Consider the following 115,343-nt stretch of genomic DNA (forward strand, 5'->3'; position numbering starts at 1 on the left):
AACACTCTGTTGATTGGTGCGGAAGGCACGAAGACTCCTGCGGGAGTACGGGTCAGGGGAGACCCCGCAGGAGCGAAGCGACGAGGAGGCTCCCCGGCACGCCCGCGGAAAGCGAAGTGCCTGGAGCGCCAATCAACAGACCTTTTTAAAGTCATTATACCAATATTATAACGAATTAACGCGGTGAATTATTGAAGTAATTGAATGAAATAAAAGACTGTCGAGGGTTTTCGACAGCCTAGCATCGGATAACATCCGATGCTTTTTTTATTTCGAAGGTAGTTTATTATTTGTAGAAATAGATAGAATATAGGACAAAGCAAGTAATACCTAAACTAGAAGGGAGATTCATCATGGAATCAATCGTCGCGCTGCATCGCAATTACTTTGGTGAAATTATTAATTTCGTTACTTCCGAAGGGAGAGTCATCTCGTATCGAAAGGCGTTACAAGAGGCTGAAAACGGTCTTATTCAAGGGGTTCAGGCAATTGAGGAAGAACATGGGCAAATGTCTTTAATCCCAGAGAACAGCCAATCTTTTGATCAATATCCAGATTTATATTAAAAGCACCTAGCGTTTAATGCTAGGTGCTTCTTTATTAGTCATTTTCATTCTGTTTTTGAATCTCATTTAATGCATCAATGCGCTTTTGGTCTTCTTCAAAAAACTGAACCAAGTCACCGATTCGATCAATTGAATCCCAACTTAAATGGTGCTCAATCCCTTCGACATCGTTATAAATATTTTCATTTTTTACACCGATGATTTTAAGGAACTGTTCTAGCAAATCATGTCTAAAGACTAGACGCTTGCCAATTTTTTTACCTTTTGTGGTTAACACAAGACCTCTATATTTTTCATAAACTAAATATTCATCTTTATCAAGTTTTTGCACCATTTTCGTTACTGAGGAGGGATGTACAGACAGCGCTTCGGCAATATCTGAGACCCGAGCGTATCCTTTTTCTTCAATCAATATATATATTTGTTCAATATAATCTTCCATACTTGGTGTTGGCATCCCATACCCTCCAAAAAAATTACTCAACTAAAAGTTTACTATAGAAAAAAAATAGTGACAAGGCAATTTATCACTTATCTATCACAACTTCCTTATTTTGAGGCAGTTTCTTCAAACAAAAATTTCACCTTTTTTTCAGTTTCGTCTAAATAAAGCCTTGCATTAAAGGTTTTTTCTTTATTAACGAATCCCTCAATCAGCTCTGTTTTCCCTTCTGATAGAAGCAATTTTAGGTTCTTCTGGGTAATGTTTTTCCCTAAAATTTTCTTTGACACAGTAAAATCGCAATGATTTTTTTGGTAATTAGAACAACCGTAAAAGCTCCATTTGTCGACAACTGACCCCTCACATTTTTTACAAGGTCCCAATTTTGTATACGTCTGCTTTCTTCCCTTTTGCTTCCCAGGTGCAAAATTTTCACGCATTTCCTCTGAAAAAGACCAATTACCTGCCTGGTCAATGCTTGACGCAATTAAATGTATGACCATCTTTCTCGTTTGCTCCATAAAATGCTTTGGCGCCGCTGCACCTTCTGAAATTTCCTTCAACTTCTGTTCCCACTTTGCGGTCATTTCGGGTGAAGCTAAGATTTCTTTTCCGATTGCCTCAATCAGGATTTTCGCTTTAGCGGTGGCATACACTAAATTTTTGTTAACCTCAATGTATAAGCGGTCCTTTAGCATCGTAATAATGCCCGCCCTTGTTGCTTCCGTTCCAAGGCCCTCGGTCTTTGTTAAAATTTTCTCAAGTTCTTTATCATCTATATGCTTTCCGGCTGTTTTCATTAACGTGATCAATTGACCTTCGGTATAGCGTTTAGGTGGCTGCGTTTTGCTTTCTTTCACATCCACTTTATCCGTGTGACCCTGTTCACCTTGTACTAGCTTTGGAAGAGCCGGCTCATTGTCACTATCTTTTGGATTCAGTACTTTTCGCCAGCCCTCTTCAATTTGAACCTTACCTTTTGAGATAAATGACGCCCTGCCATCGACCAGTGTTGTAACAGTAGTATATTCAGCAATCGCCTTATTGTAGTGTGCAGCGATCAAACTTGTTACGACTAAATCATAAATTTTCTTTTCATCTGGAGTGAGCCTCTCCACATTTGGGATTTGCTCCGTCGGAATAATGGCATAGTGGTCCGTGACCTTCTTTTCATTTACATAGCGCTTGTTTTCTGAAATCGAAGCAAATGGTAAGGGGAAGAAGCTTTCGTAATCTTTTATATGACTTAATTTGTTTAAGATTTCTGGGAAAGTATTCGCTTCTTCTTTTGTTACATGCCGCGAATCTGAACGAGGATATGAGACATTTCCTTTTTGATAGAGCTTTTGCATAACATCTAGCGTTTTCTTTGGCGAAAACTTAAACCGTTTATTCGCTTCAGCTTGAAGAGCGGACAGGTTGTATAAGAGTGGAGGTAGGAATTCTTTTCTCTCTGATTGAACCTCACTGACCTCAGCGGGTTTATCCTTGCAAAATGCTGCAATTTTTTCTGCTAATTCTTTGGTGTTTACTCGTGTTTCCCCATCGTTCTGCCATTTTCCTGTGTACTTTTTTCCATTAATTAAAAAATGGGCTAGAACCTCCCAATAGGGTTCAGACTTGAAGTTCTCTATTTCAAGTTCCCTTTTTACTATAAGTGCTAGGGTTGGAGTTTGTACTCTACCAACTGAAAAGACATCGGTAAATCCTTGTTTTTGTAATAATAGACTATAGAGGCGTGAAGCATTCATGCCAACAACCCAGTCGGCACAAGCTCTAGTATAGGCCTCAAAAAATAAACTTCGTGTCTCCTGCTCGTCCAATAACTTCTGAAAACCCTCTCTAATGCTATTGGCCGTTAACGAAGAAATCCACAGCCTTTTCATGGGTTTGTGACATTTTGTTAGCCTTAGGATATTGCGGATAATCAGTTCACCTTCACGCCCCGCATCACCGGCGTGAATAATTTCAGTAACCCTTGAATCAGAGACCAATTTTTTGATAACTGCAAATTGCTTGGCCTTATCCTTTGTTACTTCGTATTCAAACTGTTCGGGGATCATTGGTAAATTATCTAATGACCATTTTTTCCACCCTTGTTGATATTTTTCCGGAGAGACTAATTGGCATACATGTCCAATGGCCCATGTTACATAGGCTCCAGCTGGAAAAACATCATTTGGAAAAATTTCAATAAAACCATTTTGTTTTTTATGTTTAAAGATTGATGCTAAGGTCGAACCTTGATCCGGCTTTTCGGCAATAATTAATTTCATTATGATTGCTCCCTTTTTTACAAGCATCCCGGAATCCATTTTACCCATTAAATCCATTGTTCGTAAAGACTTAAAATCGCAAGCATCCAGTATTTTCCTTGACGAATTTATGACAATGCTAGATTTACATGAAAAAGGATGGCCACTTTTATGACCATCCTACCTTCATTTATTATTAGCTATTTTCACATAGATTGTTGTTTTTCGTATAATTCATCAACCCCTATAACTATTTACCTCGTGGCATCTTTTCGTAAAAACATTTGCGAAATTTGCCTAGGAACTTAGTAAAAAACCTTGATAAAGGTCCAAAGGCAACAAAGTTTACGAAAAGAGCCTTATTATTTCATTTTCTTTAGAGAACTAGACTCCTGATCATACCAATTGTCCTCGGGGATAATATTTGAAACTGTTAATATTAATGATGGAATTCTCTCAACATCAAAAACTATCGCACCAATTTTTTTCGTGAAAATGATAAAGGCACTTCCGTGAGTATATTTAGTCAAATCCGTACCGATATGAAGCAGAGCCGATAAAATCGCCTGTTTTTCAACAGAATCAATATAAACCTGCGGTGAAAATCTTAAAATCCATTCCGCACCTTCAATGGAAAATCGGTACATCGTATCCCGCCTCCTGCATATATATTGGTTAATTAAACATATGATGCAAAAGTAGTTTTATGTTAGGTGACTATATATTGTGTATATATTTTAATAGAATCTATGCTAAATTCACTAAAAAACCCAAGTCCTTTCTTGACTGTAAATTTTCAATATTGTATATTTAAAGCATCATGTAACTACTATATGCTGTAAAAATACTAGTGTAAATTGGCTACATGATAATATTTATCTTTGGCACCAATAAGGGTGGCTTGAAAGGCTTAGGAGGAAGAAGTAAATGCAAAACGGTAAAGTTAAATGGTTTAACAATGAAAAAGGTTTTGGTTTTATTGAAGTAGAAGGCGGCGACGATGTATTCGTACACTTCAGCGCTATCACTGGCGAAGGCTTCAAATCTTTAGAAGAAGGCCAAGAAGTTTCTTTCGAAATCGTTGAAGGAAACCGTGGACCACAAGCAGCTAACGTTGTAAAACTATAATCTAAACTAACCAATTAGGGCTGACGAATATCGTCAGCCTTTTTTATTATATCAGTGAGCAAGCACGAAGTGAAATCATCAACTTAATTTCTTGCCAAACTCCTGAAGTTGTTCTCCGACTGTACACTTGGAAATGCAAAACCGATGTGCCGATCTTCGCCCGCCTTCTTTTTTCAAATGCTGATGTAAAAAGCAGCCTTCACAGTATTGAGCCATTAACGATTCTACATGACCCAACAATTCCCTTCTGTTTAATTCCTTCACAAGAGTTTCACACCCATTTCCTAGAGAATTAATGTTTTTGCAAAGATTTCTTTTCCTTCTAATGCTTGTGTCGCCAATTTATCTGCCTCTTTGTTGTCTTTTCTAGTAATGGATGTATATTTAGGTACTAAACCTAGGGACTTAATTTTTTCCTCAATCCGGTCAAGCCACCTGTTAAGAGTATCTTCATAACACGGCCACTCTCCTTCTAACTGTTTTAGCACAACTTGGGAGTCACCCTTAAATTCACATGATAAATGATGCACACCCAAATCCTCTAATATATTCAATGCATAATAAAAAGCAGCATATTCTGCTTCATTGTTTGTTTCTAATTCATCAATCCGTTCATTCGCTCGGATCCGGTATTTTTTCTTCCCCTGTTTAAAAAAAATAACAGCTCCAAGACCTGCATGATTTGTCTCCTTTTGAAAACCCCCATCAAAGTAAACTGTAACTTCATGTGGATCTTCTTCAATTTCGGTCATTAACTTTTTCATTTCCTTTAAGATCCAAGATGTTCCCTTCTCATCATAAAAAAGCATATCCGATACTTTCCCGGTACTTTCAAGCTCTTCACCGATTTGTATGGCAGTTTCACCTGATACCGATTCAGAGGAAAACTGAATTTTTTCATTACTTTTCGTTTTATACATCCACTCTAACCTATATTTCAATGTCTTCAACCTTTCTTTATTGAATTCAATGGCATTTTAATAATCGAATCCATCTGGAAATCCCACCACTTCATCCTAACCTATTCTGATATATATTCTTATCATACCCACTTCTTCATAGTAGTTATAAGAATAATTATTTTCTGCCTTTAAAGAAATATGATAAACTTTCAATAATACACATATGGAGGAAACAAAATTGATTGAGGTTTATATTGACGGGGCTAGTGCAGGAAACCCTGGACCAAGCGGTGCCGGAATCTTTATTAAAGGAAATGGCATTACTGAAAAATATTCCATTCCATTAGGAAACATGTCAAACCATGAAGCAGAATATCATGCATTTATTAAAGCATTGGAAATTTGTTTAGAAAAAGGGCTTCAAAATTCCGTCCTCTCTTTTCGAACGGATTCCCAATTAGTTAATCAAGCGGTTGAAAAAGAATTCGTTAAAAACAAGTTATACACACCATTACTTAATCATGCCTTACATTTAGCTAAACAGATTCCTTTGTTTTTTATGAAATGGATCCCTAGTGCTGAAAATAAAGCTGCCGATGAATTAGCACGGCTGGCTATTCGAAAAAATCTTCCCGAGGAGCATTGAAACAGCATGAAAAAACCTTTAATTGCGGATTTAAGTTTGCTCTTTGTCACAATCATTTGGGGTTCCACTTTTGTATTAGTGCAAAATGCGATTGATTTCCTTGAACCTTTCTCCTTTAATAGCATTCGCTTTCTTGCGGCAGCGATCTTATTAATTCTATGTCTTTTCGTATTTGAAAAAGAGCAGTTTAAAAAATTGGATACAAAGTTACTTTTATCAGGTGTTTTCATCGGATTTTGGCTATTTCTTGGTTATGCTACGCAAACAATCGGCTTGTTATATACAACTTCTTCTAAGGCTGGATTCATTACCGGTTTAAACGTTGTCCTAGTTCCATTCTTTTCAATGATGTTATTAAAACAGTTTCCAACCAGAAATGCAGTGTTTGGTGTGTTAATAGCGACGATTGGCTTATTCCTGCTGACAATGACTGATGTGACTGCATTGAATAAAGGAGATGGCTTTGTTTTTATTTGTGCCATCAGTTTTGCACTTCAGATTATTTACACTGGTAAATTTAGCAATAAATATCCAACACTGCTGTTAACTATTATTCAAATTTCAACCGTTGCAATATTATCAATCTTATCCTCTTTTCTTTTTGAAGATTGGAGGAAGTCATTTAATCCCGAGATCCTCCTTACAAAAGATGTGATAATTGCCTTGGTCATCACGAGCATCTTTGCAACGGCACTGGCATTTTTAATTCAAACCAATTTTCAAAGGTATACATCAGCAACAAGAGTTGCATTAATTTTTACGATGGAGCCGGTGTTTGCAGCGATTACAGGTTTTTATTGGGCTAATGAGCGATTATCCTATAGTGCTTTAATTGGCTGTTTGCTCATATTTGCAGGCATGATTTTTGCTGAGCTTCCAACCAAAAAAATTCCTTTTCTTAAACGAAGCAAGGGAATGGAAGATAAGGTTTTATAAAAAACTCCCTTTCATGAAGGGAGTTTTCTCATAATTATATTGCTAATAGTTCTTTTTCTTTAATGAATCTAATAGCTTCTTTCCTAGTGTTGATTTTGTTTGAAATTAAGGTTTCCAGTAATGATACGTAAAAACTGCCATCAAATCTTTTTTGTGCTTTTAATGTCAGTTCAATTGCTGTATTAATCATTTCATCAGAAGCATTTGTATAGTGTTTCCCAAAGAAAATAAACCCAATTGCATCCTCCTGAAAATGAAAACCCTTTCCTTTCAAGTCGTGCAAATAATCTTCGACTGTTCCCACTGACTTTGCCATCCCTCTCCCAAAACAAACTCTGAATATCCCTTTAAAATCTTAACTTAAATTTTGATAATTTTCTATTCTTTTTTGAGCACATATGACCAATGACTCCTACCAAAACACCTAAAATTGCCCCGCCGACAACCTCTTCCGGTTCATGACCTAACATCTCTTTAAGCTTTTTTGGTGAGTCTTGTTTAAATTCAACGCTTTCTTCCTTCTGAATTTTTTCAATCAATTCATTCATGGAATTTACCTTTAAGGTTAGCTCCCCTGTTTGCCTTCTTACCCCTTGTGCATCATACATGACAATTAATCCGTAGATGAGTGAAAGGGCAAAATCAAAGGTAGGAAGGCCACGCTGCATCGCAATGTAAGTTGTTAAAGTAGAAACTCCGGCTGAATGTGAGCTTGGCATCCCGCCCGTACCAAAGAATAGTTCTGGACGCCATTCCTTCTTTTTAAAATAATGAATCGGAATTTTCACTCCTTGTGCTAATCCCATGCTGAAAAGCGCTAAATAAACACCTTTGTTCATCAAATCACCCCTGCTAATATTGTTCGAAAGCCTGTGTTTTATTATTCCATCTGGAAATACTAAAATGGTGGGAGGTGACGTAGATGAGTAAAAATGGCAATGCCGATAATGGCAATTCAGATCGAGGCGTAAAAGCACCGGGGGTTAATCCTCAAGGATATGGTCAGGATGCAGAGTTTGCTGAAGAACCGAAAAGTAAATTAGAAAATGCTGCTAAGAAGAAAAATACGAAATGATGCGATCAACATGAAACTGACTGCCACATGTGACAGCCAGTTTCATGTTTAAAATTTAGTTATTAGCAAGAAAGATACAATAAGGAATTAAACGCCGGGCCACTTCAAATTCCCTATTTTTACAACCTGGCCTCCAATTTACTTCAAAGATCCATAGCCTTTTCTGTTGATCAATTCCAACATCAATGCCAAGTTCATCAAAAGAATGTTCATATAATGTATCAAAATGGGTTGAAAAAGACAAAGCAAAATCCTCAAGAACAGCTTTAATTTGTTCAAACTCATCTCCAAATTCAAGTATAAGAAATGGTTCTAAGTCACCGCGATATCCACCGCTGCTAATATTACTAATTAATTTGCCGTTACCACTGATTCGAGGATATATTAAGTTTATTTCCCAAGATCCTCTGCCATTTTTTTGGACATGCAAGCGAAAATCATAAGTTAATCCAGTTTTTGTTTTACACATAATAAACGGCTGCAGCAAATATTTACGTTTGAGGATCAAGTCTGCAATCAAACTTTCTAATTCCTTTCGGTTAAGTGTTTTACTATGCTGTCCATCAATCAGTTGGTAAAGTGGGCGTTCATTCAATTTTTCGATAAAAATTACCTGTTTTCCTTGATTTCCTTTTAAGGGTTTAATAACAGCCCGAGAATGTTTATCGAGAAAACTAATACATTCTGAGGGATTTGTTAATTTTGTGGAAGGAATGAGGTAATTGGAGAATTCTTTCGCATGAAGGACTTTTTTATATACTTTGAGCTTATTTCCAACAGGATAACTTGTTAATAACGCATATTCTTTTAATTTTTTCAAGATTTTAGATTGCTTTTTAGTTTTAGGGTTGCAACTATTAATGATAACGGTTGGAAAGTCTACTACGGTTTGTGACCATTCACCATGATTGTATTCCCAGCCATTTATCTTCATGGTATTAAAATCAACACTGTTAAATGTAAAAAAATAAAAGGGAAATCCCTCCATTTTTGCAACAGCTGCCAAGGGATACGCTTTCTTCACCTCTGTCGGATTTTTTCGATAGTGTAACATCCCGATCGACTTCAAAATCCTCACATCCCTATAGTGGTTCTAAGTAAAACTTGATTTCGTTTGATGCTGACAAGGCAATCTTTTTAGCTTGCTCTGGGGTTTTTGCTGAGGCTATTACATAGGCGTAACGATCACCAAGAGAATAGGGCTTTGTCAATATCGCACCCTTGCGCGGTTTCACAAAAACTTCCTTTACACCTTCATAATTAGCAGCCCTATTTTTTCCTTTTACCTTAATAAGCCGGCCGCGCGAATTAATGGTAAGAAATTTGGCATAAACATGATTCCTTTGTGTTAATTCTAGATTTATTTCTTCCCCTAGAAAGAGTTTAATCGTTTCTTTCACTAAGTTGATTCCTGTACCCTCTTGAATAATTCTATTCATCGCTCCGCCTGACATTCTGGGATTAATCTCAATTAACTTCCACTCTCCATTGATAAGCCTCATTTCCAAATGGCAAGTTCCATTTACTAATTCAAGGGCCTGAATAATACTCGTGACCGCTAAATCTAAATCCTCAAATGTCTCATTTTCCAAAGCAGCTGGAAAACGATATCCCGTTATGATAAAACGTTCACCCGTTAATATCTCTTGTTCAATAATCGCCACCATGGAAATTTGCCCGTCCTTCACAATGACTTCAATTAAATATTGTGGCCCGATTAGATATTCTTCAATTAGGATTGGAATCGATGGGAATTTTTTGTTAAAATAGTCCAGTCCAGCCTTAAATTCAAGCGGGGTTTCAACAAGTAAAACATCCTTTGACCCGTTGGAAATAGGTGATTTTAAGACGAGTGGTAAATAAGCTTTATATTCATTTATACATTGCAAAATGGACTGCTCCCCATGAAAGATTGTAAACCGCGGTGACACAGGAAGCGTTTTTAATTGTTCACGAAAGCGTGTCTTCTCCTCCATGATTGCCAATGCATCCATGGACATTTCATACATTCCTAACTCCGCTGAAATTCGTGCAGCATAAGAAACAAACGGATCAATGAAACTAATAACCGCACAAATTTGTTTATGATTGGCTTCAAGTTCCCTAATTATTGTAAAAACCATCTCTTTATCCATTAAATTTTCGACATACACCATGTGATGAACATCGTTGAATTCCTCTTTCTGTTTTACAAATTCCTTTCTGTTTGTTAATAGAACCGTATAATAGCCCATTGCTGTTGACATACTTAGAGCTTCCCTGCTTGTTCCTGATTTATTACATCCAATATAGACAATGGTTTGCATACCAACCTACTTCCTCTGTGTTTTATTATTGGCCATTTCTAGTAGTTAACAAATATTTCCCATAACTGATTGGGATAAAATAGGTTTCACGCCATGTGTTAAACAATAAGGCTTCACGAAACGTTAACCTTAAGTCGCGGGCATTACATTCAATAAACATAGGAAAACCTTCGCCAGTAATCCCGACGTCGAGACCAATATCTGCCAGGTTAGCCAGTTGCTTTCCCAATTGTTGAGCCACTCTTATCGATAAGCATTCGACATCAGCAACTACTTGTTTTTCATTAAGGTAGGGGGAGCCCCTTAGAATCTCCTCTAGAGCAACGCAGGTACCGCCTCTTGCAACATTTGTAACGAAACTGCCTGTTTTTGCAACTTTTCCCACCATACCTGTCACTTGCCATTCACCTTCGCCATTTCGTTGCACGGATACCCGAAGGTCGAATGGATTGTGATTATATTCTGCTAGTGCAATTCTCTCCTGAATGATATAGTTATCACCTTTAACCAAGGAAATTATTTTCATTGATAGCTGTTCTGCAGGAAAGCTTGCTTCCTGCCACATGTCCATATCGGGATACGTTAACAACCATTCTGCATCGTTTATGCGTACAGCCTTCATGTTACGTTTTCCAAATGTACCGCTGCTTGGTTTTATGATTAACTCATTATGTTTTTCCATCATGTAGGTCATGTTTTTCTGATTCAGCTGAAGTGTTTCTGGTAGATGCGGTCTCAATTCCTCACTTGCAGCTAATAACTTATGAATTTTGAATTTCCCATAATGATTCCATTCATTAAAAATAATGATCCCTTCATCTTGTAAGCTTTTAATCCGTTTCTTAGCAGCCTTCGTTGATTGATACCCACGATTATGGATCACCCATGGTTTCGGAATAGTGGTTTTCCGGTACTTCCCGTCATTATCCATGACATAACCCATTATCTGTTGTTCTCCAGGCTTTATGTCTTCCAATAGCAGATAAATGGGAATGATTTGATTTATTTTTCCCGCTTCCTCGTAAAAAGATAGTATTTGTGGAATCTTACCGTGGGTAAGTTGACGATATAATTGCGAGCTTAATAAAATTCCGATATATAGTGGTTCCAATTTATTTTCCCCTCCTAATGAAAAGGGCTTTTCATTTAGCAGCAAATGAATGCTTTCTTATATAAAATGCAAAATTTTAATATCTGAAAAGACAAACACCCATTTTTTTTTGAAACATTAAATAAATAAATAAGTGAATCCACTAAATTACATTCATTTAAGGGGTGTTTGTACTATGAGAATAAAACCAAAGGTGGCAATCATTACCCCAGGTTCCTTCCCTATTCCTTCTACTCGTTCAAGTTCTGTTGAAACGGTTGTTGAGATGCAAACAAATGTACTTCAAACCGAAGTTGATTTTACCATATTTGGAAAAAAGACCAAAGAATTGCCATCATCCGAAAAACGAGGCAATATTTCTTATGTCCGGTTTATTTATCGAAAGTGGACAAGGTACCTCACAAAGGTCATTTCCGCTCTATCCAAACTAAAGCCTGATCTCATTCAAGTAGAAAACCGCCCTCATTTCATTCCCCTCCTCAGACAAAGTTTCCAAAAAACGCAGCTCTGGTTATCGCTTCACTCGACTAAGTTTATCTCCTCTTCCCATATTGAGAAAGAAGAGCTAATTAGGTGTTTGTATCAAGTTGATAAAGTTATTGTCAATAGCCAGTTCCTTAAAAACTATTTGATCAGTCTAACGGGTTGTGAGGAAGCCAAAATCATTGTCAATCATTTAGGCGTAGACACGAACCAATTCCATTCGAAGTGGTCAACAAATCATTTTAGTGAAAATGAGAATATTACACAGCAAATGAACCTTGCAGGAAAAAGAATGATCTTATTTGTCGGACGTTTAAGAAAGATAAAAGGTGTAGAAAAAATACTTCAGGCCATGCCATTCATTATTCAGGCGGTGCCTGACACTCTTTTAATCATTGCTGGAAGTGCATTTTATGGGTCCAATCGGAAAACGAACTATGTGGAACATTTATATAGGTTAGCTAAGGAATTTCCCGAACATGTCAGGTTTCTATCGTTTATTCCGCATGAGCAAATTCACGTTTGGTTTAAAGCGGCCGAAATTGTCTTAGTTCCCTCAATCGGACAGGAAGCATTTGGATTAGTGAACGTGGAAGCAATGGCGTGTGGTGTCCCTGTTATTGCATCAAATATTGGAGGAATGCCTGAAGTAATTGAACATGGTAAAACGGGGTATTTGGTCAATACAAAAAATCTAGATGCAGAACTAGCGAAATATGTTATTCAACTCTTAAACAACCCTGAAAAGATAAAACAGCTGGGTCTAAACTGTGTAAATAGAATATCTGAAAATTTCACATGGGAGAAAAGTGCGAGCCGTCTGCTCCGATTGTACGACCAAATAGAATCTGAAAAATAATAGAACGTCCCTTGAATCACTATCATACAAGGGACGTTTTGTCACTACTGATATACCCTTTCTTTGAAGGAAAGGCTCTTCCCATATGCATCCTCAAGAATCTTAAACCCTTGAATTTGCACGGCGTAATACAGTGGTTGATTTCGAATTTTCAAGTACAAATCATAGTCTAGCGTCTTAAATCCTTTAAAGCTTGGATATATATTTGCTTCTAAAATCCACGGGTAACCATTTTCATCCAGGGCAATGTCGATACCAAATTCTGCGAAATGTTTTTTTGTTTGATCCGTTATCCGGCAAAACCTTTGGCAAACATTTAATATGTTACGATAAACCTGCGTATAGTTAAGACCTTGCGTCGAATTCTTGATGACGTCTCTCAACGTCATAGCTTCTCCGCCTCGGGCAATATTGGTTAAATCCTCATGTTCTCTAGCTACCCTGCATTCGATTCCCGTACATTGCCATTTGCTTTTGTTATATTTTTGCATTACTACCCTTACATCAAGTGCGCGGTTGTTTACCTTTAATAATGGAATATAAGTTTGATATAAATATTCTTGGTGAAGAATCCCGATTTCCTCAAACAATGCCTCTAAACCTTCCAAATTCTTTCGTACATGTTGGACCTTTTTGTTTGTTCGATAATCGTATAAACTAAAACCTTCCATCCCGTTATTTAATTCTAGGATGAAAATTCCACGTCCTCTTGACAAGCTAACTGGCTTTAAGATAATTTTCTTTTTTTCTTTTAAAAATTCAATTAATCCCTCCAGATTATTTAAAAGGAAGGTGTCTGGTAAATGCTGATTAATTTCTGGGTTGTTTTTTAGTAAATAAAGATCTGATTTTTTAAAGTGATAGGAGTTAAATAAATTATTATCCGTTAAATCGATTAGTTTGTTAATACTTTCTTTCTTCTGATGGAAATTTCGCCGGTAAATGGTAGAGGGTATCGGTGTAGAATCATAGCGCCATTGTTTATTTTTAGGTTCATATACCATCCCATGGGCAATTTTCTTTTCCCAGTCGACGGAACGAGGCGAAAAGGCAATCGTTACTCCGCCAAAACGATGATATTCACCAAAACGATCATTGAATTTCTCCATATATTTTAGATTATATACTTGGTTTTTTTCAGCTAGTAACAAGCCGATGGTGGGACCAATTATAGCCCTTCCCTCTGAAAATTGGATTTGATAAACAAGGTCTGTAGGAAGATGGATGCTTTCTACTAAAGTATGGGAGACAAACAGTTCAATAGGGTTTTGGTAGGAATTATGTCTAAGCGGTATGGCGTCTTCGTAAATGACAAAGTGGCAGGGCTGTTCAATGACCCCAAACTTTACGACATTTGGCTTTTCTCTCCACCATTCCGTTATTCGGTCTGGTACCTTCATCATCATTTTTTCATCTTGGAAAGCTTTAAATATTACCCAAACATTTTCTTCAACAATTCTTGAATTTCCGACAAAGGGAGTAATATTATCATCGTTGGATGCTTCATCGTTTAACAGTAAGTTTGGATCGGACTTTTCATTATTTTTTTTCAGTCTGATTGCATTTGCTAACTCAATTGGCCACCGAAGGATTGCTGCAGCCAATTTTTCATTGCGAACACTTATGTCTTTAATTATGCTAAAAACGGGATAAGTTGATTGAATTTGAATTTCGCCATTTTTCATCATGATAAATTGAAGTCCGATTTCATAAATAGCAGGATAGTAATAATGGAGAATATCTAAAATACGGTGGCAAACTTCATAAAGGTAATCTTTTGTTTCCTCTTCCATTTGTTGATTTTCCGTAAAAAGCAAAAAAGCTTTCTCTAAGGTATAGATCTCGTCATGCACTTTAGCATAAACAATGGGAGTAGTCCATTGATTCTGCTCGTCTTTTTGTCCTAAAATATTGAAATTAAAGGACGGTTGTTGGTGATGATCGGCTACCTTAACAATATTTATCAGCGCAGGATGTGTCTTCATCAAGTCAAGAAAAGGCTTTTTCTTAAGATTATTCTGTTCATTTATAATCGTCACACCTGTTTGCTTTGCCAGTTCAAAGATTATGCGATTGTATTTTTTTTGATGATAGATAGTAGGATTATAAAATATTGATGGAATTTCAGCGAAACCTATGAAAACGATATCTTCTCCCTTGATTGTAAATGCATTCCCTTTACGCTCATTCACAAGTAACTCATCTATATTAAAAAATAGGACTTCCAGATTTAAATCGTCCCCTGTTTTGGCATAATGCAAGACAAAAGAGTCCTCTTCTTCCAATTGCTTTTGTGCAAATCTATTCCATTGGCGTTTTGGTAATATGATGCCAATTGATATTTCATCCATAACACTGTCTCCTTCAATCATTTTTAATTCTTTTTTTCTTTTATTTATATGCTTTTCATCAAAACCATCGGAGCAATTTTGGTAAATGCGCTTTTGTCACCCCATTCTTTTCAACAATTTCTGCCATTTTTCATAACATTCAGGATTAAGCTTGTGCACGTGTTCTAAAAATGATGTTAAAAGACCCAATTGTTTTAAGTCCTTGAATAGTCGTTTCGGATACGACCTTGGAATTCTAAACGAATTAACATGATCGATAATTTTCAGTCTTCCATCTTTATCAAAAATAGTGTGGCGTAAGGAAAAATCAATTCTCATAAACTGTAAGTTTTTTATTTCAATGATTAAATTTAGGATTTCCCTTGTTAATGCTTCAGAAATCGTTTCGGATTTTTCAAAATATTCTTGTAACGAGGGTCCGTTGAGGTATTCCATAATAATATAATTTTCCCCTGTTTCATAAACCGCTGGAATAATAGTTGATTTTTCACCGACCTGCAGCAAAACCTGCTTTTCTCGAAGACAATGAATTTTTTTAGAGTATATCTTTACACATCGGTCATCTGATAATTTGAATACTGCACCTTGCAATCCTTTTCCAATTAGGGGATAGGGGGTGGGATTTAGCAAAACCTGAACGGGCTTCCCAGGTTTAACGACAATTTGAGTAAAATCATTCACTTGCTTTTGCTCCTTTATAGATAGTAATAATCGTGTTTCCTGTTAATCCGTATCCAGGGATTACCCCATTTATTTGAATGGTAAAAGAGCATCAATAAGTTCTTGTGCGGATTGAAACCGTTTCTTTTTATTTTTGCTTGTTGCTTTCCAAAGAATCTTTTGAAGCTCTTGATTGGTTATCTGTTCGCACGCCTTTTTTTTACGAAAGGGCGCTTGACCAGTTAACAAGTACAGACAAACACAAGCTGCACTGTATAAATCAGAACTGTGATTCAAGTTAGCTATAAAGATATTTTTTTCTTTTTTGAGCTCAGGAGGTCGATACCATCTTGTGGCTCCTTTATGGCTTCCAATATATTCTCCGAACTGATTGGTTCGGACAGCTGAGCCAAAATCAATAATTTTGACAGTATTTGGGTCACGGTCGCTTATTAACACGTTATGTGGTGTAATATCACAATGAAGAATCCCATGTTGGTGAATTACTCTTAAGGCTTCAAGAATGTTAATGGTAATTTGAACTGCTAAATTTTCAAGATGGATACGTCCCTTTTTAAAATGGCCAAGCCTCGCCCCATCGTGATAAGCTAAAACAATATACCCTGTTTGATTATCTACAAAAAAATCTAACCACGTAATGATATGTTTATGACATGGTAAGCTTTTAAGGATGCTGCTCTCTTGCTCTGCATCCCTCTTGTTTTCCACCCTTTTTATTACTACCCTCTCGTTTTGGTCAGTTTGACTCAAATAGACAAGACTTGTAGCACCTTTCCCAATATGATGACCCAGTGAATACTTTTCGAATGTACTTCCTCCTTCGAATATCAGGATGTGACCATGCTTTTTATATCTTATTACTGATGAGACAAGAATTCCTGTATGATTAACCCATAAAAAATGAGGTTGTCTCAAATGGACAACCTCATTTTTTCAGGAAACAAATACTTCGTCTATTGGCAAAAGGCGCTGCAAACCACGGAGCTCTAATTCCATTAACTTGTTCATCGCTTTCTCTTTTTTAATTCGTAGTCCCGCCTCATCCAATCCACAACTAACGGGAACATCACATTTTATTTCTGCAAGCAGTCTCGATAAATGGAGCATTTCTAAATCCTGCTCGATTTTTGTCTTATTGGATTTAGATAAGCGATCTAAATTGGAGATAATGCCCTCCACATGTTCAAATTCCTGTAGCAGCTTAAGAGCTGTCTTTTCCCCAATACCTCTCACTCCAGGATAATTATCACTTGTGTCCCCCATGAGAGCTTTTAAATCAATCATTTGTCGAGGTGTAATCCCTTTCTCTTCAAAAAAGGTTTCTGGGGTATGAACCAGGTAATTTCCATAGCCCTTTTTCAACAAGATTACAGAAATACTAGCATCAAGCAGCTGCAGCATATCCTGATCACCTGTTAGGATCGATACATGGGCATAGTCTTTCGATTGATTGGCAATTGTTCCAATGCAATCATCAGCTTCGTATCCTGCTAAGCCAATATTGGGAATATCAAATGATGCAACAACTTCCTTAACTAAATCGAACTGTGGAATAAGCTCAACAGGAGCTTCCCCCCTATTCCCTTTATAATCAGAAAATAACTCTGTTCGGAAGGTCTTACTTCCCATATCCCAACAAACTGCAAGGTGTGAAGGTTTGAAGGAATTTACCGCCGTGAATAAATGCTTAACAAAGCCATGAATTCCATTGGTTGGTGTTCCATTTGAATTTATCATAAATTGTCCTGTAACTGCGGTAGCATAAAAAGCGCGGAATAGCAAAGCCATTCCATCAACAAGCATCAGTGAAGGCTTTTGATTCGTCATTATGGACCTCCTTAAAAGAGACTTATTAAAAACAACACGTTTTCCATTATAACATAAGTTGGCCCAAAAATTATTCTATATTATTTTCCGCATATGAGATCCAATCGCTAAAGCTTCCCACATACAGCTTTACCTTCTCAAAACCAGCTTCTCTTAAAGCCAAATAATTGGGGGCGGCAGTAACCCCTGACCCACAATAAACAATTATTTCCTTATTTGGTTCGACATTCACAAACCTTTGTTTTTGGTCCGCAACAGATTTGTAGTAATTCCCACTCAACCCTTCCATCCATGGCTTATTTATTGCACCAGGAATATGTCCAGCCTTTTTATCAATTGGTTCTTCTATACCTAAATAACGTTTTTTTTCCCGTGAATCGATTAAGATTTTATTACTCAACTGTTTTTCAACCACTTCTTTTACTTCTTCAGTAGTTGCCATCAATTCTGGCTGAATCCGGAAATGGAATTCTGTCTTTTCAAAGACAGGAATTTCCTCTGATACAGGATATTCTTCTTCTACCCATCCTTTAAATCCGCCATCAAGGACATATACATTTTCATGGCCAAGATATTGTAGCATCCACCAAAAACGAGCAGCATACGCCCCATCACCATAATCATAGGCAATAACTAATTTGTTTTCATCGATACCTGCATTCTCAAGCTTGGCAATGAATTCCGTAAGCATGGGCATCGGGTGCCGTCCACCATGGGATTGTACCGGACTCGACAGGTCTGTTTCTAAATCAAAGAACACTGCCCCTGGAAGATGACTTTGTAAATATTCCGACTTCCCTTTCTCAGGTTCAGTTAAGGAAAAGCGGCAATCAACAATCCTGACATGACTCTCGTTTAAGCAATTCAATAACCATTCTTTGTCTTTAATATATTTCACGCGCAGCTCCTCCTCATGTTTAGGGGTATCACTTTTGGATCTCTACCAACTTTTGTTGAATATCCTTTAATAATTCAATCGATATTCCACCGTCTAAGGCCGAAAGGTGGCTCAGATAAAAATCTTTTACTTGTTCGTTCATTTGTTCTAATAAACGATTGAATTCCTTTGTCATTTCTTCGCTATAGTGACTATTTAAACGTTTCCCTTCCTCTGCTAAATATTCATCCGCAGGTACATTTAGTACTTGATTAAGTTCATCACTCATTAATTTCTTTTCATTTTTTTCAAAGAAAGATTTTGGATTTTTAAAATAGGATATTGCCTTAGTAAATAATTGATTATTTAAATTGAAAAAGGCGATAGGAAATTCGATTGTTTCTTTATGCTCCACTTCAAATGGTGAAAAGGAAAGGTCCGGATTTATTTCTTGTAGATTCCGGATGAGACTTGATTGGAAATCAGCCACTTGTTTTTCAGTAAAGCGCTCGATGCGTACAGTAGTTGCTCTCATTTCTTGAGCAAAATCAAACCCAAAACTTTCAAGAAATTCATCCAACGCACCTTGTAATACCTTTTTCAAATTACGACCATCATCCCTAAGAGCGCTGGGATTAAATGATTCCCTAAAGAAATCCCCAAAGCGTAAGAATACCCTTTGCTTAATGTAATACACCAGTTCATTTGCTTCTTGCTGCAGACGTTTTTGTAAATTTTCAACGGTTTGTTTGTTTAATAACTCTTGGATAAGTTCCTTTTGTTTTGTGATATTCTCCCGTTTTTTCTCTTTTACAGATCGATCTTCCTGCGAACTCTGAATAAGATTGGAAATTAACTCATGGACACGAGTTATTTCCTTTTCTGCCGATGAAATAGCCATTTCTGTTAATTCATTGGTAATGAATTGATAGAATGCCTGTTCAAACTTATTCATACCTGATTCAGCTTTCAGACTATGATCTGTTTTTCCCCTCAAAGCAAGTAAACTTGATACCGGATAAAGATGAGGATTTCTTATCCCATATTTGTTCAGTTGATCCTCGACATAATCAATCACTGTTTCCTTTTCATCTTCACTCTCCGCAAGGTCAATAGCATTTATAATAAAGAACAATTTATCCATTTGAAACGATTCCTTCACGCGCCCAAGTTGAATTAAAAATTCACGGTCTGCCTTTGAAAATGCATGGTTGTAATAGGTAACAAAAAAACACGCATCTGAATTTTTAATGTAATCAAAGGCTACCCCTGTATGACGGGCATTGATAGAATCCGCTCCAGGTGTATCAACAAGTGTAATGCCTTTTCGGGTTAACTCACAATCATAATAAAGCTCAATCCATTCGACATAGCAGGATTTTTCTTCCTTTGCAACGAACTCGCTAAAATCTGTTAAATCCGTTTCGAGAACCGTTCCTAATGATTTCCCAAATGTTGTATAGCCCTTCATAAATGCCTGCAAAAAGGCAAAATGGGTCTTTTCCAATAAACCACTTTCTTGTCCGTTTTGAAGCATAATCTGGTCAATTTTCTCGGCTGCACCTTCTAAATCAGCAGCCTTAAGTTCAAATACTTTTAAAGAACGATTAACATCCTCCAGCATGGCTGGTGCCTCTTTAAATTTAACAAGCACTGTTCCATGAGGATGAATCTCCGTAACTGGTTTAATTTTATTAATTGCAGCCGTGGTGGGATTTGGTGAAACAGGTAGTACTTTGTCCCCCATAAGCGCATTAGCAAAGGAAGATTTGCCCGCACTAAATGCTCCAAATAATGCGACTGTAAAGCCCTTATTACCAAGTCTTTGCGCTTTTTCCGCTAATTCAGTTGCTAGCTTTTGGAATCCTTGAATATCTTTGACTAAATTTGAAGTCTGATAGAGATGTTCTACAGTTTTCATTAAATGGTCATTCGATGAAAACACCTCGGTCTCTTTTATTGTAGTTATATCAATGGTTCCTATCTTAGAATTATTGGTGACAGTTTGTTTTGTACTTGTTATTTGCTCCGATTTGACCACTTCATATTCTTCTTCGTCCTGTTCAAAAAGATGATAATTATCTTCTTGTAGAACATCATCTTTTGTTAATAACTCCTCGATTTTTGTTTCGATCAATTTAACTTTTTGCTGAGATTTTTTTACCTCTGATAAGGCGCTAACATATCGATTGGTTCTAGTTGATTCCTGCTCATACTGTCCGATTATTTTTGCCGTTCGGTCCTTTAATGCTTTTAGGAACTCTTCTTTAAAAATAGTGAGTTCATACCTTGCCATTTTCTTTATTTCATTGGCGGTATCTTCAGTATAATGTAATACATATTCGCCTGATAATCGTGCCCCAGACTTTACCGCATTCGTTAAAAGGCTTGTCGGAACTTCGATGGAATATGACTGGGCTAAACCTTGTAATTCTCCCTCGTCAAGACCTGTTTCTTTTAATGTGCGAAGTAAAAATTCACGTACATGCCATTCAAGCTGAGCTTTTGTTTTATCAACGATATCCTGATGGAAACGATCTAACCTTCCCTTTTTCTCATCTAATGTCTTTTGCTTGGAAAATAAAAAGCCAATTTTAAATTCTGGCTGACATGATTCTAAATAACTTTCAGCTAACTCTCTGGTTTGAAATGGCATCAAATAAGCGTTTTTCAGAATCTGAGCAACTTGATGATCAAATTCTTTCTCTGTGCCTGCTACTCCCTCTTTTAAAGTGTGTAGGTTTCTTTCTACTTCTTGGGCAGCATTGAACAATTTATTTCTTTCTTCCTCAGATATTTCCTCTAGAATTGCAACGGTTGGTGCCAACCTTTCCTGCTCTAATTTACATCTTTGATTGATATGGTCCTGGGTAATTTTCTTTAAGGAATGATAAATAGATGGTACTAATAATTGGTCCTTAGAGGCCAATTTTTCGGCAATAAATCCTTGAAGATTTTTAAATTCATTGAAAGGATGGCTTTCATGCTTCAATGAGGTATAAAAAATCCTTGCTGGTTTTACTCCCCAAGATGCAAACGAATCTACTACGCTTTTTTGAAACTCCTGAAAACTTAGCTCTTCATCATTGTGTTTATCAATTTGGTTAATAACTAAGTAAACTTCCTTCCCAGCCTCGGTTAGTTCCTTAGTAAATAAAAAATTCAATTCTGCTTGGACATGATTATAATCCATAACATAAAGAATCAAATCAGCAAGATGGATGGCTGATTCTGTTGCAATTCGGTGTGCATCGTCAGCGGAGTCAATCCCTGGTGTATCCATAATGACAGTATGATCAGGCAACCCCGTATCACTATGACTTATTTCGATTTCTTCAATTTGGTCGCCGTCCTTACAATAATTCTTAACTAGTTCATAATCATAAGGAGCTAAATAAATCCGTGGTGTTTCATTTTTGAAGAAGACTTTTGCGTAATCCTCACCTGATTTTACCTTCACCAAGTTTGCACTGGTTGGAATCGGGCTCGAAGGAAGTAACTTTTCACCGACTAGTTGGTTAATCATTGTCGATTTCCCAGCAGAAAAATGACCGCAAAAGGCAATGAGAAATTCTCTGTTTCCTAGCTTTTGAGCTAATTGTTTAACTTTTTTTGTATTATCTACATCCGCTTGCTCCATTAAATATTCATATGTCGAAACGATTTTCGTTTTTAATGTTTGAATCGCTTCATCTCGGTTAGCTATTTTCACCATTACTAATTCCCCTTAACAACTTTGTAATAATTTTTATTTTATACGATAATTCAAACTTTTCCTATCTTGACACTGCTTTTGCTGTAAACAAATTTTTCCCAAAAACGACAAAAAGCCAAGGTTCTCGACCTTGGCTCCAAAAATAGATAGGAATTTCAATGGGTAACGTTCTTTAAGACGTGCTTCATGACAAATGCATAAATAATAACCGTTCCGCCAACTAAAGCAAAAGTCATATGTAACACCTTCCTTATCAGGGTTGTTGAGAATGATTTTCATTGTTAACCAAAGTTTAACATAGGTGATAATGATTTTCAATAGCACTTTTTTAATTGTCACACTTATTTAACAACTTTAGGGAGAAAACGATTACAATCATGAAAACGTCCTTCATATTCGGTAAGTTCTTTGAGGGCTTTTTCCTCCTCCGGAATACGAATCATGAGGATGATGGCATTTAGGATGGTAAAGAGACTAGCGGTAATATACAAGTTAAACAATAAAGGAACTACGATTATTTCAATGGCTACTACAAAATAATTGGGATGCTTAATATAACGATAAGGACCTTTTTGTACAACCTTTGCATCTCTTAGGACAATAATCTTCGTGTTCCAATACCTTCCAAGTGAGGAGATCACCCAAATCCTAATGATTTGCGCCACCAAGAAAACTGAAAAGAGAATTGGCCATAAATAAGAAAGCCCTCGATTCCAATAAACCTTTTCAATAATTAAGCAAATAAAAAACAGAATATGCATCAGCACCATATATCGATAATGTTCAACACCAAATTCGATGGCCCCCTGCTGCTTCATCCATTTCTCATTGCACTTTGCAATTCTAAGTTCAATCAACCGCTGAAGAACCACCAATCCAATCATTATTTGGAATATGAGGATTCCCTCCATTTACACCCACCTCAATAAATGAAGTTCTGAACTAAACCCCGGCCCTAGAGCAGTCCCAAGACCAATTGCCCCTTTAGGTATATCTTTTTCCATATAACGCTTCAGGACAAAAAATATCGTCGCTGAGGACATATTGCCAAACTGTTTTAGTACATCAAGTGAAACCTCTGTCATTGAAGGAGGGATTTCTAATGATTTTACATATGCATCTATTACCTTTTTTCCACCTGGATGGGCAATAAAATAGTTGATTGTTTCAAGTTCCACTTGATTTTCTGCTAGAAACTCACTAACATTCGGCTTTAGCCAGTTTTCGATAATGTGAGGTATATCCCGTGAAAATATGACGAATAGTCCGTTATTCTTAATATCCCATCCCATCACATCTAAGGAGTTCGGCATAAGAGTGGACTGGGTTGCAATAATGGAAGGCGATGTTTTCTTCTTTCTGTATTCGGAACCATTTGAATCATCCCCGCAAACTAATGCACATGCAGCGCCATCAGCGAACAGAGAAGTACCGATGAAATTACTTTTTGAAAGATCATTGCGTTGAAAGGTTAAACTACAAAGCTCCACGGACAGGACAAGGACCTTTGCTTTCGGAAAAGCAAGGCAATATTCATAGGCTCTTGATAACCCAGCAGCACCGCCAGCACAGCCAAGCCCCCATATAGGTACCCTCTTTGTATGAGGATGAAACGGGAGTAAGTTCATAATTCTGGCTTCGATACTTGGGGTCGCGATTCCAGTGGTAGAGATAAAAAAAATCGCTTCGATATCCTGATAAGGAATATTTTTTGTTAAGAAATCGATATTATCTAAACAATTGACAATTGCTTCTTTTCCCAGCTCAATTGCTGACTCAATATATGCAGTATTTTTTTCTTCAAAGTTTTTATCCTCTTTAAACCAATCAATATTTTTTACAAAATGCCTTTTTTCAATCTGACCATTTTGAAAAGCCCGTAAAAGTCTTTCAATGTCCTTAAAAGAATCAGAGAAAAGCTCTCGTGCAAACTCTGAGGCTTGATTTTGGTTAACTTCATAGGGGGGTGTAATTTCTGCAACTGAAATAATTGTAGGCATGGTTTTTTCTCCTTCAAACTATGTAAGGGTATTTTTTCCAAATTGAAGGTTTTTATGCAGGAATGTCAGTATGAAAAAAAAAGCTCCCCTTTATAAGAGAAACAAAGTTTCTCATTAAAGGGAAGCAAACGTTTTGAAGGTTGTTGCTGTGCTCTTAAATTATATAATGGATGCTAATTTCGTTCATTAGCTAATGATTTCCAGTTTAGCATTTCTTAAGGAAAAGCAAGCAATATGCTTTTGTCGACTTATTTTTTATCTGGTTGTTTTTGAACTTCAATCTTAATTTTATTTTTTACTAATGTCCCGCATATTTTACAAATTTCAACATTATTATACAGCATACGGCAGCGATCACAATAATATTTTTCCACAAAAACACACTCTTTTCTGAAGGAAAATATGATTTATTACCATCATATTTTCCAACGCCTAAAGTGTGACATACTTCCAAAAAAATGTCTTTCTGCATCTATGAGGGAACATTCAATTACTTTTATCACAGGCAAAGTGTGATATTCACATTTTATTCACAAATACCCCTTGTTGATTGTGATATAAATCACTGTTATATCAAGTTTATAACATTAACATAGTAGTTATCTAAGGAATGAACAATATGTGAACTATGAAATTTGTTATTTTTTCATCACAATTGTTTTGTATTATGAAAGAGAACTAATCATTAATTTTATTACTCTGAAGGGAGTTGCAGGAGGATGGCGAAGGCGGAACTTAAAACAAACAAAAAAACAGAAATTGAAGACAGCTCTTCTCTTAAAGGGACATTAGCGTCCGTTTTCTTGTTAGGAGCTTTTATTGTTGTCACCTGGGTAAGTGTCTATTACTTATTCGTTGATCGTTTCTAATGATTGAAGGGGGAAAATATTATGCATATGCATAAGTTCGAGAAAATTTGGCTTTCTTTTGGAATTGGTGCACTGGTTGTTTTCTTAACAGTTGTGGGTGTAAGCGCATTCTACCTTGGCAACAAGCCACCTAGTTGTTTGACTACTATAAATGTAGATAAAGTCGATCAAACAAAACCCTTTAATAAGCCTGGATTACATAAGGTTGAGGGTAAAGATTGGGACTATGAATTAGTTTATGTTGCTTCAGCATTCTCCTATAATCCAGTAAAAGTGGAAGTGCCACTTGGTGCAAAGGTAAAAGTTATTGCCACCACAAAAGATGTTGTTCACGGCTTTGAAGTAGCTGGAACAAATATTAACATGATGCTTGAGCCTGGATATGTCAGCGAATATACCACAACGTTTGATAAAGCCGGTGAATATTTAATTGTTTGTAATGAATATTGTGGTGCTGGGCACCATTTAATGAGTTCGATGATTGAGGTGAAAAAATAATGGCTAACTCAACTGCTGCAAAAGTAAAAGTAGACCCGCGAGATGCAAAGCTTTCAATGGCACACTTTTTTGTCGCCTTCTCTGCTCTTGCGCTCGGTGGTTTAATGGGGCTATTACAAACTCTTGTCCGTTCCGGTAAATGGGAACTTCCATGGGGCATTGACTATTATCAAATATTAACTGTCCATGGTGTATTGATGGGATTGGTTTTAACGACATTTTTCATTATGGGATTTCAATATGCTGCCGTTAGCAGAACAACAGGCGGTCATTCAAACGCTGCTCGCCGCGCTGGCTGGATCGGTTTTTGGATCATGTTAATTGGAACCTTAATGGCTGCAACCATGGTTTTACTAAAGGAAGCTTCCGTTTTATACACTTTTTATGCACCGCTTAAAGCACATTGGATATTTTACTTAGGGTTAACCTTTGTTGTGATAGGAAGCTGGATTGACGGTTCGGCTCAAATCTTGACTTATGCAAAATGGCGGAAAAACAACCCAGGCCAGCCAAGTCCATTATTGAGCTTTATGGCAATAATAAATACAGTTATGTGGATTATTGCTACGCTAGGTGTTGCAGCGACGGTATTATTCCAATTACTTCCTTGGTCGCTTGGATTAGTTGATACAGTTGATGTATTAGTAAGTCGGACTTTATTTTGGTATTTTGGTCATCCACTTGTTTATTTCTGGTTGTTACCTGCATATATGTGCTGGTATGCAATTATCCCGAAAATTATCGGCGGAAAAATTTTCTCAGATTCATTGGCTCGTTTGTCCTTTATTTTGTTCCTGCTCTTCTCGATTCCGGTTGGTTTTCACCACCAATTAACAGAGCCAGGGATTGACCCTGCCTGGAAGTTCTTACAGGTTATCTTAACATTCATGGTTATTATACCATCGTTAATGACTGCCTTCTCGTTATTTGCTACATTTGAAAGATATGGTCGCTCAAAAGGAGCCACTGGCCTTTTTGGCTGGATTAAAGTTCTACCTTGGGGTGATGCCAGGTTTACCGTTCCATTTATCGGTATGGCTTCATTTATTCCTGCTGGAGCAGGAGGGATCATCAATGCATCCAATCAAATGGACCAAGTAGTTCATAATACTATTTGGGTTACAGGTCACTTCCACTTAACTGCTGCCACATCTGTTGTGTTAACATTCTTTGGGATATCCTATTGGCTGGTTCCACATTTAACTGGACGCAAATTAACAAAGGCTATGAATAAATTAGGAATAATCCAAGCATGGGTATGGTTTATTGGAATGGCCTTTATGTCAGGTGCCATGCACTTCCAAGGTCTTTTAGGAGGACCAAGACGTTCCGCTTTCTCTACTTATGGCGGATCCAAACAAGCAGCTGAATGGATTCCATATCAAATTGCACAAGCAGTGGGTGGAACGATTTTATTCCTAGGAATTATTCTTGTCCTTATCATATTCATCAATCTTGCTTTCTTTGCTCCTAAGGGGGAAGAGGAATTCCCTGTAGCGGTCGCTGAGAATCCTGAAGAAAAGGCACCAATGGTATTTGAGAACTGGAAATTATGGCTAGGGATTGCTGCAGCCCTAATTCTTTTCGCTTACACGATTCCCTTTATCGATATTATTCAAAATTCACCTCCAGGCTCCAAAGGATTTCAGACTTGGAGTAAATGGTAGGAAGAAAAGCGCAAGCGCCCTGTTCAGCGGCGTATGGCCTGGAGCGCTCCAACTGAGATAAAGGAAACACGAAGAGCCGAAGGCGATTCGATGTTGACTTATCGTAGGGCGGAGAGCGAAGGACACTAGCCGCTAGGGCGCTGGAGCTGGACAATTCTCAAAGTCGAATTTTATACTTTCATATCATACTAAAAATTAGAAAAAGGCTTCAATCCTCCCGGGTTGAAGCCTTTTCTATGTCTTTAAATCTTATTTTAACCTATAAACCTTTTCAAACTTCTCATAAAGATAATCGATTAAATATTTTGGATTGAGGCCTTCTCCTGTGACATCTTGTAAGATTTCAAGCGGCTTCTTCATTTTTCCGTACTGATGGATCTTTTCTGTCAGCCATTCTTTAATCGGTAAAAGGTTACCATCCTCGACTAATTGATTGAAATTTGGAAGCTCCTCGACCATTTTATGCTTAAATTGTGCTGCATACATATATCCTAACGCATAGGATGGAAAATACCCGAAGCTGCCCCCTGCCCAATGGACATCCTGAAGAACACCCTGTGCATCGTTTTCAGGACGAATCCCCAAATATTCTTCGTATTTATCATTCCAAATCGCCGGTAAGTCTTTCACATCAATCTCATCATTAAATAAACCTTTTTCAATCTCATAGCGGATGATTATATGGAGCGGGTATGTTAATTCATCCGCTTCAATTCGAATGAATGACGGTTTAGATTCGTTAATAGCTCGGTAAAAATCATCTATTTCCACTTGATCAAACTGTCCCGTTGCATACTCCTTCAAAAGCTGGTAATTATTTTTCCAAAATGAAGAGCTTCGTCCAAGAATATTCTCATAAAAAAGGGACTGCGATTCATGAATCCCCATAGAGGTTCCTGAGCAAAGCGGAGTACCAATTAACTCCGTTGAAATATTTTGTTCATATAAAGCGTGACCGCCTTCATGTATTGTACCAAAAACAGCAGTCCGGAAGTCGTTTTCATTATAGTTAGTGGTAACACGGACATCGCCTGGGTTTAATCCCGTGGCAAAAGGATGAACGGTTTCATCTAGTCTGCCAGCTTTGAAATTATAACCCATTTTTTCGAGAATTTTTAAGCTCAATTCACGTTGGTTTTCCTTTGGAAATCTTTTAAACAGAAAATCTGTTTTAGGCTTGTGTGAAGACTCCGCAATTTGTTGGGCCAAAGGTACGATTTTCTCTCTAAGTTCACCAAAAACATGATCTAATACTTCCGTCGTCATACCTGGTTCGTACATATCTAATAACACATCATATTTATTTTTTCCATGTCCCCAATAGCCAACGAACCTTTTTGTCATGACTACCAGTTTTTCTAAGTAAGGACTAAATAGGGAAAAATCCGAATTTTCCTTTGCCTCCTCCCAAACACTTTCAGCTTTAGATTGGAGAATGACAAATTCTTTATATTCTTCAGCAGGAATTTTTTTATTTCGTTCATATTCTTTTTTACATTCTTCGAGAATTTTCTTGGTTTTTTCAGTTAGAGGCAGTTTCGCTAAGCTGGCTATATATGCGGCCATTTCCTCGGAGGTCGACATTTTAAATACTTCGGAAGAAAGCATTCCAATTACTTCAGAGCGTTGTTCCACCCCTTGTTTCGGAGCTCCTGTTCTTAAGTCCCAGTAAATGAGTCCCAACGCTTCATAATAGGCAGACATTTTTTTTACATAATCCAAAAACTCTTTTTCTAATCGTACTTTATTCATTATATTCCCCCTTTTACTTCCAATTAATTTTAGCACATTATTCAGAAAAAGAGGCGAATGACTGTCCACTGGTGAATAAAAAAAACAACAGAATGAGCCTCTGTTGTAAAATAGATTATAGGGAAAAGAGGATGACTCCTGGAAAATAAATGAATAAATTGGAAAAACTAGCGATGGTTTCGTGAACCAAGATTATTAGAATAAATTGTTTTTTACTTTTTGGTAATCGCTACTCTCCATGTTTCAGGACCTTCTTCAAGGTACTCCCAAGAAAATTGCTCAGGTCTTTCCATCATGAATTGATATAATAGCGGCCTTGGATCATGGTCATTGACAATCATCATTGTCTCGCTAGAAGCTAATTCGTCAAAAGCATTAAAGATGGTAGGATGTTTTTCTCGTGGCGGGAAATCTGGTACATTGATAACTTTTGCGTAGGTTTGCATTATTATCACTCCTATTAATATGTTAACTACCCTTTTATTATATTAGAACCAGTTTGGAAACTTAGTGAGTACTATCACAGTAAACACATGATTTTACTTATACAGGAGGTATGACAAATGCAGGAACTCATTGGAAGGTGCACATGCTGCAGTAAAGAGCTCTATTGTTTGGATGGATTTTTTAATGGGGTCCAAACCGAAGAGAAAGAGCTTTATTGTTTTAAATGCCATGAGAATTTGATTGTAAACAAAGAAAATCCGCAAAGCTGACCTTTGCGGATTCTGGAAAATTAATCTTCATCCATAGATAGATCCTTAATTGGAAGTTTTTCTCCTTCTTTATGGGTTGGCTTCCGGAGATTAAAGATTGCTTTAATACAGAATACCAACAAGATGACGACGCCAATCAAGAAGATGGTGTCAGGCACCGCGCGCCAAGTTAATAATGTTTCAACAAGATCCTTTTGTAGGAATGATGCTGAACGAGAAGCAGCATATCCATAATTAAATGCTTCTTTGATTTGGATGAATCCAACTGGAAGTAAGGAAAGGAAAACCATTCCTGCTAGTCCTACGTTTAATAGGATACAGCTAATTTTTATCCATTTATCATTCCAAGCTTCTGGTTTAACAATATTTCTCAATGAGTATAGGAGTACCGCACATGCGAACATACCGTATACACCCATCATCGAACCATGGCCATGTGCTGGTGTTAAGAATTGTCCGTGTTCAAAATAGCTGACGGCTGGTAAGTTAATTAAGAAGCCCAGCACACCTGCACCCACTAAGTTCCAGATGGCAACTGAGATTAAGAACCAGAATGTTCCTTTGTAAGGGAAATTTACTCCACCCTCACGCATCATTTTATATTGCTCATATGCCTCGAGAATTAACAAGGTTAACGGAATAACTTCTAATGCAGAGAACACCGCTCCAAGAGCCAGCCAGACTTCTGCCGAACCATTATAGTAATAGTGGTGACCGATTCCGATTACCCCGCTGCCTAAGAGCAGAATTAATTGGAAATAGAGTTGTCTTACTGTTGATTTTTTCGTAACTAGGCCCAGTTGAACTAATAAGAACCCAATAACTACAACAGCAAATACCTCAAAAATACCTTCTACCCAGAGGTGAATAATCCACCAGCGCCAGTAATCAGCGAATGTAAAACTTGTACCTGGGTTAATAAATAAAGCAAAGATATAGAAAGCTGGTACAGCAATAGCTGAATAGAATAGTAGGTGGATCAATCCGCCCTTGTCAGTTTCACGCTTCAGTCCTGCTCTGACTCCTCGATAAACAATGAACAGCCAGATGAGCATACCTACAATCAGAATTAGCTGCCAAATACGGCCAAGCTCAATATATTCCCAGCCTGTATGTCCAAATAAGAACCATTTGTTTCCTAAATAGCCTTTGGCACCAAGCCACTCTCCAACCATACTACCTACAACAAGAACAATCAGTGCCCAGAATAAAATATCTACTAATAAACCTTGTTTCTTAGGTTCATAACCACCAACAAGCGGTGCCACATAAATTCCCATTCCAAGCCATGCTGTCGCAATCCAGAAGATGGCAAGCTGTAAATGGTAACCTTTTGTAATATTAAATGGAAGTATATCGTGAATCCACTTCATTCCGAAGAAACTATCTGGCTCGATATAATAATGGGCAAGTAACGCCCCGAACATACATTGTACTAAGAATAAAGCAGCAACAATCACAAAGTATTTTCCTGTTTTCACCTGTGAACTCGTCACTGGCATTTTCCGTAAATCAATTCGTGGGAAATTACCTTCTTTATACGCTTCCTGCATCCCAAAATTATAACGATAGAAAACAAACAGGATGATTCCAACCATTAATACAAATAGTGTAATGCTGGCACCACTCCACCAAATTGCCGAAAAGGATAATTGGTTACCCGCGTCTTCATAGTATGGCCAATTATTCGTATAAGTGATTTTATCACCTTCACGGACTGTACTTGAGAGCCAAGCAGTCCAGAAGAAGAAATCTGATATTTGTGTGATTTGATCACCTTTTGCAACATAAGCTCGATCCGTCTTAGGCATATCCTCTTCTTTAATTAGGTTTGCCTTTAACCCCCAGCCGTCACCCTTAGTGAAAACCTCTTTATAGTATTCTCTTACTCTTTCAAGTCCAAATTCTTGTGCATTTGTTAACATCATAGTATCGCTACCAGAGTCATAACGGTTTTTCCGCATTTCTTTAATAACTTTATTTTTAATAGTGGATTTTTCATCCTCATTTAATGATGAAAAGTCTTTATTATATTGTTCATTTGCTTTAAAGTCCTGCATTCCCTCAGTATACAGCTTTAAAGCTTCTGCTGTGTAGTCGGGACCCATATAGGAACCGTGTCCTAAAACGGTACCATAATCCATTAAGCCGTATTTTTGAAAGACTGCCTGACCGCCCATAATGGTATCTTTGGTAAAAAGAACTTCCCCGCTCTCATTGGTGACTTCTACAGGCCTTGGTGCCTGCTCTTTAAAGATCCAATAGCCACCAACTAATAATACGGTGAAGCTGAGTAAAATGGTGATAACTAATATGGATTTCAGCAAAGCATTTTTATTTGTCTTCACCACTTTTTTGGGTGGTGTTCCTCGTTGTATTTCCATAACCCTTCATCCTTTCATGTTTCATTACCTTTCGTATTGTAACTTTCACAAGAGCGACACAAAGTGAACCATTTCATCCTTTTCCTGTGATAATTCTCACGCACCCGTTCTAATGAGAATAATTTTCACAAAAACAAGGTAACTATGATGGAGGTCACATAATTACTATAAAAACACTGCTACAATCTAACTAAATCATAATTACTAATACGAAGGTGATGTTAATGAAACAAGAGGACATAGTAAAAAGGTTATCTGTTGTCCCCATCTTTAAAGAATTATCGGCAGGAGAACTAGAGCCAATCGTGAAGATTGCACAAACTCGTTTTTATAAACAGAAGATGTATGTTTTTATGCAGGAAGATCCTCTTGACCGAGTTTTCTTTATTCATAGTGGAAAAATTAAGATTTGCAAAACAGATCAATCAGGTAAAGAACAATTAATATCTGTCCTTGAACCTGGTGAAATGTTTCCACATGCTGGATTTTTTAGAGGAGGCAATTTTCCAGCCCATGCCGAAGTGATGGAGGATGCAAATCTCATTATCATTCCCATTGATAAGTTTGAAGGAATCCTTATTTCCTATCCTGAGCTTTGCATTAAGCTGTTTAAAGTATTGGGAGAAAAAATAGTAGATTTGCAAGGAAGATTAGAAGCACAAGTTCTTCATAATACTTTTGAACAGATTATTTTACTACTTATTAGGCTTTGTAAATCAAATGGCGAATTGGTTAATGGCCGCTACAGGCTCACAACACAATTCACCAATCGTGAATTAGCCAATATGATTGGTACTTCACGAGAAACCGTAAGTAGGACAATTAATCAAGTGAAAAGGAAAAACTTTGTTATCCTCGATCAGGAGGGTTATTACCTAATCGACCGGGAAGCGCTTCAACAGGAATTATTCTATTAATACATTAGTTTTTTAATAAAGGGAGTTGTTTATACAATGGAGCAAAAAATTATAGAACTTGACGTTCGAGAAGATTTAAAGAATAAAATTGAACCTTTTCAAAAAATTATGGAGGCAATTAAGGAGTTAAAGGGAAATGATATTTTTATCTTACATGCCCCTTTTAAACCAGTACCACTTTTCGGAGTATTGAAAGCCAAAGGCTTCACGCACGAGGAAGTAGAAATTGATAAGAAGCATTGGAAAGTAACATTCACAAAGAAAGCTTAAGGAAGAGGGGAAAATTATGATCTTAGATAACCGTGGATTAGAACCACCACAACCAATGATGAGAACCTTAGCTGCCTTGGAAACCCTAAGCGAAAAAGAGACATTAACCATAATTAATGATCGAAGACCGATGTTTCTCTACGAGCAACTCGAGGAATTGGGTTACCAACAACGAACAGAACAACAAAATGACGGAAGTTTTAAAATTGAAATTTTCCGGTAAGTGAGGTGAAGGAACATGCTTCCTCAAAATATGGGAAGTGAAACAAATATTAAACTACCACTTTCATTTATTTTGTTTAGTTTAATAGCATTGCTACTTTCTCAAATTTTATTATTAGTAAATGGTCAATTAATGGCGGAAGGGAGTTTTAGAATTCCTGTAATATGGTCTTCAGCTCATTTATTAGTTTTAGGCTGGTCATTAATGGCGGCCATGGGAGCAATGTATCAACTGGTACCAGTTGCCTTTCTAACGAAAATATGGAATGAAAAATTCGCTTTTATACAATTCTTCGTGACAGCAGTTGGAATCATTTCATTTTCAGGGATGCTTTATTGGTCTCCGCAAAATGCCATGTTCCCTGGTATCCTAATGCTAATTGGGATCTTAATGTTTTTATTCCAAATGTTTATGACCCTAAAAGCACAAGCAAAACCAACTATTCTTACTGCTTTTGTGGGTTCGTCGTTAGTTTGTTTATTTATTACAATATTCTTAGGGATTACCATGATCTACTGCTTAAAAACCGGCTTTGCAGGGGAATATTATCAATCGATCTTTAAAGCCCATTTATTAATGGGGATTACTGGCTGGTTTACTTTGTTAATTTTCGGATTCTCATACAAGATGGTGCCCATGTTTTCTTTATCCCATGGTTTTCCGATGGTTCAAGCAAAATATGTATTTGCGTTTTATTTTTCAGGCCTTGTCATATCACTGATTTCTTTCTTTACAAATAACAGTCTGCTATTGAAAGCCGGTTTCTTTTTACTCTTGATCGGTTTTACCATTTTCAGCTTGCATATTCGACTTATTATCAAAAAAAGATTGAAGAAAACGCTAGATAAACCGTTTACGTTCGCTTTGGTTGCGATTGGGTTAGGAAATTTAATTCATTTTGCAGCCTTTATCATACTTTGGAATCACCAATTTACAACTCTTGCAGGCCCACTTGTTTATGCCTATTTATTGCTTTGGATTGTCTTAAGTATTGTTAGTTATTTATATAAAATTGTTCCATTCTTGTGGTGGACTTATAAATACAGTAAGGAAATAGGAAAAAACAGGGTGCCTTCATTAAAAGAAATGATCAATGAAAAAATCGTTACCCCTTTGTTTTCTATATTTATTGTTGCAATACTGGTTGTCTTTTGTGCCTTAACTTTTCATGTAACCGTCCTTTTTAATATCGGACAGACCATCCTTTCCATTGTATTTATTATTATTGCAGTTAGTATCTTAAGCGTTTTAAAAAAATAGCGAGGTGTTTATGATGAATATGAAAGAAGCAATCTTAAGTGCGTTAAAAAGTGTCTATGACCCTGAATTAAACATTAATGTAGTGGATCTCGGTTTAATATATAATATCGAAGTGAGAGAATCAGCTGATGTTACAATCACCATGACATTAACAACACCTGGATGCCCACTCCATGACAGCATAACTAGCGGGGTCAGGTACTGTGTTGAGGGGATGGAAGAAACTAATAAGGTCGATGTGAATCTCGTCTGGGAACCTGCCTGGTCTCCAGAAAAAATGACCCCTGAAGGACTACGATTATTAGGAAGATAAAATAAAAAGCGGAAGCGCCTTGAACAGGGAAAAAAGTAGTTCATTTTTTCCTAGGGGCGACAGGCATAAGACAAGTTGGCGTGAAGGTTGCTTTTTAACCTTCAGGACGAATTGGCTTATGACCCGAGCCCCTAGGCGCTGGAGCTGGATTCAGATAAAAAGCGGAAGCACCTTGATTAGTGCTTCCGCTTTGTTTCATGATTTAGCTTGTGTTGGTAAAACTTCTTTAATATTCCCGATTACATTTGTATCAATATCTTCATCTAAAAGGATATGAACGGATCCTTGATCCTTTTCACTCCGAATCAAGCGTCCCACTCCTTGACGTAAACGTAGGAGCATATACGGGAGGTCAACCTCTGCAAATGGGTCATCAACACCAGCTTTTTTTGCAGTAAAGACAGGATCATTCGGTGGAAATGGGAGTGAAAAGATCAAAACATTTTCAAGAGATCTCCCCGGTATATCTAGACCTTCCCACAGATGGATTGAACAAAGAATTGCATGTTCTTCATTCTGAAATTTAGAAACAAGTGTGCTTATTTCTTCGTCGCCTTCAAAATAAATAGGGTATGGGACTTCTCCAGAAAGGTTTTTCTTAAGATACACTAACTCCTCTTTATTATTGAGAAGAATTAGTGCACGTCCTTCAGATTTACGAATTCCCTTTAAAATATAGGCAATTTTCCCGTCTATGTCTCCCTGTTTAAATGTTGGCAGATAAAGCTCCATTTTATCATCATAATTAAATGGAGATGCAACGGAGAACGAGAGGTAATCATCTACACCCAGACTCGCTGCAATATAATCGAACGATTTTTGATTTGCAAGCGTAGCAGACGAGAAGATAAACGGTTTTTTCTGAGTGAAAACTTCTTCCCGCATTACTTCTTCAACCATTTTTGGCATAATCACCAGTGTCCTCTCTCCCCCTTTTTCTTCAAACCAAGTAATTCCATTTAATTCCTGAAGAAATAGTGATAAAGAATAGGTGATTTGTTCCAAGTACTCCTCAACAATTTTCAAATCGTATTCATTTATGACATATAGCTCACTTTCAAATACTAATTCCTCTTCTAATTTTTGAAGAGTGGACAGTAACTTCCTGCATGTCTTCAATACTAATGGATGCTTAGTAATCATTTGTTTTTCTGAACCTTGTGAAAGAGAGGAGAATTGTGAAATTACATCGAAAAATGCCTCATTATCTAATAACGCCTCTTCGATCGTATAAAGCGTCTTTTCACGTACTTCATTTTCCATTAACCTTGTGAGTAATGTCTCTAAGGTATAATCAGTAAAACGGTAGCTTAACGCTTTCTGTGCTGCATATTCAAGAAGGTGTCCTTCGTCAAAAACAACGGAAGAATGTTCAGGTAATAACGGCAGCTGCCCTTCACGCTTTCTTGATTCTTTTGTCCAAATATGCTCCATATAAAAATCATGAGAACAGATGATTAAATCCTCAGAGTGTCGGTAATATTCACGATGTAAGGTCAACCCACAGCGATGTCGCTTTTCACAAGAAAAACAATCCTGAACGGCATCCCAACTTACTTCACCCCATTTTTCATCAGATAACGTTGGGTAATCCCTTCTGTCGCCATATCTTTCAAAGGTCTGCATGGAGCCAACAGCATGCACAAAATCGGGTAGGTTTTCATAAATACTTGAAATCTCATCAGAAAAATCATTATTCCTAGATTGATCTAGCTTTTTTAAACAGAGATATTGATCTCGAGATTTAGCCAAGCGAACATCGATATCGAGTCCAAGGACCTTCTCCAGCTTCGCGATATCTCCCTCTTTCTTAACTAACTGCTCAATTAAAGTCTCATCTGCACAAGCAATCACAGCCGGGCGATTTGTATAGCGAGCATACATGATGGCATAAAGCAAGTAAACAATTGTTTTCCCTGTTCCAACGCCCGCTTCAGCAAACATTACCTTTTTATCTTTGTAGGCATTTTCAAGTTGAAAAGCCATATAAATCTGTTCATCTCTCAGTTCGAAGCCAGCTTCGGGTAATATATCATAGAATAAATCACCGATCCATTCACCCAATTTATCATAAAAGGATTCAGTTTTTGCAATCTCAAATGGCATTCTTTTTTGCATGGTACCCTCCCCAAAAAACTTTCATATATTTCAACAAAATAGTATTCAATTTGATTATTTGTCTTGATTTAGTTCATTGTCACGAGGAGGTTTCTTTCCCCAATATTGATAAAGATCCGTACGAATAAAGCCGTTAAAGAGTTTTCGCTTTTTTGTTGCGGGTCTGCCATAAAATTGTTCAAACTGCTCGTTGGAAGTCAAAATATATATTGACCATGTATCTAGTGCGTTGAATGCCTGGCCCATTTCCTTATACATCTGTTCGACTGCTTTTTTATCCCCAAGTCTTTCTCCATATGGAGGATTCCCGACGATGACCCCGTATTGCTTATGTGTAGAAATATCTCTGACCTGCATTTGCTTGAATTGGATTAAGTCGCCAAATCCCGCTTCAAAGGCATTATCTTGGGCAATTTTCACCATTCTATGATCGATATCAGTTCCTAAAATATCTATTGGCTGATCATAATTTGCTAAGTCTTCCGCTTCATTTCTAGCGTCTTCCCAAACCTTCGCTGGTATCCAATTCCAACGCTCAGATACAAATTCCCGATTAAATCCTGGAGCAATATTTTGCCCAATCATTGCCGCTTCAATGGGAATCGTCCCCGAACCGCAGAAAGGGTCCATAAATGGACGGTCTGCTTTCCAATTCGTGAGAAGTATAAGTGCAGCAGCAAGAGTTTCCTTTAGGGGTGCCTCCCCCTGATCAACGCGATAGCCACGTTTATGCAGTCCTTGACCGCTCGTGTCAATGGTAATGGTGGCAACGTCTTTTAGTAGTGCCACTTCGATGCGAAAAAAAGCACCGTTTTCTTCAAACCATGTATTTCGCTTATAGTGTTGTTTCATTCGTTCTACTACGGCTTTTTTTACAATAGCCTGGCAATCTGAAACACTGAATAGCTTTGACTTTACAGATTTACCAACAACCGGGAATTCAGCATCCTCGGGTAAGAATCTTTCCCATGGGAAGGCCTTGGTTTTTTCGAATAACTCATCAAAGGTATACACCTTAAATTCGCCGACCTTAATCTTAATTCTATCCGCTGTTCGGAGCCATAAATTACTACGGGCTATTGCATATTCATCCCCTGTGTATGTAACCTTGCCATTTTCAACTTCACAGTCGTATCCTAATGCCCGGACTTCTTTAGCAACTAAAGCTTCAAGCCCCATTGCTGCAGTTGCTATTATTTGATAATTTCCCATTTTTTCACCCTTAATTCATTCATTTGTATGTATGTTTTTGTTTAATATGATAATCTTTCATTCGCTTTCATTATTGACAAAAAGTAGGAAACGAATGCAATCTGTATTCTATATTAGTGGCTTGTTGATTGCAGGGAAAGGCGCTCCAATCAAAAAAGTGGCATATTCAATAATTAACTTTATAATAGCCATAATAATAAAAAGCCCTCCTTGTTAGGAGAGCCGTTTAATATCCAGCATACATTCCCATTAATAACGTTCTGTAAGCCATGTTCTGTACCAGTGTACTACAAACGACACGGGTGTGTCTCGTACTTAGGTGGTAATCATCTATCTACAGGCTCATATTTGACCTGTCCTTCTCCTTGTTCAATTCCTCAGAGAAAGTGCCCCTACCATTATTTGGGTTTCTCGCTCGTGGGGTTTACCCGTTCCACCCTTTCCATTTCTAGAAAGGCTACGTCACTGTGGCACTTTTATAGGTATTCATACCATATCCTAAAAGGACTTAGGTATTTTCCCGGCCGTCAGTTGGATGCTAGCCCCAACTGCCCTAGCTTATGAATTCACTAGGCACGAACACTACGAGCATCTCAGCTCGTGCGAGCATGGACTTTCCTCTGCAAGATGCAAATGCATCTTACAGCGATTACCCGAACGTTATTAATGAATACAATTTATTATATGTATTTCACGCTGGTATTTCAATGGTTATTAACAGGAAATCTTCCTATTTTTTGTTAATCGTAGAGCTTGTTACCAAAAACATGTTTTTCAAGATTGGATAAACGCTTCAAGATATCAAAATTTGTTGTACCTGCAGGTTGAGCTGCTGGCTGCCTTTTTGAAGTTTCTTCAAGCTGTTTTCGTAGTCGAAGGTTTTCCTGTTGAAGTTCTTCAACCTCTTGATGAAATGTTCCATAATCTTTAATGATAAGATCTAAAAATTTATCGACATCTTCTTGTTTATAACCACGTACTCCAGTCTTAAACTCTTTTTCTAAAATATCCTTAGCTGTTAATTTCACTTTGTCTGAAAGCATTCTATTCACCTCGGTATTCGCCAATCACTACCTATTATTTTTTCAAAAATATGTAGTTTTGTCAATTTTCATTTGTTTTGTAAATATTGCGATTTATAAATCAATACAATATATGGAATAATTACCGTAAAAATGACCAAAACCTAAAAATCACTCCGTTTCAATTGTTCTTCTTCCACGATCATTTGTAAATCATAAAAAGTTATCAGTTTAATTGAGTATGAGTGTTTCTTTTGGTACTCCAACGCCATTTCGTAAAGATATTTTGGGCTTCCTTCCTTTTCCTGATCGTAAAGGAGGAGGAGGCCTTCACTTTTTTCAATAAAAAATTGATTTTTCAACCGAAATTGCCATGGTTTTTCATATCCCTTTTTCGTAACAGAATCAATAAAGTCTGCTTGTTCAAGGACAGATTCATACCATTCCTTGTTATTTTCCTTCCATGATGCTTGCTGGTCTAGAAATGGAGTGATTACCGCAAGCTTTAGATCAGGAAATTCCATTTGTAATTCAAAAACAACCTCTGCAGCCCACAGTTCCACGCCTAACTGACCGCTTATCAGCACCCATTCTAATCCTTCTTCCACCATTGGTAGTAAGGATTTCTTTATGGCAGACTTAATAAAAAAAACCGAGGGGTGGTCGTTTTTAAAAATCCCTAATTCAAACGGTTTATAACCCGATATGACTAGAACTTTCATCTAAAATGTTCTCCTCAATAAAGAAATTTTATAAAAATGGACAAACATTTGGACAAGGATAGCATATCATGTAGTAAGAATAAATAAAAAACAAGGGCTAGAAAGCCCCTGTAATCGCCGTTACCCTATTAGCGTCTAGGTCCCATGAATGGTCCTGGGCCAAAACCTGGGCCTCCTGGGCCAAATCCCGGGCCTCCTGGGCCGAAACCTGGACCTCCTGGACCGAAACCTGGACCTCCTGGGCCAAAACCTGGACCTCCTGGGACAAAACCTGGGCCTCCTGGGCCGAAACCTGGGCCTCCTGGGCCGAAACCTGGGCCTCCCATTCCTGGCATAACATTTGGCAGAGCATTTGGTAAAACATTTGCTTCAGGCAAAACTGCTGGCATAGGTGCTATTGGCGCACAAGGGTTACAGCAGTTGATTTGCTGATTGCATACCTCTTCAGCGCAAGAAGCAGTTTGTGGACAATAATGTTTATGTTGATACAAATGGTGATTCACCGTAGTTGTATGAACAGGGTGAATATGGGGAACCACTGTTGTTGAAAACGTATGGTTCACAATTTGTTGAGTCGGATGAATAACAGGCGGCATGAAATTAGTTCCAAGATACATAAAATAATCTCCCTTCAGAATTTTGTTTACATTACAGCCTATGTTGAAGGGATTACTCTTGTACTAATGAAAATACCTATTTTTCCTTGAAGATAGTTCATTTTCATGCTTCTATTTAGATATGTTTAAATATGCCTAACTTTGAACAAAAAAGTAGTTCTTATTAGACATATGTTTCATTTATAGAAAAGAATAAAAGCTATCTTTTAAACTTGTAAAAATAACTGCAGTTAAACAGACGACAACAAAAAATAAAAATAAAATCGCTTTATACATATTACCAGCTCCAAATGTTTTGTAAGTCTTTTTTTCAATTCAATTTCAAATTTTACAACTTTCTACCTTGTTTAACAATATGGAAATGCTGGTTTTTCAAACAAATTACAAAGATTTTTTGACAAAAAAGTGAACTTTACTTTTAACAATGGTTTTACAAGCTATTTTGCCGTTTTCGCTCTAACCGTTTAAGTCTAAATTGGAATTGTTCTAAGTTTAATTGACCTGAAATTTTTGGTGTTTGTTCTAATTGAGATACAATCATAATTGCTTTTTGACAGTAATCTATGGCAAGTCCAAAATCTTTTAATCTATGTTCATATATTTTGGCCAGTTCTAAGCAGGCTTCTAACATCAGCCGATTATCACCAGATTCAACAACATCTGAAAATAATTTCTCAGCTCTTACCCAATCATGTTCTTTTTTGCGTTGTAATGCCAAAGAATATTTTGCTTGAAAGGAAGTAATATCACTTCCATTAACAAGTTTGGTTAAAACTTTCTCAGCTTGATTTTTTTCACCCAAAGAAGCAAACCAGCGCCCTACTTCAAAAGATTCCGACCTTGTTTGATCTGTGTCAATTCCACATAGTTGAAAAGTGATATGTGTATATAAAGTAACGAGGGATAAAATATCAATTTCATTATGCTTAAGAATACCTAGCATTCCATCAGGCTGTTTACTATCAATGAAATCAAAATAAATCATGGGAGCTAAAAAGCCAGGAATATCATCCACGCGGTCCACCCCGAGAACCTCTTTCTCCACTACAGCTAACTTTAACCGTTCTAATTTATGCTTCCAAAGCCTCTTTGCCGCATGAAACAAATCAAAATGACCAAACTGCGGCAACTTAGGGACATGTTCCCTTACAAGGGTATGCCTTGTTTTAACCTGTGGCCAATCAAATGACTTTCCATTATAAGTCACTAGCGTTTTATAATCCACTTTTTCTAGAAAGCTTTGATATAAAGGGACCTCTGCCCCTGGATTCGGTAAAATATGTTGTCTTAAGATAAGAGAATCTCCAGAAATGCTCGCATAGCCGAGTAGGAAAATAGTGTTTCCTACTCCCCCTCCAAGTCCAGTTGTTTCAGTATCAAAAAAGAATAATTCTTCAGCTTGATGACCTTCTGCTGATAAAGGATGATTGACGGGCTGATTGTTCCAAATTTCGACTGCAGTTAGAAAATCACGAAAACGGTAATGTCCATGCTGGTGTGAAAGTGGATAGATCACTTCTCTTATCAAACAGTAACTCTCGTCCAAAAAATAAGGGAACACGTTTGCTTGCTCCCATTTTTCCTTAAAAGGAACCTCAATGTTCGCTTCTTGTGATGGGGTATACATTTTTTCTAATGGTCCACCGACAGAAAGATGTGGTTTTAAACGATTTAATTTATTTTTTAACGACATCGCTCATCTTCCTTCTCCTATATGGAGGATTTTAAAAATGCTTCAATTATTTTTAAGGCATCCTGTTTGGCTGATTCACTAACGGTGTCCGTGCCAATACAGGACGGGCAGCCAAATTTACACTGACAGCCAGTAATCATTTTCTTTGTTTCCGCAAATACTTCTGTCATCCCAGAATGTATTTTTTCGCTTAAGCCAATCCCACCTGGGTAACGATCATAAAAGAAAATGGTTGGCTTTTCGTTATGGTCCGCTTTTACTTGCGGGATGACATGTATATCCTGAGGGTCTGCCATTACGAATAAAGGTGCTATATGGTTTAGTGCATGTGCCGTTCCAACAAGACCCTGTTCGAGTCGCTCATGCCCCATTTCTGCCAGCGGTTGGTTTAAGGAAATCCAAGCAGCATTTGTATGCAGCTCCTCTTCAGGCAGATGGATCGGTCCAGACCCAATGTTTTCGTGTGTTTCAAATTTTATTTTTTTAAAAATGGTTGCCATAGCTCTTACACTTACATCCCCATAGCCAAACTCTGCATCAACTAATGATTGAAGTTTGTCCACTTCTAAAACTTTTAATTGAACCGCTAAATTAGCATCTGTAAAATAGTCAACATCCACTTCCCTCACGAACGCCTTTTTCTCTTCCCAATCGAGTTTTTCCACCTGGAATTGAGTACCTTGATGTAAATAAATCGCTTCATCATGGAGAAGCGTCATCGCAGAAAAGCGGTCCATTTCACCAATGACCTTAACATTGGCTACATCTGATTGATCAACTATTATTACATTTTCCTGTGATGCAGACCGCAAACTAATGTTATGGGCAGGAAAGGAATCATTCATCCAATACCACTTGCCACCGTTATGATATAGAACACGTTCTTCTGTTAAGTATTCTAGGAGTTCCTCTGTTTCCAGATTTCCAAATTGCTCTCCTGTTTTAAACGGGAGTTCATATGCAGCACATTTCATATGATCGATTAGAATAATTAGATTATCTGGATTGATCCTTGCAGTTTCAGGGCTTTTATTAAAAAAGTAGTCAGGATTCTGTATAATATATTGATCAAGCGGACTAGAACTCGCCACCATAATGACTAGTGCCTCACTATGCCTTCTTCCCGCTCTTCCAGCCTGTTGCCAAGCACTGGATATGGTACCAGGATAGCCGGTCATGATACATACTTGCAACTGTCCAATATCCACTCCTAGCTCAAGAGCATTGGTGCTGACAACCCCGTAAATTTCACCCGAACGGAGACCTTTTTCAATTTTCCTGCGTTCCGTTGGGAGATAACCGCCTCGGTAGCCCATAATTGATTTTGAACCCAATTGATTTTTCACTAATTCTTGCAGATAGGTCAAAATAATTTCGACTCTAACCCTACTTCTTGCGAAAACAATCGTTTGAATTTTGTTCTTTAAAAGTTCCCCTGCAATTTTTCGGACCTCAAGCGTCGCACTTCTTCTAATATTTAATGGCTTGTTTACAATGGGAGGGTTATAAAATAGAAAATGCTTAGTACCACTCGGTGCCCCGTTGTTATCGATCAGGTTCATCTTTTCATTCGTTAAAGTTTCTGCTAACTCAAGTGGATTCGCAATGGTTGCGGATGTACAGATAAACACAGGGTTGCTTCCATAATATTTACAAATCCGTTTTAGCCTTCTAATGACATTGGCCACATGGCTGCCAAATACGCCGCGATAAGTATGAAGTTCATCGATAACAACAAATTTAAGGTTTTCAAACAGAGAAACCCATTTTGTATGATGAGGCAGAATGGCAGAATGAAGCATATCTGGGTTAGTAATCACCACATGCCCTGCTTGTCTCACTCGTTGGCGAATATTTGCCGGCGTATCCCCGTCGTACGTATAACTATTAATGTCTACCCCTGCTGTTTGAATAATTTCATTGATTTCACTCTTTTGATCTTGTGCAAGTGCCTTAGTAGGAAACATATAAAGAGCGCGTGCACTTGGATTTGCGAGAATCGTTTGCAAGACTGGCAGATTATAGCAAAGGGTTTTTCCTGAAGCTGTAGGTGTCACTGCAACAATACTTTTTCGTTCCATAATTTTTTCATAGGCAGCGTTTTGGTGTGTATAAAGCTGTTCTATTCCCCTGCCATTAAGAGCAGATTTTAAAACTGTATGGAGGTCATCAGGAAGAGGGACAGTTTGAGCCTGCTTTTCTTCGATTGTGTGCCAAGTAACAATATTTTCGTTGAATTGGTCATTTATTTTTAAGTCTGTTAAGATATCTTGTAAATTTTTTCTTAACTTCATGAACTTCACCTCATTACATCTATTCTACCCGAATGAACGTTCGCAGCAAAAGTATAAATATTTATTTTATGCTATTATTCTGGTGGTATCTTTTTCCTTTATAATAAATTATCTCTGAACATTTCTTAACTATTAAAATGAATATCATAAACAATTTTTAAATTTTTTTGTTACAATAATAATAACTGACTATGACTGTGAAGGTGATTGAATGAAGATTGAAGAAATAAAAAAGGTTCTCGCGGATTTTACTCTTTTTCGTGAATTAAATGATTTTGAACTAACAAAAATCACTGATATCGCCATTGCTAGAGAATGGAAAAAACAGAGCCATGTTTTTCTCCAAGGTGACCCGCTGGAGAATGTCTATTTTATTTATGATGGTAAAATCAAAATCTACAAAAGTGACATTAATGGCAAGGAACAAATTGTCGCGATTGCAAAAAAGGGCGAGATGTTTCCTCATGTTGGTTTTTTCAGAAAAGGAGATTATCCAGCCTATGCGGAAGTGCTGGAGTCTTCAACACTAATTACTATTCCAATTTCCAAATTTGAAACTGTTTTAATTGAAAACCCTGAGTTATGTATTAAAGTGTTCAAAGTATTAGGAGAGAAAATTGTCGATTTACAAAACCGTTTAGAAGAGCAGATTCTTAATAATACCTATGAACAAATCGTTAAACTTTTGATCCGACTTGCCCAAAAGCACGGGAAAGAACAAGAAGATGGGACGATTCTTTTAAAATCCGAATTCACAAACAAGGATCTTGCTAATATGATTGGTACAACTAGAGAAACGATTAGCAGGACGCTGACCAAAATGAAAAAGGATGAATTAATAGAAGTAGATGATGAAGGCAACATGGTCGTAGACGTAAATATTCTAATGGAAGAGATTCATTTAGTATAACAGTAAAACCGCAGCATAACCTCTGCTGCGGTTTTATTATGATTATTTTACTGATAGTTGAAGCATGTCTTCCATGTCTTCTTTAGCAGTACCAATCAATTTTAGATTAAAAGTATTCTTGAGAACCTGTAAAACCCCTTCAGAAATAAATTCTGGTGGTTTTGGTCCAATTCGAATATCCTGTATGCCGAGACTAAATAGACCCAGTAAAATCGCGACTGCTTTTTGCTCAAACCATGATAAAACAATGCTTACTGGAAGTTCATTCACTTCACAGCCGAATGCATCTGCAAGCGCGAGCGCAATTTTAACTGTGGATCCAGAGTTATTGCATTGGCCTAAATCGATATACCGTGGGATATTCGTTCCTGGCACAACCCCATAATCCACATCATTAAAGCGGAATTTACCACATGAAGTCGTTAATATAACAGTCTCTGGAGGTAGTGAGGTGGCAAGTTCACGATAATAATTACCGCCAGGACCTGGCGCATCACAGCCGGCGATGACAAAAAACCGTTTGATTTTTCCTGCTTTGACTGCATCAATTACCTCTGGTGCTAAGCCTAGAACGGTTTCATGATGAAAACCAGTTAGTAATGTTTCATCAGAATCAATGGCAGCTGCAGGAAGTTCTAACGCTCTGTTAATTAATGGGGAGAAATCATCATTGATAATTTTCTCTACATTTTCAAGTCCAGCAACTTCATATGTAAACATTCTGTCTGCATATGTTCCTTTAATTGGCATTACACAGTTTGTTGTTGCAAGGATGGCCCCAGGAAATTTTTCAAAGAGACGACGCTGATCATACCAAGCTTTTCCGATATTACCCTTTAAATGTGCATATTTTTTCAGCGCTGGATAACCATGAGCAGGTAACATTTCTGAGTGGGTATAAATATTGATACCCTTCCCTTCTGTTTGCTTCAATAATTCCTCTAAAGCAAATAAGTTGTGACCTGTAACAATTATGCACTTGCCTTCAATTTTGTTTTGGCTGACCCTGATTGGTTCAGGAATACCTAACAGGTTTGTATGGGCTTCATCAAGCAGTTCCATTACCCGGACCGCTGATTTACCGACTTTCATCGCCATGTCAATATGTTCTTGAACATTGAAATTAGAATTCGTTAACGTCATGTATAAAGCTTCATGTGTGGTTGCATCTACAAAAGAATCCGTATACCCTAATTGATTAGCGTGTGTTCGATATGCCGCAATTCCTTTTAAGGCAAAAATAATTGTGTCTTGCAAACTAGCAATAGTCTCATCTTTTCCACATACACCAATTACATTACAGCCGCCAGTTGGAGTTTGTTCACATTGATAACAGAACATGTTGTTTCCTCACTTTCAATTTCATTTCTGCTTTACTATACTAATCAGCTCACACTTTTATTGTGATTTACATCACATTTAGAGCAATTGTAATAAATCGTTCAAAAAATTATCGCAATTATATGGCGGCACCTACCCAGTTTTTTCTGCATATACTAGCGAGTGAAATATTGGAAAGTGAGGGAATCCACATGTCTTCTATGGTGCCGAATGATAAAAATTCAAAAAAGCCTAAATCTGAATCTTTTGGGGATTTAATGAAAACGATGAACGACTTTTTCAATGAAAAACCAATCAAGGGCTTTTTACAGTCAATCGATGATTTTTTCAAAAGTCCATTTCCGCCAGGGGCAAACTTCAATGTTGACACAATTGAGACAGGTAACGAATATATCATCTCTGCTGAATTACCTGGAGTTAAAAGGGAACAGATTCATTTAAATATCTCAGGAAACTATTTAACTATTTCTGTGGAAAATAAAGAACTTGAAACTGCCGAGGATGAGCATAATCAGATCTATCGTCGAAAATACTTACAACAAAAATCATCTAGAACCATTTCACTTCCTCATACTATTAACGAAAAGAATGTGAAAGCTTCCTATCGGGATGGTTTATTAAAGATTCGAATTCCACAGGAGAAAGGGAAAATTATTGAAATCGATGACTAAAAATCTCCATATGAAAAGACGGCTAATTCACTTAGCCGTCTTTTTTCTTACGCTTTGGCTGTTAAACTTGTCTGTTGATTTCCACTCTAGGCGTGAGCGGTTCGCGGGCGTTGCGGGGAGCCTCCTCGGCGCTTTTAGCGCCTGCGGGGTCCCCCTGCCCCGTACTCCCGCAGGACATTGAATTTACTTCCTTGAATTCGCCCACGCATGAAGAAAATGCGATAGCATTTTCGAGGAGTCTTCGCGCCTTCCGTTCCAATCAACAGAGTGGAAGAATCAACAATACCCTTTAACACAACCTACGCTTTAAATATTCCACCAAATCCTTTTACAAGCGAGCTAACTTGACTTACAGCATTCATCATCTGTCCTGCTGTATTTACCATCTTATTAATATCCACCGTTCCATCCTGTGACTTAAAAGAATTCATAATAGATTGTACGCCACCTGGTTGTTTGGGGATTGCACTTTGTTTAGGGTATGGGTTCATTACTGGATACCCATTCATCGGCGCGTACTGCGGTTTTTGAATCATTTCTTCCTGCGGTTGTAGTGGATTCTGGAAAAGAAATTGTGAATCCTTTTGTGAAAATGGCTGGCTATTGTAAGATGTATTTTGAGGAACATAGCCTGGTTGATAGTTTTGCATATATGGCGGATAGGCTTGCTGGTAATAAGGGTTTTGTGGATTTTGTTGTTGGTATACAGTCCAATCAAAGTTTTGAGGTGGAGTTTGGTATAAGTATGGTGGATTACTATTTAATTGCTGTTGATTCCTATGCTGACCAACTGGACCTTGGTACATCATTTGCCCTGAGTATCCATTATTGAAGTAATTGGTCGGTCTTTTCTTGCCAAACATGGGCAAACATCTCCTCCGCATTTTTCTACTACACTTTATGAAGGGATGAGATGAAAGGTGACTCTTACGAACAGATTCCCAATGTCAAAATGACAAGAATTTTGTCTAAAGTTTAAATATTGTAAAAACTAGAAATCCATCACTTTCATGATACGATAGAAAAAAGGATGAAGGAGGAGCTAATAGATATGGACATTCGCGAACTAAAAAGCAAATTTATTCAAAGCAGGGATTATATAACTGACGATGTTAACGCATTAATGGATTTTGCTAAGAAAGCGTATATTCAAAACGATATTAACATTAAAGAATATCGTCTTCTTGTCCGTGAACTTGAAAAACAAGGCGCGGTCATACCAGAAACAGATCATTCAGACTCCCTCATCGAACATTCTTAATACACGTAAAAGAGATGCAGCTGCATCTCTTTTCTATTTTTTTAACTCTTTCAATATTTCTAAAAGGAAATATTCTACTGTACGATTTGCATTAATAAACCTCGTTTTGCTGGTCTCTGGAAAAAAAGCTTGAATTGAAAGTTGTTCAATATGTTCAGCAGTAGTATCGATTTGCTTTAGATGAAGATGTTTAAAGTCCGATTCAGAAAGCCATTTCCTCATCGCCAGTTTCCATTGTTCATTTATTTCCTTTACCTCATTTGCAAATGGCTTTATGACTTCATCAAAATCATGCTTGATCCCTGATTCTCTTCCCTCTTGATAATACTTCATGAATAAGCCATTGTAGGCTAATAATTTTTCTGTTAATTGGATGATTTGTTCACACATCGTGGAAGATACCTTTCATGTAAAAAAATAAAAAAGCAGCATGCGGTTATTTCCATGCTACTTTAATTGTTACTGTTATTTTAACGGCAATTAATAGCCTAATTCAAGTTGTAAGGCTCTAGCGACATGGTTTGGATTAGTGCTGGCTAATTCTAAATTAGAAATAGAGTTAACTTTATCAATAGTTTGTTCAAGTCCAAATAGTTTTTGTTTTGATTCCATGATCTTATCCTGCTCGTTCTTATCCATACTTTTACGAAGGTCTGAGAAGGATGCTTCAAGCACCACTTCCAATTCTTCTAATTGATCATATATTTCCGTAAGCATTGAAATCAACTGTTCTTTATCGGACAATGGTTTATTCATAAATAAAATCCCTCCCAGCATTTTCTATTTAGTATAATTCTCTTTCTTTCTCTGGCTTCCTTCTACCTTGACAAAACTAGAAGCTATTCGTCAAAGGTAGTGGTAAAATGGCATTTTCCCCTCAGATATTCGACACTAACTAAACCTGCATGAAAAATTAAAAAGCGCACATTCTAATATTGGAGGTGCTATTAATGTCAAAAAATAATAAGCAAAACAAAAAACAGCAAACAACTCAAACAGATGCAAAAGGGACAGGCTACGGTGATAAAAAGCTTGTTGGTGAAAACCGCCCAGCAGAATAAATACCAAGGAAAAAGCAAGGGGAAATCCTTGCTTTTTCTATTTCCATTTTTTTAACTGCATGGTCTTTTGAAAAGCTAGTATTAATTGAAGCTGATTTGCTTTAGCAAAGTACCAATCAGTCAGATGCATGGGGTGTCGATGACGTACCGGAAGATTCAGCCACAAAGGGGATACCCTTCGATGCTTACTCCAATCCTCATATTTATGTTGATTATGCTCTATAACTGGAAAGCTAGCTCGTAAAATAGGTGTTTTCTGACCTGTTTTTATTTTAAAATATTGTTCATAATCAAATCTTGAACCCGTATGAGGAGTCTTTTCTGCGAACTCATAAAAGTAAGGAAAGAGACGGGGGTGGAAAAGAATACTTGCCAGCCGTTTACCTAAATTGATTCTTTTCGAAAGTGACTTGAAGCCATTTGCACTTGCTCCATAGAGTTCTCCTCCGCAGGTCGGAAACAGCACGCAACTGAAATGAAGCCAATCTTGAAAGGAAAAAAGCTTCGATTGGAAAACTGTTTTTTTATATACAGGGTGTTCCATCACTGGCGTTTGAATGACATTTTGCTCATTTATAATTAAACATGTAGTTAGTCTATTCTTATCGTTTTCCTTCCAATATCGAACCCATTCCTTTTGTATAAAGGCTGAAACATGAAAATATGGAAGTAAATGAAACATTTGTCGATTCATTTTCGTCGAATATTGATAGACCATTAACTGGGGATAGACATCGTGAAAGATAAGCCAATTTGCCCGTTCATAGGTGAGAAATAGCTGTTTTCTCGTCATGTCTGTTATTAATTGAGGAAAGATTGACCCTTGTAAGTCACACATATTCCAGCCGCCATTTCTAGAAACCATACTTGCTAAGAAAGCCCAAATAATATCAGGATTTTTTTTAAAAAATGAAAAATAAGCTTCAGTCCGAGAGATGTTATCAATATTTTTTTTATTCGTTTCAGCTGTAATTTGACGAATGATTGCTTGTTCCTGTATTGTAAGATGATTCATATTCATCTTCCCTTGTGCTTGTTTTAATAGATTATTAGTACTATGGGATAGTTTGGTTCCTTTATGAAAAATGCATCAGGTATAAATTTGGCATTCACGGTACAATTGTTATTAGCGTGTGTATGTAAAAGTATTTTATACACCCCAATCTCGCTAAGATTTGATATGATAAGGATTAGCTTGTGAGGTGTAAAAAATGAATTTTAATTATCCGAATGGAAAAAGGTACTTACCAAAAGAACAAAACACAGAAAGCCCTGTAAAAAAAAAGAAAAACAATTCTTACAGTAATAGAGGTATGACACTTGAAGAGGATTTAAATGAAACAAATGAATATTACCGGGAGAGAAAAGTAGCGGTTATTCATAAGAAACCAACGCCTGTACAAATAGTACAAGTAGATTATCCAAACCGGAGTGCTGCAGTGATCAAAGAGGCCTATTTTAAATTAGCTTCAACCACTGATTATAATGGTGTATATAAAGGAAGGTATATTGATTTCGAAGCAAAAGAAACACAGAATCCTACCTCCTTTCCGTTAAAGAATTTTCATCAACACCAAATACAGCATATGGAAGAGGTCCTTAATCAAGGAGGTATTTGTTTTGTTATCCTTCGATTTACAAGGTATGAACAAGTTTTCTTACTTGAAGCAAAACACTTGCTAACCTTTTGGGAGAGAATGACAAATGGAGGAAGAAAATCAATAACCAAAGAAGAAGTGGAACAAATGGGGCATCTGATTCCACTTGGATTTAGACCTCGAATTGACTATATTAAGATTATCGATAAGCTTCACAATTGAAAAAGGCTCGAAAGGAAGGAATATTACAATGTCTGAACAATACCAATCAAGAGAGGAGCGCAGAAAGAAAATCCAATCTAAAAGTAAACCAAAAGCCAAGAAAAAATCTGGAGGACTTGTAAGGAAAATTTTTCTTACATTAGTGGCCCTGGGTATTATTGGTATACTTGCAGGTGTGGGTACTTTCGCGTACTTAGTTAAGGATGCTCCCGTACTTGATCCGAAATTATTAAAAGATCCAATCCCTTCGAAGATATTAGATAAAGATGACAAACTAGTGACGGAAGTAGGTGCCGTTAATCGGGAATATGTAAACTATAAAGATATTCCTACCGTTGTCGAAAATGCAATCTTAGCAACAGAAGATTATCGTTTTTACAAGCACCATGGTATTGACCCGATTCGATTAGGCGGCGCTGTCCTAGCAAATATTCAACATGGATTTGGTTCTGAAGGTGCCAGCACAATTACCCAACAAGTGGTTAAAAACTCATTTTTAACTCCTGAAAAAACCTTAAAGCGGAAAGTTGAAGAAGCTTGGCTTTCCTATCAATTAGAACAGCAATATACAAAGCACCAAATTTTCGAAATGTATGTAAATAAGGTGTATGTTTCTGAAAATAGTCATGGTATTGCTACTGCTGCAAAAATTTTCTATGGAAAAGAATTAAAGGATTTAACTCTAGCTGAAGCGGCCCAAATTGCTGGGATGCCACAAAGTCCAAATAATTATAACCCTTTCGATCATCCTGATTTAGCTGAAAAAAGACGAAACATCGTCTTAACGTTAATGCATCAGCATGGGTTTATTTCAAAGCAAGAGATGGAAGATGCGAAAAAGGTTTCGGTTAAAGAGACCGTCTTAAGTGAAAAAGAGCGGAATGTTAAAGAAAAACCTTTTGATTCATTTGTCGATGCAGTAATAGATGAAGTAAAAGAAACGTCTGATTTTGATATTTTTACAGATGGCTTAACAATCCATACAACACTTGATCCCAATGCACAGTCATATGTAGAGGATATTCTTAACAAAGATGATGTTATCGACTATCCGGATGATGATTTCCAAGCCGGGGTTGCTCTACTGGATACGAAGACAGGAGAGATCCGTGCCATTGGAGGCGGGAGAAACCCAAAAGTTAAACGTGGATTTAACTATGCAATTGATACCCAGCGTCAACCTGGATCAACTATTAAACCTGTTCTAGATTATGCACCAGCAATTGAATATTTAAATTGGGGTACCTTTGAAATGATCGAGGATAAACCAATTACCTATTCTTCCGGGAAAAAATTTGGAAACTGGGACCAAAGCTATAAGGGACCAATGACAATCAGAACGGCATTGCAATTGTCTCGAAATTCACCGGCTGTTCAAGCCTTGCAACAAGTTGGTCTCGATAAAGCAAAAGACTTTGCAGTAGACTTAGGTATCCCTTTAAAGGAAATTTTTGAATCCTATGCTATTGGAGGTTTTAAAACGGGTGTATCACCTCTTGAAATGGCTGGTGCTTACAGTGCTTTTGGTAATAAAGGCATTTACACAAAACCACACGCTATTCGAAAAATCAAACTTCGTGATGGTACCGTCATTAGTACTGAACCAGAACCGAAAGTAGTAATGAAGGACTCTACTGCTTTTATGATTACTGATATGCTGAAAAGTGTCCTCGAATATCCAGGTACAGGTACAAGGGCGAAAGTTCCCGGACTTCCGATTGCCGGTAAGACAGGAACAACTAACTATACTGATGAAGAAATACAAAAATGGGGTATTCCAAGCAGCAAATCTGTTCCTGATGCATGGTTCACAGGTTATACCACCAATTACACAGCATCAATTTGGACTGGTTATAAAAACCAAAGTACCCCAATCAATGCGGTTGGAAATAATCAACGCTTAGCACAATTAATTTTTAAAAACATAATGGAACATGTATCCAAGGATATTGATACACCAGACTTTAAAATGCCAAACAGCGTTCAAAGGGTAAGTATTGAAAGAGGCTCAATGCCACCGGTATTAGCAAGTCAATACACGCCTAGTAGTCAGATTATTACTGAGTATGCTGTAAAAGGTCATTCACCAAATAGAGTTTCCACAAAATATGACAAACTGGCTGCTCCAAAAAGTCTTAGCGCATCATATGATAAAGTAAGTAATAATATTGGATTAACATGGAAATACAATGGTTCCAAAAAAGCCAATGTTACTTTCTCTATTACAGCAGATAACGGAACAGACAAAAAACAATATACTACAGCAGAAACTTCATTAACTATTCCTGCTGTACCAGGTACGATGTACACCTTCACAATCATCGCGATTAGTGGCGATAGACAAAGTGATCCTGCAACTGCAACACTTGAAATTCCGATTCCAGAAACCGACCAGGGCAATGGTACCCCTCCTGTCATCCCGCCTGGCAATGGGAATGGGAATGGGAATGGGAACGGTAATGGAAACGGGAACGGCAATGGGAACGGCAATGGGAACGGCAACGGGAATGGTACTGATACTGGGACTGATACTGGTACTGGTACTGGTGACGGAGGGAATCAGGGAAATGAGGACGGAACTATTCTACCAGATACCCCTGTTGACAATGGTACAGGAGATGGGACGAATACAGGAACTCCTGGTTAATCCTTGCTTATTAATAAGTATAAAAAAAGCGTCTAACCTTTTGGTTTAGACGCTTTTTTTAGTATATTTCTCTTTACAAACAACTTTTCTTGTTCCATCATTAACTCTGAAAGTTGCCGATAGGAATGATATAATGCTGGCCTTGAAATGATAAAGGATAAGCGTTCATCTACATTGACAGGTTTAAATTCAAACTGTTTGTAATTAATTGATTTATCAAGTGTATCTGGCAAGTCATTTGACCTGGCCAGAAATTGAATAAACAATTTAATTCCCTTTTCCATCAATGCTTTTGCGTTTTTATTATCTCGTTTATGAAATAAAGCATCGAGTTGCACTTTACTATTTTCCCATTCCAAAAGGATCTTGGAAATCTCGACTTCCTTATTATCCATTGACCGCGACCTGACCTTTCATCCTCTTTTTTCCTTCCCTGCAAAGTTCTACTAAAGGACAACTTGGACATTGAGGATTTTGAGCTTTACAATGATAACGTCCAAAAAAAATCAGGCGGTGGTGTGTGACCGACCATTCTTCTTTTGGAACCTTCTTCATTAATGTTTTTTCCACTTCAAGAACGGAATCCTTCCACCGGCAAATGCCTAATCGTTTACTTACTCTTTCAACATGTGTATCTACTGCAATAGCAGGTACATTATATGCAACCGACACAACTACATTCGCTGTTTTCCTGCCAACGCCAGGAAGCTTTGTTAATTCATCACGATCCGTTGGGATTTCACCGTTATATTCATCTAATACGATTCGACATAAATTTTGAATGTTTTTGGCCTTATTCCTATAAAGACCAATTGAACGGATGTCGTTTTGCAACTCTTCCAGTGGAACTCTCAGGTAATCCTTAGGTGTTTTGTATTTTTCAAAAAGTGTTTTGGTCACTTTATTGACTAGCACATCAGTACATTGTGCTGATAAAGCTACAGCAATAACTAATTCGAATGGATTCGAATGATTTAACTCACAGTGGGCATCTGGAAACATCTCACCCATATGATCAAGGCAATATCGGATTTGGGTATTATTTAGCATATCTATCACCTACTTTTATTAAAATGAAATAAAACGAGAGATACGTCCCTCGTTCATTTAAATTATTGTTCTAACCAATTGTAAAAAGGAACGGTAGGTTGATGGGGTTCATCCTTGATATTCCCCTTAGGTGGTTGTTTTTGACGAAATTTAAGTCCATGGTTTTTTGCCTGCTCAATCGTTTTTATTCCATTCTTCTTCCACTCAAAGAGAATTCTATCAATATAGCGGAAATTTAATTTCCCCGACATGACGGCTTCACGCAAAGCAGCCTTTATGATCATTGGGTCATGATGGTCATCATCCATCCACATTGCCAGCGATTCACATTCAAAGGGTGAAAGCGGACGTCCAAATTCCTTCTCAAAACACGTATAAAGGTCCGTTTCATCTGCCTTCTTATCCATTTCCTTATGATTTATATTATTTTTCAAGAACTGTTCTATCAATCTTTCCCATAAAGGCTCAACAGAATACTTCTCATAACGTATGCCTTCATTATTATATTCATCTGTGATTTGAATAAAGCCTCTTTGAATCAGTCTTCTGAGCATCTCGTTACATTCAGAAATGGTAATCGTCATTCGTGCTGAAAGCTCATCTGGTGTAGGGAATTCATGTCCCTTATCTAAAAAGGTGAGAATATTTAATAAAAGAACAAGTTCATATTCATTTAAATTTAAATTGCGATATTCAGAAAATAATAATGTAGGAACAGTAATGTTTCCTTCTTGAATCCATGCTAATAAGTTTGTTTTCATAATCAGGACACCTCCTTTTTAGTATATCATGAACAATCTATCCGAGTAAGAGTATTAGGCATCCAACTTTGGTAACTAAAAGCAAAAAGTCTGCAGTAATTAGCAGACTTTTTACACTATTAATTATTCACAATGCTTGATTTTGAAACTACAAATTGGTGGATTCTCTCGACTGCTTGTTCTAATAACTCTAACGAAGTTGCATAGGAAAGTCGAATGTTATCAGGCGTTCCAAAGCCTGACCCAGGGATAACAGCAACTTTAGCATCCACCAGTAAGGCCTCAACGAAAGCATCCACATTCTTATATCCTGTCATCTCTGCAGCTTTTTTCACATTGGGATAAAGATAAAAAGCACCTTGTGGTTTAACACATGTCACACCTGGAATTGCGACAAGTTTTTCAAAAATAATTTCTAATCTTCCTTCAAAAGCCTTCCGCATATCTTCCACTGGCTGTTGTGGACCACTGTAAGCAGCGATTGCTGCATATTGAGCAGTTGTTGTTGGATTAGATGTACTATGGCTAGCAAGGTTTGTCATCGCTTCAATGATCACTTTATTTCCTGCTGCGTACCCTATTCTCCAACCAGTCATTGAATGTGACTTAGATACACCATTGATGACAATGGTTTGCTCTTTTAATTCTGGAGAAAGTTGAGCAATCGAAATATGTTTATTTTCCCCATATACAAGCTTTTCGTATATTTCATCTGAAACAATGAGAATGTTCTCCTCAAGACAAACTTTGCCTATTTCCAAAAGTTCTTCAGCTGTATATAGGACACCAGTTGGGTTACTAGGTGAATTAATAATTACCGCTTTTGTCTTATTTGTAATTGCATCTTTTAATTGTTCTGGTGTGACTTTAAATTGGTTTTTCTCAAATCCCTCAATATAAACTGGGACACCGCCTGCTAACTTTACTTGTTCTGGATAACTGACCCAATACGGTGTAGGGATGATAACTTCATCACCATCATTTAAAATTACTTGAAATAAAGTATAAAGAACGTGTTTAGCTCCATTTCCAACAATAATTTCATTAAGATTGTAGGCCAATCCTTGATCCTCTTCAAATTTCTTGGAAATTGCCTTTTTTAAGGCTGGCAAGCCAGCTGAAGGTGTATACTTTGTATGACCCTCATTCATAGATTGAAAGGCAGCTTCTAAAATATGCTGTGGAGTATTAAAGTCAGGCTCACCGGCCCCCAGACCGATGACATCTTCCCCTTGTTCTTTTAATTCCTTTGCTTTTGCCGTAATCGCTAATGTCGTTGAAGGTGTAAGTGCTTTTACACGGTTAGCTAATTCCACTACCATACTAATTCCTCCGCTCTCCATCTATTTTTATAGGTTTTCAATTTTTTTTAGCCATTCACCAGTATCAAAGTGAACATAATAATAATTTATTAAATTATTATTAGAACGGTAATAAATTTCCCATAATGGGATATTTTTTTCCATACCGAGACGAACAGAAATGATTTTCTTTGGACTTTTTTCTTGTTGAAGTTTTTGAATGGCTGCTTCTTTGGTTAGCCCATTCTTCGCTTTTCTTACGAAAATTTCCTTACTTTTTTCAGGAATCCACACGATAATTTCTTCGCCCTGCTTACTTTTCCCCTCGATGACATTAACAGTTTCGATACCATTATAAATATGGAAATCTTCAACCTCTTTTAAAGAAATTTCCTTTTTCGCAAGTAAGACAGCTTTTTTCTCTGCTGTTTTTACAGGATCGACTGCTGATACATACACCTTAATCAACAATCCACATAGGGCTAATACCAATATTGATAGTACAATAATCCACTTTTTCATTTAGAAATCACTTCTTTATGTACGATAAATCGTAAAAATTGCTGTATTTTGATTCTCTTGATCCAGTGCAAGTCCAAACATAAGATCTTCCTGTTTCAAGGTTCGATTCAGGGCATCAACAATTTTATACAAATCCGGACTATGCTGGATTTTCACTGTTGATAAAACTTCTATTTTACTTTCCATCCGTTTTCCTCCAATATATTCCTATTTCTCTACATTTTTTGATAAATCATATCCATTATTATAACAGGTAGAAGCAAAAAGCGGGTCTAAGATGCGATGATTTTCTCATTTAATTTTAATCATCTGCTTCAATTGGAATCGTTATGACCTCATAATTTGAGTCGGTAAATTTTATCGTTATTGTACCATGTTTCTTTGTTGAATAAATTTCTGACCAAGACTCATGAAGATCGACGAGAATATCTGGGTCATGCTTCTCTTCTTCTGGTGCAAACAGAATTGAAATTTGTGGATTTAAATACTCGATTAATTTTTCAGATAAAGCGTCTTTCATCGCATACTTAGGTATCTTAAAAACATTAATATTCTCCAGATCCTTCGTCATGAGCGTTTTCTCTGCCCGTGGAGTAAATGACGTCATTAGGAGAATTCGATGATTAAAAAACTCAAGGGTCAAATCCATACCCTCATTATCGTCTTTTCCCACGAATTGAACTACAGCAATCATCTCAGGGAGGATTCTTTTCTTTGTGCTCGCACCCCATGAGACAACAGCCGCTTTATTGGTTGTACCCTGTTCTTTTTTGATTTCAGCAGAAAGTTCAGGAGTTGTAATAATTTCTCTTATATGATATTTCGAAATTAACCGGTTAAATTGTTTTTCTGTGAGTTCCAGTTCGTTAGTTGTAAGAATTAATTTAGATATATCCTTTACATCATAAAGGTAAAGCCAACCTTCTAATTCCGCAACCGTTTCTTTCCCTCCGGCATTTACCAAGATATTCTCATTATTTGCACCTTGGATTAGGGTTGCCTCCCCTTCAGACAGACCGAGAAAAGTGACTGCAACTTCATGATCCTTAATATTTAAATCGATATTTTCAATATCATTTAATGATGGCATTGATGCTTCAACCATGAGTGTCGTTTGAATAAATAAGGACAATATAACTAGTAAGGTTCTCATGACACACCTCCTATAAATAGGATGTGCATTTTACCAATTTTTATCCAGTATAATAAGCACTCTTCATCACTTCTTGATATTCATCAAATCATAACCAAGAATGGATAATTCCAACTAAATCATCCATCTTTCCCCTATTAATGGGCACTGTAGGAATGGATTTCAAAAATGCCTTACCGTATTTGGTCGTTACGATCCTTTTGTCAAAGACCACAATTATTCCTCGATCATTTTCTGTTCGAATGAGGCGGCCAAACCCTTGTTTAAATCTAAGGATCGCTTCTGGGAGCGAGTACTCTGAAAATGAATTCCCTCCGCGTTTTTCAATTAACTTACATTTCGCTTCCGTGAAAGGGTCATCTGGAGAACTAAATGGAAGTCTGACAATAACAAGGCAAGATAAGTCCTCACCAGGTATATCTACTCCTTCCCAGAAACTGCTTGTCCCTAACAATAGTGCCTTTTCATAGCGTTGGAAATTCCGGGTTAGCCTTGTTCTGCTTCCACTGGTTATCCCTTGCGCAATCATTGCATAGTCATGTAAAAAACCACTTTCTTTAATTAATTCATAGGTTTTCTTTAACATGTCATAGGCGGTAAATAGAAGCAGCATCCTTCCTTTAGTTGCTTCAGCAATTGTAATGATATGCTCCGTTATTGAAATAACATAGTCATCTAATGAAACAGTATTTATTTCTGGTAAGTCCTCCGGAATTAAAAGCTGCACCTGTTGATTATATGCGAATGGAGATGGGATATTTACTTGTATGGTTGAATCAGGGACTAATCCAATTTCCTTGATGAAATAATCAAATGATTTATTTACTGTCAACGTTGCTGATGTAAAAACTACCGCTTTTTTATGTTGAAAAAATTGTTCCTTTAGCTTACCGGCAACGAAAGCTGGCTGAGCCATAAAGGTAGTCACATTTTGCGGGGATCGAATATCTATTTCAATCCATTTTACATCGTTGGTTGTTTTAAGAAAGGAATCGATGACCGTATTTCTAAGTTCTGCTAATTCATTTTGAAAGGAAAGGATTTCTTCCAATTTATTTTCTTCCGCACGTGATAAGGAATTACTTTCCTTTTTAATCCATTCAAGGCGTTCGATGATTTCTGAATGAAGGTCCTTAAGTAAGAAGGAAAACCTCTCTGCACTATGAACAACTGCCTTCCCTTTTACTTCATCATTTGCGGAAAAGCGGACTTTGGCACGATTTATTCCTTTTTTATTAGTCATTTTGGCTCTGGCAAAATGGGCAATCAATTGAAAAAATTCATCTGTTTCAAAAGTTAAATCAGCCATAAGTTGATTTAACTTAATTGTCGGTGTCATGCTATCGTTTTTCTTTGGTACAGAAGCCATTAGGCTCTCCATTTCATAAAATAGCTGTCTTTGATCATAAAGTCCAAATTGACCTAATAAAAGACGGGTGGATAAATAATCTAATGTATGACCAAAAAACTGACTTGCCGCTTTTTCAAAATGATGCCCCTCATCAATAATGGCATAAGAAAATTCAGGAAGGATTGTGCCTTCTGCTTTAATGTCACTTAATAATAAAGAATGATTTGTAATTATAATATCAGCTACTTGCGCTTGTCTTTTGGCCCTTAAATAAAAATCTCTTTCTTGCCACGCTTGGTTCTGTGAAAAAACAGCGGGTTCGTTCTTAATTTTGTTCCAAAAAATTTGCCCGCCGCTGGAAAGGTTTAACTCATCGCGATCGCCGGTTTCTGTTTCAATCAGCCACACAAGAATTTGCATTTTTGTTAAACCAGTATCGTAATTATCGTTATCCTCTGCTAGTGTCTGGTTAAACTTTTCTAAACTAAGATAATGATTTCTCCCCTTGAGCAAAACGGAGTTTAAATAAAAAGGCAAAAGTTTTGCCAAGAGCGGAATTTCATTATTTAGAATTTGTTCTTGTAAATGAATAGTATGCGTACTCACGATGATGGGAAGCCTATATTGTCTTGAAAAGTAGGCAATCGGCAGCAAGTAGCCCAGAGATTTACCAACACCCGTTCCAGCCTCAATCACAGAATGTTTTTCACTTTGAAACGCCTGATAGACAGTATCCATCATCGTAAATTGGCCAGTCCTCTTCTCAAAAGCATCAAATGCCTTACTGACTAATGCGGTTTTTTCAGCCTCAGTTACAGGATATTGATATTCTTTTTCTTCAGCTGTTGAACCAACAGGTTCTAGAATTCTTTTTAAGGCTAGTTCCTTAAAAATCTCAATAGACTCAGGTAATCTTTCTGGCGTGTCTTCCTTATTAACCAAGATTTCATCAAGTAATTGCTGAAGATCGCTTTTCAGCCCTCCTGATAAATGAGCAAGCTGTTTTAGTGTTACGATTGGTAATGAAGTTAATCGATCTAAAAGAATGAGAAATAATTCAGCAGTAACTAGTGCGTCACTATCTGCTTGATGTGGCCGATCATGGCTTAATTTTTCCTGCTCCGCTAAATCAGAAAGCTTATAACCATCTGCAGTCGGATAAAGGATTCTCGCCATTTCAACCGTATCAAGAACAGGACCGAAGAACCCTTCTTGGCCTGATTGGATTAATTCTTCTTGAAGAAAGGACAAATCAAACAAAACATTATGGGCAACAAAATAAGCCCCATCCAGTAAAGTCATAACTTTTTCTGCTATTTCCGAAAAAAGCGGCGCATCTTTCACCATATCATCATTCAAACCAGTTAATTCTTCAATAAATATTGGTATCGATTTCTTTGGATTAATTAATGATGAAAACTCTTCTGTGATTTTTCCATTTTCAATGACCACAGCTGCAAATTGGATGATTTTATCACCCCTTTTTGGAATGTTTCCCGTAGTTTCCAAATCGATTACGACGAATTTATTTAGCATTTATTAACACCCCAAACCTTCGTTCATTAAAACGGTATCACATTATCTTCAAAAGAAAAAGTATACACTACTAAGAGCTTTCGATTCTACCATTAACTTTACGATAATTTTTATGTATATTATATAAAACTCTCGTTAAAAAAGAAAAATCCCCGAAGATTCAGATTGTCGAGAAAGGGTATTTTTCTCAGAATTTTTTATTTTGTCAGAAACTAACTAAATAGCCTGCAAATGGGCCTGTTGATTTCCGCTCCGGGCACTCGCTTTCCGCGGGGAGGTCCTGGAGCCTCCTCGGCGCTTTGGCGCCTGCGGGGTCTCCAGTGACCTCTCTATCCCGCAGGAGTCGAGTGCCCTCCGCTCCAATCAACAGGGGGGCAAATCAACCTAAAGTATTGCAACACACTTTTTCTAACCTTGCTAAGTGTGTCACAATCTTTTTTATATTTTGGCAGGCTGCAGTAAGAAGAGCCTGTTCACTCACATTCTTCAATCGCTTTGATAAGGACGGACCTTCTCAAGAAGAAACGAAAAATCAATATATTTATCAATCAAACGAAGAAGATGGACATCAGGTACCCATTCATCAATAGATACAAATTCATATTCACTTTGGCTAGACTCTTTTGGCTTAAACATTGATTTCACCACTTATTTTTATTATTTATAAGTTGAGTTGAAGGTCTTTATTAACAACACTCTGTTGATTGGTGCGGAAGGCACGAAGACTCCTGCGGGAGTACGGGTCAGGGGAGACCCCGCAGGAGCGAAGCGACGAGGAGGCTCCCCGGCACGCCCGCGGAAAGCGAAGTGCCTGGAGCGCCAATCAACAGACCTGTTTAAAGTCAATATACCAATAGTATTATAACGAATTAATGCGGTAAACTGTTGAAGTGATTGAATAAAATAAAAAGCTGCCGAGGGTTTTTCGACAGCTTGAATCCCCAAAACTGGGGATTACATAATTGTGAGTGCAGGTTCAGCATGGATCAGTTCTTTAATACGATTGTCTTCATCCATTATCGCCACTTTTGGCTGATGTGATGCTACTTTTTCATCAGCAATCAGCGCATAGGAAATGATAATGACGATATCACCTTTTTGAACAAGACGGGCGGCTGCACCATTTAAACAAATGACTCCACTGCCTCTTTCACCCGGAATAATATAGGTCTCTAGGCGTGCACCATTATTATTGTTAACAATTTGAACCTTTTCATTTGCAATCATTCCAACTGCATCTAATATGTCCTCATCGATTGTGATACTGCCTACATAATTTAAATTTGCCTCTGTAACAGTGGCACGATGGATCTTTCCGTTCATCATGTTGCGATACAATATCCTCTACCTCCATTTCCTCATATTCCCTATCAATCTATATTCGTAATAAAATTGTCTATTAATCGTACCTTTGAAAATTTTACAGCGAGTGCAATAATAATGGTACCCTCTAATTTTTCCAATGGCTTTAATTGTGGATAGGAGTAGATTTGGACATAATCAATTACACCAGTCGAATCATTCCTAATTTTTTCGCGAATCAAAGTAATTAATTTAACAGGATCTCGTTCACCTTCATTAATGGCTGCTTCTGCTGCTTTTAGGCTTTGATATAGGACAGGTGCTTCTTGTCTTTCCTTTGGCAGGAGATTAACATTTCGAGAACTTTTGGCTAGTCCATCAGTTTCCCGGATGATATCTACCGCAACCAGATCCACAGGAATATTAAAATCTGAAATTAACCCTTCAATAACCGCAACCTGCTGGGCATCTTTTTTACCGAAATAAGCTCGTATTGGCATGATGATGTTAAAGAACTTTGTAATGACCGTAGCTACTCCGTCAAAATGTCCGGGGCGTGAACTCCCACATAAAACATCTGTCCGTTCCTGTACGGTAACTTTAACAGAAAGTTCGTTTGGATACATTTCCTCTACAGATGGATAAAACAGAAAATCTACCATTTCACTTTCAGCTAGGGCACGGTCACGCTCAAAATCACGTGGATAATCAGCATAATCTTCTTTCGGTCCAAACTGTAAAGGGTTCACAAATATGCTTAGGACGACGATATCGTTTTCTTGTCTTGCTCTATTTACAAGTGTTAAATGCCCTTCATGCAGAAAACCCATCGTTGGAACAAAGCCAATTGATTTTTCTTGGCTTTTGAATTGGGATATTACCTCCTGCATTTCCTTAATGGTTGTGATTACCTTCATTTAATACCTCCATAAAGCCCTTTCAGTTCCTGTTCCTTCATTGTGAACGAGTGCTTATCCTCAGGAAACTGTTTATTTTTAACTTCTGCTGCATATGCTTGGATAGATTCGATCATAAATGGATTTACGGAATGGTATTGTTTCACGAACTTTGGTACCCGCTCAACACCATAGCCAAGGATATCATGATAGACAAGCACTTGACCATCCACCTCAATCCCAGCCCCGATACCAATAATTGGAATAGATAAACTTTGTGTTATTTCCTCTGCCAATTGTTTGGGGACACATTCAAGAACGATTGCAAATGCACCAGCTTCCTCACATTTCTTTGCATCATCGATCAATTTCCTTGCTGCTTCGGCATCTTTTCCTTGTACTTTATACCCGCCTAATACACCCACAGATTGAGGCGTTAACCCTAAATGGGCACAAACAGGGATGCCTGCTTTTGTGAGAGCCGCAATTTTTTCGATGACATCATCTGCACCTTCCAGTTTTACCGCATGTGCGCCTGTTTCTTGAATTAGTCTGCCAGCATTAAGTAATGTATCTCTTACGGATAAATGGTAGGTTAAAAACGGCATATCCGCGAGAATAAAAGTATTTTTAGCCCCTCGTTTAACCGCCTTCGTATGATGGATCATGTCTTCCAGTGTCACGGGAATGGTTGAGTCATACCCAAGGACAACCATTCCGAGGGAGTCTCCCACCAATATCACGTCAACCCCTCCCTCTTCTGCTTGTTTAGCTGAGGGGTAATCATACGCTGTTAACATGACAATTTTTTCATTACTTTCCTTCATTTTCAAAAAATCTGTTGCTTGCTTCATCAATTTTCCCTCCTTTTAGTTGGGAGAGGGGATAAGAAGATTTCAAAGAGCAAATAAAAAGATCCTTCTGAAGGCAGAGGATCCCGGGTAACTCTTTTACATGCTTCATCCCTCTGTCCCGGTCCGTTAAACGGATCTAGGCAGAAACCTTTTTTTAATTGTTTATTGCGTTTTAGGTGCAGTTCACTTGGATACTGCCCATTGGATTGAATTATAGCAAATTCTACGGAAAGTTCAAGCCTTATAACTCAATATCGGCTGAATAAATATGGTGGATGCAACCAGACTGATCCTCCAATTTCAACACTCCATCATCAGTGATTCCGATTGCCTTTCCTTCAATGGTATTTGTCAATGTTCTTGCTTTTATGTATTTACCGATACTGCTAGCATAGCCCTCCCATAATAGCTTAATTGGTAAAAAGCCCTGTTGCAGATACAAGGTATATAGTTTTTCAAAATGCATGAAGATACTTCTAATTAACTCTGCTCTTGAGACAGTTTCCTTTTTCTCAATGTAAAGAGATGTGGCAATTTCTTGAAGCTCTAATGGGAAATCGTCTTTCTTTTGATTCACATTAATACCTACTCCAATAATGATCGAATGAATTCGATCAGCTTCAGCCTGTAATTCCGTTAATATACCAGTTACTTTTTTTCCATTTATAAGGATATCATTTGGCCATTTAATTTCTGGGATCAGGTCAGTCATTTCCTCAAATGCTTGTACAATTGCAACTGCTGTCAGTAATGTCAATTGTGGTGCCTTACTAAGAGGGATATTGGGGCGTAAGATCATGCTCATCCAAATACCTGTGTATTTTGGAGAATGCCATTTACGGGCCATTCTACCCCTGCCTGACAACTGTTCTTCGGCAATGATAACAGTCCCTTCTGAGGCATCTTCTGAAGCAAAGCGGTGGGCAATCTTCTGGGTTGATTCAACACTTTCTTCATAATGGATATTTCTCCCCATGAATTTAGTTGTTAAGCCGAATCTTATTTCATCAGCCGTTATTTTCTCTGGTGTTTTTAGTATCCGATATCCTTTATTTCGAACGGCATCTAATTCAAATCCTTCTTTCCTTAGTTCCTCAATATGCTTCCATACTGCCGTCCTTGAGCAGCCAATGAGGTCTGCTAAATGTTGACCTGACAAAAAATCATCACCAGCATTTGTAAATGCATCAAGTAGTTCTTTTCTTATTTCAGATTGCACTTCATTAGCCACTCCTTGATTTTTTCTTTGTTATTATCTAGTTGTCCCGCGATTATTTTATTTTCAATGGTTAAAAGCGTTTCTTTTAGCCATGGTCCTCCCCGTTTATTGAACCAATCCATTAAGTCATTCCCAGATACATTCATTTCTGCTCGTTCTTTTATCGGGAGGGATTCATATAGGTTTATCCATTGTTCAATCGAATCATCAGCTTTAATTTTGTTAATTACAAGGTAGAGTCTTTCTGTTGAAAGGATTGTTTCACGACCTGCGGAATATAGATCATTTAGGTTCCATTCTTGTTCCAGTCTTTTATATAAGAAATGGACAACTCGCCCGATCTCTCTTATTTCCTTAAGTGCAAGCCGCCATTCTTTTAGAAATACCTCTATCTCTTTTTCTTTTAAATTTAAACAGAAAATTAATAATGACCACATTTCATTGACAGTAAGTCCACTACTTTCAAAATCAAGCAATTTCTCTAAATGCTGACTCTTCGCTTGCAAACCAGGTAAATATAAATAAATATTTGTTTCAAGGAGAATATTCAGTGCGTTATGTTTATTTTTACCGATTAAGAGTTTCTCAAACTCGGCCCTTTTTCTTTCAACAGCAATGTTCTCAAGCAAATGAACCAGCATGGATAATGCTTCAACTGTACGTCTTTCAATTTGAAAAGAAAGTTGACTTACAAATCGAACAGCTCTCATCATTCTTAAGGCATCTTCTTGGAATCTGTCACTTGGACTTCCGACTGTTTGAATTATTTTGTTCTGAATTGCTAAAAATCCATTAAATGGATCAATCAGCTTTCTATTTCTGTCCATTGCAATTGCATTCATCGTAAAATCTCTACGCTTTAGGTCATCTTTTAAATTTCGAATAAAAGTAACCTCATTGGGTCTACGGTAATCTTGATACTCCGATTCCGTTCTGAAAGTCGTGACCTCATATGCTCCATTATTTACAAGGACGAGAACTGTTCCATGTTCTATTCCAATATCAACTGTTTTCGGAAAAATTTTTTTCACTTCAGCCGGTGTTGCGCTAGTTGCAATATCAACGTCATTAATCTCTCTTTTTAACAGAAAATCTCTAACGGAACCCCCAACAAAATAGGCATCATAGCCGGCATCCTCAAGCTTTTTTAAGACAGGATTAGCTGTTAAAAATGGGTCTGTCATTACCTTCACCTTAATTCAATAAATTAAAATATATTTGCTCATATTGTTCAACGATTTGATCAGCTTTAAATTTGGTTTTCGCTGTGTATACGGACTGACTAGAAAATTGTTGGTGAAGATTCTTATCATTCAAGACAGCTAGCGCTCTACTAGAAATGTCCTTGATGTCTCCTACTTCACAAATATATCCATTTACACCATGATTAATAACCTCAGGTACCCCGCCAACATTCGTACCGATACATGGGACACCACATGCCATCGCTTCTAATGCAACAAGGCCAAAGCTTTCTTTTTCCGATAATAACAACATTAAATCACTAATAGAATACAATTCCTCTAAGCTCTCTTGTTTGCCTAGAAATATGACTTGATCTTCTAATCCTAATTCTCTTACTTGTTTACAAACGATGGTCATTTCTGGACCATCGCCGACCAACAGTAATTTCGCAGGCATTGCCGAGGCAATCTTTGCAAATGATTTCACTACATCTTTTACCCGTTTTACTGGACGGAAATTAGAAACATGAATAATAACTTTCTCATTATCCCTTATCTCAAAATCTGACTTTAAAGCAAGCGCATCACTTTTTTTATAAATGCGGTCATCAATAAAATTATAAACTGTTTCGATAGGTTTATCAGGATTGATGAGTTCATAGGTTTGATCCACAAGTGCTTTGGATACAGCCGTTACCACATCAGATTTTTCAATTCCGAATTTAATCGCATCTGTCAACGATGGATCATACCCTAAAACCGTTATGTCTGTTCCATGTAATGTGGTGACAATCTTAATCTCACGGTTGCTCATTTGCTTTGCTAAAATTGCACAAACGGCGTGAGGAATAGCATAGTGAACGTGCAGTATATCTAATTTTTCCCTGTTAACTACTTCCGCCATTTTACTTGCTAATGCTATATCGTATGGTGGATATTGAAATAAGGAATATTGATTCACTTCAACTTGATGATAATAGATATTATGATAAATTTTATTCAGTCTAAAAGGGATGCTAGATGAAATGAAATGAATTTCATGGCCTTTTTCAGCCAGCATTTTTCCTAATTCCGTTGCCACCACACCTGAACCACCTACTGTTGGATAGCAAGTAATTCCAATTTTTAGTTTCATCATGGTTATTCTCCTATCAAATCACGATTCAAAAGAATAGGAATTTTCGTTTTGAATCCTTCCGCGTATGTAACACCAACAAGCTTTCCAAACATTCTTTCCCTTGCCTCTACTGTTTCAATATACCCATTTACAAGCGGAGTATTGTAGCTTACTTCTGATTGCTCGAATTGACTTTTGTATGCCCTTAAAGCTTGGAGTTTCTTATCTATAAATTGAGAAATATCAATTGTAAAATCTGGCTTATGAAAACCATTAATCATATAAAAATAAACTTTCTCCACTCGGTGTGCAGGCTCATTTCCTTCTGTTTCATACTTTCTAATTCCAGCAGAAAAAACTGCCTCCTCCACTAAACTAGCACAATTCCCATGATCTGGGTGACGATCCTCAAAATAAGGTGCAAACACAATTCGAGGCTTGTATGTTCTTATAACCCTTGCAATTTCTCTTATGTATTCTTCTTTAAGATATAAACCCCTATCAGGAAAAGCGAGTGATGTTCTCATGGAAACGTTAAGGAATTCAGCAGCATTTGCCGCCTCTAACTTTCTTAGCTCTACATTCCCATTTGAAGAAAGGTCGGCATCTGTTAGGTCACAGATACCAACTCGATTTCCCTCTGATGTCAATTTTACAATTGTACCTGCCATGCCAATCTCGACATCGTCTGCATGGGCACCAAATGCAAGGACTTCAAGATGTTGATTATTCATTGATTCCACCATTCTCTTTAATTACATTTCTCCATTCAATAAGCCCAAGTTCTAAACCTCTAATCAATAATTCTGCCGTTCCCATATTAGTAGCAAGAGGTATAGAGTACACATCACATAGCCTAACCAATGCAGTAACATCTGGTTCGTGCGGCTGGGAGGTTAATGGGTCGCGAAAAAAGAAAACAGCATCCATTTTATTTTGGGCAATCAATGCTCCTATTTGCTGGTCACCACCAAGTGGTCCAGATTGGAAACGTGTAATACTCAAACCCGTTGCTTCATTAATCCTCTGTCCGGTTGTCCCAGTAGCAAATAAGGTATGCTTCGAAAAAATATTCTGATAGGCTGTCGCAAACTGAACCAAATCATTTTTCTTTTTATCATGAGCGATTAATGCAATGTTCATCACTATTACTCCTTACTTTAATATATTTTCAAGTCCATAAACAAAGGTATTATGTGCCATTACGGACTCCACTGCCACTCTTACTCCTGACATAAAAGAACCGCGGTGGTAGGAATCATGCCTGATTGTTAGAGTCTGACCATCTGAACCAAATAACACCTGTTGATGTGCGACTAATCCCGGCAAGCGTACCGAGTGAATATGCATTCCATCGTATTCTGCACCCCTCGCACCTATTATTGTTTCTTTTTCATTGGGGTGACCTTGATTTTTTGCCTCTCGAACAACAGAAATCATTTCAGCTGTTTTTACCGCTGTTCCTGAAGGAGCATCGAGCTTTTGATCGTGGTGCAATTCAATAATTTCTACGTCTTCAAAATATTTTGCAGCCATTTGCGAGAATTTCATCATTAAAACAGCACCAATTGCAAAATTTGGAGCGATAATGCAACCAAGATCTTTCTCCTGACAAATACGTTCTAATTCCTCTAAATCACTAGCAGAAAATCCTGTAGTGCCCACAACTGGACGCACATTGTAGGCAAGTGCAGTTTTTGTATGGTGCATGCCTACTTCAGGTGTGGTTAGGTCTATCAGAACGTCTGCTTGAACATTTTGCAGGCATGTTTCAATTTTTGAATAAACTTGCACATTATGTATTGAATGAAAACCTTCCAAATCACTTAACATAATTCCATCATATTTATGATCTACAACCGCAACTAATTCAAAATGCTCCGTATTAGTTACTAACTTTACAGCCTCGCTGCCCATTCTGCCGCGGGGACCAGCAATGATAATTTTAATTTTTTCCATACAATTCACTCCATTTTTTCTTCATTAATTCTAGTCCAACGATCTTTATCTCTTGTTTTAAATTTTGCCATCACATAATCATGTGCTTCTTCGAGGCTTATATTTAATGAATTAGCAAAACAAATTAATACAAATAATAGATCACCCAGTTCTTCTTCAATAGCTTTTTCAGTTTCACTAGTTTTTTTGGGTTTCTCTCCATAATAATGATTGACTTCTCTAGCAAATTCCCCGAGTTCCTCTGTTAATCGTGCCAGCATTGCTAGAGGACTGAAATACCCCTCTTTAAATTGACTTATGTACAAATCTACTTCTTTCTGAAGGTCTTTCATCGTCTTTTCTTTGGTCATGTATTTCACCTCTTTACTACATCCCGAGAATTATGTCCATATTGTTATTCATTGTTAATGTTAGCTAAATTAACGCTGATTTACAAATGTTTTCATTTATTATCTACTCTTTTTTACTACTCATTGCTCTAGCATTTTTAATTCGATATAATAAAAACCGCCATATAAGAGAATTTATGGCAGAGGGGGGATTATTAATGTTATCAGGGCTTAAAGTAAAAAATATATTGTTCATCCTATTAGGAGCGGCAATCATGTCGTTTGGACTTGTCAATTTTAATATGCAAAACAAGTTGGCAGAAGGTGGATTTACTGGGATTGCACTCTTATTTTATTTCTTGTTCAAATGGGATCCGTCTTATTCAAATTTATTTTTAAATATTCCTCTTTTTTTTATTGGGTGGAAATTGTTAGGACGAAATACCTTTTTATATACCATTTTAGGTACGGTTGGGGTATCTATTTTTTTATGGATTTTCCAACGTTACCCCATAGAAATGCCGCTTGAAAGTGATTTAACATTAGCCGCATTATTTGCTGGGGTTTTTACGGGCATAGGTTTGGGGATTATCTTCCGTTATGGAGGAACAACGGGCGGAGTCGATATTATCGCAAGGCTCGTCCAAAAATATGCAGGCTGGAATATGGGGAAAACGATGTTCTTGTTTGATGCCTGTGTTATCACCCTATCACTTGTAACATATTTAAATTATAAACAAGCAATGTACACACTGGTAGCTGTCTTTATAGGTGCAAGAGTCATTGATTTCATGTTAGAGGGTGCTTATTCTGCTAGGGGGGCAATGATAATTTCAGAGAAAAACGAACAAATTGCCGCTAAAATTATGGAAGAAATGGACCGAGGAGTAACTGCCTTAAGGGGTTATGGATCGTATACGAAAAGTGAACGTGAGGTTTTATATTGTGTTGTGGCTAAAAATGAAATAGTCAGGTTAAAAAATGTCATCACTTCGGTAGATCCTCATGCCTTCGTTTCCATCACCATTGTCCATGATGTTCATGGTGAAGGTTTCACACTGGATGAAAATAAAATGCCATTAATAGATTAAAAAGCAATGTCCGCTGCAGAAATACCCCAGTCAACAACTTGACCAGGGTATTTCCACTTTGGATATTGCTTTTTTAATATCAATCCTTTAAATCCCTAGAGCGGTCTTTTTTCAAGTTCTTATCACCCTGATACTTTCTCCAGCCAACGTAGGATAGGGTCATTATAATTATGCTTCCAGTTGAGATAATCACCCACCAAATGTTAGGGTCTGCTTCATCCTCTTCCATTTTGGAAAAGAGATTGACTAAGTCCGTATCTAGTTTATCTAATTCCTGTTGACTTTTCGAATTATTTACCACTTGGGAACGATATTCATTAATAAAATCAATCCGCGCATCTAATTTTTGAACATTTTCAACAGACACATCAATTTTCATACTAGGATAGATAACATTATACAAAGATAAAAATGAATTGAAGTTTGTATGAAAGTGTCCTGAATCACCTTTTTTTGCGGCGTCTTTTGCTTGATGGAAGGCTGTCATAATTTGATCTTCCATTTCAACCCATAATGGTTGATGGTTTGTTGCAATGGCATCAATAACAAGACGAAATTTGACTAATTTATTTATTCGTTCCTCATATTTCATATTGGAACTAACTGCTGCTTCCACTGCTTCATCGTGGGAGGTATTAATTATTCGTACCTCATCCATGGTTAATGGCTGATCCGTACCAGCAATACTAGTGAACTGTTCTGAAAAATAATCAAGCAGTCTTTTTGCATCTTCATATCTATGAAACTTCACCATTTGGAGCGCTTCATCTGAGATATCATCAAGCTTCTCCATTGGCGATTGTTGTTCGGCATAAATAGTTGTGGGAGTAAGCATCATGATAATTGCAAATAAAAATAACCATTTGATTTTCAATCCTTGTCCCCCCTTTCATTACTAATAAAATGTATGTAGGGTTGGACAAGGTTAGACCATATTGAATTATTTTATTTCAAGTTTGTAGCGTTTTGACCGAATTGAAAAATAATAGGCAAGTGCGATTGAAAGAATCGAAAGCCAGAATGTAAAATAGCCAATTTGCGGGGTATAGCGGTCAAGCATATGATAGCTCGGTAACATGAAAAATACATAATCAATCACATCATTATGGAGTGTCCAAATAGCGGTCACTATTAAATGCCACCATTTAAACCGGTAAAATGGTGCATATAAAATACCTTGGACGGCCATCGCGAAATGGGAAAAAATCAACATGTAGCCAACCGCATCTAGTTCACCTTGAACAAAGTAAACCAGTATGTTCATTACCACTGCCCATATTCCATATTTAAATAGCGTAACAATGGCAAGTGCCTCTATTAAAGGCCAGTTCCTCCCTAATAGAAAAGCAATTAGGACAAAAACAAAAAATAAACTAGCAGTTGGGCTGTCAGGTACAAATGGAAGAAAAATAGCAGGTGTCTCTTTTAGTTGCCATCCATACCAGTAATATCCATAGATTGTTCCTACTATATTGATAAATAATAACAGTTTCATAATTGACCGATTGGCCAAGAGAGGATATATCCAACGCACAAGTAAGCTCCTTTCAGTATGCTTTTTATCATCAAGAAAAAAGCTGACGATCCTTCGTCAGCTTTTCAACAATTCGATTATTACTTACCAAGGCCTGAGATAAATTCAGAAAGTGTTTTAAGTTCTTCGTCAGTCCCTTTGAAGATTCCTGGTGGCATTTTACCGCCTTTACCTTCTTTGGCAATCTTTGCAATCTCTTCTGGTTTCAAGCCAGTACCTACTAATGCAGGAGCACCGGCACCACCTGAAAGATTTTCACCATGACAAGTAATACATGTATTGGCACTAGCTATTTTATAGCCGGCACTTGACTTATCAATATCAACCTTTGCAACAATTTTACCTTGGCGTTCAGCCTGAGCCCAGTCATGTGTCGCAACAGATTCCCAAGTTAAATATACGGTGGCAGCTAATGCCAAAAGCATAGCTCCAACAGCAATCGGACGCTTCATTGGACGTCGTTCCGGGCCATTATCCAGGAACGGAGCTAATAATAAGCCTCCAAATGCTAGACCTGGCATAATCATTGCCCCGATAACCGTATATGGTCCGGAAGCGAATGAATATTTTAGTAATTGATATAAAAACAAGAAATACCAGTCTGGCAATGGAATGTACCCAGTATCAGTCGGGTCCGCGATCCTTTCAAGCGGGGCCGGATGGGCAACTGTTAAACATAAAAAGCCGACAAGAAAAACGGCTCCTATTATCCATTCTTTCAAAAGGAAGTTAGGCCAGAAAGCCTCTGTTTTACCAGGGTATTCTGAGTAATCTTTCGGAATCATTTTTTTTCGTTCAGAAGGTGCTAAAACACGTGAATCACCAACGAACTTTAATCCTTTACCGCGATGCATCGAGCAATCCCCCTCCTTTTTCCGTAGTTAGTAGAAAACTTCGATTATAAAATTAAGCCGAATTTTTATAGTGGTCCAGAAATACCTTGTTTACGAATCATTAAGAAGTGAGCTCCCATTAATCCAAGCAATGCACCTGGAAGGAAGAACACATGAATCGCAAAGAAGCGGGTTAATGTTTGAGCACCAACAATATGTTCGTGTCCAGCAAGTAAAACCTTAACCTGCGTACCGATAAATGGTGTCGCTTCGGCAATCTGAAGACCTACTTTTGTTGCAAATAACGCTTTCATATCCCAAGGTAATAAGTAACCTGTAAAACCTAAGCCTAACATGACGAAGAATATAAGCACTCCGACTACCCAGTTTAATTCACGAGGTTTTTTGTAGGCACCTTGGAAGAAAACACGTAGTGTATGTAAAAACATCATAACAAGTACTAAACTTGCACCCCAGTGATGCATTCCACGTACAATTTGTCCAAAAGCAACTTCATTTTGAAGATAATAAACAGATTCCCATGCGTTTTTAATATCCGGTACATAGTACATGGTTAGAAACATACCAGAGAGAATTTGAATTACAGTAACGAAGAATGTTAGACCGCCAAAGCAGTATACAAACGCTGAAAAGTGATGCGCTGGATTAACATGCTCAGGAACTTCATGGTCTGCGATATCGCGCCACAAAGGCGTAATATCTAAACGTTCATCTACCCAATCGTAAATCTTGTTTAACATGTTACGCCTCCTTCCGTGGTTCAGCTTTACCTAAATAAAGAAAACCGTCTTTTTCCTTGAATGGATATACATCAAGCGGGTGAAGTGGTGGTGTACCTTTAATGTTGGTCCCATCCTTTGTATAACGGCCGTAGTGACATGGACAAAAGAACTGGTTTGGATGTTCCTTGTCCGTATTCCAGTTAACCGTACAGCCTAAATGTTTACATGTAGGTGAGAGGGCTACAATTTTACCTGCATCATTCTTATAAACCCATGCAGTATTCGTTACCTCTGACTCGTACCATGCATCTTTTTGCTTAAAGGTAAAGTCAACTCGAACCGGTTCTTCCGTTAATTCAGAAACCTTTTGCTTTGTTGCGATAAAGTCTCCGCCTTCTTCAGCCTTTAAAACAGGATCAACTGCAAATCTTACCATTGGCATTAGCATACCAGCCGCCATGAAGCCGCCTACCCCTGTTAAAGTGTAGCTTAAAAATTGACGTCTTGAAACGCGTTGCTTACTCATGCTTATATCCCCCCCTCTATTCACGAAGTTAAGTCCAACGGACAATTTTAAACACATATAAAACTAGGACATAACAATGATATATCAATCTGCATGTTAGGTCAATATCATACTATTTTAAAAACATACTAAAAGGTTAATTTACTGATTTTCATGCCATTTTTGAGTAAAGAGTTCTAAGAGTTGTTTTACTTGACTATCAACAACCGCCATCTTTTGTGAATCATTCATATGTTCCAGCGGGATAGATGGAAGCCATATTACAGTTCCAATTAGTCCGCCTTCTTGCGTTCTCCAATCTAATTCGGAAGTTAGATAAAATATGTGTTTACACTCCTCCTTTGCAAGGTTAGCCTCCCATTCCCTCAAATCCCTTATGGTATTTTCCCCATAATTGGACTTAAGATATGTAAATGGAGGCAATAGTAATAATCTTCCCGTAAACTGCCTTTCTAAATGGCCTGATAGTAATGTAATAAATTCCGCTCCTGCAGCTGACTGTTTCATCTCCCCCCCAACAGAAACGGCAAGTAATGGTACAACAGCTGTGTCAACATACTCCTTAGCATTCAAATACGTCTCAATATCTTGAGGTGTCCATTTCATATCTTTGCACCAACCTTTTGATTTCACTATTATTATAATATCATTTTCTACCCAAACAATAAAAGATATATGGGTATATTTAGAAAAATTCCAAACAAAAAGGAAGCAGCTTATCGCACGCTTCCTTTTTGTACAGACATTGTCAATGTATTAAGTTTTTGCGTTAAAATCTGAAATGCCTTTCGATCTTGCTTATCAAGGGCATCATCGATTAATTGAAGGATTTTCTCACGTTGAAAGTGTTCGATGCTCCGCTGCAGTAATTGTTCTGCAATAATTCCATCCTTTTCATTCACTTGAAGGTGTTTTGGAACGTATAAATTTTCTTCAAGAACCGCTGCATACTGATGTGCCTGATTAGAAGCATGAAAGTTTAATTGAATAAAAATATCCTCATCTCGATTTAAACGAATATCGTGAAATGACTTTTCAGCATCTGTTGTCATCACATTTTCTTTATAAAATCGAAATGGTACCTTGTCAACACAATGTGTAGACATAATTAAACCTCTCGGACAATACTGTGCTTGCTCAACAAAATGAACCTTCTCCATTAGTTGATCGTGGCTCATTAGATAGTTAAGAATCCAAACACATTCTCTTCTTTTTAATTGATAATGATTTAAAAACCAGCGAATAAAGTCCTTCTTCTCGTTGACAGAAACAGGGGTTGCCATGATAGTTTCCCTCCTCTGCAAATTCAGCTTTTTTAATCTTTCAACCCTGTAAGACGTTCAAGTAAATCCGAATACTCTTCGTTTGTTGGATCTTCATTTAGTAACTGTTTAAAAATTTCGGCGGCGCGGTCAGTTTTTCCTTCTTCAATTAGAAAATAACCGTAATCCTGTAAAAAAGTTTCATTTTTCTTAAAAAAAGTATATGCACTTTCATATTTGTCTAATGCGTAAGAAAATTTTTCTAACTTCTGGTAGCTTACTGCAGAATCCCATAAAAGTTGGGGCTCTTCATCTTCTCTAATATCAAGTTGAGTCATTAACTCAATGATATCTTCATATCTTTCTTGGAGCAAAAAGAGTTTATTTAATGTTAATGCCGCTTCGATAAATCCTGGATCTAAAGCAAGGGCCTCACGGAAATACTTTTCTCCTTCCTCCACTTTTCCTAACTTAGTTGCTATTTTCCCACCAGAGAAAAATAATTCTTTATTGAAATCATCTTGTTTTATACCCTCTTGAATGGTAAGTAAACTATTCTCAAGTTCTCCCTCCCTTTCATATGCTAAAGCAAGGTGTAAATATAGTGAATGATATTCTGGATCCAACTCTTTTAATTCATTGAATTTTCCTATAGCTGTTTGATAATATCCAGCCTGAAGAGCGGTAAAAGCATAGCCGAATAAAGTATTGATTTCCAATTTTTCATTAATTGCCTTCTCATAATGTACCAACGCTTCCTCAAACATTCCAGATACGCTTAGAAGGTCCGCAATTCTTTGATCTATATTCACACCAGCTATATCATTTACTTCTTTTAGAACCTTTTCGTAAGCATCCATCGCCTTAGTTACTTCACCTTGTTCACTGTATAGTTCACCTAATGCAAAATCTATGATGACTTCATCTGGCAAGATTTCCTTAGCCTTTAGAAGTTTTCGTTCACAAACTTCATATAAACCCTGGACTTGATAAAGATCCGCTAACAAGAGTAATGATTGTCCAAAATTTGCATCATGTTCTGAAATCTTTTCAAGAACAAGAATAGCTTCTTCATCTTCCCCAGCCTCAACTAATATTTCACCTAATAGGACGAGAAGTTCGCCTTCTTCCGGGAAAGTTTCTAATAAATTCTCTATTAAAGACTTTGCCTCTTCTAAGAATCCATATTGATACATTTCTTCCCCAAGAAGGAACTTTTCATCTGGCTTTCCACTTGTTAATACAACATTATATTCAGTTAAGGCCTCATTATGTTGACCATTTTCTAACATGTTAATAATTTTATTAATTCGTTCCATTGACACTTACCTCTCGTTCTCCTAGCTTGACAGAGAAAAATAGGATGGAATTCGCACCCTAACATGTTCTCCATTTCCAGGTTTAAATATCACGTCATCTCCTGCTCGTAGAACGGCCCCCTTGTGAACAGTTACTACAAGTCTATCACTATGATAATGAAATAAGCTCATATCATCAACATTCTGGCTTTCATTTATTTTTGCATACAAATTATAACTCACTTCAGTACCACTCATTAAACTTGCCTTTTGTGGATATAATCCGATTTTATTTAATACTGAAATAGACAATGGGTTATTTTCTTCAAACACTTCATAGAGAGCAGGAACATTCTCTCTATTCATGATACCTTTCCATTTCGACAAAGCACTCTTTACTTCCTTCTTATCATCCGAAGAAATTATTGGGATTAAGGGACTGTTGAAGGGAAACATTGCGTCTTTAATCCAGCCCCATGGTATTTGTTCTAATTCTTCATAATTTTGAAGATCAACAAAAATGGCTGGGACTTTTTCCTTCTTACATTTCCTTATAAACGATTGAGTTATCAGTCGAATTGGTATTCTTACCCCAATTAGATAGTCAATTGAGCTACTTAAAAGAGCCGTCCTAAGCTCGGATATTTTTGTGGATAATTCATTTTCGTAGGAAACATTAACATAAGTTAACAAGGTGGTGCAACCCTTCAACATTAACTCTTCAATCAAAAACTTTTTTAATTCTTGAAAGGCCTTAATATGTGGAATATTTGAATTAAATAGAACATAAGTCGGGGTCATAACATATGGATCAGCGTTCATTCTTATTAGCTGATAATATTTGAAATGCGAATCAATTTTATCTATTCGATTGTTATTAATTAATAGCGAACATGTTTTTATTTGCTTGTCTTTAAGAAGATTGGCATTTTCAATGATATACAATTATCCACCACCCTTTCTCATTGTGTCTAGTTCGAATAACCACTTTATATCTTTAAGACAAGCTATGCGAAAATTTCCAAAACTATGACTTACTACAAAATCTATTTTGTTAAAATATAAAAAAAACTGCATCGAAATGCAGTTTTTTTATATGAGACTGTTTAAATGCTCAAAGAAGTTTGGATAAGAAACGGAAATGGCATCTGGATTTTCAAGCTCAGTTTTTTCATCACAGAGGAGGGCTGCTATCGCAAGCATCATTCCAATCCGATGATCTCCATGACTTGACACCGTTCCACCACTTAATTTGGACTTCCCATGAATAATCATTCCGTCTTCAGTCGCTTCGATCCTAGCACCTAATTTTTTAAGTTCTTGAACAACTGTATCAATTCGATTTGTTTCTTTAACTTTTAATTCCTCAGCATCTTTAATAATTGTTGTACCTTCTGCTTGTGTAGCTAAAAGGGCAATTATTGGAATTTCATCAATTAATTTTGGAATTAAATCGCCTTCAATAACTGTGCCTTTTAGACTCGATGTCTTAATGATCAGGTCCCCAATTGGTTCAAATGAGGACTCCTTGTCTTGTACAATCTCTAAGTCAGCACCCATCTTTTTCATTACTTCAATAATTCCCGTTCTTGTTGGGTTAAGTCCGACATTTTTCAACACAACTCTACTTTCAGGAATAATTGCACCTGCTACTAAAAAGAATGCGGCAGACGAAATATCCCCAGGAACGTGAATCGTCGTTCCAGTAAGTTTTTGTCCGCCTTTGACAATAATCTTTTTGTTATCCTTGTGGACTTCCCCACCAAATTTAATGATCATTCTTTCTGTATGGTCACGGGTTTCTTCTGGCTCAATAATGACACTTTGTCCTTCGGCTTGCAGCCCTGCAAGAATTAAAGCAGATTTTACCTGGGCACTTGCAACTGGAAGTTGATAATTTACAGGTTTTAATTCACCGCCGCGGATAGAAATGGGTGTGAAGGAACCGTTTTTTCGCCCATCAATTTTGGCACCCATTTCCGACAATGGGTTTGTTACCCTTGTCATGGGACGTTTGCCAATTGACTCATCACCAACTAGGGAGGAGAAAAATGGTCTTCCTGCTAATATTCCCATTAATAAACGAATCGTTGTTCCTGAATTACCGACGTCTAATACTTCATTAGGTTCAGTTAACCCCTCAAATCCTTTTCCGATAATTCGAAGTTGACCATTAGATTCTTCGATAGTAACTCCAAGCTTTCGAAAGCAAGAAATAGTACTTAAGCAATCTTCCCCAGGTAAAAAATTGGAAACCTTGGTTTCACCGTGAGCAATTGAACCAAACATAACAGACCGATGCGATATTGATTTATCCCCTGGAATGGTTAATTCCCCATTTAAGCTTGTTATATTTGTCTTCAGTTTAAGAGACGTCATGAAAAATCACCTTTTATTTATCATTTTTAAGAACCAATAGATGTTTCATAGTTGGAATAGGTACCAATACATTGTTCAGCTTTTTGTCGGTCCTCTTCTGTTTGAAAACTAATAATTAAAATACCATTTATATCTTCACGTGTTTCTTGAATTCGAATATTAGTGATACTAATTTCTTCCTTCGCTAAATAACCGGTAATTTCAGAAACTACACCTGGGTAATCCGGTACATCAACAAACAAATCATAAAATGCCGGAATCGCACCCTTTTCTTTTACAGGCAGACCATCACGGAATTGTTTTGCTTGGTGAAAATAGTCATATATTGCCGAACTATTTTCATTTTCAAGCAACATTTTGACACCATTCATTTCTTCTTGCCACTGATTGAGCAATTCAATCAATATCTCGCGATTGTGGAGGAGGATATCCTTCCACATCTTTGGACTGCTTGAGGCAATCCGGGTTATATCTCTAAACCCGCCTGCTGCTAGACGAGGAATTAGGCCCTCGGCTTCTGCTAACTTTTCAGTTTGGCGAACAATAGAGGCAGCAATAATATGAGGGAAATGACTGACAATCCCAGTGAGATAATCGTGATTTTCTGGCGTGATCGTTAAAAACTTGGCTTTTGTACCTATTAACCATGATTTTAGTATTTCTACTTTTGAATCTTCTATATGTTCCTGTGGTGTTAACAGGTAAAATGCATTTTCAAATAAAATTTCTTTGGCAGCAGATACACCACTTTTATGAGATCCAGCCATTGGATGTCCACCAATAAAGGTAATTTCTCTATCATATAAACTCTTGGCACTTCCAACAATCTTGCTTTTTGTACTACCTGTATCTGTCACAATAACCTCTGGATGGAGAGGGAGACCTGCAAGGAACTGAATAATTTCCTCTGTTTCATTTACAGGTGCAGAAATAATAATTAAATTAGCATCAATTGCGCCACTGTAGATATCGTCCGCTATTTCATCAATGACCCCAAGCATTTTTGCTAGTCTTGCCTGTTCACTATTAATATCGAATCCTACAATAGTTGCATCCCCATGTTCCTTTTTTATACAAAGGGCTAGAGAACCTCCAATTAATCCTAAGCCTATAACAAAAACACGGCCTTTCAATGATAACTCCCCCTAAAAACAAAGCAGAACTTTTTTACTTTTGAGACAAAAATTCTCCTAATGCATTGAGAACACCTTCATTTTGTTCAAATGATCCCACTGTAATTCTAACCCCAGTAGGAAAACCAAGAGCTTTCCCGGAACGAACAATATAGCCTCTCTCCATTAGATTTTGGAATACCAGGTCCCCATCTGTTTTACAATCAATTAAAATAAAATTGGTTTGTGATGGGTAATAGTCGAGTTCATACTTCCCACAGAATTCATAGAACTGTTCAAGTCCCAGCCTATTTTTTTCTTTGCAGGTGTTAATAAATTCCTGATCTTTTATTGCTGCAGTCGCCGCTAATTGACCTAAAGAATTAACATTAAATGGCTCCCGAGCAGGTTCAAGTGCTTTAATAATTGACCGATTGGCAACCCCATATCCAATCCTCAAGGCAGCAAGACCATATATTTTTGAAAAAGTTCTCAGGACAATTAAATTTTCATATTTTCGAGCTAATTTAATGGAATCATAGTAATCTTCAGCGACAACATATTCATAATAAGCTTCATCGAGTACAACCAGAATATCGGCTGGAACTTTTTCTAGAAAAGCGTTTAACTTAGATTCTGGTATATATGTACCTGTAGGATTATTAGGGCTGCATAACCAAATAACATTGGTCTGATCATCAATCGCTGCCAACATCGCGTCTAAATCATGTTCTCCGTTTACAAGCGGGACTTCCTTACAAACCGCCCCTTCAATAACTGCGTTATGCTTATATTGTGAAAAGCTAGGTGTGGCCATAATTGTATTGGCATTCGGATGTAGAAGTGCCCTTGAAATGATTTGAATTAAGTTATCTGAGCCATTTCCAAATATTAATTCTTCTTCATCAACTTTTAAAAATGCTGAGAGTGTCTCTCTTAAAGTAGTTGCGTAGCCATCTGGATAAATAGCCAAACTTGTTTGATTCGATTGAAGAGCCTCTAGTACTTGTCCTGAGCATCCAAAAGGATTCTCATTTGAAGCTAGCTTTACGATTTTATCAAGCTTATATTGCCTCTTTACTGCCTCTATTGATTTACCTGGTTGATAAGGAGTCAGTTGTAATAACTGCTCTTTCCATCTCATGTTTACTCACTCCGTTCGTAAGGTTATTCTATTAAATCATTAATAAATTCTACCTATTTTGCTAGGCTGCTGCCAAGGTCGGGCCTCAGAACTGTTGCACCTTTTAAGTATACATGAATAATTTCTTCTTGTGGTATGTTAATATTCACATGCATCATGACCCTGACACACATCTTTAAAGAATTTGGTACAGGAATTTCCTGCATACACATCACAGGAACATATGTCCACCCCTCAAATTTGCGAAGAGCCTTTGCAGGGAATGCCGCGTTTACATCCTGGGTGGTTGAAATAAAAATGGACCCGACCTGATCTGGTTGTAAATGATTTTCTTCAATTAACCTAACAAATAGTTCTTCTGTAGCAGAGATAATTTCTTCCTCTGAATTCTGATCAACCGTGATTGCTCCTCTCATCCCTCTAATCAAGAAAAGCCCCCCTTTATTAACTGTTTAATTGTTCTAGTAAAACTCTTTCCGATATTTCCTTCACTGTTGGCTGCCCCAATTGTTCAAGTAAGACAAAACGAATTGCGTCCCTAACTGACTTTTTATCCTGCTTCATTTTATTAATTAATTTTTCAAAGGATAGATTCCCCGGAATTTTCGATTCATAACCAAGTTTTTCAATCCAGTTTGTAAATTCTTCTAAATCGAAAGTAAGTCCAAGTAATTGTTTACTTAGCTTTAGTGCATAAATCATTCCGATCATCACTGCTTCTCCGTGAGTAAAATTCCCATAACCCATTTCCGATTCTATCGCATGCCCAAGTGTATGGCCCAAATTTAAGTAAGCTCGAATCCCAGTTTCTCTTTCATCTTGACCAACGATTTTACCTTTTACTTTTATGCCTTTAATTAAGGATTCTGATAGAATCTCCAATGGGATTGTTTGAAGGTCCTGGACATTTTCTTTTAGCCACTCATAGAAATTGGCATCATCAATGAGTGCATGTTTAATAACCTCAGCAAAACCTGAACGAATCTCATGTACTGGTAGTGTTTTAAGGACTTCTAAATCATAAAAAACAGCTTCTGGCTGATGAAAGGCTCCAATCATGTTTTTCCCGAGCGGATGATTAATGGCTACCTTGCCGCCTACGGCACTGTCGTGAGCTAATATGGTGGTTGGGACTTGTATAAATGGAATGCCCCTCATAAAGGATGCAGCAACAAATCCTGACAAATCTCCAACTGCCCCACCGCCTAATGAGATTATGACAGATTTCCGGTCCAGTTTGTTTTCAAGTGCCGTTGAAAGCGCATCGTAATAAACGTCAAACGTTTTTGCATGTTCGCCACTAGGAGCAGTAAAAATTACAGGGTTTAACGAATTCAACTCCAACAATAATTTTTCCAGATGCAGATTTGCCACAGTTTCATCGGTAATAATTAATATTCTTGTTAACCCTGTAAAGTGATTGGCCAAAAAAGCTCCAATTTCCTTACTTACCCCTTCCCCCACAAAGACATTATAGTTTTTTGACTCTGTATGGATTTGAATGGTTTCCATTAAAATTCCCTCGCATATTCACGTTGCCTGTTAATTTCCTCTGCAAAGGTTTCAAAACGGTCACTGTAAAATTGTTCTACCAATGCGTTTGCAAGTTCCCATGCAACAGCATTTTCTGCAACAACAGCTGCAGCAGGCACTGCACAACTGTCTGAACGTTCGACGCTTGCAGCAAAAGGCTCTTTTGAGTCAATATCAACGCTCATTAATGGTTTATATAGTGTTGGGATTGGTTTCATCACACCTCTGATAACAACTGGCATACCTGTTGTCATACCACCTTCAAATCCGCCAAGACGATTAGTCTTACGGTAATAACCTTTTACTTGATCCCAAGCTATTTCATCATGAACTTCACTTCCAGGCTTCCTTGCAGCTTCAAAACCAATGCCAATTTCTACACCTTTGAAGGCATTTATACTCATTATCGCTGCTGCTAGTTTTCCATCCAATTTACGATCATAATGAACGTAACTTCCAACTCCTGCTGGCATACCCGTAGCAATCACTTCTACGACGCCGCCAATCGAATCCCCATTTTTCTTTGCTTCATCTATGGCAGCCATCATATCATTTTCCACATTTGGATCAGCACATCGTACAGGAGAATTTTCTGTCTTTTCCTTTAATTCCTTAAAGGTAAGTGAACTATCCAATTCAGCCTTTACCCCGCCTATTTCAACCACATGTGAAACAAGTTCAACACCAACCAATGATAATAGCTTTTTGGCAACGGAACCTGCAGCAACTCTAACGGTTGTTTCACGTGCAGAAGAACGTTCAAGGACATTTCTCATATCCCTGTGCCCATATTTAATTGCACCATTTAAATCAGCATGGCCTGGACGGGCACGAGTTACTTTCCGTTTTACTTCATCTTCTTGTCCTTCTTCTAGTGGTTCTGCGCCCATTATCTTCGTCCAATGTTTCCAGTCATTGTTTTCAACAACTAATGCAATGGGAGAACCAAGAGTGTAACCGTGACGGACCCCAGAAACAATTTGAGCTGTATCCTTTTCAATTTGCATTCTTCTTCCTCGGCCATAACCCTTTTGGCGTCTAGATAATTCTTCATTTATATCTTCCAATAATAATGGCATACCTGCAGGGAGGCCTTCTATAATTGTTGTTAATTGCGGCCCATGGGATTCTCCTGCTGTTAAATATCTCATTCCCATTTCACTTTCCCCCTTCAACTCATTAAAGAATTTTGTATCAATATACCATATACCGCTCAATAAACATAGTATAAGAATTCAGAAAAAAGAGAATTAATTTCATAAAAAAAGGGCATTCGTATATTGACTATACAAATGCCCTTTTTTCATTCGATTAATAAATCCATTCGTTTACGAGTTTATTGTATTCTACAACCCCAGAATCTTTAAAAAATAAGCCAATTTCACGCTCAGCACTTGCAGGTGAATCAGAACCATGGATAACATTTTTCCCTACTGTTAATCCAAAATCGCCGCGAATAGTTCCAGGTGCAGCATCTTTCGGATTAGTAGAGCCCATCATTTGGCGGGCAGTTGCAATCACATTCTCACCTTGCCAAACCATTGCAAAAACCGGGCCAGAAGTAATAAAGTCTACTAATTCTCCAAAGAATGGACGCTCTTTATGTTCACCATAATGTTCTTCAGCTAGTTCAGTTGGAATACTCATTAATTTAGCTCCAACTAATTGAAAGCCCTTTCTTTCAAAACGTGCTACAATTTCTCCAATTAAACTACGTTGTACGCCATCAGGTTTTACCATTAAAAATGTTTTTTCCATGAATTCCACTCCTAAAATAAATTATTATGTATAATGATTGTTTTTTTTAGAAAACAATCCATGAAAAATACTATCATTTTTTCGAAAATTTAACAAGTTGTTTAAAATTTCCGTTTCCCAATGAACTTTGCAATATCGTGCAGAGTTTTTTTCGCTTTATTTGCAGGTAATCCCTCTAATTCTGCCAAAGCCTTTTTGAGATAAAGATCACTTAGGGCGATTGATTTTTCAATTGCACCAGAGTTTTTAATAATAGAAATTATTTTTGTTATCTCTAAAGAGCCCATAGATTCATGAACCTTTTCAATCTCTCTACGTATTTCATCCTTTTCCATTGCAAAAAGCGCAGGGGCAGTAATATTTCCCTGCAGCAGATCTCCCCCAGCTGGCTTCCCTAATTCCTTCTCAGTAGAAGTAAAATCTAAAATATCGTCAATAATTTGATAAGACATACCAACATAGTACCCAAAACGGTAAAGTTTCTTATGGACAGATTCCTCCACATTAGCAGCAATGGCTCCTAATTGACAACTAACAGCAATTAAGAGAGCCGTTTTTCTCTTAATTCTACGTAGATAATCCCGGAGGTTTTGATTAAAGCGATATTTATCTTTTATTTGTTGAATTTCCCCTAGTGATACTTCAACAATTGTATTAGCTAAAATTTTATGGGCAATAGGATTCTCTATGTTAGTCATTAATTCTATCGCTAGAGCAAAGACAAAGTCACCGGTATACATAGCGATTTTGTTATCCCATTTGGATTTAACTGTTGGCTGCCCTCGCCGTAGATCAGCATCGTCGATCACATCATCATGGACAAGTGAGGCCATATGTATTAATTCAAGTGCAACAGCAACATTCTTCATCACATGTATATCATAATTACCAAATTTACCAGCAAGCAAAACAAAAACAGGACGAATTCTTTTTCCTCCGGCTTGTAATGTATGCATAGAAGCTTGTTTCAGTAGAAGGGACTCTGCATGTATAGTCTCTTCCAACTTTTTTTCAATCAAGTTAATATCCGAATTCAAAAATGAATACATCATTTTTAATTTCATTTGTATTCACCCAGCTTTTCATCCTGTCTTCTAGTTCAAAAAATTAATTCTTCTTACCAATATGAACAGCTGCTGCGCCGCCGCTATATGGTTTATATTTCACATCTTTGAAGCCGGCTTGTTCAAACATTTTAGCAAGTTCCCTCATCCCAGGAAAATCACGCGCAGACTCATGTAGCCAAGAGTACTCACGATAACTTTTTGCAAGCAGCTTACCAAACATCGGCATGATAAAGCGAAAATAAAAATAATAGAGCTGTTTATAGCCTATTAAGGTAGGCTGTGATGTCTCTAAGCAGACAGCTATTCCGCCAGGCCTTACTACACGGTGCATTTCTTTTAATACGGTCAGATAATCAGGGACATTCCTTAAACCAAAGCCAATCGTAACATAATCAAAACTATTATCTGGAAAAGGGAGTTCCATTGCATTACCATGTACTAATTTCACCTGTTTTAATCCTAGGTCTTTAACCTTTTCTATCCCCACATTGAGCATGTTTTGGCTAAAATCCAAACCAGTCACATCACCTGTTGGACCAACTGCTTCAGCTAAGGCTATTGTCCAATCAGCAGTACCGCAACAAACATCCAGAGCTCGCGAACCAGGCTGTACATTCATTTTTTTCATCGTGTCTTTCCGCCACTTGATGTGTTGTTGAAAACTGATAACAGAATTCATTTTATCGTAGTTATCGGAAATCTTTTCAAACACATTGTGAACCCGCTGTTCTTTCGATTCCTGCATGATTTTATTACCCTTCTTCCACAAAAGTTTTTGCATTTGGCTGGTATTGGTTTAATAGCAAAATAATTCTATTCTCAAGTAGTTCATTTAAGTAGGGAAGTTGCTCTAATCCTTTTTCAATCACTTTTTTTGTTATTTCAAGATACTGGTCACAATATTGAAACAAGTGACTTTTTTGATCACTTGATAACTCTTTCATTTTAAAGTTATTAATTGGGAATACAATTGATTTCATGGCTTCGAATAAAACGGAGTTTTCTGATTTGATAAATAGGCTTTTTTCTTTTAATAAACGTTTAAACAGAAGTAAATTTTCAAGAAATTCATTCCAGAGGTCAACTTTAAAATACTCAGAGAGATGTCCAAGTAAGGAACTTTCTATTCGCTTAATGCTTGTCATTAACTCTTCTATTGATCCTATTTCATTTTGATAAACTGAAATTTTATTTTCATTCACTTCTTTAATCCCTTTAGAAAGTGCCTTAATCATCAATATATCTTCTGATTCTGCCAAAAGCTTGTAATATAATCCACTAAAGTAATCCCCAGCAAGAACAGTTAATTGACGATTTTTTTCGTCAACAGATGCATCTGATATACGTTCATGTGTATCAAGGGCGATTTGTATTAGCATTGTTGATAAGGCGTAATTCTTCATATCGCTGTATGACAATTCGAGACGCTCCATTATTGAGACTAGGATAAGCAGTTTATCCTCATCAATAATTGGAACCTCAATATATTTGAGCAAGTATGTGTCACAAACTCTTTTTTCGACCTGCTCTCTAATATTTGTGAATTTTTGTCGAATGTCCAGCAATTAAATCACCCTTGCTTCCCCTAAGTAATGTCTTTATGTATTCTTATTTCCTATTTGCATAGTAAAATTCATGCCGTTTTTCTAAAAACAAGGCAGACACCATTATAACATAAAAGATATTCTTTAGGCAGAAATTCACAAAATAATCATTTAAGCTGATATGAAATAAGATGAAAACAGTGTGATTAGAATTATTTTTTATTTTTTTAGTTCACTTTCTATTTGACCAAGTTGTGTGAGAATTTTCGCATTTCCCCTGATTTTAATAGCGGAAGTATGCTCTGTAAATTGAGCAATAAGGACTTCTCCTTTATCAAGCTTCTCTGAATGATGAAATTTAGTATCAGATCCTCTAGTTAAGCCGATAACATTGACCCCATCATCAATTGCCTTAATCACTACATACTCACTATTTTGATTTTCTCGTTTCTCCATGTAATCACCTCAAATACGATTAGGAATAATAACTAATATTTAATTAACGAAAGCACTTCAGACCGTGCAACAGCATCTTCCGAAAGAGTTCCGCGGACAGCAGTGGTTACAGTTTTAGAGCCTGGTTTTTTAACTCCGCGCATGGTCATACACATATGTTCTGCTTCGACAACTACCATTACCCCGTGTGGTTCTAATTTTTCCATCATGCTGTCTGCAATTGTGGAAGTAATCCGTTCTTGGAGCTGAGGTCTCTTTGCGACAGCTTCAACTGCCCTGGCTAATTTGCTTAATCCGGTAACACGGCCGTTTTTAGGAATGTATGCTACATGTGCTTTTCCAAAGAAAGGAACGAGATGATGTTCACACATGGAATAAAACGGGATATCTTTAACTAATACCAATTCTTCATGATCTTCACTAAAAATTGTTTCAAAATGAGTCTTTGGATCCTCGTTTAAACCGCTAAAAACCTCTTCATACATTTTTGCTACTCGTTTTGGTGTATCCTGAAGACCTTCACGATTGGGGTCTTCACCGATTGCTTCTAATATTAAACGTACCGCTTCTTCAATTTGGGCACGATTCACTTGTGACATATAAAAATTCCTCCTAATGTTCAGTCAAGTATATATGACAAATACATATTAGCACAATCTTTAAAGTTCAAGCAAAAATATAGAAAAAAGGCCATGGACTTTACCATGACCTTTTTGCTTAAGCATTCGCTTATAGCAATAAATTTATGTAATTATTTTACTGCGTCTTTAAGCGCTTTACCTGGTTTAAATGCTGGAACTTTGCTAGCCGCGATATCGATTTCCTCACCTGTTTGAGGGTTACGACCTTTACGAGCTGCACGCTCACGTACTTCAAAGTTTCCAAAACCGATTAATTGTACTTTATCACCATTTTTCAAAGCATCTAAAATCGCATCAAAAACAGCATCAACTGCTTTAGTTGCGTCCTTTTTAGAAAGTTCGCTTGCTTCAGCAACTGCATTAATAAGTTCTGTCTTGTTCATGCCATTCACCTCCTCCCAAAGAAATTATCAAGATTCGTAAATAAGATTACTTATCTACATTTCTAAACAATTTTTCTAATTTCTATACGTCATAGTGCTGTTTTATTACCAAAGTAATCTAAAATGATTAAATTAGTAACACAAATCTACTTTTTTTAGGAAAAACCCTTATGGAATAAGGGTTCACACACTATAACGTAATTCAGTTTAAAGATTATCATAATCAAATCAGCTTATCAAGAAGAATTCATGAATTTATGGTAATCTTTTCTTTTGTTCAACAAAATTCTACTTAATTTGTCCGTTTTTGGTAGATATTTTAAAATAATGGCAGTTTGCCTCCTAATCAATCCCCTCTTTTCAACAAAAAAAAGACTCCGCTTTGGAGTCCATAGCCTAAAGAATTATGGCAATTAAGCCGCCTGATCCTTCATTTATAATTCTCTCTAATGTTTCTTTTAATTTATATCTGGCATTTTCCGGCATTAAGGAGAGCTTTGCTTGGATTCCTTCTCGAACGATGGAGCTTAAACTCCTGCCAAAGATATCTGAATTCCAGATAGATAACGGATCATCTTCAAAATCCTGCATTAGGTATCTAACTAGTTCCTCACTTTGTTTTTCAGTCCCAATAATCGGTGCGAATTCCGATTCAACATCCACTTTTATCATATGGATGGATGGTGCTACAGCGCGGAGCCTTACACCAAATCGTGCACCTTGACGAATAATTTCTGGTTCCTCAAGACTCATATCTGAAAGAGTTGGTGAGGCAATACCATAACCCGTTTGTTTCACCATTTTTAAGGCATCGGCAATATGGTCATATTCTGCTTTAGCATGAGCAAAATCCTGCATTAATTCGAGCAGATGATCTTTCCCGCGGATTTCTACTCCGACGATTTCTTTTAATATATCATCATACAATTCATCTGGTGCAAATAAATCGATTTCAGCGACCCCTGAACCCATTTCGATTCCTGCTAATCCAGCTTTTTCAATGAACTCAAACTCGCTAAAGTGTTGTACGACTCGATCAACATCTCTTAATCTCTTGATATCTTTTACGGTTTCCTTGACAGCATCTTGATAGCTTTCACGAAGCCAGTGGTTTTCTCTTAGGACCATTACCCAACTTGGCAGATTCACATTCACTTCAAGAACTGGGAACTCGTATAGTGCTTCACGAAGGACATTAAGAACATCGCTGTCGCGCATACTTTCAACACTCATAGCGATAACTGGGATATCATATTTATCTGCTAAACTCGATCTTAATGTTTCAGTGCTTGGATGGTAGGGCTGTGCACTGTTAACGACCATGATAAATGGTTTACCAACTTCCTTCAGCTCGTTAATCACTCTTTCTTCAGCCTCAATATAGTTACTTCTAGGAATCTCACCAATCGTCCCATCTGTTGTTACAACGACCCCGATGGTAGAATGCTCTTGAATAACTTTTCTTGTGCCAATTTCAGCTGCTTCATGGAAAGGAATGGGTTCCTCATACCATGGGGTCGTAATCATTCTTGGGCCATTTTCATCTTCATAGCCTTTCGCACCCGGGACCGTATAGCCTACACAATCCACTAGCCTGATATTGACATTTAGACCATCATCAACATGAACAGTTGCAGCTTGATTTGGCACGAATTTTGGTTCTGTAGTCATAATCGTTTTTCCTGCTGCGCTTTGAGGTAACTCATCCAGTGCTCGTGACCTCTCAGCTTCACTGCTTATATTCGGTAAAACAACAAGCTCCATAAATTTTTTTATAAATGTAGATTTTCCAGTTCGTACTGCTCCGACTACTCCTAGATAAATATCACCGCCGGTTCTCTCGGCAATATCCTTAAAAATATCAACCTTTTCCAAGTGATCCCCTCCCGATCATAGAGTAAAGTGGGATTAAACATCCATTTTAGGTATTTTTGGACAGTATATGTTTATGACGTTGTCCTATAATGTTATGACACTTTTCTAAAATTTTTTTACCCCCTTATAAAAAATTCACTAGGTTCTCTTGTATCTGTAGTGTCTGAACATTTGAGATAATGGAGGGTTTCAATATATGTTTTCATTTGGAATTTGCCAAAAAAAAACCCTTCTCCTACAATATATTTCATAGGAAAAGGGTTATGACTATTTATTCTTCTAAAAATACTGGTTCATTGGTCTTAGAATCCCAAGAATATGGTAAGGAGTATGCAGGCACAAACATGGAATCCTTTACTAATATTGGGCGGATATCCTCACCTGGTTTCACCTTTACATCCGTTTTTTTCATTGCTTGATATAGATCAGGGCGATAATCTACATATACCTCAGCACTGCCTGTAATGACAAAGGATAAATTTTGATCTGAAAATGGACTAGTTACAACAGGAGCTTTCTTATATCCTAATTGTTTATAGTCAAGAGTAAAAACATTTTTTGCAAGTTGTTCTTTATATGGTGGATACCCTTTTGTTTTGATCCTTAATTTAATATCACGTATAGCTTCTGTTATTCTTAAATCCAATAATTTTACAGCTGGTTTGGTTTCAACATCGACAAGTACATATTGAAAAATCCCACCGTTTTCATAAGCGTTTCCTGGAGGCTCTGAAATAAATTTAGGTGTGATTTTTTTAAAATCAATAGGATACTTTTGATAAATTGGAGTTTCAGCTTCTTTTGTTTTTATTGGAAGGATTCCGCCATTTTCCTCTCTAAAGGCATCTACTGCCGTTTGAACAGCTAAGATTTGATCTTTATAAGGGATTTGATTCTTTGCTAATTCCTCCTCTGGATACATGCATCCTGTCAGGAAAAGAGCCGTTAATGCGAGAAAACATCCGAGTAGATTCCATTTCATACAATCACCTTTTATTTATGTATTTAACTCAATTATGTTAAAAAAACAATAAGAAGCGTTATTCCGGCAACAATCATTAATAAGTAAGCGATAATGGCTGTAATAATACGGAGTACTCCTTTAAGCTTATATCTACTTAAATAAATGGTCAGAATAGCAAGGAACATAAACCCCATTCCTGCAATCGAGACCCACATTTTAAACATACCTGGCGACAAATATAACTCCCCCTTTATCGAAAATTAATTATATCACAAGCGATAACTTTTCTAGAAAAATTTTGAACCAAAGAAAAAAAACTGAAGTAAAGAGGGGCGAATTCTTTACTTCAGCTTTAACGACTAAATAACCCATACTCCAGCGTATAACTACTAGGTTGCTTCGTTGCATTGTATGCAATCTAGACACAAAGCGTCTCACCGAACGCCCATTTATTAAGAAAAACTTTTCAAAATCATCCGCAAATCCTAGCCCAATTTCCTTCAATATGCAATTTTTTAATCTTCAGTAGTTCGTTCCTCTAAAACATTGACCAAATCTTCCATTTCATGGGTTTTTCCACGGGCCATTAAAACATCTACTGCATCGATTGCGTTCTTCCCATTAAATAAGACATCATACAGGGCAAAAGTAATCGGCATGTTTACATCATACTTTTTTGCTAGCTGATAAGCAGCCTTAGTGGTTCTCACGCCTTCTACTACCATTCCCATGTTGTCCAACACCTCATTAAGGGTTTTCCCTTTCCCTAATAGGTTTCCTGCTCTCCAGTTCCTTGAGTGCACGCTTGTGCATGTAACAATTAAATCACCAATCCCCGCAAGGCCAGAAAAGGTTAATGGGTTGGCACCCATTTTCGTACCGAGTCGTGCTATTTCTGCTAACCCACGTGTCATTAATGCAGCTTTAGCATTATCACCATAGCCAAGACCATCAGTTATACCCGCAGCAAGAGCAATAATATTTTTTAAGGCACCACCAATTTCGACGCCGATGATATCCGAATTTGTATAAACACGAAAATTAGTGTTAATGAATAAATCTTGAATTTTTTCTGCAGCTTCCATATTTTCGGATGTAACTGCTACCGTTGTTGGATGTCTAAGACTTACCTCTTCTGCATGACTTGGCCCGGAAAGTACAACGACATCCTTTAATAAATCCCTTGGCATTTCTTCTTTAATAATTTCTGAGATGCGCATTAACGTATCAGGTTCAATCCCTTTGCTAACGTGTGCAACCGTTAATGGTTCAGCATGTACCGCACGAATTTTACCGATAACTTCCCGGATCGCTTTCGTCGGAACGGCCAATATTAGGGTATCCACTCCCGCTAAGGAATCACTTAATGAGGCATAACCAACAATTAATTCTGAAAGAACAATATCCGGTAGATATTTCTTATTTGTGTGTGTTTCATTAATTTCTTTTACCTGTTCTTCAGCATGGCTCCACAGACGGACTTCATGTCCATTATCTGCAAGTACCATTGCCAAAGCAGTTCCCCAGCTCCCTGCTCCTATAACGGCTATTGCTGTTTTAGTATTATTCAACTTAAATCACACCCACCCTTAACTTTATTTTCTTTCTCTTGCATAAATTTTGATAGGGGTACCCTCAAATCCAAATGCCTCTCTAATTCTGTTCTCTAGGAAGCGCTCGTAGGAAAAGTGCAATAATTCAGGTTCATTTACGAATACAACAAAGGTCGGTGGTTTAACTGCCACTTGCGTTGTGTAATATATTCTTAAGCGTCTACCATTATCAGTTGGTGTTGGATTCATTGCTACCGCATCCATGATAACATCATTAAGTATGCTGGTCTCAACTCTCATTGAGTGGTTTTCACTAGCAATATTGATCATTGGAAGAAGCGTATGAACCCGTTTTTTTGTTTTTGCAGATAAAAAAACAATAGGAGCATAGCTAAGAAATAAGAAATGTTCCCTTATCTTGCGTTCAAGTTCTTTCATGGTCTTTTCATCTTTTTCAACAGCATCCCATTTATTTACCACTATAACAACAGCCCTGCCCGCTTCATGAGCATATCCAGCAATCTTTTTGTCCTGTTCAATGATTCCTTCTTCGGCATTAATTACAACAAGAACAACGTCAGAACGTTCAATTGCCCTTAGTGCACGAAGCACACTATATTTTTCCGTACTCTCATAAACTTTTCCTTTTTTCCTAATTCCTGCTGTATCAATTATGACATATTTTCCCCCATCATATGTATAAGGAGAATCGACAGCGTCGCGAGTAGTACCGGCGATATTGCTGACAATTACACGCTCTTCGCCTAAAATAGCATTGACCAAAGAGGATTTCCCTACATTTGGACGTCCAATTAAGGAAAACTTGATTACATCCTCACCATATTCAACTGACTTGTCTTTTGGAAAATGTTTGGCTGCCTCATCTAATAGGTCGCCTAAGCCTAGGCCATGTGAACCTGAAATTGGAATGGGTTCACCAAATCCTAATGAATAAAAATCATAGATTTGATCACGCATTTCAGGATTATCTATTTTATTAACAGCTAATACAACAGGCTTTTTAGATTTATATAGTATTTTTGCCACTTCTTCATCAGCTGCAGTTACTCCTTCACGTCCGTTTGTTAAGAAGATAATTACATCTGCTTCATCAATGGCGATTTCCGCCTGCTGACGAATTTGTTCCAAAAACGGTTCATCACCGATATCAATTCCACCAGTATCGATAAGATTAAAGTCATGTGTTAACCACTCACCTGAACTATAAATACGGTCTCTTGTCACTCCTGGAATGTCCTCAACAATGGAAATTCGTTCACCGACAATCCGATTAAAAATAGTTGATTTTCCTACGTTGGGCCGTCCTACAATGGCAATAACAGGTTTAACCAATTACAATCGCCATCCTTTCTTTCCTATAATGAAATACGTTTTAGTATGTTAGCATAGAGTGAAAATTACATCAGTGGGGGGCTTACTTCCCGATAATGCGGGATCATTCCCTTTAGTTCTTATTAAGTAAGGCTCTTTTCGTAAACATTGTTACTGCCTTAAGTAAAGAAACCCTTCTGTGATCTAGAAGGGCCTAACTATGTTATTTTATCAATGTTAATCCTTTCCCGCAATGGAAAAGAACGAAAAGTGAATGGTTGCGGTATAAGCTTGACGAAAACGAAACATTTTATGATGATTTTTGCTTTCCTTTTTCGAAAAAATGAAAATGATTTTGGAGTATAGAACCAATATTTTCTAATGCACTCCATCCAGTTAGCAGTAGTGCCGTTAATGAACAAACATCTAAATAGGCAAATGTCCCTATCAAATATGGAAATTCGAATTTATTTAATATAAACGCATATAAAATTTCCCCTTGCATGGCTCCTGCAAAAATGATGAGTAATCTTCCTTTTAATGTTTTTTGCAATAGTATAGCTAAATACCACAACGTTATTCCCATCATCCATTCCTTTTTAAAAATGATCCAAATAGGATCAAAGATCTCAAATAAATGGAAGGTCACGTATGCAATGGATACGGTAAATGAACAAATAAAAAAATAAATTAGTGCTCCACGTTTTTCTTGGCCAATAAATAAATAGCAACTGCCTAACATAAATAGCCCGCTTGCCTGTAATTGAAACACTCCTACTGTAAACTGGACATTAGCTAAAATTAATACTAATAACACGATAGCTGATAGTTTAAGTCGATATGGATTTTGCTTTTCGAGAATAAAGGTTAAGTAAATCCAAAATCCCCAAAAGACCCAATAAAAAATTGCCCCTTCCAACTCATACACCTCCTATTATTATCATTATTGGTAATCTTTATGTAGTTTCATACTTCCCTGAATAATATTTCCTGTGTGAATCATCTTATTAAGAGGAGGTGTGTTTGAATGGGAAAAGACAGACAAGAAAAGAAGTTAAAGGCGAGTAGAAGAGTGGAATCAGATCGTGATCAGGCATTGCACTATCCGGGTGCAACGAAACTCTCAGGCCCTGAAGAAGCAAGAGGATTAAATGACGGGAAAAGATAAGAAAAAAGCTCTCGCGTAATTGCGAGAGCTTTTATTTTATGGAACGTTGGGCAAACAGTTTGGTATCGATGCCGCGTTGATTTAACCAATGATAGGTTTCGCCCGAGATAATTAATGGTGCTTTTTTTAAATCGGAAATGGTTTTAGCTCCTAAAGCAGTCATAATCATCATTAATTCGTCATGAAGGACTTCAATTTCTTTCTGTAAAACCTCTATTCCTTCATTTATAAGAATTTGCAAGAAATAGCCTGCCATGCCGATCGCATTCGCACCAATTGCTAATCCTTTTGCGATATCATGTCCTGACATAAATCCTCCAGAGCCAATGATCGAAAGATTTTTAGAAACAGACGACGCTTCAAAAATAGAAATCCCCGTGGGAATTCCCCATTGATTGAAAAAAGACAATGATTTATCCCTGCGCTTATTTTCAATTTCAGCAAAATTTGTCCCGCCAGAACCTCCTACATCAATTATTTGAACGCCAATCGATAAAAGGTCTTTTACAGTATCCTTCCCCATCCCAAAACCAACTTCCTTTACGATGACAGGAACATTTGTCTCTTTTACGATCGATTCAATCCTTTTGAGCGCTCCAGTAAAATCACGGTCTCCTTCAGGCATGGTTAGTTCTTGGATTACATTTAAATGTATTTGCAGGGCGTCTGCATCAATCATCTCAATCGCACCTTTTGCGTCCTCTGCTGATGCTTCGCTCCCTAAGTTTGCAATAATAACACCAGAGGGATTCTCCTTGCGGACAACCTCGTAGGTGTATTTTTGAGATGAATCCTTTAAAGCAGCCATTTGTGACCCAACTGCCATTGTTAAACCTGTATTTTTGGCAACTACTGCCAACTCTTTATTAATTCGATATGTTTTATCACCACCGCCACCTGTCATGGCATTGATAAAAATAGGCGAACTTAAATAAAGTCCGCCAATTTCATGGTCTAATCCAACATCGGACACACCGATATTCGGTAAACCCTGGTGAATAAATTTTATATCATCGAAAGCTGAAGAACGATTTCGCCTATTTTCAAGGGCAAAACGAATGTGGTCCCATTTTCGTTCAGATCTAGACACTTACATCACCATTATTTTCCTAAATTCTTTAATTTATCGCCAATAACTTCACCAAGCTGAAAGCCTTTTGACTCTTCAGGAAGTTCATAGTCTTGGTTTTCCTCATACTCTTTCTCAAGAAGTTCCTTAATGCTCAATGATAAACGTTGTTCCGATTCATTTGCATCTAGGACTTTGACATCAACTTCTTGTCCCTCTTTTAATACTTCGTGTGGAGTACCAATATGTTTATGGGCAATTTGCGAGATATGAACAAGGCCTTCAACACCTGGGAATACTTCGACAAATGCACCATAAGAGACCAATCTTTTCACTTTACCTTTTAAAATGCTTCCTTTAGGTGCTTTTTCGGAAATATTTGACCAGGGTCCAGGGAGTGTTTCTTTAATCGATAAAGATATTCTCTCATTATCACGGTCAACGCTTAGTACTTTAACTTGAACTTGCTGCCCTTCATGGACTACATCTGATGGTTTATCCACATGATCATACGATAGTTGAGAAATATGAACAAGCCCGTCAATGCCGCCAATATCAACAAAAGCGCCAAAATCAGTAATTCTTTGAACTGTACCATCTATAATTTGCCCTACTTGTACAGCACTTAGACGATTTTGTTTTTGCTTACCTTTTTCTAGTTCTACCACTGCTCGATGAGAGAGGATTAAACGGTTCTTATCTTTATCAAGTTCTACAATTTTAAAAGTAAGAGTACGGCCTTTATAATCACTAAAATCCTCTACAAAATGGGCTTCAACTAATGATGCTGGAACAAATCCACGAACTCCTAAATCGACTACTAATCCGCCTTTTACAACGTCTTTTACTTCTGTATCAATAATTTCTCCGCTTTGGAATTGTTTTTCTAAGTTTTCCCATGCTTTTTCTGCATCAACTTTTCTTTTTGAAAGGATTATTGCTTCTTCCTCAACTTTCAATACTTCTAATTCTAGTTCATCACCATCGGCAACTGCGTCAGATGCCTTTTCAATATGCAGGCTCGAAAGTTCACTGATTGGAATAATTCCATCAAGTTTGCTTCCTTGGATATCGACTAGCACCTGCTTTTCTTCTACTTTAGTAACTTGTCCAGTTACTTTATCCCCAATTTCAAAGCTTTTCACTTCTACTTGATTTAATTCTTCCGACATATGTATTCCTCCTTAATCCATTTACTTCAAAAGTCTATATATGATCTGGTGGATGCCACGCAGCATACAACACATATAAAAAATATAAAAGCAGTGAATTTTCAAAAAAAACTCTTTCCATTAACTTCTTACAAATAGTCTATTTTGTCAAGCAGAACCTATTGATGTTCTTTTTTAAGTTTATCAATTTTTGACATAATTAATTCAGTAACTTGTTCTACTGATGCTTTCTCTTTTCTCAATTCATCCAGATCAATAGGTTGTCCATAGACCACCTTTAACTTTCTAAAACTGCGATATGGACCAATAATTGCGCAAGGGACAACCGATGCTGTTGACCTTAATGCAAAAAAACCTGCTCCAGAAAGCCCTTTTCCAAGTTCGCCAGTTTTACTTCTTGTTCCCTCTGGAAAAAGCCCAAAAACATGACCATCCTTTAGGATCTTCAAGCCTGTTCTAAGTGCTTCACGATCATTAAAGCCCCTTTTCACTGGAAAAGCATTACATTTTCTAACAATATTACCTAAAACAGGTACTGAAAAAATCTCATCTTTTGCCATGTAATGAACAGGACGAGGGGCCATTATTCCTACAATAATGGGATCAAAATTATGGATATGATTCGCACAAAGAAGAACACCACCTTCTTTTGGGAAATGTTCTATCCCGATTGCCTCAATCCTATACAATGGTTTAAATATTCCAGTAACCACTGATTTCGCAAAATCATAAAACGTCACACTTATCCAACCCTTTCGTTCACCAACACCATTATTTTTTCTACAACATCTGGAATTGTTAAAGAGGTTGTATCGATTTCAATTGCATCATCTGCTTTTTTCAATGGTGCTACTTCTCTCTCAGAATCAATTTTATCTCTACGAGCAATTTCTTCTTTCAGTTTTTCTAAGTCAGAAGGGAAGCCCTTTTGGATATTTTCAATATGGCGCCTTTCTGCTCTTTCATCCACACTAGCAAGTAAAAATACCTTAACTTCTGCACCTGGCAATACATGCGTACCAATATCCCTGCCATCCATCACCACTCCGCCTTCTGTGGCAAAAGCTTGTTGTCTTCTGACCATTTCTTGACGGACCTTCTGGTGTTTAGCAACATAAGAAGTCGAATTGGTTACTTCTGCAAAACGAATTTCATTTGTAACATCTCGATCATCTAAGTATACTAACTGACCTTTATCAGATGGCTGCAGTTTGATATCTGTGGATAATAATGTTTCTAATAAAGCCTCTTCATCTTCTAAATTCAGTTGATTTACTATCGCCTTATATGTTAAAGCTCGGTACATTGCACCAGTATCGATATAAATATAAGAAAGGTTTTCTGCTACAATTTTTGCGACTGTACTCTTACCAGCTGCAGCAGGTCCATCAATTGCGATTGATATTTTCTTTTCCATAAATCCTCCTATTTATCATCATGAGTTTCTCAGATGTTTACTACTATTTATTTTACCACAAGATAATGCATTGCCTCTTTTTTTACCATGATAAAATATGAAATTTTTAACGATATATTGGTCAATCAAAAGAAAGCAGGCTGCCCTGCTTTCTCATTCACCCTGAAATGTTTCAAGGATTTCAGTATATGTATTTTCATTTACTCCTTCATATTTTGTCAATTGTTTTACCTGCGGAAAAACATCTAGTTGATGAAAAAATAGTTGTGCAAGAAATAGAAAAATAAATTGGACAATGACAATTTTTATTAAAACACTTTCTACCTTTTTCATGACATCCACTCCACTACTTAATAACCTTATTATTGGAGTTTTTTGTAAAAAATATAAGGAAAAGCAAATGCTTTTCCTTATAACACATCTTCATAAATAGCTTCGGCATTCTTTAGTTTTACAACGTCTTCCTCTACACCACTTTTGGCGTTAATAAAAATCCGATAAGTATCATCATCGATAGTACCAAGGAATTCATAACAAAGTACCTCTTTGTTTAGGTTATTTACAATAATCGCCTGACGGTCTTCCATGACTTTAAAGTTCGGATTTACTTTGGCTCGAGCTTGTTTCACAGAAATAGCTGGTTTTTCGATTGTCCTTGTCTGAAAAGATTTTAAATATTCTTCTGCTGATACTCCAATAATATCGCCATTATCTAGTGCAACCTTTACTTTAATCGATTCAGGATAAATTCTAATACCGTTAATTTTTGAAACGAAATTAAATACACCAATATTGTCATACTGTGTGCTTTCAAATATCTCTAAATCTTTAAAACCCGTTTCTTTTAGAAAAGTTGACGCCTTATTATCAGCATCATTCAAACTAAGAACTTGTTTTTTTACATCACGTTGATTAATAAACCAAATCGGACGTCCGGCTTTTTTAGTAATATCCATACTGCCTTCTTCACCGGTTTTCTGATTTCTTATAGCAACGCTATAAAAACCATAGTCGGAACCTTTACCATTTTCAGTGACTTTCACCTCTGAATTCCCATCAATTTTGATATATTTCTTTGCGATTTGAATTGCCTCTTGTTGGGTAATGGTTTTTCCTTTTATTTTTTTAAAATTTTCATCCTTTTTTTGCATGTTCGTGAAAGTTGGACCCAGATTGGATTCCGTATAGCCGCTTACTGTCTTTTCTACCGCTTTAAATCCATCAATTATAGTATTATCAGTTGATTCCTTTCCAGATGCCAAGGCAAGTTCAACATCCATCCAGCGGAGATTATTTTTTAAAACCATATGCTGGACTTTTCGGAGATCATTCTGAATATCACCAGACTGCTTATAAAGTACCTTTAATGTGTTGTACTCATCTTTTGTCAATGGTTCCTTGTCTAAATCCCTGACAGCTGTACGGTAACTAAAGTTCCCGATTTTAGCCAAGAATTCCTCCGTTTTGTTAAAGGGAAGCAAGGTTAGCGGTAATTGACCCACATCACCATGTGCTTCCGATGTAAGCCTCCAAACTTCTATTAAGGAGGGAGACAAGGACTGTCTTGAATTCATTGCAAGTGTTGTCCCAATCTTATCGTGTAATAAATCTACTTGATAGGTAAGGTCATGAAACGCCCGCTGATAAGTATTTTCTGCATTTAAAAGAACTGCATTTTTCTCCTGATGTTCTTGATAGCCCCAATATGCAGTTCCCACAATACCGATTGCAAGAACTCCAATTAATATTCCTCTGATCAAATCCATTCACCTCTCTACTTGCAAAAAATATGTTTCCCGATTCGTTTGATTTGTGGACGTCCCCAGATCCACCCGCTGGTAGCAGTATCTGGGTTAAAATAATATAATGCCTCTCCAGTTGGGTCCCAACCATTGATTGCATCCAAAACTGCTTTCTTTGCATTTTTATTTGGGGTCAGCCAAATTTGGCCATCAGCCACAGCGGTGAAAGCACCAGGCTCAAATATCACTCCTGCAACTGTGTTAGGGAAGGTGGAGCTATTTACCCTGTTAAGAATGACAGCCGCAACAGCAACTTGGCCCGTATAAGGTTCTCCCCGGGATTCTCCATAAACAGCATTGGCTATCAACTGGATATCATTTTGAGAAAAACCATTTGGTATGTTAGTAGCCGTAGGCTTTTTTGGAGCTGCTTTTTTTTGTGCTGTGTTTTTTGGCGGTACATTTTGTTTTGGTGCTGGCGCTGGTGCTGGTTTTGCTGGCGCATTGTTAGCTGGCGCCTTATTTGCAGGACTTGGGGCACTCTGTTTACTTTGATCAACCCCACCGTAATGTGTAAACTTTTTACCAGAGTTAATTTGCTTTTTTACAAATTGTTCATTGTATTTACTTGCTTTGGCTAATTTTAATTTTGTTGGCCACCCGGCCAACCCGTCAATCGGCAAGGCAAATTCATATTGGAAGTTTCTTAACGCCCAATATGTGCTCCAGCCAAAAACCCCATCAATCTTTCCGTTATAAAAACCTAAATACTGGAGCCTGGATTGAAGCTCAATAACATCATCTCCAACTGCACCTTTTTGAATTACCTGATTGGAGAAAGCCTGCACCTCCTTGCTTTCTGAAAAAGAGGCAGTCACGAACAGAAAGATTAGTATAAACAACTTTATTAGGATCTTTTTCTTCTTCATGGAATTTTAACCCCCATTGTAAATCTTTTTAACAGTAAACCTATTTTTTGTTTAAATGGGTTTTTTATTCCAAACAAATAAAAAACCCTTCTTTATGATTGAAGGGTTTTTTGGACAGAGTATTGTTTTTTCATATGATTAGCACTTAAAATCTTTGCTTTCTTTACTTTTCTTAGCCCAAACCACCAAAGAAAAATCATAAAAGGAAATATAATAATGAGCCAATTTTCTTGTGAGATTAAAATAAAATCGTACGCACCGTGGAGAACAAATGGTAAAAGTAAGGAAAAAATGACCCACTTAGCTTTATTCCCTTCAGTAAACTTCGCCTTTCCAATATAAAAGCCCATAATTACACCAAATAGGGCGTGACTCGAAACAGGTAATAATGCACGTGTAACAGCGTGTTCAATGCCATTCGCTACTAAATAAAAGATATTTTCGACAGTAGCAAAACCAAGTGAAACAGCCACTCCGTAAACAATTCCATCAAAAGGCTCATCAAACTCTACATGCTGATAGACAACATAGAAAAGGATGAACCATTTAAAAAACTCTTCAAACAGGCCAGAGGTAAGAAATGCATTGAAAAGTTCAGATTTAACGATATGCTCTGTTTCAAGGACATGCTGGATAAACATGATTGGAAACACAAGAAGCGCTCCGTACATAAACGTCCGTAGAACGAAGGATATTGGCTCTGAGTCATATTCATCTTTTAAATAAAAATAACTTAGTAAGGCCAGTCCGGGGGCAATTCCGGCTGATAATATTCCCAGCATGATGAACCTCTTTTCAAATCCATTTTCTTAATCGTATCATGTATTCTCTATAAAGAAAATGAAAGATTCATTCCATTTATTAATAGGTGATCCTCTTTTGGCTTATTAAAGCTTAAAATTTAATTTCCTTCAAATTACTTGCAAGGGCAACAGCCAACTTAATTCTTGCTTTTTTAGAGTCGTTGTCACTTCCAAGAATTACTCCCTTATTATAAAGATCATAGGCGCTTCCTTCGTAATCATAGGTTGTATACACGGATCCTTCTTCTGCACTTGTAGTTATAACCAGTTTAATCCCTTGAGCAATAGCTTTTTCAATTTCTGCCATCATTTCAGGGGCAACTTGACCACGTCCCACTCCCTCTAAGACAATTCCAGTAATCCCTGCTTCACGTGCTGCCTTAATAAATTTCCCATCCGCTCCGATATAGCATTTAATGATTTCAACCTGGGGAATCGAAGTTTTCAATTCAAAATATTCTCTTTTAATTGGTTTTTGAAAAACATGAACTTGATCATTATCAATAATGCCAAGATATCCAAACCCAAAGGCATTAAAGCCCTGAATATTAGAAGCATGCTCTTTTTTTACATATCTAGCCGCAAATATCCGTTCGTTAAATACAACAACGGTTCCAGCATCCCTTAAATCATGAGAACATGCACAATAAATAGCATGACGTAAATTAATGTAAACATCGCTTCCTATATCATCAGGAGAGCGCTGTGACCCTGTCACTACCACAGTTCTAGAATCATTAATTGTTAAATCAAGAAAATAAGAGGTTTCCTCCATCGTATCCGTTCCATGTGTGACAACTACACCTGAAACTTCATCATCCTTAAAATAATCTTCTATCTTATTCTTCAATAGTATTAAATCATCAAAGGTGATATGAATACTGGCCTTTTGAAAAACAGATTCAACAACCACTTCGATGTCTTTTGGTAAATTACACATACTTGCCAATTCTTCACCAGTTAACGCGCCTGAAGCTAATTTTCCTGAATCTTTATTTGCCTTGCTTGCAATTGTTCCACCTGTTGTTAATAAAACAACTTTTTTCATTATTTTTCCATCCTTTTCGCATCTTTTTCTATGATTGAGCGAGAGATTGCCTCACCATGAAATCTGCCATTTTCAATGAATATTTCATTTGCGTTATTTCCTGCCGCAATAACACCTGCTATATATATGCCCTCAATATTTGTTTCCATTGTATCTGGATTAAAATATGGTCGTCCAGATTCATCATCTATTTTCACTTCCATATTTTTTAAAAATTGATGGTCGGGATGATATCCAGTCATGGCAAAAACAAAATCATTACTTATTGTTTTTTCCTCATCATCTTTTGTATAAGTAACTTGATTCTCTGTAATTCCTTTAACGCGGGCATTAAATTCCATCAGAATGGTTTCTGTACGAACTAACGACTCAAATTCAGGGAGAATCCATGGTTTAATACTTGGAGAATATTTATCACCACGATATAAAACTGTCACTCTCGCACCTGCTTTTACCAGTTCCAATGCCGCATCAACACTAGAATTTTTTCCGCCAATCACACAAACATCTTTATCGTAAAATGGATGGGCTTCTTTAAAATAGTGAAATACTTTTGGTGAATTTTCACCTGGAACTTGCATATAATTCGGATGATCATAATAACCAGTTGCGATGATAACATAGCGGGCACAATAAGTATTCTTATTGGTATTAACATGAAACAAGTCGCCCCGTTTTGATACTTTAGTCACTTTTTCAAATGAGTTAATACGCAGTTGTTTTCGTCTGGCAACTTCCCGATAATAGACAAGAGCCTGATTTCTTTTAGGCTTATAACTGTCTGTAATAAATGGCACTTCCCCGATTTCTAATTTTTCTGCCGTGCTAAAAAATGTTTGATGAGTGGGATAGTGATAAATCGAATTTACCACATTCCCCTTTTCAATAATTAACGGTTCTTTTCCTTTATCCTTAATAGCGATGGCTGCAGCTAAGCCACAGGGGCCGCCACCAACTATAATAATATCTTCTATTTGCATAATAGATACACTCCTTAAAAAACAATCCACATTGGATGACAAAAAAACTCCTATCGTCTATGATAGGAGTTTTTTCATTATGTTTCAATGGGTAAGAATTATTTTTAAGTTCAGCTCGAAATTAAATCCAACCTCTAAAGCGGCTTGCTTCTGCCATCTTTCTTACCCCAACCATATAAGCAGCAAGACGCATATCTACTCGGCGAGTTTGAGCCGTGTCGTAAATATTACTAAATGATTTTACCATTACTTTTTCAAGCTTTTCTTCCACTTCTTCTTCAGACCAATAGTAACCTTGGTTATTTTGAACCCATTCAAAATAAGAAACAGTTACTCCGCCTGCAGAAGCTAAAACATCCGGTACAAGGAGAATTCCCCGCTCTGTTAAAATCTCAGTTGCCTCAAGAGTCGTTGGACCGTTTGCTGCCTCAACAACAATGCTCGCACGAATATTATGAGCATTTTCTTCAGTAATTTGATTTTCTATCGCGGCCGGCACAAGAATATCACATTCTAGTTCAAGCAATTCCTTATTTGAAATCGTGTTATTAAATAATTTGGTAACTGTTCCAAAACTGTCTCGTCTATCTAATAGATAATCAATATCTAGCCCATTCGGATCATGTAAGGCACCGTATGCATCGGAAATCCCAATAACTTTTGCACCTGCATCATGCATAAATTTAGATAAAAAGCTTCCTGCATTTCCAAAACCTTGGATAACTACTCTAGCACCCTCAATTTGAATACCTTTCTTCTTAGCAGCTTCTTGGATACAGATTGTCACACCTTTTGCGGTTGCTGATTCACGACCATGCGATCCTCCCAGAACAAGCGGTTTACCTGTAATAAAACCTGGTGAATTAAATTCATCAATTCGGCTATATTCATCCATCATCCAAGCCATGATTTGCGAATTGGTAAATACATCAGGAGCTGGAATATCTTTCGTTGGTCCTACAATTTGACTTATAGCTCTAACGTACCCACGGCTTAGTCTTTCAAGCTCTCTAAAGGACATATCTCGAGGGTCACAAACGATACCGCCTTTACCGCCACCATACGGAAGATCAACAATCCCGCATTTTAAGCTCATCCAAATTGAAAGTGCTTTCACTTCCGTTTCTGTTACACCTGGATGAAAACGGATTCCACCCTTTGTTGGCCCCACCGCATCATTATGTTGGGCACGGTAACCTGTAAATATTTTTATGGAACCGTCATCCATTCTAATTGGAATTTTAACTGTCATTAAGCGTAATGGCTCTTTTAAGAGCTCGTATACCTCTTCAGGATAACCTAACTTTTCAAGGGCCTTATGTATAACTGTTTGTGTCGATTTCAACACATCATGCTTTTCCTCTTGATTAGTTTTTTCATTATCTTTTTCGGCTACCATTTGTAATCCTCCCTAAAAAAATGCTACGTATGTTGTCAGCTTTCAGACACAAGTATACACCTTTAATTCATTTATGCAAGAAGAAAAGTATAAAAAAAATCGATTATGTAAACGCTGCCATTGGCATTTTCAAAGGATTTAATAAATGCAATGGCTAAATATTATATCTCCATATCTTTTTTATAAAGGCTATTTTCGCATAGATTGTTGTTTTTCGTATAATTTCATCAACTCGAATAACTATATGCTTCGTGGCATCTTTTCGTAAAAACTTTTGCGAAAATTGCCTTGAAACTTAGTAAATGACCCTTATTAAACTCCAAAATCAACAAAGTTTACGAAAAGAGCCTTTATGAAAGGGCGGTGGCACCCTTTCAACCTATAAAAAAACCATCAATTACTTAAAAAAATGGAGAATGGTTTCCACCGCTTGATTTTCGATGATTCGTTTACCGTACTCAGCTAACACGTACGGGCTTAAAATAGAAGCATTGCCAAATTCGGAAAGAACGCAAGCTGCTCTAATATTTTTTTCAGATTCAAGATTATCCATTAATAAATAGTAACGGTTGTTCCAGGCATATAGACTCCCGCCGTAAATATTGACAGTGGACAGTCTTTTAGCAAGACCTATAATATCTTCGAATTCATCAAATTCATACAAGAGGTCCTCATAACCTTCAACCCTTACCTGCATCTCGATAAATCCATCATAGAGAATTTCTTCATCTTCTATTACTTCATCAACGGTAATGATTAATATCATCCCTTGAGCCTGGAGGGAGAACACCTCTACCGCAACAGAACCTTGAATATCAACATCAAATTCCTCACTTGCCTCTTCCAACATATCATGGAAAAGCTGATTCCATTTAATGGAGTCCTTCCAAATATCTTCTTTGGAGAGTCCCCTGTCAAATAAATCATCAGAGGTTAGAAAAATTTTTATTTTATTGGCTGTTAAGCGTTCTAAGCGCATGATTTTGCCCCCTGCCGTGACATAACTCTTGTTTTCAGTGTATGCCCTAGGGTTCTGTTGGTGAATTGTCTATATTTATCCTTCTTTTTCAGAATTCCCATTTAGCGTTATCAGATGACATTCTGCAGGCGCCCCTAACCTCAATGGTATAGAAGTGGTACCATAACCATTGCTAATTAGAAGAACTGTATTTTCCAATTTTTTTATTTTTCCTCGTTCATGGGGACTATATCCAAAAATATGGATTTGCCCTCCATGTGTATGACCACTTAACACCAAACGTATATTATGCTCCGGCAGGATTTTATCTGTAATATTAGGATAATGACTGGCTAAAACCTTAAAGCTACTATCTTCTGCATCTAGTAAGGCTAAATCAAGGCGATCACGTTCTTGACTTAAATCATCTACACCCAGTAAACAAAATTTATCACCTTGACCCGATTCAAAAGTTACAGCTGTATTTGCTAATATTTTAATTCCTAACTCAAGTAGGAGAGCGTCCAATTTATGATAATCTACTTCATAATCATTGTTACCCCAAACAAAATAAACTGGACCAATTTGCTTTAATTTCTTCAGGTTTGTTTTTACTTTTTCGAAAGAGACTCCTTTTTCTGTTAAATCCCCTCCGATTACAACAATATCTGCTTTCCCAATAACAGGATTAATTACATGATCAGAAACCGTTCGCCTATGTATATCTGAAATAAAAAAAATCGAAACACTGCCTAGTGATTTAGGAAAGTCTGGGAAGCATAATTCATGTTCAATGATATTATTTAAGAAAGCTTCTCGTAACATATATATAAGAAGGCATCCACCAATGATGAACAAGCTTACTAAAGCAAAAACCATATGTCTCTTTCCCCATTTCTTTACTTAGCGTTCAATGGAAATCATACCATAAAAAAGACTTAAACTAAAAAAGACAATTGTTTGCTCCCAACCTAAATAAAAAAGAAGGGAAAAAACTAGAAGGAAACAGAGATAGTCAACGAAAATATTGACAAACATTACTTTTCGTTTATGCCAAGGTTTTTTTGCTCCAACAATAAGCTCACTGATTACTCGGCCTGTTAAAAGAAACCCGATAAAAAAAACCAAAGTAGCCGCAAAAAATTTTAATGGATTTACGACAAAACTTATAAAGAAGTCGGCTAATACAAAGGGATGTGGAATTGAAATCCAATTGATGAGTATATACCCACATAAAAAAATGACGAAAAACTTTACCACTTTTATAAACATAAAAAACCCCTCCCATACAATGTATGAGAAGGATTTAAAAACTTACCATCTACTGGTTATAGATCCTCTTGAATGCTCAATATTCTAAATCCATGTTCTTCCAATTTCTTGGTGAATCTATCGATATTATCTTTTTTCTCAATCTTCATAACGATTCTTCGGACAAGTTTATCCGTTTCATCAAATGTAACCAGCGAAATAATATGCTCATGAAATTGATGAGCAATTTCAGACAGACGAGCAATACGTCCTTCAGTTTCAACCGATGTAAAGGCAATCCTTACCCCAGGACGGTTAACACCAAATGCGCTTTCAAAAGAACTAATCACATCTGAGCGCGTAACCACTCCAAGAAAATTTTTGTTCGCATCAACAACCGCTAATAAAGGAAAATCCTTTAGATCGAGAAGTGTTTTCTCAAATAATTCTCCACCTTCTAAAAACTTATCATGATGTGTAGCAATATCTTTTACATAGGTTGATGTTAAATACTGATCCTTTTGTTTATCAGATTTAAAGTAGCTCTCATAAATGCTATATCTTGTCGCCACTCCTACATACCTATCTCCGCTTAATACCGGCAGCCCGTCAATCTGATGTTTTTCTAAACTTTCCAACGCTTCTTTAAGAGAAGTATTTTCCTGTGCGGTAAAACATTCATGCTTTGGAATCATAATATTTTTTACGAACAATTCCCATCACCTCAAAATAAAATCATCTTTATTTAGTATACTTCTTCAAGGCTTGGAAAAAACCCTTCATCTTTTAAGATCAAGTCATAGAAATAGGAAATTTTCATATGATTAAATGATGTTGAATATAGGGAGGGCTACAATGAATACTCATTTCAAAACTTATCATCCGTATGCGAGTCCGTTTGACCCTTGTAAGCCTATTATAGAAAAAGCCTATTCTACCCCACCTCATTTATATATGGGTTTTCAGCCACCGAATCTGCCACAATTTACACCGCTTGAAGCACTTCGAGCCGGCACGCTCTGGAAAGCATTTTATGATCCTTGGTTTGGTCCGCTTGAACCTGGCAAAGGAGGATTACCTCAATGAAACAAGTACCTGCCGAATATTATCAATTAATGGAGCAACTGCAGGCTGTTGACTTTGTTTTAGTCGAGTTGACCCTTTATTTGGATACACACAATGACGATCTTGAAGCCATCAATCAGTTCAATCATTACGCAAAAGAAAGAAAACACTTGAAAAAGGCATTTGAAAGCCAATTCGGCCCATTACAACAATATGGAAATAGTTACTCTGGATTTCCATGGAATTGGGACGATACTCCTTGGCCTTGGCAAGTTTAATTTAAGGGAGGGAAGAATTCAATGTGGATTTACGAAAAGAAATTACAATATCCTGTTCGAGTCAGTACTTGTAATCCAACTTTAGCAAAATATTTAATTGAGCAATATGGGGGTGCCGACGGAGAACTTGCTGCTGCTTTACGATACTTAAACCAACGATACACAATTCCTGATAAGGTAATTGGCCTTCTAACAGATATCGGTACAGAAGAGTTTGCCCATCTCGAAATGATTGCTACAATGGTCTATAAATTAACGAAGGATGCCACTCCAGAGCAATTGAAGGCAGCTGGATTGGGTGCACATTATGCTGACCATGATAAAGCATTATACTATCATAATGCCGCAGGAGTTCCATTTACGGCTACTTATATAACTGCAAAGGGTGACCCAATTGCAGATTTATATGAAGATATTGCAGCAGAAGAAAAGGCACGTTCAACTTACCAGTGGTTGATTAACTTAAGTGATGATCCAGATATTAATGATAGTCTTCGCTTTTTACGTGAACGGGAAATCATCCATTCGCAACGCTTCCGGGAAGCAGTGGAAATTTTAAAAGATGAACAGGGCAAGAAGAAAATATTCTAATAAAATCAATAAAGAAGCAGTCATGGTCTGCTTCTTATTTCTTTTCATGATATAGGTTAATATCATATTTGGTTTTCATCATTTCAAAAACAATATGACGGTTTTTCCATTCTTCTTCTTTCTTCCAGTAATCTTTACTGCGGTCCACAATTTCACATCGTAATTCATGGTATTCTTTTTCTGCTTTGTCTCTTTTCTCCTTCAGTAAGTTCATCGTCCCATACATGCCAACACAAAAGACTAGTAGAGTTAAATTATTAGAATCATTAACAAAGGCAGAAAACATCGCAGCAAAAGAATAGGAATAAATGCTGGCAACCGTTATATATAAATAAACAAAAAAGCTCGTCGCCAAGATGATCGTTGCCCAGATTGAGAGAATGTGACGCTTTTTAAACCGGTCAAACTTTTCTTTTCTTTTTCTTACATTTTCAAGTGCTTGCTTTGTTGCCTGATCCGTATTTTCAAGTAATTGGATCGGAGAATCCATACTTATCACCCTCCATTTCTTATATATACATATGAACTTGTCCTTTCTATTATGTTTTTCTTCATAAAAAAACCGATCCCTAATGGATCGGCTAGTTGTTCAATGGTATTTTCAAAACCTGACCTGCGCTAATATGGTCACTTTGAAGATTATTGGCTTTCATGATGATGTCCATCCCCTTTGGAGAATGGTAATACGTCATTGCTATTTTATATAAATTTTCATTTGGTTTAACGGTATGAGTAACAATAGAATTTGATTGTGTTTCTGTCGATGTTTCTGTTGTTTCTGCCTCTTTTTCTTGTTCACTATTATTTTCTGAAACTTGTGTATCCGTTTTGTTTTCATTTGTATTGTCGGTTTCAACAGAGGTATCGGCAGTCGTTTCAGACGGCTCTCCCCCGTTTTTAGGTTCCTCGCTAGATTCTTCAGTTTCATTATTCTCAGCAAGATTCTCCTCGGATTGATCCGAACTTTCTCCCATTATTTGTTCTTCCTCATTTGATTTTTCCAAATTAATGGTTTCATACCCAACAGAATCCTCCGCCAGTTTCACAACCCCATTTACTTTTTTTGCACCGTCACGATATGAAATTACACTAAAAATAATGATAGGGAGGAGGATAAAGAACAAGACTAACAAACGAATAACTGGATATTTTAGCTTCCACTTTGTTTTTTTCTTCTTTTGACGATGGATCTGCTCACGCGACGGCAAAACATCCTTAGAGTCCACTGTCTCATTAATTTTTTCTATTCGTTGTTTTAATCGTTCTGCCTGGTCCCTGTAGGGTTCTTCATTATTCAAAGCTGCACTCCTCCCTGTTCATTATTTCTAGTAGGGCTTTTACATTTTATATAAACACCCAATAAAAAATCAATGACAAAATGCATAACAATTGTAACGAGTAAATTATTTGTCCAATCATAAATTAATCCAATAAAAAAGCTTAATACAACTATATTTACAAATAAAAACCAATTAAAAAGATATCGATAATGTATAATTGCAAAGATAATACTCGCAAAAATTAGTCCTACTTTTGTTTGAATGATCCCTCTAAACAATAATTCCTCACTAAAAGCTACAAAAAGTGCAATGATTAGGATGTGAAAGATATTTCTATTTTTAAAGATTCTTTCATTTAACCCACCGTCATCATAAAAGGACATCGGCAGCCATTTCATTAAGAGGATATCTAACAGCACAACTGTTAAACCTGCAGGGATACCAATGGTAAAAACGCGGGAATCATCAAAAGAAATATTCTCTGAATACGAGAAATGGTCAAAAAATATAAACCCTAATAGCAATGAGATCCCACAGAGAATTACTTGTGTCATATACAGATGGAAAAGCAAATCTTTATCTGTTAATCCATTAATTAATTCAAAATACTTCTTTTTCATTCCCTCAACTCACTATTGATTAGAATTTTGGCAAGATAGTTCTTCCAGTTTTGTTCAGTTTTCATCACCGAAGGAGAATTAATAGAATCTTTTGTTTGAAAATCATTGAATTGAAGTCCGCAAATGTCACAGCACTGGTGAACCTTGTTTAACAGGGTTTCATCGAAATACTGTAAAATATATTCACGTCTGCAGAAATTAGATTCCACCCATGTTTTCATTTTATAAATATTATTTTTTTTAATTGTTATTCTATCCTTAACAAAATCCTTAATAAGGTTTTGTAATTGTTTAAGACCTACTGTTTCAATTGGTGTATTAATAATGATGTCTTCAACAATTCGCCATTGAATCTCTGAAAAACCGCCAAGGTCCATAAGTTGCGTATTTAACGTAATCTTTCCATCCTTTTCAATCTGTTTTTCGTCTATCTTTTTGAACAACCAGTCTATTTGTTGTTCAGATGGTAATTCACTCTCGGCAAGCTGGAGAGGAAGTTGTTCATCTCCTGGAGTATATAAAAGGATGGCAATACTCGGTTCTCCATCACGACCTGCCCTTCCAATTTCCTGGAGATAAGATTCTAATTGCATCGGCATGTGATAGTGAATAATAAACCTTATATTTTCTTTATTAATTCCCATTCCAAAGGCACTGGTTGCGCAAATAACATCTAGTTGTCCATAAATAAACTGTTGTTGGATCAGAATTCGTGTGTGTTGGTCTAGTCCGCCATGATAAGCCATTGCACGACAAATCCTTTTTTCGGTTAATAATAAGGCTATTTGCTCGGCAACTTTTTTACTTGAAAAATAAATGATTCCTGGCTTTGTCAACTTGGCAACAAGATCAAGGACAACGTCTTGCTTATCGCGGAAGTCATATAATTCTTTTACATAAAAGCCGATATTAGGCCGGTCAATAGTTGATTCAATTTTTACTATTTCCTCTAAGTCAAGTGAATCAATGATATCCTCCCGCACCTTTTTGGTGGCAGTTGCAGTAAGTGCAAGAGTGAGTGGGTTGCCAAACTTTTTTCTAATTTCACCTAGCTTTGAATAATCCGGTCGAAAGTCAAAGCCCCATTGGGAAATACAATGGGCTTCATCTACCACAAATAATCCAATTGTTAATTCTTGAAGTTTTCGGATGATATATGGAACCATTAACATTTCAGGTGATATAAAAATAAACTTATACTGATCAAGATGATGAAACGCCTTCTGTCTCTCATCTGCAGAAAGAAAAGAGTTTAATGCAATGACTCTCTTTTCTCCAAATTTTTTAAATTGTTCTACTTGATCCTGCATCAGTGAAAGAAGTGGAGATATGATTAAAATTTGCCCCTTTAACATTAGCCCTGGAAGTTGGTAACACAATGATTTTCCAGTTCCAGTTGGGAGCATGGCCAATGTATGTTGACCAGATAAAATTGATGTGATTACCTCTTTTTGACCTGTCTTAAAACATGGATAACCAAAATGTTCTTTTAATACTTTTTCTAATTCCATTATCTATCACCATATTTCGCCAATACCAACCTAATTTGAAAATATGTTGCACTTACTATTTTTTCTCTAATCAACTTCAATT

At 37.1% G+C, this 115,343-nt stretch carries 125 protein-coding genes and 1 other RNA gene (1 of these 126 running past the window's edge); 25 read left to right on the plus strand and 101 right to left on the minus strand.

All coding sequences use genetic code 11. The annotated features are described in order from the left end of the window. The first annotated feature begins 353 nt into the window (after positions 1 to 353). Positions 354 to 566, plus strand: a complete 213-nt coding sequence (locus ACJ004_RS13190; RefSeq protein WP_410893500.1) for a DUF3892 domain-containing protein — start codon at positions 354 to 356, stop codon at positions 564 to 566. 34 nt (positions 567 to 600) lie between these two features. On the opposite strand, the gene mntR is transcribed toward ACJ004_RS13190, so the two are convergent. The 3 genes from mntR to ACJ004_RS13205 form a co-directional block, all read right to left on the minus strand. After that, positions 601 to 1,023 carry a transcriptional regulator MntR gene (gene mntR / locus ACJ004_RS13195; protein WP_410893501.1) on the minus strand — a complete coding sequence of 141 codons (423 nt, stop codon included), beginning with the start codon at positions 1,021 to 1,023 and terminating at the stop codon, positions 601 to 603. A 92-nt stretch (positions 1,024 to 1,115) separates the two neighbouring features. Beyond that, positions 1,116 to 3,284 (minus strand): DNA topoisomerase III, encoded by a 2,169-nt coding sequence (locus ACJ004_RS13200; RefSeq protein WP_410893502.1) that lies wholly within the window; start codon positions 3,282 to 3,284, stop codon positions 1,116 to 1,118. A 341-nt stretch (positions 3,285 to 3,625) separates the two neighbouring features. Next, the gene (locus ACJ004_RS13205; RefSeq protein ID WP_410893503.1) at positions 3,626 to 3,910 is read right to left on the minus strand and encodes a hypothetical protein; all 285 of its coding nucleotides are present in this window, start codon (positions 3,908 to 3,910) and stop codon (positions 3,626 to 3,628) included. A gap of 280 nt (positions 3,911 to 4,190) precedes the next feature. Between ACJ004_RS13205 and cspD the strand changes: the two genes are divergently transcribed. Beyond that, on the plus strand, positions 4,191 to 4,391 hold the full coding sequence (gene cspD / locus ACJ004_RS13210) for a cold-shock protein CspD (protein WP_026563856.1): 201 nt from the start codon (positions 4,191 to 4,193) through the stop codon (positions 4,389 to 4,391). Between the two features lie 78 nt (positions 4,392 to 4,469). Here cspD and ACJ004_RS13215 read toward each other — a convergent pair whose 3' ends face one another. Beyond that, complete coding sequence (locus ACJ004_RS13215) at positions 4,470 to 4,655, minus strand: zinc-finger domain-containing protein (RefSeq protein WP_410893504.1); 186 nt, start codon at positions 4,653 to 4,655, stop codon at positions 4,470 to 4,472. Between the two features lie 20 nt (positions 4,656 to 4,675). Then, positions 4,676 to 5,332 (minus strand): reverse transcriptase-like protein, encoded by a 657-nt coding sequence (locus ACJ004_RS13220; protein ID WP_410893505.1) that lies wholly within the window; start codon positions 5,330 to 5,332, stop codon positions 4,676 to 4,678. A 199-nt stretch (positions 5,333 to 5,531) separates the two neighbouring features. On the opposite strand from ACJ004_RS13220, the gene ACJ004_RS13225 reads away from it, so the two are divergent. Next, positions 5,532 to 5,939 (plus strand): reverse transcriptase-like protein, encoded by a 408-nt coding sequence (locus tag ACJ004_RS13225; protein WP_410893506.1) that lies wholly within the window; start codon positions 5,532 to 5,534, stop codon positions 5,937 to 5,939. 6 nt (positions 5,940 to 5,945) lie between these two features. Beyond that, positions 5,946 to 6,875 carry a DMT family transporter gene (locus ACJ004_RS13230; protein ID WP_410893507.1) on the plus strand — a complete coding sequence of 310 codons (930 nt, stop codon included), beginning with the start codon at positions 5,946 to 5,948 and terminating at the stop codon, positions 6,873 to 6,875. Positions 6,876 to 6,909: 34 nt separating this feature from the next. Here the strand turns inward: ACJ004_RS13230 and ACJ004_RS13235 are convergent, their stop codons facing one another. Beyond that, positions 6,910 to 7,191, minus strand: coding sequence for a DUF6123 family protein (locus tag ACJ004_RS13235; RefSeq protein WP_410893508.1), 282 nt, complete (start codon positions 7,189 to 7,191; stop codon positions 6,910 to 6,912). Between the two features lie 31 nt (positions 7,192 to 7,222). Further along, positions 7,223 to 7,714, minus strand: coding sequence for a divergent PAP2 family protein (locus ACJ004_RS13240; protein WP_410893509.1), 492 nt, complete (start codon positions 7,712 to 7,714; stop codon positions 7,223 to 7,225). Between the two features lie 83 nt (positions 7,715 to 7,797). On the opposite strand from ACJ004_RS13240, the gene sspL reads away from it, so the two are divergent. Next, positions 7,798 to 7,950, plus strand: a complete 153-nt coding sequence (gene sspL / locus ACJ004_RS13245) for a small, acid-soluble spore protein L (RefSeq protein ID WP_410893510.1) — start codon at positions 7,798 to 7,800, stop codon at positions 7,948 to 7,950. Between the two features lie 55 nt (positions 7,951 to 8,005). Here sspL and ACJ004_RS13250 read toward each other — a convergent pair whose 3' ends face one another. The 3 genes from ACJ004_RS13250 to ACJ004_RS13260 all read right to left on the minus strand — a co-directional run bounded on the left by ACJ004_RS13250 (position 8,006) and on the right by ACJ004_RS13260 (position 11,367). After that, the gene (locus tag ACJ004_RS13250; RefSeq protein WP_410893511.1) at positions 8,006 to 8,770 is read right to left on the minus strand and encodes a YheC/YheD family protein; all 765 of its coding nucleotides are present in this window, start codon (positions 8,768 to 8,770) and stop codon (positions 8,006 to 8,008) included. Positions 8,771 to 9,032: 262 nt separating this feature from the next. Then, a complete protein-coding gene (locus ACJ004_RS13255) occupies positions 9,033 to 10,256 on the minus strand; it encodes an ATP-grasp domain-containing protein (RefSeq protein WP_410893512.1) in 1,224 nt (407 codons plus the stop codon). A gap of 25 nt (positions 10,257 to 10,281) precedes the next feature. Next, complete coding sequence (locus ACJ004_RS13260) at positions 10,282 to 11,367, minus strand: YheC/YheD family protein (RefSeq protein ID WP_410893513.1); 1,086 nt, start codon at positions 11,365 to 11,367, stop codon at positions 10,282 to 10,284. 175 nt (positions 11,368 to 11,542) lie between these two features. On the opposite strand from ACJ004_RS13260, the gene ACJ004_RS13265 reads away from it, so the two are divergent. Next, a complete protein-coding gene (locus ACJ004_RS13265; RefSeq protein ID WP_410893515.1) occupies positions 11,543 to 12,709 on the plus strand; it encodes a glycosyltransferase family 4 protein in 1,167 nt (388 codons plus the stop codon). 44 nt (positions 12,710 to 12,753) lie between these two features. On the opposite strand, the gene ACJ004_RS13270 is transcribed toward ACJ004_RS13265, so the two are convergent. The 8 genes from ACJ004_RS13270 to ACJ004_RS13305 all read right to left on the minus strand — a co-directional run bounded on the left by ACJ004_RS13270 (position 12,754) and on the right by ACJ004_RS13305 (position 24,160). Beyond that, on the minus strand, positions 12,754 to 15,060 hold the full coding sequence (locus ACJ004_RS13270; protein WP_410893516.1) for a YheC/YheD family endospore coat-associated protein: 2,307 nt from the start codon (positions 15,058 to 15,060) through the stop codon (positions 12,754 to 12,756). Positions 15,061 to 15,156: 96 nt separating this feature from the next. Then, entirely contained in the window at positions 15,157 to 15,741 is a 585-nt protein-coding gene (locus ACJ004_RS13275) for a protein kinase family protein (protein WP_410893517.1), read from the minus strand. Between the two features lie 69 nt (positions 15,742 to 15,810). Further along, positions 15,811 to 16,656 (minus strand): serine/threonine-protein kinase, encoded by an 846-nt coding sequence (locus ACJ004_RS13280; RefSeq protein ID WP_410893518.1) that lies wholly within the window; start codon positions 16,654 to 16,656, stop codon positions 15,811 to 15,813. 18 nt (positions 16,657 to 16,674) lie between these two features. After that, complete coding sequence (locus ACJ004_RS13285; protein ID WP_410893519.1) at positions 16,675 to 17,568, minus strand: 5'-3' exonuclease; 894 nt, start codon at positions 17,566 to 17,568, stop codon at positions 16,675 to 16,677. Positions 17,569 to 17,638: 70 nt separating this feature from the next. Further along, the gene (locus ACJ004_RS13290) at positions 17,639 to 18,466 is read right to left on the minus strand and encodes a sulfurtransferase (RefSeq protein ID WP_410893520.1); all 828 of its coding nucleotides are present in this window, start codon (positions 18,464 to 18,466) and stop codon (positions 17,639 to 17,641) included. Between the two features lie 28 nt (positions 18,467 to 18,494). Next, positions 18,495 to 22,160, minus strand: coding sequence for a dynamin family protein (locus ACJ004_RS13295; RefSeq protein WP_410893521.1), 3,666 nt, complete (start codon positions 22,158 to 22,160; stop codon positions 18,495 to 18,497). A 341-nt stretch (positions 22,161 to 22,501) separates the two neighbouring features. Beyond that, on the minus strand, positions 22,502 to 23,044 hold the full coding sequence (locus tag ACJ004_RS13300) for an isoprenylcysteine carboxyl methyltransferase family protein (protein WP_410893523.1): 543 nt from the start codon (positions 23,042 to 23,044) through the stop codon (positions 22,502 to 22,504). 27 nt (positions 23,045 to 23,071) lie between these two features. After that, positions 23,072 to 24,160, minus strand: coding sequence for a type III polyketide synthase (locus tag ACJ004_RS13305; RefSeq protein ID WP_410893524.1), 1,089 nt, complete (start codon positions 24,158 to 24,160; stop codon positions 23,072 to 23,074). Between the two features lie 719 nt (positions 24,161 to 24,879). Here ACJ004_RS13305 and ACJ004_RS13310 point away from each other — a divergent pair. From ACJ004_RS13310 to ACJ004_RS13320, 3 genes are read left to right on the plus strand one after another with little or no spacing between them, the layout of a single operon-like run. Beyond that, the gene (locus ACJ004_RS13310; RefSeq protein WP_410893525.1) at positions 24,880 to 25,029 is read left to right on the plus strand and encodes a cytochrome c oxidase subunit 2A; all 150 of its coding nucleotides are present in this window, start codon (positions 24,880 to 24,882) and stop codon (positions 25,027 to 25,029) included. 21 nt (positions 25,030 to 25,050) lie between these two features. Further along, positions 25,051 to 25,527, plus strand: coding sequence for a cytochrome c oxidase subunit II (locus ACJ004_RS13315; protein ID WP_410893526.1), 477 nt, complete (start codon positions 25,051 to 25,053; stop codon positions 25,525 to 25,527). After that, positions 25,527 to 27,194, plus strand: coding sequence for a b(o/a)3-type cytochrome-c oxidase subunit 1 (locus tag ACJ004_RS13320; protein WP_410893527.1), 1,668 nt, complete (start codon positions 25,527 to 25,529; stop codon positions 27,192 to 27,194). The genes ACJ004_RS13315 and ACJ004_RS13320 overlap by 1 nt, the downstream gene beginning before the upstream one ends. A 249-nt stretch (positions 27,195 to 27,443) precedes the next feature. On the opposite strand, the gene ACJ004_RS13325 is transcribed toward ACJ004_RS13320, so the two are convergent. Next, the gene (locus ACJ004_RS13325) at positions 27,444 to 28,946 is read right to left on the minus strand and encodes a carboxypeptidase M32 (RefSeq protein ID WP_410893528.1); all 1,503 of its coding nucleotides are present in this window, start codon (positions 28,944 to 28,946) and stop codon (positions 27,444 to 27,446) included. 212 nt (positions 28,947 to 29,158) lie between these two features. Continuing rightward, the gene (locus ACJ004_RS13330; RefSeq protein WP_410893529.1) at positions 29,159 to 29,392 is read right to left on the minus strand and encodes a DUF2249 domain-containing protein; all 234 of its coding nucleotides are present in this window, start codon (positions 29,390 to 29,392) and stop codon (positions 29,159 to 29,161) included. A gap of 117 nt (positions 29,393 to 29,509) precedes the next feature. On the opposite strand from ACJ004_RS13330, the gene ACJ004_RS13335 reads away from it, so the two are divergent. Further along, the gene (locus ACJ004_RS13335; protein ID WP_410893530.1) at positions 29,510 to 29,662 is read left to right on the plus strand and encodes a hypothetical protein; all 153 of its coding nucleotides are present in this window, start codon (positions 29,510 to 29,512) and stop codon (positions 29,660 to 29,662) included. A gap of 20 nt (positions 29,663 to 29,682) precedes the next feature. Here ACJ004_RS13335 and ACJ004_RS13340 read toward each other — a convergent pair whose 3' ends face one another. After that, positions 29,683 to 32,046 carry a nitric-oxide reductase large subunit gene (locus ACJ004_RS13340; RefSeq protein WP_410893531.1) on the minus strand — a complete coding sequence of 788 codons (2,364 nt, stop codon included), beginning with the start codon at positions 32,044 to 32,046 and terminating at the stop codon, positions 29,683 to 29,685. Positions 32,047 to 32,270: 224 nt separating this feature from the next. On the opposite strand from ACJ004_RS13340, the gene ACJ004_RS13345 reads away from it, so the two are divergent. Genes ACJ004_RS13345 through ACJ004_RS13365 form a run of 5 tightly spaced genes read left to right on the plus strand, consistent with a single transcriptional unit; the run spans position 32,271 to position 35,029 of the window. After that, a complete protein-coding gene (locus tag ACJ004_RS13345) occupies positions 32,271 to 32,963 on the plus strand; it encodes a Crp/Fnr family transcriptional regulator (protein ID WP_410893532.1) in 693 nt (230 codons plus the stop codon). 36 nt (positions 32,964 to 32,999) lie between these two features. Continuing rightward, positions 33,000 to 33,233, plus strand: coding sequence for a DUF2249 domain-containing protein (locus ACJ004_RS13350; protein ID WP_410893533.1), 234 nt, complete (start codon positions 33,000 to 33,002; stop codon positions 33,231 to 33,233). Between the two features lie 16 nt (positions 33,234 to 33,249). Continuing rightward, positions 33,250 to 33,456, plus strand: coding sequence for a DUF2249 domain-containing protein (locus tag ACJ004_RS13355; protein WP_410893534.1), 207 nt, complete (start codon positions 33,250 to 33,252; stop codon positions 33,454 to 33,456). 15 nt (positions 33,457 to 33,471) lie between these two features. Beyond that, positions 33,472 to 34,716 carry a hypothetical protein gene (locus ACJ004_RS13360; protein ID WP_410893535.1) on the plus strand — a complete coding sequence of 415 codons (1,245 nt, stop codon included), beginning with the start codon at positions 33,472 to 33,474 and terminating at the stop codon, positions 34,714 to 34,716. Between the two features lie 13 nt (positions 34,717 to 34,729). Then, entirely contained in the window at positions 34,730 to 35,029 is a 300-nt protein-coding gene (locus ACJ004_RS13365) for a metal-sulfur cluster assembly factor (RefSeq protein WP_410893536.1), read from the plus strand. Positions 35,030 to 35,224: 195 nt separating this feature from the next. Here ACJ004_RS13365 and ACJ004_RS13370 read toward each other — a convergent pair whose 3' ends face one another. The 8 genes from ACJ004_RS13370 to ACJ004_RS13405 form a co-directional block, all read right to left on the minus strand. After that, positions 35,225 to 37,147: an ATP-dependent DNA helicase gene (locus tag ACJ004_RS13370; protein WP_410893537.1), complete on the minus strand. Its 1,923-nt coding sequence runs from the start codon at positions 37,145 to 37,147 to the stop codon at positions 35,225 to 35,227. A gap of 54 nt (positions 37,148 to 37,201) precedes the next feature. Then, a complete protein-coding gene (locus ACJ004_RS13375) occupies positions 37,202 to 38,359 on the minus strand; it encodes a THUMP domain-containing class I SAM-dependent RNA methyltransferase (RefSeq protein ID WP_410893539.1) in 1,158 nt (385 codons plus the stop codon). Positions 38,360 to 38,617: 258 nt separating this feature from the next. Next, an RNA gene (gene rnpB, locus ACJ004_RS13380) (RNase P RNA component class B) lies at positions 38,618 to 39,020 on the minus strand. Positions 39,021 to 39,099: 79 nt separating this feature from the next. Then, on the minus strand, positions 39,100 to 39,402 hold the full coding sequence (gpsB, locus tag ACJ004_RS13385; protein ID WP_410893540.1) for a cell division regulator GpsB: 303 nt from the start codon (positions 39,400 to 39,402) through the stop codon (positions 39,100 to 39,102). A gap of 143 nt (positions 39,403 to 39,545) precedes the next feature. Beyond that, positions 39,546 to 40,103, minus strand: a complete 558-nt coding sequence (locus ACJ004_RS13390; protein WP_410893541.1) for an SLOG family protein — start codon at positions 40,101 to 40,103, stop codon at positions 39,546 to 39,548. A gap of 128 nt (positions 40,104 to 40,231) precedes the next feature. Continuing rightward, positions 40,232 to 40,720: a CotD family spore coat protein gene (locus ACJ004_RS13395; RefSeq protein WP_410893542.1), complete on the minus strand. Its 489-nt coding sequence runs from the start codon at positions 40,718 to 40,720 to the stop codon at positions 40,232 to 40,234. A gap of 430 nt (positions 40,721 to 41,150) precedes the next feature. Further along, positions 41,151 to 42,413: a ribonuclease H-like domain-containing protein gene (locus ACJ004_RS13400; protein WP_410893543.1), complete on the minus strand. Its 1,263-nt coding sequence runs from the start codon at positions 42,411 to 42,413 to the stop codon at positions 41,151 to 41,153. Between the two features lie 17 nt (positions 42,414 to 42,430). Next, positions 42,431 to 44,707: a DEAD/DEAH box helicase gene (locus tag ACJ004_RS13405; RefSeq protein WP_410893545.1), complete on the minus strand. Its 2,277-nt coding sequence runs from the start codon at positions 44,705 to 44,707 to the stop codon at positions 42,431 to 42,433. A gap of 211 nt (positions 44,708 to 44,918) precedes the next feature. On the opposite strand from ACJ004_RS13405, the gene ACJ004_RS13410 reads away from it, so the two are divergent. Further along, positions 44,919 to 45,617, plus strand: a complete 699-nt coding sequence (locus ACJ004_RS13410; RefSeq protein ID WP_410893546.1) for a Crp/Fnr family transcriptional regulator — start codon at positions 44,919 to 44,921, stop codon at positions 45,615 to 45,617. 42 nt (positions 45,618 to 45,659) lie between these two features. Here the strand turns inward: ACJ004_RS13410 and hcp are convergent, their stop codons facing one another. Beyond that, a complete protein-coding gene (gene hcp / locus ACJ004_RS13415; RefSeq protein ID WP_410893547.1) occupies positions 45,660 to 46,958 on the minus strand; it encodes a hydroxylamine reductase in 1,299 nt (432 codons plus the stop codon). A gap of 191 nt (positions 46,959 to 47,149) precedes the next feature. Between hcp and ACJ004_RS13420 the strand changes: the two genes are divergently transcribed. After that, positions 47,150 to 47,629 (plus strand): Hsp20/alpha crystallin family protein, encoded by a 480-nt coding sequence (locus ACJ004_RS13420; protein ID WP_410893548.1) that lies wholly within the window; start codon positions 47,150 to 47,152, stop codon positions 47,627 to 47,629. A gap of 299 nt (positions 47,630 to 47,928) precedes the next feature. Here the strand turns inward: ACJ004_RS13420 and ACJ004_RS13425 are convergent, their stop codons facing one another. Continuing rightward, complete coding sequence (locus ACJ004_RS13425) at positions 47,929 to 48,492, minus strand: YppG family protein (RefSeq protein ID WP_410893549.1); 564 nt, start codon at positions 48,490 to 48,492, stop codon at positions 47,929 to 47,931. Positions 48,493 to 48,680: 188 nt separating this feature from the next. On the opposite strand from ACJ004_RS13425, the gene yppF reads away from it, so the two are divergent. After that, positions 48,681 to 48,890: a YppF family protein gene (gene yppF / locus ACJ004_RS13430; RefSeq protein WP_410893550.1), complete on the plus strand. Its 210-nt coding sequence runs from the start codon at positions 48,681 to 48,683 to the stop codon at positions 48,888 to 48,890. Between the two features lie 33 nt (positions 48,891 to 48,923). Here the strand turns inward: yppF and ACJ004_RS13435 are convergent, their stop codons facing one another. The 3 genes from ACJ004_RS13435 to ACJ004_RS13445 all read right to left on the minus strand — a co-directional run bounded on the left by ACJ004_RS13435 (position 48,924) and on the right by ACJ004_RS13445 (position 50,966). Continuing rightward, positions 48,924 to 49,280 (minus strand): DUF1798 family protein, encoded by a 357-nt coding sequence (locus ACJ004_RS13435; protein WP_410893551.1) that lies wholly within the window; start codon positions 49,278 to 49,280, stop codon positions 48,924 to 48,926. A 90-nt stretch (positions 49,281 to 49,370) separates the two neighbouring features. Further along, a complete protein-coding gene (locus tag ACJ004_RS13440; protein ID WP_410893552.1) occupies positions 49,371 to 49,646 on the minus strand; it encodes a hypothetical protein in 276 nt (91 codons plus the stop codon). 342 nt (positions 49,647 to 49,988) lie between these two features. Continuing rightward, a complete protein-coding gene (locus tag ACJ004_RS13445; RefSeq protein WP_410893553.1) occupies positions 49,989 to 50,966 on the minus strand; it encodes a DUF2515 domain-containing protein in 978 nt (325 codons plus the stop codon). A 196-nt stretch (positions 50,967 to 51,162) separates the two neighbouring features. Between ACJ004_RS13445 and recU the strand changes: the two genes are divergently transcribed. After that, positions 51,163 to 51,771, plus strand: a complete 609-nt coding sequence (gene recU / locus ACJ004_RS13450) for a Holliday junction resolvase RecU (RefSeq protein WP_410893554.1) — start codon at positions 51,163 to 51,165, stop codon at positions 51,769 to 51,771. 28 nt (positions 51,772 to 51,799) lie between these two features. Further along, complete coding sequence (locus ACJ004_RS13455) at positions 51,800 to 54,418, plus strand: transglycosylase domain-containing protein (protein ID WP_410893555.1); 2,619 nt, start codon at positions 51,800 to 51,802, stop codon at positions 54,416 to 54,418. Between the two features lie 32 nt (positions 54,419 to 54,450). Here ACJ004_RS13455 and ACJ004_RS13460 read toward each other — a convergent pair whose 3' ends face one another. The 19 genes from ACJ004_RS13460 to ACJ004_RS13550 all read right to left on the minus strand — a co-directional run bounded on the left by ACJ004_RS13460 (position 54,451) and on the right by ACJ004_RS13550 (position 70,973). Beyond that, positions 54,451 to 54,813 carry a YpoC family protein gene (locus ACJ004_RS13460; protein WP_410893556.1) on the minus strand — a complete coding sequence of 121 codons (363 nt, stop codon included), beginning with the start codon at positions 54,811 to 54,813 and terminating at the stop codon, positions 54,451 to 54,453. Next, on the minus strand, positions 54,806 to 55,468 hold the full coding sequence (nth, locus tag ACJ004_RS13465) for an endonuclease III (protein ID WP_410893557.1): 663 nt from the start codon (positions 55,466 to 55,468) through the stop codon (positions 54,806 to 54,808). Before nth ends, ACJ004_RS13460 begins: the two co-directional genes overlap by 8 nt. 62 nt (positions 55,469 to 55,530) lie before the next feature. Next, positions 55,531 to 56,229 carry a DnaD domain-containing protein gene (locus tag ACJ004_RS13470; protein WP_410893558.1) on the minus strand — a complete coding sequence of 233 codons (699 nt, stop codon included), beginning with the start codon at positions 56,227 to 56,229 and terminating at the stop codon, positions 55,531 to 55,533. Positions 56,230 to 56,348: 119 nt separating this feature from the next. Beyond that, positions 56,349 to 57,551: a pyridoxal phosphate-dependent aminotransferase gene (locus tag ACJ004_RS13475; RefSeq protein WP_410893559.1), complete on the minus strand. Its 1,203-nt coding sequence runs from the start codon at positions 57,549 to 57,551 to the stop codon at positions 56,349 to 56,351. 27 nt (positions 57,552 to 57,578) lie between these two features. Then, a complete protein-coding gene (locus ACJ004_RS13480; protein WP_410893560.1) occupies positions 57,579 to 58,052 on the minus strand; it encodes a cell wall elongation regulator TseB-like domain-containing protein in 474 nt (157 codons plus the stop codon). 15 nt (positions 58,053 to 58,067) lie between these two features. Then, on the minus strand, positions 58,068 to 58,238 hold the full coding sequence (locus tag ACJ004_RS13485) for a YpmA family protein (RefSeq protein ID WP_081825341.1): 171 nt from the start codon (positions 58,236 to 58,238) through the stop codon (positions 58,068 to 58,070). Between the two features lie 115 nt (positions 58,239 to 58,353). Then, positions 58,354 to 59,205 (minus strand): ComEC/Rec2 family competence protein, encoded by an 852-nt coding sequence (locus ACJ004_RS13490; protein WP_410893561.1) that lies wholly within the window; start codon positions 59,203 to 59,205, stop codon positions 58,354 to 58,356. Between the two features lie 88 nt (positions 59,206 to 59,293). Further along, on the minus strand, positions 59,294 to 62,092 hold the full coding sequence (gene dinG, locus ACJ004_RS13495; RefSeq protein WP_410893562.1) for an ATP-dependent DNA helicase DinG: 2,799 nt from the start codon (positions 62,090 to 62,092) through the stop codon (positions 59,294 to 59,296). A 486-nt stretch (positions 62,093 to 62,578) separates the two neighbouring features. Further along, positions 62,579 to 62,728, minus strand: coding sequence for a hypothetical protein (locus ACJ004_RS13500; RefSeq protein WP_410893563.1), 150 nt, complete (start codon positions 62,726 to 62,728; stop codon positions 62,579 to 62,581). Positions 62,729 to 63,046: 318 nt separating this feature from the next. Continuing rightward, positions 63,047 to 63,430: an aspartate 1-decarboxylase gene (gene panD, locus ACJ004_RS13505; protein ID WP_410893564.1), complete on the minus strand. Its 384-nt coding sequence runs from the start codon at positions 63,428 to 63,430 to the stop codon at positions 63,047 to 63,049. A 32-nt stretch (positions 63,431 to 63,462) separates the two neighbouring features. Then, positions 63,463 to 64,311 carry a pantoate--beta-alanine ligase gene (panC, locus tag ACJ004_RS13510; protein ID WP_410893565.1) on the minus strand — a complete coding sequence of 283 codons (849 nt, stop codon included), beginning with the start codon at positions 64,309 to 64,311 and terminating at the stop codon, positions 63,463 to 63,465. Further along, complete coding sequence (gene panB, locus ACJ004_RS13515; protein ID WP_410893566.1) at positions 64,308 to 65,144, minus strand: 3-methyl-2-oxobutanoate hydroxymethyltransferase; 837 nt, start codon at positions 65,142 to 65,144, stop codon at positions 64,308 to 64,310. Before panB ends, panC begins: the two co-directional genes overlap by 4 nt. 241 nt (positions 65,145 to 65,385) lie before the next feature. After that, positions 65,386 to 66,363, minus strand: coding sequence for a biotin--[acetyl-CoA-carboxylase] ligase (locus ACJ004_RS13520; RefSeq protein WP_410893567.1), 978 nt, complete (start codon positions 66,361 to 66,363; stop codon positions 65,386 to 65,388). Beyond that, positions 66,348 to 67,547 carry a CCA tRNA nucleotidyltransferase gene (locus tag ACJ004_RS13525; RefSeq protein WP_410893568.1) on the minus strand — a complete coding sequence of 400 codons (1,200 nt, stop codon included), beginning with the start codon at positions 67,545 to 67,547 and terminating at the stop codon, positions 66,348 to 66,350. Before ACJ004_RS13525 ends, ACJ004_RS13520 begins: the two co-directional genes overlap by 16 nt. A gap of 10 nt (positions 67,548 to 67,557) precedes the next feature. Then, on the minus strand, positions 67,558 to 68,685 hold the full coding sequence (gene bshA / locus ACJ004_RS13530) for an N-acetyl-alpha-D-glucosaminyl L-malate synthase BshA (RefSeq protein ID WP_410893569.1): 1,128 nt from the start codon (positions 68,683 to 68,685) through the stop codon (positions 67,558 to 67,560). A 2-nt stretch (positions 68,686 to 68,687) separates the two neighbouring features. Then, positions 68,688 to 69,398: a bacillithiol biosynthesis deacetylase BshB1 gene (gene bshB1, locus ACJ004_RS13535; RefSeq protein WP_410893570.1), complete on the minus strand. Its 711-nt coding sequence runs from the start codon at positions 69,396 to 69,398 to the stop codon at positions 68,688 to 68,690. After that, positions 69,391 to 69,807 carry a methylglyoxal synthase gene (gene mgsA / locus ACJ004_RS13540; RefSeq protein WP_410893571.1) on the minus strand — a complete coding sequence of 139 codons (417 nt, stop codon included), beginning with the start codon at positions 69,805 to 69,807 and terminating at the stop codon, positions 69,391 to 69,393. Before mgsA ends, bshB1 begins: the two co-directional genes overlap by 8 nt. A gap of 12 nt (positions 69,808 to 69,819) precedes the next feature. Next, positions 69,820 to 70,623 (minus strand): 4-hydroxy-tetrahydrodipicolinate reductase, encoded by an 804-nt coding sequence (dapB, locus tag ACJ004_RS13545; RefSeq protein ID WP_410893572.1) that lies wholly within the window; start codon positions 70,621 to 70,623, stop codon positions 69,820 to 69,822. 5 nt (positions 70,624 to 70,628) lie between these two features. Further along, positions 70,629 to 70,973, minus strand: a complete 345-nt coding sequence (locus ACJ004_RS13550; RefSeq protein WP_410893573.1) for a nucleotide pyrophosphohydrolase — start codon at positions 70,971 to 70,973, stop codon at positions 70,629 to 70,631. Positions 70,974 to 71,170: 197 nt separating this feature from the next. Here ACJ004_RS13550 and ACJ004_RS13555 point away from each other — a divergent pair, with 197 nt between their 5' ends. Beyond that, positions 71,171 to 72,043: a YitT family protein gene (locus tag ACJ004_RS13555; protein WP_410893574.1), complete on the plus strand. Its 873-nt coding sequence runs from the start codon at positions 71,171 to 71,173 to the stop codon at positions 72,041 to 72,043. A 79-nt stretch (positions 72,044 to 72,122) separates the two neighbouring features. On the opposite strand, the gene ypjB is transcribed toward ACJ004_RS13555, so the two are convergent. The 28 genes from ypjB to ACJ004_RS13695 all read right to left on the minus strand — a co-directional run bounded on the left by ypjB (position 72,123) and on the right by ACJ004_RS13695 (position 96,899). Further along, positions 72,123 to 72,917, minus strand: coding sequence for a sporulation protein YpjB (ypjB, locus tag ACJ004_RS13560; protein WP_410893575.1), 795 nt, complete (start codon positions 72,915 to 72,917; stop codon positions 72,123 to 72,125). 66 nt (positions 72,918 to 72,983) lie between these two features. Then, positions 72,984 to 73,577 carry a lipoprotein heptaprenylglyceryl N-acetyltransferase LhaT gene (gene lhaT, locus ACJ004_RS13565; RefSeq protein ID WP_410893576.1) on the minus strand — a complete coding sequence of 198 codons (594 nt, stop codon included), beginning with the start codon at positions 73,575 to 73,577 and terminating at the stop codon, positions 72,984 to 72,986. Between the two features lie 80 nt (positions 73,578 to 73,657). After that, the gene (locus ACJ004_RS13570; protein ID WP_410893577.1) at positions 73,658 to 74,431 is read right to left on the minus strand and encodes a menaquinol-cytochrome c reductase cytochrome b/c subunit; all 774 of its coding nucleotides are present in this window, start codon (positions 74,429 to 74,431) and stop codon (positions 73,658 to 73,660) included. Between the two features lie 65 nt (positions 74,432 to 74,496). Then, a complete protein-coding gene (gene qcrB / locus ACJ004_RS13575; RefSeq protein ID WP_026563914.1) occupies positions 74,497 to 75,171 on the minus strand; it encodes a menaquinol-cytochrome c reductase cytochrome b subunit in 675 nt (224 codons plus the stop codon). A gap of 1 nt (position 75,172) precedes the next feature. Beyond that, a complete protein-coding gene (locus tag ACJ004_RS13580; RefSeq protein WP_410893578.1) occupies positions 75,173 to 75,679 on the minus strand; it encodes a QcrA and Rieske domain-containing protein in 507 nt (168 codons plus the stop codon). Between the two features lie 141 nt (positions 75,680 to 75,820). Then, complete coding sequence (locus ACJ004_RS13585) at positions 75,821 to 76,285, minus strand: YpiF family protein (protein WP_410893579.1); 465 nt, start codon at positions 76,283 to 76,285, stop codon at positions 75,821 to 75,823. A gap of 110 nt (positions 76,286 to 76,395) precedes the next feature. Beyond that, the gene (locus ACJ004_RS13590) at positions 76,396 to 76,962 is read right to left on the minus strand and encodes a ReoY family proteolytic degradation factor (protein WP_410893580.1); all 567 of its coding nucleotides are present in this window, start codon (positions 76,960 to 76,962) and stop codon (positions 76,396 to 76,398) included. A gap of 32 nt (positions 76,963 to 76,994) precedes the next feature. After that, entirely contained in the window at positions 76,995 to 78,260 is a 1,266-nt protein-coding gene (locus ACJ004_RS13595; protein WP_410893581.1) for a tetratricopeptide repeat protein, read from the minus strand. 21 nt (positions 78,261 to 78,281) lie between these two features. Continuing rightward, a complete protein-coding gene (locus ACJ004_RS13600; protein WP_410893582.1) occupies positions 78,282 to 79,184 on the minus strand; it encodes a hypothetical protein in 903 nt (300 codons plus the stop codon). A 147-nt stretch (positions 79,185 to 79,331) separates the two neighbouring features. Beyond that, positions 79,332 to 80,618 (minus strand): 3-phosphoshikimate 1-carboxyvinyltransferase, encoded by a 1,287-nt coding sequence (aroA, locus tag ACJ004_RS13605; RefSeq protein ID WP_410893583.1) that lies wholly within the window; start codon positions 80,616 to 80,618, stop codon positions 79,332 to 79,334. A 26-nt stretch (positions 80,619 to 80,644) separates the two neighbouring features. Continuing rightward, a complete protein-coding gene (locus ACJ004_RS13610; protein WP_410893584.1) occupies positions 80,645 to 81,751 on the minus strand; it encodes a prephenate dehydrogenase in 1,107 nt (368 codons plus the stop codon). Between the two features lie 34 nt (positions 81,752 to 81,785). Next, entirely contained in the window at positions 81,786 to 82,874 is a 1,089-nt protein-coding gene (gene hisC, locus ACJ004_RS13615) for a histidinol-phosphate transaminase (protein WP_410893585.1), read from the minus strand. A gap of 53 nt (positions 82,875 to 82,927) precedes the next feature. Next, on the minus strand, positions 82,928 to 83,302 hold the full coding sequence (aroH, locus tag ACJ004_RS13620) for a chorismate mutase (protein WP_410893586.1): 375 nt from the start codon (positions 83,300 to 83,302) through the stop codon (positions 82,928 to 82,930). Between the two features lie 16 nt (positions 83,303 to 83,318). Continuing rightward, a complete protein-coding gene (aroB, locus tag ACJ004_RS13625; protein WP_410893587.1) occupies positions 83,319 to 84,386 on the minus strand; it encodes a 3-dehydroquinate synthase in 1,068 nt (355 codons plus the stop codon). After that, positions 84,386 to 85,558 (minus strand): chorismate synthase, encoded by a 1,173-nt coding sequence (aroC, locus tag ACJ004_RS13630; RefSeq protein ID WP_410893924.1) that lies wholly within the window; start codon positions 85,556 to 85,558, stop codon positions 84,386 to 84,388. The genes aroB and aroC overlap by 1 nt, the downstream gene beginning before the upstream one ends. 160 nt (positions 85,559 to 85,718) lie before the next feature. Next, positions 85,719 to 86,165, minus strand: a complete 447-nt coding sequence (ndk, locus tag ACJ004_RS13635) for a nucleoside-diphosphate kinase (RefSeq protein ID WP_410893588.1) — start codon at positions 86,163 to 86,165, stop codon at positions 85,719 to 85,721. A gap of 101 nt (positions 86,166 to 86,266) precedes the next feature. Beyond that, positions 86,267 to 87,229: a heptaprenyl diphosphate synthase component II gene (gene hepT, locus ACJ004_RS13640; protein WP_410893589.1), complete on the minus strand. Its 963-nt coding sequence runs from the start codon at positions 87,227 to 87,229 to the stop codon at positions 86,267 to 86,269. Between the two features lie 43 nt (positions 87,230 to 87,272). Beyond that, entirely contained in the window at positions 87,273 to 87,977 is a 705-nt protein-coding gene (locus ACJ004_RS13645) for a demethylmenaquinone methyltransferase (protein WP_410893590.1), read from the minus strand. 7 nt (positions 87,978 to 87,984) lie between these two features. Beyond that, entirely contained in the window at positions 87,985 to 88,797 is an 813-nt protein-coding gene (locus tag ACJ004_RS13650) for a heptaprenyl diphosphate synthase component 1 (RefSeq protein WP_410893591.1), read from the minus strand. A 198-nt stretch (positions 88,798 to 88,995) separates the two neighbouring features. Further along, a complete protein-coding gene (gene mtrB / locus ACJ004_RS13655; protein WP_410893592.1) occupies positions 88,996 to 89,232 on the minus strand; it encodes a trp RNA-binding attenuation protein MtrB in 237 nt (78 codons plus the stop codon). Between the two features lie 32 nt (positions 89,233 to 89,264). Next, positions 89,265 to 89,831, minus strand: a complete 567-nt coding sequence (folE, locus tag ACJ004_RS13660) for a GTP cyclohydrolase I FolE (RefSeq protein ID WP_410893593.1) — start codon at positions 89,829 to 89,831, stop codon at positions 89,265 to 89,267. A 152-nt stretch (positions 89,832 to 89,983) separates the two neighbouring features. Beyond that, the gene (locus ACJ004_RS13665; RefSeq protein ID WP_026563932.1) at positions 89,984 to 90,256 is read right to left on the minus strand and encodes an HU family DNA-binding protein; all 273 of its coding nucleotides are present in this window, start codon (positions 90,254 to 90,256) and stop codon (positions 89,984 to 89,986) included. Between the two features lie 396 nt (positions 90,257 to 90,652). After that, positions 90,653 to 92,131 carry a stage IV sporulation protein A gene (gene spoIVA / locus ACJ004_RS13670; protein ID WP_410893594.1) on the minus strand — a complete coding sequence of 493 codons (1,479 nt, stop codon included), beginning with the start codon at positions 92,129 to 92,131 and terminating at the stop codon, positions 90,653 to 90,655. 271 nt (positions 92,132 to 92,402) lie between these two features. After that, entirely contained in the window at positions 92,403 to 93,113 is a 711-nt protein-coding gene (locus ACJ004_RS13675) for a hypothetical protein (RefSeq protein WP_410893595.1), read from the minus strand. A gap of 32 nt (positions 93,114 to 93,145) precedes the next feature. After that, on the minus strand, positions 93,146 to 93,331 hold the full coding sequence (locus ACJ004_RS13680) for a DUF2768 domain-containing protein (RefSeq protein WP_410893596.1): 186 nt from the start codon (positions 93,329 to 93,331) through the stop codon (positions 93,146 to 93,148). A 279-nt stretch (positions 93,332 to 93,610) separates the two neighbouring features. Beyond that, positions 93,611 to 94,603, minus strand: coding sequence for an NAD(P)H-dependent glycerol-3-phosphate dehydrogenase (locus ACJ004_RS13685; RefSeq protein WP_410893926.1), 993 nt, complete (start codon positions 94,601 to 94,603; stop codon positions 93,611 to 93,613). An 87-nt stretch (positions 94,604 to 94,690) separates the two neighbouring features. After that, positions 94,691 to 96,001, minus strand: a complete 1,311-nt coding sequence (gene der, locus ACJ004_RS13690; protein ID WP_410893597.1) for a ribosome biogenesis GTPase Der — start codon at positions 95,999 to 96,001, stop codon at positions 94,691 to 94,693. A gap of 289 nt (positions 96,002 to 96,290) precedes the next feature. Further along, the gene (locus tag ACJ004_RS13695; RefSeq protein ID WP_410893598.1) at positions 96,291 to 96,899 is read right to left on the minus strand and encodes a YphA family membrane protein; all 609 of its coding nucleotides are present in this window, start codon (positions 96,897 to 96,899) and stop codon (positions 96,291 to 96,293) included. A 108-nt stretch (positions 96,900 to 97,007) separates the two neighbouring features. Between ACJ004_RS13695 and ACJ004_RS13700 the strand changes: the two genes are divergently transcribed. Beyond that, complete coding sequence (locus ACJ004_RS13700) at positions 97,008 to 97,148, plus strand: YpzI family protein (protein ID WP_066257239.1); 141 nt, start codon at positions 97,008 to 97,010, stop codon at positions 97,146 to 97,148. A 31-nt stretch (positions 97,149 to 97,179) separates the two neighbouring features. On the opposite strand, the gene fni is transcribed toward ACJ004_RS13700, so the two are convergent. The 15 genes from fni to ACJ004_RS13775 form a co-directional block, all read right to left on the minus strand. Continuing rightward, positions 97,180 to 98,238: a type 2 isopentenyl-diphosphate Delta-isomerase gene (gene fni, locus ACJ004_RS13705; protein ID WP_410893599.1), complete on the minus strand. Its 1,059-nt coding sequence runs from the start codon at positions 98,236 to 98,238 to the stop codon at positions 97,180 to 97,182. A gap of 11 nt (positions 98,239 to 98,249) precedes the next feature. Then, positions 98,250 to 99,389 carry a 30S ribosomal protein S1 gene (gene rpsA, locus ACJ004_RS13710; RefSeq protein ID WP_410893600.1) on the minus strand — a complete coding sequence of 380 codons (1,140 nt, stop codon included), beginning with the start codon at positions 99,387 to 99,389 and terminating at the stop codon, positions 98,250 to 98,252. Between the two features lie 158 nt (positions 99,390 to 99,547). Then, positions 99,548 to 100,129 carry a lysophospholipid acyltransferase family protein gene (locus tag ACJ004_RS13715; RefSeq protein ID WP_410893601.1) on the minus strand — a complete coding sequence of 194 codons (582 nt, stop codon included), beginning with the start codon at positions 100,127 to 100,129 and terminating at the stop codon, positions 99,548 to 99,550. Positions 100,130 to 100,131: 2 nt separating this feature from the next. Next, a complete protein-coding gene (gene cmk, locus ACJ004_RS13720) occupies positions 100,132 to 100,806 on the minus strand; it encodes a (d)CMP kinase (protein ID WP_410893602.1) in 675 nt (224 codons plus the stop codon). 153 nt (positions 100,807 to 100,959) lie between these two features. Beyond that, a complete protein-coding gene (locus ACJ004_RS13725) occupies positions 100,960 to 101,139 on the minus strand; it encodes a YpfB family protein (RefSeq protein ID WP_410893603.1) in 180 nt (59 codons plus the stop codon). 77 nt (positions 101,140 to 101,216) lie between these two features. Further along, on the minus strand, positions 101,217 to 102,566 hold the full coding sequence (ypeB, locus tag ACJ004_RS13730; protein WP_410893928.1) for a germination protein YpeB: 1,350 nt from the start codon (positions 102,564 to 102,566) through the stop codon (positions 101,217 to 101,219). A 14-nt stretch (positions 102,567 to 102,580) separates the two neighbouring features. Next, positions 102,581 to 103,477 (minus strand): spore cortex-lytic enzyme, encoded by an 897-nt coding sequence (gene sleB / locus ACJ004_RS13735; RefSeq protein ID WP_410893604.1) that lies wholly within the window; start codon positions 103,475 to 103,477, stop codon positions 102,581 to 102,583. Between the two features lie 92 nt (positions 103,478 to 103,569). Continuing rightward, positions 103,570 to 104,259, minus strand: a complete 690-nt coding sequence (gene prsW / locus ACJ004_RS13740; protein WP_410893606.1) for a glutamic-type intramembrane protease PrsW — start codon at positions 104,257 to 104,259, stop codon at positions 103,570 to 103,572. Positions 104,260 to 104,371: 112 nt separating this feature from the next. Next, entirely contained in the window at positions 104,372 to 105,328 is a 957-nt protein-coding gene (locus ACJ004_RS13745; RefSeq protein WP_410893607.1) for an asparaginase, read from the minus strand. Continuing rightward, complete coding sequence (locus ACJ004_RS13750) at positions 105,328 to 106,308, minus strand: YpdA family putative bacillithiol disulfide reductase (protein WP_410893608.1); 981 nt, start codon at positions 106,306 to 106,308, stop codon at positions 105,328 to 105,330. The genes ACJ004_RS13745 and ACJ004_RS13750 overlap by 1 nt, the downstream gene beginning before the upstream one ends. 121 nt (positions 106,309 to 106,429) lie before the next feature. Next, positions 106,430 to 107,707 (minus strand): Glu/Leu/Phe/Val family dehydrogenase, encoded by a 1,278-nt coding sequence (locus ACJ004_RS13755; protein ID WP_410893609.1) that lies wholly within the window; start codon positions 107,705 to 107,707, stop codon positions 106,430 to 106,432. Positions 107,708 to 108,104: 397 nt separating this feature from the next. After that, positions 108,105 to 108,686: a genetic competence negative regulator gene (locus ACJ004_RS13760; protein ID WP_410893610.1), complete on the minus strand. Its 582-nt coding sequence runs from the start codon at positions 108,684 to 108,686 to the stop codon at positions 108,105 to 108,107. A 75-nt stretch (positions 108,687 to 108,761) separates the two neighbouring features. Next, positions 108,762 to 109,544 (minus strand): metallophosphoesterase, encoded by a 783-nt coding sequence (locus tag ACJ004_RS13765; RefSeq protein ID WP_410893611.1) that lies wholly within the window; start codon positions 109,542 to 109,544, stop codon positions 108,762 to 108,764. A 24-nt stretch (positions 109,545 to 109,568) separates the two neighbouring features. Further along, positions 109,569 to 109,937: a hypothetical protein gene (locus tag ACJ004_RS13770; RefSeq protein WP_410893612.1), complete on the minus strand. Its 369-nt coding sequence runs from the start codon at positions 109,935 to 109,937 to the stop codon at positions 109,569 to 109,571. A gap of 56 nt (positions 109,938 to 109,993) precedes the next feature. Then, complete coding sequence (locus tag ACJ004_RS13775) at positions 109,994 to 110,629, minus strand: CBS domain-containing protein (RefSeq protein ID WP_410893613.1); 636 nt, start codon at positions 110,627 to 110,629, stop codon at positions 109,994 to 109,996. Positions 110,630 to 110,771: 142 nt separating this feature from the next. Between ACJ004_RS13775 and ACJ004_RS13780 the strand changes: the two genes are divergently transcribed. The 3 genes from ACJ004_RS13780 to ACJ004_RS13790 are packed head-to-tail and all read left to right on the plus strand — an operon-like array spanning position 110,772 to position 111,850. After that, positions 110,772 to 111,002 carry a spore coat associated protein CotJA gene (locus tag ACJ004_RS13780; protein WP_410893614.1) on the plus strand — a complete coding sequence of 77 codons (231 nt, stop codon included), beginning with the start codon at positions 110,772 to 110,774 and terminating at the stop codon, positions 111,000 to 111,002. After that, positions 110,999 to 111,259 (plus strand): spore coat protein CotJB, encoded by a 261-nt coding sequence (locus ACJ004_RS13785; protein WP_410893615.1) that lies wholly within the window; start codon positions 110,999 to 111,001, stop codon positions 111,257 to 111,259. Before ACJ004_RS13780 ends, ACJ004_RS13785 begins: the two co-directional genes overlap by 4 nt. A 21-nt stretch (positions 111,260 to 111,280) precedes the next feature. Next, positions 111,281 to 111,850, plus strand: coding sequence for a manganese catalase family protein (locus ACJ004_RS13790; protein WP_410893616.1), 570 nt, complete (start codon positions 111,281 to 111,283; stop codon positions 111,848 to 111,850). Positions 111,851 to 111,884: 34 nt separating this feature from the next. On the opposite strand, the gene ACJ004_RS13795 is transcribed toward ACJ004_RS13790, so the two are convergent. The 5 genes from ACJ004_RS13795 to ACJ004_RS13815 form a co-directional block, all read right to left on the minus strand. Beyond that, positions 111,885 to 112,340, minus strand: a complete 456-nt coding sequence (locus ACJ004_RS13795) for a YpbF family protein (protein ID WP_410893617.1) — start codon at positions 112,338 to 112,340, stop codon at positions 111,885 to 111,887. A gap of 91 nt (positions 112,341 to 112,431) precedes the next feature. Continuing rightward, complete coding sequence (locus ACJ004_RS13800) at positions 112,432 to 113,148, minus strand: LysM peptidoglycan-binding domain-containing protein (RefSeq protein WP_410893618.1); 717 nt, start codon at positions 113,146 to 113,148, stop codon at positions 112,432 to 112,434. Then, complete coding sequence (locus ACJ004_RS13805) at positions 113,145 to 113,750, minus strand: CPBP family intramembrane glutamic endopeptidase (RefSeq protein WP_410893619.1); 606 nt, start codon at positions 113,748 to 113,750, stop codon at positions 113,145 to 113,147. Before ACJ004_RS13805 ends, ACJ004_RS13800 begins: the two co-directional genes overlap by 4 nt. Then, positions 113,747 to 115,261 carry a RecQ family ATP-dependent DNA helicase gene (locus ACJ004_RS13810; protein ID WP_410893620.1) on the minus strand — a complete coding sequence of 505 codons (1,515 nt, stop codon included), beginning with the start codon at positions 115,259 to 115,261 and terminating at the stop codon, positions 113,747 to 113,749. The genes ACJ004_RS13805 and ACJ004_RS13810 overlap by 4 nt, the downstream gene beginning before the upstream one ends. Continuing rightward, positions 115,261 to 115,343, minus strand: partial view of a YpbB family protein gene (locus ACJ004_RS13815; RefSeq protein ID WP_410893621.1) — the 3' end only. The gene runs 955 nt beyond the window's last position; the window shows 83 of its 1,038 coding nt (coding positions 956-1,038); its start codon lies beyond the right edge, outside the window — the gene reads right to left on this strand; its stop codon occupies positions 115,261 to 115,263. The genes ACJ004_RS13810 and ACJ004_RS13815 overlap by 1 nt, the downstream gene beginning before the upstream one ends.

The sequence above is a fragment of the Neobacillus sp. 204 genome (assembly GCF_046562815.1).
In the GTDB taxonomy this organism is placed as follows: Bacteria; Bacillota; Bacilli; order Bacillales; family Cytobacillaceae; genus Neobacillus.

What these genes read in the sequence shown, in the direction of transcription:
- ACJ004_RS13595 (WP_410893581.1), bottom strand. Translation starts at nt 78,260, where the DNA reads ATGGAACGAATTAATAAAATTATTAACATGTTAGAAAATGGTCAACAT.
- ACJ004_RS13235 (WP_410893508.1), bottom strand. Translation starts at nt 7,191, where the DNA reads ATGGCAAAGTCAGTGGGAACAGTCGAAGATTATTTGCACGACTTGAAA.
- ACJ004_RS13265 (WP_410893515.1), top strand. Translation starts at nt 11,543, where the DNA reads ATGAGAATAAAACCAAAGGTGGCAATCATTACCCCAGGTTCCTTCCCT.
- ACJ004_RS13700 (WP_066257239.1), top strand. Translation starts at nt 97,008, where the DNA reads ATGGGAAAAGACAGACAAGAAAAGAAGTTAAAGGCGAGTAGAAGAGTG.
- ACJ004_RS13340 (WP_410893531.1), bottom strand. Translation starts at nt 32,046, where the DNA reads ATGGAAATACAACGAGGAACACCACCCAAAAAAGTGGTGAAGACAAAT.
- cmk (WP_410893602.1), bottom strand. Translation starts at nt 100,806, where the DNA reads ATGGAAAAGAAAATATCAATCGCAATTGATGGACCTGCTGCAGCTGGT.
- ACJ004_RS13230 (WP_410893507.1), top strand. Translation starts at nt 5,946, where the DNA reads ATGAAAAAACCTTTAATTGCGGATTTAAGTTTGCTCTTTGTCACAATC.
- ACJ004_RS13685 (WP_410893926.1), bottom strand. Translation starts at nt 94,603, where the DNA reads ATGGTACTTGCAGATAATGGACATGAAGTCCGTCTGTGGAGCCATGCT.
- ACJ004_RS13525 (WP_410893568.1), bottom strand. Translation starts at nt 67,547, where the DNA reads ATGACAGACCCATTTTTAACAGCTAATCCTGTCTTAAAAAAGCTTGAG.
- ACJ004_RS13805 (WP_410893619.1), bottom strand. Translation starts at nt 113,750, where the DNA reads ATGAAAAAGAAGTATTTTGAATTAATTAATGGATTAACAGATAAAGAT.
- recU (WP_410893554.1), top strand. Translation starts at nt 51,163, where the DNA reads ATGAATTTTAATTATCCGAATGGAAAAAGGTACTTACCAAAAGAACAA.
- ACJ004_RS13200 (WP_410893502.1), bottom strand. Translation starts at nt 3,284, where the DNA reads ATGAAATTAATTATTGCCGAAAAGCCGGATCAAGGTTCGACCTTAGCA.
- ACJ004_RS13345 (WP_410893532.1), top strand. Translation starts at nt 32,271, where the DNA reads ATGAAACAAGAGGACATAGTAAAAAGGTTATCTGTTGTCCCCATCTTT.
- ACJ004_RS13485 (WP_081825341.1), bottom strand. Translation starts at nt 58,238, where the DNA reads ATGGAAAGTAAAATAGAAGTTTTATCAACAGTGAAAATCCAGCATAGT.
- folE (WP_410893593.1), bottom strand. Translation starts at nt 89,831, where the DNA reads ATGTCACAAGTGAATCGTGCCCAAATTGAAGAAGCGGTACGTTTAATA.
- mntR (WP_410893501.1), bottom strand. Translation starts at nt 1,023, where the DNA reads ATGCCAACACCAAGTATGGAAGATTATATTGAACAAATATATATATTG.
- ACJ004_RS13500 (WP_410893563.1), bottom strand. Translation starts at nt 62,728, where the DNA reads ATGTTTAAGCCAAAAGAGTCTAGCCAAAGTGAATATGAATTTGTATCT.
- aroB (WP_410893587.1), bottom strand. Translation starts at nt 84,386, where the DNA reads ATGGAAACCATTCAAATCCATACAGAGTCAAAAAACTATAATGTCTTT.
- ACJ004_RS13395 (WP_410893542.1), bottom strand. Translation starts at nt 40,720, where the DNA reads ATGTATCTTGGAACTAATTTCATGCCGCCTGTTATTCATCCGACTCAA.
- panB (WP_410893566.1), bottom strand. Translation starts at nt 65,144, where the DNA reads ATGAAGCAAGCAACAGATTTTTTGAAAATGAAGGAAAGTAATGAAAAA.
- ACJ004_RS13490 (WP_410893561.1), bottom strand. Translation starts at nt 59,205, where the DNA reads ATGAGAACCTTACTAGTTATATTGTCCTTATTTATTCAAACGACACTC.
- panC (WP_410893565.1), bottom strand. Translation starts at nt 64,311, where the DNA reads ATGAAGGTAATCACAACCATTAAGGAAATGCAGGAGGTAATATCCCAA.
- ACJ004_RS13470 (WP_410893558.1), bottom strand. Translation starts at nt 56,229, where the DNA reads ATGAAAACAAACTTATTAGCATGGATTCAAGAAGGAAACATTACTGTT.
- ACJ004_RS13240 (WP_410893509.1), bottom strand. Translation starts at nt 7,714, where the DNA reads ATGAACAAAGGTGTTTATTTAGCGCTTTTCAGCATGGGATTAGCACAA.
- ACJ004_RS13765 (WP_410893611.1), bottom strand. Translation starts at nt 109,544, where the DNA reads ATGGTTTTTGCTTTAGTAAGCTTGTTCATCATTGGTGGATGCCTTCTT.
- ACJ004_RS13795 (WP_410893617.1), bottom strand. Translation starts at nt 112,340, where the DNA reads ATGGATTCTCCGATCCAATTACTTGAAAATACGGATCAGGCAACAAAG.
- nth (WP_410893557.1), bottom strand. Translation starts at nt 55,468, where the DNA reads ATGCTAAATAATACCCAAATCCGATATTGCCTTGATCATATGGGTGAG.
- ACJ004_RS13755 (WP_410893609.1), bottom strand. Translation starts at nt 107,707, where the DNA reads ATGGTAGCCGAAAAAGATAATGAAAAAACTAATCAAGAGGAAAAGCAT.
- ACJ004_RS13760 (WP_410893610.1), bottom strand. Translation starts at nt 108,686, where the DNA reads ATGCGCTTAGAACGCTTAACAGCCAATAAAATAAAAATTTTTCTAACC.
- ACJ004_RS13585 (WP_410893579.1), bottom strand. Translation starts at nt 76,285, where the DNA reads ATGAAATGGACACCTCAAGATATTGAGACGTATTTGAATGCTAAGGAG.
- ACJ004_RS13665 (WP_026563932.1), bottom strand. Translation starts at nt 90,256, where the DNA reads ATGAACAAGACAGAACTTATTAATGCAGTTGCTGAAGCAAGCGAACTT.
- ACJ004_RS13475 (WP_410893559.1), bottom strand. Translation starts at nt 57,551, where the DNA reads ATGGTAGTGGAATTAGCTAACCGTGTAAAAGCACTTACACCTTCAACG.
- dinG (WP_410893562.1), bottom strand. Translation starts at nt 62,092, where the DNA reads ATGCTAAATAAATTCGTCGTAATCGATTTGGAAACTACGGGAAACATT.
- ACJ004_RS13435 (WP_410893551.1), bottom strand. Translation starts at nt 49,280, where the DNA reads ATGTGTGAACAAATCATCCAATTAACAGAAAAATTATTAGCCTACAAT.
- ACJ004_RS13645 (WP_410893590.1), bottom strand. Translation starts at nt 87,977, where the DNA reads ATGCAGGAATCGAAAGAACAGCGGGTTCACAATGTGTTTGAAAAGATT.
- gpsB (WP_410893540.1), bottom strand. Translation starts at nt 39,402, where the DNA reads ATGCTTTCAGACAAAGTGAAATTAACAGCTAAGGATATTTTAGAAAAA.
- ACJ004_RS13445 (WP_410893553.1), bottom strand. Translation starts at nt 50,966, where the DNA reads ATGAATCATCTTACAATACAGGAACAAGCAATCATTCGTCAAATTACA.
- ACJ004_RS13360 (WP_410893535.1), top strand. Translation starts at nt 33,472, where the DNA reads ATGCTTCCTCAAAATATGGGAAGTGAAACAAATATTAAACTACCACTT.
- ACJ004_RS13425 (WP_410893549.1), bottom strand. Translation starts at nt 48,492, where the DNA reads ATGTTTGGCAAGAAAAGACCGACCAATTACTTCAATAATGGATACTCA.
- ACJ004_RS13580 (WP_410893578.1), bottom strand. Translation starts at nt 75,679, where the DNA reads ATGAGTAAGCAACGCGTTTCAAGACGTCAATTTTTAAGCTACACTTTA.
- ACJ004_RS13460 (WP_410893556.1), bottom strand. Translation starts at nt 54,813, where the DNA reads ATGGATAATAAGGAAGTCGAGATTTCCAAGATCCTTTTGGAATGGGAA.
- cspD (WP_026563856.1), top strand. Translation starts at nt 4,191, where the DNA reads ATGCAAAACGGTAAAGTTAAATGGTTTAACAATGAAAAAGGTTTTGGT.
- ACJ004_RS13770 (WP_410893612.1), bottom strand. Translation starts at nt 109,937, where the DNA reads ATGTTTATAAAAGTGGTAAAGTTTTTCGTCATTTTTTTATGTGGGTAT.
- sleB (WP_410893604.1), bottom strand. Translation starts at nt 103,477, where the DNA reads ATGAAGAAGAAAAAGATCCTAATAAAGTTGTTTATACTAATCTTTCTG.
- ACJ004_RS13725 (WP_410893603.1), bottom strand. Translation starts at nt 101,139, where the DNA reads ATGAAAAAGGTAGAAAGTGTTTTAATAAAAATTGTCATTGTCCAATTT.
- hisC (WP_410893585.1), bottom strand. Translation starts at nt 82,874, where the DNA reads ATGAGATGGAAAGAGCAGTTATTACAACTGACTCCTTATCAACCAGGT.
- ACJ004_RS13190 (WP_410893500.1), top strand. Translation starts at nt 354, where the DNA reads ATGGAATCAATCGTCGCGCTGCATCGCAATTACTTTGGTGAAATTATT.
- ACJ004_RS13285 (WP_410893519.1), bottom strand. Translation starts at nt 17,568, where the DNA reads ATGACGAATCAAAAGCCTTCACTGATGCTTGTTGATGGAATGGCTTTG.
- bshB1 (WP_410893570.1), bottom strand. Translation starts at nt 69,398, where the DNA reads ATGAATAATCAACATCTTGAAGTCCTTGCATTTGGTGCCCATGCAGAC.
- ACJ004_RS13315 (WP_410893526.1), top strand. Translation starts at nt 25,051, where the DNA reads ATGCATATGCATAAGTTCGAGAAAATTTGGCTTTCTTTTGGAATTGGT.
- aroC (WP_410893924.1), bottom strand. Translation starts at nt 85,558, where the DNA reads ATGAGATATTTAACAGCAGGAGAATCCCATGGGCCGCAATTAACAACA.
- ACJ004_RS13675 (WP_410893595.1), bottom strand. Translation starts at nt 93,113, where the DNA reads ATGAAATGGAATCTACTCGGATGTTTTCTCGCATTAACGGCTCTTTTC.
- prsW (WP_410893606.1), bottom strand. Translation starts at nt 104,259, where the DNA reads ATGCTGGGAATATTATCAGCCGGAATTGCCCCCGGACTGGCCTTACTA.
- ACJ004_RS13440 (WP_410893552.1), bottom strand. Translation starts at nt 49,646, where the DNA reads ATGAATAAACCATTGTCCGATAAAGAACAGTTGATTTCAATGCTTACG.
- ACJ004_RS13780 (WP_410893614.1), top strand. Translation starts at nt 110,772, where the DNA reads ATGAATACTCATTTCAAAACTTATCATCCGTATGCGAGTCCGTTTGAC.
- ACJ004_RS13405 (WP_410893545.1), bottom strand. Translation starts at nt 44,707, where the DNA reads ATGAAGTTAAGAAAAAATTTACAAGATATCTTAACAGACTTAAAAATA.
- mtrB (WP_410893592.1), bottom strand. Translation starts at nt 89,232, where the DNA reads ATGGAGAAACGAGAAAATCAAAATAGTGAGTATGTAGTGATTAAGGCA.
- ACJ004_RS13785 (WP_410893615.1), top strand. Translation starts at nt 110,999, where the DNA reads ATGAAACAAGTACCTGCCGAATATTATCAATTAATGGAGCAACTGCAG.
- yppF (WP_410893550.1), top strand. Translation starts at nt 48,681, where the DNA reads ATGGACATTCGCGAACTAAAAAGCAAATTTATTCAAAGCAGGGATTAT.
- rpsA (WP_410893600.1), bottom strand. Translation starts at nt 99,389, where the DNA reads ATGTCGGAAGAATTAAATCAAGTAGAAGTGAAAAGCTTTGAAATTGGG.
- ACJ004_RS13370 (WP_410893537.1), bottom strand. Translation starts at nt 37,147, where the DNA reads ATGCAAAAAAGAATGCCATTTGAGATTGCAAAAACTGAATCCTTTTAT.
- aroA (WP_410893583.1), bottom strand. Translation starts at nt 80,618, where the DNA reads ATGACGTCTCTTAAACTGAAGACAAATATAACAAGCTTAAATGGGGAA.
- sspL (WP_410893510.1), top strand. Translation starts at nt 7,798, where the DNA reads ATGAGTAAAAATGGCAATGCCGATAATGGCAATTCAGATCGAGGCGTA.
- ACJ004_RS13375 (WP_410893539.1), bottom strand. Translation starts at nt 38,359, where the DNA reads ATGGGAAATTATCAAATAATAGCAACTGCAGCAATGGGGCTTGAAGCT.
- mgsA (WP_410893571.1), bottom strand. Translation starts at nt 69,807, where the DNA reads ATGAACATTGCATTAATCGCTCATGATAAAAAGAAAAATGATTTGGTT.
- ACJ004_RS13810 (WP_410893620.1), bottom strand. Translation starts at nt 115,261, where the DNA reads ATGGAATTAGAAAAAGTATTAAAAGAACATTTTGGTTATCCATGTTTT.
- ACJ004_RS13570 (WP_410893577.1), bottom strand. Translation starts at nt 74,431, where the DNA reads ATGCATCGCGGTAAAGGATTAAAGTTCGTTGGTGATTCACGTGTTTTA.
- ACJ004_RS13205 (WP_410893503.1), bottom strand. Translation starts at nt 3,910, where the DNA reads ATGTACCGATTTTCCATTGAAGGTGCGGAATGGATTTTAAGATTTTCA.
- ACJ004_RS13295 (WP_410893521.1), bottom strand. Translation starts at nt 22,160, where the DNA reads ATGGTGAAAATAGCTAACCGAGATGAAGCGATTCAAACATTAAAAACG.
- ACJ004_RS13365 (WP_410893536.1), top strand. Translation starts at nt 34,730, where the DNA reads ATGAATATGAAAGAAGCAATCTTAAGTGCGTTAAAAAGTGTCTATGAC.
- ACJ004_RS13305 (WP_410893524.1), bottom strand. Translation starts at nt 24,160, where the DNA reads ATGCCTACAATTATTTCAGTTGCAGAAATTACACCCCCCTATGAAGTT.
- ACJ004_RS13790 (WP_410893616.1), top strand. Translation starts at nt 111,281, where the DNA reads ATGTGGATTTACGAAAAGAAATTACAATATCCTGTTCGAGTCAGTACT.
- ACJ004_RS13330 (WP_410893529.1), bottom strand. Translation starts at nt 29,392, where the DNA reads ATGCAAACCTACGCAAAAGTTATCAATGTACCAGATTTCCCGCCACGA.
- ACJ004_RS13390 (WP_410893541.1), bottom strand. Translation starts at nt 40,103, where the DNA reads ATGAAAGTTCTAGTCATATCGGGTTATAAACCGTTTGAATTAGGGATT.
- ACJ004_RS13750 (WP_410893608.1), bottom strand. Translation starts at nt 106,308, where the DNA reads ATGCAAATAGAAGATATTATTATAGTTGGTGGCGGCCCCTGTGGCTTA.
- ACJ004_RS13270 (WP_410893516.1), bottom strand. Translation starts at nt 15,060, where the DNA reads ATGGATGAAATATCAATTGGCATCATATTACCAAAACGCCAATGGAAT.
- ACJ004_RS13335 (WP_410893530.1), top strand. Translation starts at nt 29,510, where the DNA reads ATGCAGGAACTCATTGGAAGGTGCACATGCTGCAGTAAAGAGCTCTAT.
- ndk (WP_410893588.1), bottom strand. Translation starts at nt 86,165, where the DNA reads ATGGAAAAAACATTTTTAATGGTAAAACCTGATGGCGTACAACGTAGT.
- hepT (WP_410893589.1), bottom strand. Translation starts at nt 87,229, where the DNA reads ATGAAATTAAAAATGATGTATTCATTTTTGAATTCGGATATTAACTTG.
- dapB (WP_410893572.1), bottom strand. Translation starts at nt 70,623, where the DNA reads ATGGAAAAAATTAAAATTATCATTGCTGGTCCCCGCGGCAGAATGGGC.
- qcrB (WP_026563914.1), bottom strand. Translation starts at nt 75,171, where the DNA reads ATGTTAAACAAGATTTACGATTGGGTAGATGAACGTTTAGATATTACG.
- ACJ004_RS13255 (WP_410893512.1), bottom strand. Translation starts at nt 10,256, where the DNA reads ATGCAAACCATTGTCTATATTGGATGTAATAAATCAGGAACAAGCAGG.
- ACJ004_RS13355 (WP_410893534.1), top strand. Translation starts at nt 33,250, where the DNA reads ATGATCTTAGATAACCGTGGATTAGAACCACCACAACCAATGATGAGA.
- ACJ004_RS13400 (WP_410893543.1), bottom strand. Translation starts at nt 42,413, where the DNA reads ATGTCGTTAAAAAATAAATTAAATCGTTTAAAACCACATCTTTCTGTC.
- ACJ004_RS13550 (WP_410893573.1), bottom strand. Translation starts at nt 70,973, where the DNA reads ATGACCAAAGAAAAGACGATGAAAGACCTTCAGAAAGAAGTAGATTTG.
- ACJ004_RS13320 (WP_410893527.1), top strand. Translation starts at nt 25,527, where the DNA reads ATGGCTAACTCAACTGCTGCAAAAGTAAAAGTAGACCCGCGAGATGCA.
- ACJ004_RS13310 (WP_410893525.1), top strand. Translation starts at nt 24,880, where the DNA reads ATGGCGAAGGCGGAACTTAAAACAAACAAAAAAACAGAAATTGAAGAC.
- ACJ004_RS13410 (WP_410893546.1), top strand. Translation starts at nt 44,919, where the DNA reads ATGAAGATTGAAGAAATAAAAAAGGTTCTCGCGGATTTTACTCTTTTT.
- ACJ004_RS13590 (WP_410893580.1), bottom strand. Translation starts at nt 76,962, where the DNA reads ATGGCAACCCCTGTTTCTGTCAACGAGAAGAAGGACTTTATTCGCTGG.
- ACJ004_RS13420 (WP_410893548.1), top strand. Translation starts at nt 47,150, where the DNA reads ATGTCTTCTATGGTGCCGAATGATAAAAATTCAAAAAAGCCTAAATCT.
- hcp (WP_410893547.1), bottom strand. Translation starts at nt 46,958, where the DNA reads ATGTTCTGTTATCAATGTGAACAAACTCCAACTGGCGGCTGTAATGTA.
- ACJ004_RS13300 (WP_410893523.1), bottom strand. Translation starts at nt 23,044, where the DNA reads ATGATTGGATTGGTGGTTCTTCAGCGGTTGATTGAACTTAGAATTGCA.
- ACJ004_RS13350 (WP_410893533.1), top strand. Translation starts at nt 33,000, where the DNA reads ATGGAGCAAAAAATTATAGAACTTGACGTTCGAGAAGATTTAAAGAAT.
- ACJ004_RS13745 (WP_410893607.1), bottom strand. Translation starts at nt 105,328, where the DNA reads ATGAAAAAAGTTGTTTTATTAACAACAGGTGGAACAATTGCAAGCAAG.
- ACJ004_RS13455 (WP_410893555.1), top strand. Translation starts at nt 51,800, where the DNA reads ATGTCTGAACAATACCAATCAAGAGAGGAGCGCAGAAAGAAAATCCAA.
- bshA (WP_410893569.1), bottom strand. Translation starts at nt 68,685, where the DNA reads ATGATGAAACTAAAAATTGGAATTACTTGCTATCCAACAGTAGGTGGT.
- ACJ004_RS13555 (WP_410893574.1), top strand. Translation starts at nt 71,171, where the DNA reads ATGTTATCAGGGCTTAAAGTAAAAAATATATTGTTCATCCTATTAGGA.
- ACJ004_RS13325 (WP_410893528.1), bottom strand. Translation starts at nt 28,946, where the DNA reads ATGAATAAAGTACGATTAGAAAAAGAGTTTTTGGATTATGTAAAAAAA.
- ACJ004_RS13480 (WP_410893560.1), bottom strand. Translation starts at nt 58,052, where the DNA reads ATGAAAAAGTGGATTATTGTACTATCAATATTGGTATTAGCCCTATGT.